This is a genomic window from Gemmobacter nanjingensis, from assembly GCF_014652195.1.
Lineage (GTDB): Bacteria > Pseudomonadota > Alphaproteobacteria > Rhodobacterales > Rhodobacteraceae > Gemmobacter > Gemmobacter caeni.
Genome location: NZ_BMYI01000006.1, coordinates 1 through 114,821, shown reverse-complemented (window position 1 = coordinate 114,821; position 114,821 = coordinate 1). Strand labels below are relative to the sequence as shown.

The following is a 114,821-nucleotide window of genomic DNA, read 5'->3' as shown; positions in this document are numbered from 1 at the left end:
CCGGCCTGGTATACCGCCTATACCCCCTATCAGCCCGAAATTGCGCAGGGCAGGCTTGAGGCGCTGCTGAACTATCAGACCATGGTGGCCGATCTGACCGGGCTGCCAGTGGCGAACGCAAGCCTCTTGGACGAGGCGACGGCGGCGGCGGAGGCCATGGCCATGGCCGAGCGCGTGGCGAAATCGAAGGCCCGCGCCTTCTTCGTCGACACGCATTGCCACCCGCAGACCATTGAAGTGATCCGCACCCGCGCGCTGCCGCTCGGGATCGAGGTCATCGTGGCGGACCCCGAGTTCCTTGAGCCGGAAAAGGTGTTCGGCGCGATCTTCCAGTATCCGGGCACCTGGGGCAATGTTCGCGATCTGGAACCCTGGATCGACCGTCTGCATGCCGCGAAGGCGGTGGCCGTGGTGGCGACTGACCTGCTGGCGCTGATGATGCTGAAAGCGCCGGGCGAGATGGGGGCCGACATCGCCGTCGGCTCCGCGCAACGCTTCGGCGTGCCGATGGGCTATGGCGGGCCGCATGCCGCCTTCATGTCCTGCAAGGACGATATGAAACGCGCCATGCCGGGGCGGATCGTCGGTGTCTCCATCGACGCGCGGGGCAACAAGGCCTATCGGTTGAGCCTCCAGACCCGCGAACAGCATATCCGGCGGGAAAAGGCGACGTCGAATGTCTGTACGGCGCAGGCGCTGCTGGCGGTGATGGCCAGCATGTATGCGGTGTTCCACGGGCCGAAGGGCCTGCGCGCGATTGCGGAACGGGTGCATTCCTACACGGTGCGGCTGGCAAGCGCCCTGCGCGAGGCGGGCGCGGTTCTGCCGCAGAAGCACTTCTTCGACACGATCACGGTGAATGTGGGCGTGGGGCAGGCCGGTATTCTGGCCGCCGCGCGGCTGGAGGGGCTGAACTTCCGCAAGGTGGGCAATGACCACGTTGGCATCAGCCTGGACGAGACCACCAACGAGGATGTTCTGGCCCGTGTGCTGCGCGCCTTTGGCATCCATACCGCGCCGCCGGTCAGCGCCGACCTCGGCTTCCCCGAGGCGATGCTGCGGACATCCGAGGTGCTGACCCATCCGGTCTTCCACATGAACCGCGCGGAATCCGAGATGATGCGCTACATGCGGCGTCTCAGCGACCGTGACCTCGCGCTGGACCGGGCGATGATCCCGCTGGGGTCGTGCACGATGAAGCTGAACGCGGCGGCCGAGATGATGCCGATCACCTGGCCCGAGTTTTCCAGCCTGCACCCCTTCGTGCCGGCGGATCAGGCGGCGGGCTATCACGAGGCGATTTCCGACCTGTCGGAGAAGCTGTGCGAGATCACCGGCTATGACGCCTTCTCGATGCAGCCCAACAGCGGTGCGCAGGGCGAGTATGCCGGGCTTCTGACCATTCAGGCCTATCATCGGGCAAGGGGCGAAGAGCATCGCGATGTCTGCCTGATTCCGGTATCGGCCCATGGCACCAACCCGGCCTCTGCGCAGATGGCGGGGATGAAAGTGGTGGTGGTGAAATCCTCGGCCAATGGCGACGTGGATGTCGAGGATTTCCGCGCCCGCGCGGCGGAGGCGGGCGACCGTCTGGCGGCCTGCATGATCACCTATCCCTCCACCCATGGCGTGTTCGAGGAAACCGTGCGCGAGATCTGCAAGATCACGCATGAGCACGGCGGGCAGGTCTATATCGACGGCGCCAACATGAATGCCATGGTGGGTCTGGTGAAGCCGGGCGAGGTGGGTGGCGACGTCAGCCACCTGAACCTGCACAAGACCTTTGCCATCCCGCATGGTGGCGGCGGGCCGGGCATGGGGCCGATCGGGGTGAAGGCGCATCTGGCGCCCTATCTGCCGGGGCACCCCGAGACGGGAGGCGCCGAGGGGCCGGTTTCGGCGGCGCCCTACGGCTCAGCAAGCATCCTGCTGATTTCATGGGCCTATTGCCTGATGATGGGCGGTGCAGGGCTGACGCAGGCGACGCGCGTGGCGATCCTGAACGCGAATTACATCGCGGCCCGGCTGAAGGGCGCCTATGAGGTGCTGTTCATGGGCAACCGGGGGCGAGTGGCGCATGAATGCATCCTTGACACCCGGCCTTTCGCGGAAGCGGGCGTGACGGTGGATGACATCGCCAAGCGTCTGATTGATAACGGTTTCCACGCACCGACGATGAGCTGGCCGGTGGCGGGCACGCTGATGGTGGAGCCGACGGAGAGCGAGACCAAGGCCGAGATCGACCGTTTCATTACCGCGCTGCTGGCGATCCGCGCCGAGATCAAGGCGGTGGAGGCGGGCGAGATTTCCGCCGAGGACAGCCCGCTACGCCATGCGCCGCATACGGTGGAAGATCTGGTCGCCGACTGGGAACGGAAATACCCGCGCGAGCAGGGCTGCTTCCCGCCCGGGGCCTTCCGGGTGGACAAATACTGGCCGCCGGTCGGGCGGGTGGATAACGTCTATGGTGACCGCAATCTGATCTGCATCTGCCCGCCGGTTGAAAGCTACATGGCGGCGGAATGAAGGCGCCCGGCCGCCCGGCTTTTGCGCGGGGCGACCGGTGTTTTCTGAGTATTTGGGCAAGAAGCAAATGCAGGGCTGGACGCGGAAGCGTCTGGCCTTTAGCTGCATCCGGGTCGGTCTTGGGGGTGTGATGCGGCAGGGGGAAAGCGGGTTCGCGGCGGGGCTGATGGCGGCGCTGCCGATTGTGCTGGGATATTTTCCCATTGCCTTTTCTTTTGGTGTGGCCGGAACGCGGGCGGGGCTTGGCTTTGCCGAGGTGATGGCCTTTTCAGTGATCATGTATTCCGGCGCGGCGCAGTTTCTGGCCGTGGCGCTGGTTTCGGGCGGGGCGCCGCTGCTGGTGTCAGTATTCACGCTGGTGGCGATGGGCTTGCGCCATCTGGCCTATGGTCCGGCCCTTATGGCGGCGGCGGGGCATGAACAGGCGACGCGGCGCGCCTGGGCCTGGGCCTTCGGGCTGACGGACGAGGTGTTTGGCACTGCGCTGGGCGCGCTGTCGCGCGGGCGGCGGTTTTCGGAGCCGTTCATGTTCGGGCTGGGGCTGGCGGCCTATGCCGCCTGGGTTTCGGGCACCGCTGCGGGGGCGGCGGCAGGGGGCGGGGCACTGGCGGCCTATCCGGCGGTCGAGGCGGCGCTGGGCTTCATGTTGCCCGCGCTGTTTCTGGCGCTTCTGCTGTCGATCCTGAGCCGGGCGCAATTGCCGGTGATCGCGGTGGCGGCGGCCGTGACCATCGGGGTGACGCTGCTGCATTCGGCGACCTCGGGGATTCTTTCCGGGATGCTGGCCGGGGCTCTGGCTGGGTTGCCGCGGGGGCGGGCATGAGGGCTGAGGTTCTGGCACTGGTGGTGTCCGTGGGCGCGGCGACATGGGCGTTTCGCTATCTGCCGTTCCGGCTGAACCTGTCGGCGCTGTCTGCGGGGGGCTGGCCGGGGCGGATGCTGGCCGCGATCGGCCCGGCGGCGATTGCGGCGCTGTTTGCCGTTTCGGTTCTGCCCCTGCTGACGGGCGGGGCGCAGGCGGCGTTCTGGGCGGGAACGGTGGCGGTGATCGGCCTGTGGTTCTGGCGCCGCTCGGTCGTGCTGGCGACCCTGGGTGGGGCGCTGGTCTATGGCGTGGTTTTCGCGATCTAGGCCCCTTGCGGGTGTTCGGGGGACCGCCAATATATTCCGCAACGGGAATATGAATGGAGGCTCCGATGGAAGCCGTGAAACTGGCCTGCGCTACCTGCGGGCAGATGAACCGGGTGCCCCGCGACCGTCTGTCGGCCGCGCCGAAATGCGGCAGTTGTGGCGAGCCGCTGGACGATGGCCGCGTGCACGAGCTGGACCGGCTGAGTCATGACAAGGCGGTGCGGGGTGATGACCTGCCGTTGCTGGTGGATTACTGGGCGCCGTGGTGTGGCCCCTGCCGGGCGATGGCGCCCGAATTCGCCAAGGCGGCGAAGGCGCTGGCCCCCGAGGTGCGTCTGGCCAAGCTGAATACCGAAGATCACCCGGATATTGCCGGACGTGCGCGGATTCAGGGTATTCCGGCGCTGGTGCTTTACCATCGCGGGCGCGAGGTCGCCCGACTGGCGGGGGCACGGCCTGCGGCTCAGATCTCGGATTTCGTGCGGCAGAACCTGCGGCCCTGAGTCGCCGTCGGCATGTGGGCCGATTTGATGCAGGCCAAGGCGGCCCCCTCGAATCAGAAATATAATCATATTCGGATTTGATGGGAGGTTGCTATGGCAGATGTCACGATTACCAACAGGGCGGCCGATCTTGTGACCGGCGGGGTGAACGACCGGCTGACCTATATCTATGATGCCGAGACAAATGATGTCTGGCTCAATACCCTGAGCCCGGCGGGCTCGGGGGCTGAACATCCCGCATCGGGCTACGAGGGCAAGTTCGACGGGATGGGGGGCAATGACGCCTTCTTCGCGGGCTTCGGCCATTTCACCTTCATCGACCGGGCCGGGGGAAATGATTCCATCGTCACGGGAGACGGTGATGACAATCTGATCGGCGGCGCGGGCAATGACAGCCTTTATGGCAATGGCGGGCGCGATACCGTCGATGGTGGCGCGGGCACCGACCGCTGGCAGGCCAATGTCAGCTGGTTCAGCGGCAATGTGACCGTGAACATCAACGTGGTCTCTTCCTTCGCCGACGGGGCTGAGGTGCGCAATGTCGAGGCGCTGGACCTGACGACCGGCGCGGGCAACGACGTCATCACCAACCATGCCAGCGGTGTGGGCTATGATGTCGTCTCCACCGGGGCGGGTAATGACCGTATCCGCATCTACATGGGCGCCACGGATCAGGTGTTCGGCGGCGCGGGCAGTGATGTGCTGGAGGTGATCTATGCCCAGCCCACGAATGACGTCTGGCTGAACAATCTGACAGCGGACGAGGGCGGCGGTTACAGTGGCACCTTCAACGGCATGGGGGGCAATGACCTGATCTTCACCGGCATCGAGCGTTTCCGCTTCGAGGATCGCTCGGGTGGCAATGACAGCATCCATACCGGCGACGGCAATGACACGCTGCTGGGCCGTGCGGGTGACGACACGCTGATGGGCGGCGGCGGGCAGGACCGGATTGATGGCGGGGCCGGCGGGCTTGATTTCTGGCAGGGCCGACTGGGCGACGCAACAGCGGCGCTGAAGGTCAACCTGAACGGCACCTCGAAAACCCTTGGCAGCGGTTGGGTCAAGGGGATCGAGGGGATGGATCTTGAAACCGGCGCGGGCAATGACGCGCTGACCGTGCACCGGACCGCGAACATGAGCGATGTCCTGAGTTCGGGCGCGGGCAATGATACGCTGACCTTCTGGGATGGCGGAACGGATCAGGCCAATGGCGGAACCGGCGCCGATCTCCTGCGCTATACGGTGGAGGAGTTCGGGGGTGGTGTCTGGCTGGAGGGGCTGACCGCCGGACGGGACGGCTACAGTGGCCGTCTGAACGGTCTCGGCGGCAATGACCTGTTCTTCACCGGGATCGAGCGTTTCCGCTACGAGGATCGCGTGGGGGGCGATGACATTCTGGTCTTCGGCAAGGGCAACGATACGGTGCTGGCCGGGGCAGGCAACGATCTGGTCGATGTCGGGCGTGGGCGGGATCAGGCGAATGGCGGTGACGGGACCGATTTCTGGACCGCCGATCTGCATACCGCCAGCAAGGCCATCCGCATCGACCTCAACAAGGTCTCCACATACCTGGTCTCGGGCAAGGTGCAGGGCTTCGAGGGGATGAACCTGCAAACAGGCCGTGGCAATGACCGCGTGACCGGCCATGACACCGGTGCAATGGGTGACGTCATCGACACGGGGCGGGGCAGTGATGTGATCGCCCTGCATGCCGGAGGCACCGATCAGGTCAATGGCGGGGCAGGGGTGGATACGCTGATCCTCACCTATGCAATTGCAACCAATGATGTCTGGCTGCGCAACCTGACCGCGACAGAGGGTGGCGGCTGGAGCGGGCAGTTCAACGGCATGGGCGGTAATGATGTCAACTTTACCGGCATCGAGAAATTCGCCTTCTACGATCTGTCGGGCGGCAACGACATCATCCAGACGGCGAGCGGCCGCGACACGATCTCGGGCGGGCTGGGCAATGATGACCTTTCGGGCGGCGGCGGGGCGGATCACTTTGTCTATGACCGGCTGGCCGATGAGGGCGACGATGTGATCCGCGATTTCACCGACCGGGTGGACCGAATCGTCCTGTCGGGGGGCAGCATGGCGGATGTGACCATCGAGGCGGTGAATGACGGCGCGGATACCCGCATCACGCTGGACAGCGGCACTACGATCCTGCTGGAGGATGTGGCTGCGGGCAAAATCGGCAGCGCCGATTTCCTGTTCGGCTGAGCCCTTCGCATGGGGCCGCGTCAAAGCGGCGCGGTCCCATATGGCCCCATGAAAAACGCAGCCTGTCCGCTTGACATTCCGCGCATCATCAGCCAGATAGCCCTCAGGTCGAGGGGCAGTAGCTCAGTTGGGAGAGCGCGTCGTTCGCAATGACGAGGTCAGGGGTTCGATCCCCCTCTGCTCCACCAGACCTTCCCCTGAAAGATAATCTGTACCGGCGCAGCCATCTGTGCATCTGCGCGCAGTCAGGTCATGCTGCAGTGCGGCTTGAAAGTGCTGTTAGCGCACATACATCCGCTGCTCAACGATATGGAGTCCGCGAGATGACCGCGACAGAGCCGCTTTTCCGTCCTTTCCGCCTGAAGGGGCTTGAGCTCAGGAACCGCATCGTCATGGCGCCGATGACGCGTGACATGGCCCCCGAAGGTGTGCCCGGCGGGGCCAATGCCGAATACTATCGCCGCCGGGCGGCGGGGGGCGTGGGGCTGATCCTCAGCGAGGGTACGGTGATCGACCGTCCGGCCTCGCGCAATCTGCCGAACATTCCGTTCTTCCACGGGGACAAGGCGCTGCAAGGCTGGCGCGGCGTCGCCGAAGCGGTGCATGGCGCGGGCGCGAAGATCGGGCCGCAGATCTGGCATACCGGCTCGACCAAGGGCGGGGCGTGGAAGCCCGAAGCCGAGGTCGAGAGCCCTTCGGGTCTGCTGGCGCCCGACAAGCCGCGCGGCCGCGCGATGACCGAGGAAGATATTGCCGATACCATCGCGGCCTTTGCCCGTGCGGCGGCGGATGCCAAGCGGATCGGCATGGATCTGGTCGAGGTGCATGGTGCGCATGGCTATCTGATCGACCAGTTCTTCTGGCAGGGCACCAACCTGCGCGACGACCGCTGGGGCGGCGCAACCCTGCCGGAACGCAGCCGCTTCGCTGTGGAGGTGCTGAAGGCTGTCCGTGCCGCCGTCGGTCCCGATTTCCCGGTGCTGCTGCGCGTCAGCCAGTGGAAACAGCAGGATTACGGCGTGAAACTCGCCGCCTCTCCGCAGGAAATGGAAGCCTGGCTTGGCCCGCTGGTCGAGGCCGGGGCGGACGTTCTGCATTGCTCGCAGCGCCGGTTCTGGGACGCAGAATTCCCGGAAATCGACGGGGACACCGGGCTGAATTTCGCAGGCTGGGCCAAGAAGCTGACGGGCGCGCCGACGATCAGCGTGGGGTCGGTGGGGCTTGGCGGGGCCGAATTCCTTGCCGCCTTCCGGGGCGAAGGCGCCGGGGCCGCGCCGCTGGGTCAGCTGATGGATCGCATGGCGCGCGACGAGTTCGACCTGATCGCCGTGGGCCGCGCGCTGATTTCCGACCCCGACTGGGTGCGTCATGTGGAGGCGGGTGACACCGCCGCGCTGCGCGGCTTCGACGCCCGCGATCTGGCTGAACTGGTCTGATCTGCCTGTCCGGAAAGCCACGGGGGCAGCTTCCCGTGGCTTTCCGCCCCACATTTGTGGAAAAAGGTTCACATCGCGGTATCAGGTGCCTATAGCGGAAGGGCGGGACACCCCCGTGAGCCAGACGAAAGACGCCCATGCGCACCATTACGACGACCGAGGAGCTTGCCGAATTCTGTGCGGCAGCCAAGGCACACCCTTATGTGACCATCGACACTGAGTTCCTGCGCGAACGCACCTACTGGTCGAAACTCTGCCTGATCCAGATGGCCCTGCCGGGCGCCGATGGCGAAGCGGTGCTGGTTGACCCGATTGAGGGTGAGGGCATGTCGCTGGAGCCGCTGTATGACCTGTTCCGCCATGAGGCGACGGTCAAGGTGTTCCACGCCGCACGGCAGGATCTGGAAATCTTCTTCGTCGAGGGCGGGGTCTTCCCCGTGCCGCTGTTCGACACCCAGGTCGCCGCCATGGTCTGCGGCTATGGCGAACAGGTGGGCTACGAGACGCTGGTGAAGAAGATCGCCAAGGCGAGTCTCGACAAGACATCGCGCTTCACCGACTGGTCGCGCCGCCCGCTGAGCGCGGCGCAGAAGGAATATGCGCTGGCCGATGTGACGCATCTGCGTGTGGTGTATGAAAGCCTCGCGCGGCAGATCGCCAAATCGGCGCGTGAACGCTGGGTTGCGGAAGAGCTGGGCATGCTCACCGACCCCGAAACCTACACGATCCGCCCGGCCGAAGCCTGGCAGCGGGTCAAGACTCGCACCACCTCGGGGCGGTTCCTGGCGCTGGTGAAGGCGCTGGCCGAGTTCCGCGAAAGTTATGCGCAAACGAACAATGTGCCGCGTTCACGGGTGATGAAGGACGATGCGCTGCTGGAACTGGCCTCGACCCGGCCGCAGACGCATGAGGAGCTGGGCCGCTCGCGCCTTCTGCTGCGCGAGGGGCGGCGGGGCGACATCGCCGACGGAATCATCGCGGCGGTGAAAGCCGGGCTGGAGATGAAGCCCGAGGATATGCCGAAGCCTGATCTTGCGCGCGAACAGTTGCAGGTCAATCCGGCGCTGGCAGATCTGCTGCGTGTGCTGCTGAAAGCGAAGTCGGAAAGCCTTGGCGTCGCGGCCAAGCTGATCGCCTCTGCCGCCGATCTGGATGCCATCGCCGCGGGCGAACGCGACCTGCCCGCGCTGAAGGGCTGGCGGATGGAAGCCTTCGGCGAGGATGCGCTGCGGCTTTGCAAGGGCGAAATTGCCCTGACCGCACGCGGCAACGAGGTCCGGGTGGTGCGGCTGGGGTGACGCCCGTGCGTATTCTCGTCATGGGCGTTTCCGGATGCGGCAAAAGCCGCTTCGGGGCGGCGCTGGCCACGGCGACGGGTCTGGTGTTCCGCGATGCGGATGACCTGCACCCTGAGGCGAATATTGCGAAAATGGCGCGGGGCGAGCCGCTGTCGGATGACGACCGCTGGCCATGGCTTGAGGCCTGTGGCGTGGCATTGGAACCGGGTGGTGTTCTGGCCTGTTCGGCCCTGCGCCGGGCCTATCGGAACCGGCTGCGGGATTTTGCTCCTGACCTGCGGGTGATCCATCTGGCGGCGTCGGAGGCCGAGATTTCCGGGCATCTGCAAGCGCGGCAGGGACATTTCATGCCGCCTGCGCTGCTGGCAAGCCAGTGCGCCACGCTGGAGCCGCCGGGTGCGGAGGAAGGGGCACTGGCGCTGCGGGCGTTCCGTCCCGTCGGGCAGATGGTGGCCGAGGCGCGGAACTGGCTGAAGCTCTGAACGGGGGCGCTTCGCCGGGGGCATCGAGCCCCCGTCAAAGCGGCTGCCGCGGTGCGGATGTCAGCGGCGGCTGGTCATGCCGTTGGTCGCGGCCTGCACGGTGATCGACGTGATCTCCTGCAATTGCCGGGTCGTCAGGAACACCGCGGCAGTGATCTGGCGCGAGCGTGGGGTCGAGACGCCGGCCTGCGTCTTGGGGGCAGACATGCGGAAGTCATAGATGCGGGCACCGTTCTGGTCGTCGCCGCGCTTCACCAGCTCTGCATCCCACCAGCCTTGCGTCGGGGGCAGGGCTGTGGCGCGGATGATCGCACCGCCGGGAGCGGGTTCGACCTTCAGGTCGATGATCTGCTGGGCCAGCGGGCGCGGGTCTTCCGGCTTCTGCGTCACCGGATCGACCGCCACCGTTTCGCTGCGCTTGAACCAGTTGAACGGGTTGAGGCGCGACTCGCGCACCGCCCCGCAGGCGGAAACGAACATCACCAGCGCCAGCGCGGCAAGCAGCGGTTTTCTCATCCCATCCCCTTTCGCGCCCGTCTGGCGCCTGATCCGGCCTGACCCTTGGCTAACCCAAGCGCGGGCTTTTGAAAAGCACTCCTCTGGACCTTTCGCGCGCTTCGGCCTAGCTGTGGCCCGATACGGTAAGGAGCACACCATGGCCACCCCCGCCTTTGAAGAGATCGTGGAAACCTTCGAATTCCTTGACGACTGGGAGGACCGCTATCGCCATGTGATCGAACTGGGCAAGGCTTTCCCTGATCTGGACGCGGCCTTTCAGGTGCCTGCCTTCAAGGTGGATGGTTGCGCCAGCCAGGTCTGGCTGCGCCCGATGGTCGAAGGGAAGGGCCCTTCGGCGCGGTTCGATTTTCAGGGCACGTCGGATGCGATGATCGTGCGCGGGCTGATCGCGGTGCTGCACGCGCTTTATGCCGGGCTGACTGCGGCGGAGGTCGGCCAGGTTGATGCGCCTGCCGAACTGGCGCGGCTGGGCCTGAACGAGCATCTGTCGTCGCAGCGGTCGAATGGTGTGCGGGCGATGGTCGAGCGTATCCGCAAGACCGCCGCCACCGCCTGAGGCTCAGCCGATATCCAGCGCCAGCGCGTGAATGCGGGTGGTCAGATCGCCAAGCGCGCGATGGACCGCACGATGACGCTCGACCCGGCCCAGGGCCGCCAGCGCAGGTGCGCGGATGGTCACGTTGAAATGGGTCTCGCCGCCTTCACGCCAGCCGCCATGACCGCGATGTTTCTCACTATCATCCTGAATTTCCAGAACTTCCGGCGCAAAGGCAGCGGTCAGCCTTTCCTCGATTTCGTTACGGACAGACATTTTCAGCGCGCTCCCCCTTCAATCCGGCGCGTAAACATCTAAACTCTCGCCTCCGAGTCGGAAAGGCAGTGTCGGAAAGGCCGTGTAATGCAGAAACCCCCGTTCGAATTCGACATCCGCGTTTCCTCGGACAAGAAGCGCCGCAAGACGGGCCGCCGGGGCATGTCGGGGGCGTTTGAGACGTCGCAGAAGAACTGCGAATATCCGGGCTGTCAGGAGGCAGGTCTTTATCGCGCGCCGAAATCGCCGGACCTGCTGGACGAGTTCTTCTGGTTCTGCAAGGATCACGTTCGGGAATACAATCTGAAGTGGAACTTCTTCAACGGCACCTCGGACGAGGAGTTTCAGAAGTTCCTCGACAAGGCGCGCGTATGGGAGCGGGAAACCAAACCCTTCAGCCAGAAGGATGATGGCCGGGCCTGGGCTCGGCTGGGGGTCAATGACCCCATGGCGATCCTGGGCGAGAAGGGCACGCAGAACCCCGGCAAGGTGCAATCTGCCGTGACGCGCAAGCTGCCTTCGACCGAACGCAAGGCACTGGAGATCCTTGATGCGCGCGACACCTGGACGCGCACGGAAATCCGCAAGCAATACAAGAGCCTCGTCAAGGATCTTCACCCGGACATGAATGGCGGCAACCGCGATGACGAATCGCGTCTGCAAGAAGTCGTCTGGGCGTGGGAGCAGATCCGCGAAAGCCGCTATTTCCGCGACTGAACGGGCGTTACGGCGGGCAGGCGCCGGATATAGCCGTATTTCAGCAGCCAGATCAGCAGACGATCCACCGTCAGCGGGTTGTACTTATGCGCGCTGGCCAGATCGTCGCGGCTGATGCCGGGGGCACCTGCTGCCGCGATGGCCTCGGCCATGGCGGCGAAGGCTTCGGGCCGTTCAGTGGAGCGGCCCATGCCGGTATAGTTGCGCAGCACCAGCATTTCGGCCACCGGCAGCGGCGGTTGTGGCGTCGCGCTGGCGAAACGCACGCCGGCAAACCCGCCTGCGGCACTTGGATAGCTGGCGAAATAGGCGAAGGGCGAGGGGGCTACGGCAAGTCGCCCGGCAGGCGGGAGGGCCGGAGCTGTGGCGGCGCCCCTGCGCGCGGCAAGCTCGCCCCACAAAGCCTGCATCTGCGGCACGATCACCCGCCAGTCGTACAGCGCTGCGGCGCGGGCCTGTCCGGCGGCTCCCAGCCTGCGGCGCAGATCGGGGTTACCTGCGAGCGACAGGATCGCCTCGACAAGTGCACGGATGTCGATTGCCGTCATCTGCGAGGTCAGTGCGCAATATTGCGGATAGGTGTCGGCGCCACCGAAATGGCGCAGCGCCTCGGATATCGCATGGCCTGGCCCCAGCGTCCGGGTCGGAACACGGATGCCCACATCGGGCGTCACCGTATCGCGCATGCCGTCCCAGTCCGACACTAGAACCGGCAGGCCTGCCGCCATCGCCTCGATCGGGGCAAGGCCGAAGGTTTCCTGGATATTGTCGATCGGGAAGGTGAAGACATCGGCACCGGACAGTGCCGCGCGCCGTTCAGCCGCATCGGCCCCGTCAAGCACCAGAAAGCCCACATCGGGCATCAACCGCGCGGCCCCTTCTTCGAACACCTTGCGGGAAAACGCATCGCGGAAGATCCCGCACAGCGCCAGATGCAGCTTCTGCCGGGGGCCCAGCCGACGCTGCGCCTCGGCCAGCGCAATATAGAGCGGCAGGGGGTCGAACTTCTCATAAGGGGTCAGGCGGGCGATGCAGGTGAACACCGTATCCGCCGCACCCGCGCCAAGCCGCGCACGCAACGCGGCGCCGGCGGCCGCATCCGGGGCAAAGGCGCCACAGTCGATCCCCAGCGGGATGACGGGAAGCTGCGGGCGGGGCGGCGGGTTGGCCATGAACCGTGCCTTCGCATGGGTGTCGATCATGTCCATCTGCGTGAGAACCGCCGACTGCACGGCGCGGGAGGTGCAGATGACCGCATCCCATTCCATCTGCGGCGCCATGCGCAGATCGAAAAAGCCCTGCATCACGCCCCGGGTAGATATGGTATGGGTGATGCCACAGATCGACCAGCTTGCATCCCCATGCGGCGCACGGCGCCAGCATTCGCCAGCGAAATTGGGGCTGGGAAAGAACAGTGTCCCTGGCTCGGCCAGGCGCTGCGGGCTGCGCAGGGGCAGGTGCTGAACCGTCATGCCGGGCCGTTCCTCACCCGCGAGCCGGGTGAACAGCGCCTGATCGGCGGGCTTCGGCGTAAACGACATCAGTGCGGGTGCATCCGCATGGCGGAAAAAGCCCCGAATGAAGCTTTCCCCCGCCACCCGACGGCCATTGATGCCCTTGGCGCCGGGGTCATAGCCGTCGGCGGCAAAATAGATTGCCGCATTGGGCGCAAGATCGGTCATCGGCGGGTCATCCACAGCCAGGGCGTCGGCGAAGACCGCCATTCCCACAGCAGAATCAGCCTGTCCATATCTGACAGCCGCTCCGCCCAGTCCGGCAGAGCGTCATCAGCCAGATGGCGCCCGATCTGCCGGATCTCATGGCTGACGCTGAACCGGCGGTGCAGCAGGTCAAGCGTGCCGGGCTTCATGCCTTCGTGCACCTCGACCAGCAGATCAGCGCCGCGCAGGGCAGGGGCCGACTCGGGGTCCAGCAACTCGGCTTCGGCGCCCTCTATATCGCAGATGATCACGCAATCGCCCGCAGGGAGGTGGCACAGATCGTCATGGGTCAGGACGCCGCCGATCTTCACGCGGTCTGACACGCCGTTCAGGGTCGCAAGCTCGGCGCAAAGGGCCCTTGCGCGCGGATCGCCGTCATGGGCGAGGATCCGGGCGTCGGGCAGGCACCGGGCCAGCCCGACGGCGTAATAACCCTCCGCCGCACCGATATCGACCACCAGACCATATCGCCGGGCCACGATCTCTTCGATCACCGGAGCCAGCCCGGCTTCGTAAACACCCAGCAACCGCGCGAGACGTGCCCCTTCGGAGGCGCGGACCGTGTAGGTCATACCCGCAAAAGGGCCTGCGGGAATCTGCTGCGGCAGGCGGCGTGCAAGCGCGCCCTCCAGCCAGCCCGCCCGCCATTTCGCGAGCAGCCGTAGCGCCTGGTTCAACTCGCGGTCTCCGGCGTCAGGGCCAGCAAGCCGCTGTACTTCGGTCGCCACGCGGCGCACCAGATCGTCGTTCCGGGAAGACATGCCCGAACCTCGCCACTCAGGCGGGCTTTTGCCGCCTTTCGGGCCAAGGTTAGCCGTCACCCGCCCGCCGGGCCAGCGTTTTCTGGGCCTTGCGCGGGCTGGAAGCGCAAAGCCGCGCCATTGATGCAGTGCCGTTTGCCGGTGGGCGGCGGGCCGTCGTCGAACACATGGCCCAGATGCCCGCCGCAATTGGCGCAATGTTCTTCGATCCGCCGCATAAAGAACCGGCTGTCTTCGCGGTTGCCCACCGCGCCCGGCAGCGCGGCAGTGAACGAGGGCCAGCCGGTGCCGCTGTCGAACTTCGTACTCGATGCATAAAGCCCCTGGTCGCAGCCCGCGCAATGAAAGGTGCCGCGGCGCTTCTCGTCATTCAGGGGCGAGGTGAAGGCACGCTCGGTCGCCTCGTGACGCAGCACGTCATAGGCCAGCGGCGACAGTCGCGCGCGCCATTCCGCATCGGAAAGCGTGAAGGGAAATTCGCCCGTGGCCAATGCCGGGCGTGTGGCGAGCAGCGCCAGCGCGCTGCCAAGAAGGGTTCTGCGGTGCATGATGTCCTCCATGGTCCTGTATGACCATACGCAGGCAGCAGGCCGGATGTTTCACACTTCACGCAAATGCGACCAGGGCGGCCAAAAGCGCCACCCTGTCGCGCCGCCGATGCAGCCGATTGTGTCGGGGACAAGCCTTGCCCTTGCAGCGGGGGGCGATATGTTCCACAAAACCACGGATACGAACCCGCACCCCGCGCCCGGGGTGCCTGATGCGATGGCGGACGGAATGCTGGATCAAGTTGCGAAACCCACCGAAGAAATCTCTGTGCGGGATGTCTTCGGGATCGACACCGACATGAAGGTCAAGGGCTTTGCCGAGCGCTCCGACCGCGTGCCCGAGATTGACCCGACCTATAAATTCGACCCTGACACGACGCTGGCGATCCTCGCGGGCTTTGCCTACAACCGCCGCGTGATGATTCAAGGTTATCACGGCACCGGGAAATCGACCCATATCGAACAGGTGGCGGCGCGGCTGAACTGGCCCTGCGTGCGCGTGAACCTCGACAGCCACATCAGCCGGATCGACCTGATCGGCAAGGATGCGATCAAGCTGCGCGACGGCAAACAGGTGACCGAATTCCACGAGGGCATCCTGCCCTGGGCCTTGCGCAATCCCGTCGCCATCGTTTTCGACGAATATGATGCGGGCCGGGCGGATGTGATGTTCGTCATTCAGCGCGTGCTGGAACATGACGGCAAGCTGACCCTGCTCGATCAGAACGAGATCATCACCCCGCACCCGTCCTTCCGCCTGTTCGCCACCGCGAATACCGTGGGTCTGGGCGATACGACCGGGCTTTACCATGGTGTGCAGCAGATCAACCAGGCGCAGATGGACCGCTGGAGCCTCGTGGCCACGCTGAACTACCTCAGTCATGATGCCGAGGCGGCGATCGTGCTGGCCAAGAATGCGCATTACAACACCGAGAAGGGCCGCAAGACTATCAGCCAGATGGTGACGGTGGCCGACCTGACCCGGACCGCCTTCATGAATGGCGATCTTTCCACCGTCATGTCGCCGCGCACCGTGCTGAACTGGGCCGAAAACGCCCGCATCTTCCACAATGTCGGCTATGCCTTCCGTCTGTCATTCCTGAACAAGTGTGACGAGCTGGAGCGCCAGACCGTTGCCGAGTTCTACCAGCGTTGCTTCGGCGAGGAACTGCCGGAAAGCGCCGCCTCGATGGCGATGAAGTGAACCGTCGCAGGGGGGCGCTCGCGCCCCCCTCGGCCTGCGGCCTCACCCCCCTGAGGATATTTCCGGACAGAAAATGAGGCGGTGGCTCACCGATTTTCTGTCCGGAAATATCCTCGGGGGGAGCTTCCCGAAGGGAAGCGCGGGGGGCAGACAGCCCCCCGTCTTTGGGGGCAACATCCGACCCGGAGCGCGCGCGCGACATGACCAAACCCGCTGACAACCCCGCCGATCCGTTCAAGAAGGCTCTGGCTGAGGCCACCAAGACCATGGCCGACGATCCGGAGATGACGGTCAGCTATTCCGTCGATCCTTCGGGCATGACCAAAGATGGCATGCGCCTGCCGCAGGTCAGCCGTCGCATGACGCGCGACGAGGTGATGATGGCGCGCGGCACTGCCGATGCGCTGGCGCTGCGCCGCCGTCACCATGATGAGGGGGTGGCCGCGAAATACGCCCCGCCCGGCGGCATCGCGCGCGAGATCTACGAGGCGATGGAAACTGCGCGGGCCGAAGCGCTGGGCGCGCGTGCCATGCCCGGCACGGCGGTAAACATTGCCCACAAGCTTGGCCACGAGGCCGAGCGCAAGGGTTATGGCCAGATCACACAGGCCGCCGACGCGCCGCTGTCTGTCGCAGCGGGCTATCTGGTGCGGCATCTGGCAACCGGCCAGCCGCTGCCCGCCGCCGCGGCGAATGTGATGAACCTCTGGCGCAGGTTCATCGAACAGCAGGCCAGAGGCGCGCTGGACAATCTGGACGAGGCGCTGGCCGATCAGTCGGCCTTCGCGCGCCTTGCGCGCCAGGTGATCTCGGACCTTGGCTATGGCGACCAGCTGGGCGACGACCCGGACGCCGACGACATGGATGACGAAGCGCAGGACGAGGCGCAGGAGGACGAGGACAACGCCGAAAGCACCGGCGAGGACAGTCAGGAGGAGGAGGCCGAGGCCGAACCCGAGCGCAGCCAGGAGGACAGCCAGGACCAGAGCCAGGCCCAAGTGTCGATGGATGACAATGCGGACATGGAGCAATCGGAAGAAGCCGAACTGCCCGAGGGCGAGGCGCCGCAGGAACCGCCGCCGCCGGCGCCCTATTCCGATGCCGACCCGAATTACACTGTCTACACCCAGGAATTCGACGAGGAAATCCGCGCCGAGGATCTGGCCGAGGCGGCTGAGCTGGAACGCCTGCGCGCCTATCTGGACCAGCAGCTTGAACCGCTGAAAGGCGCGGTCAGCCGACTGGCCAACAAGCTTCAACGCCGGCTTCAGGCGCAGCAGAACCGTTCGTGGCTGTTCGATCTGGAGGAAGGCACGCTGGACGCAGGCCGTCTGGCGCGGGTGGTGGCGAACCCCACCACGCCGCTGTCGTTCAAGCAGGAAAAGGATACCGAGTTCCGCGATACCTGCGTGACGCTGCTTCTGGACAATTCCGGCTCGATGCGCGGACGGCCGATCTCGATTGCCGCGATCTGCGCCGATGTTCTGGCCCGCACGCTGGAACGCTGCGGGGTGAAGGTGGAAATCCTCGGCTTCACCACGCGAGCCTGGAAGGGCGGGCAGAGCCGGGAGAAATGGCTGGCGGCGGGACGTCCGCAACAGCCGGGTCGTCTGAACGACCTGCGCCATATCATCTATAAATCTGCCGATGCCCCCTGGCGTCGGGCGCGGCCCAATCTGGGGCTGATGATGAAAGAGGGGCTTCTGAAGGAGAACATTGACGGCGAGGCGCTGGAATGGGCGCACCGTCGCATGGCCTCGCGGCCCGAAGCGCGCAAAATCCTCATGGTGATCTCGGACGGCGCGCCGGTGGATGATTCCACCCTGTCGGTGAACCCTGCCAGCTTCCTTGAAAAGCATCTGCGCGATGTGATCGCCATGGTGGAAAAGCGCAAACAGGTGGAGCTGATCGCCATCGGCATCGGCCATGACGTGACGCGCTATTACCAGCGCGCGGTCACGATCACCGATGTGGAACAGCTTGCCGGCGCGATGACCGAACAGCTGGCCGGGTTGTTTGACACCGACCCGCGCAAGCGGGCGCGGGTTCTGGGGATGCGCAAGGTCGGCTGACGGGGCGGTGCGGGGGCTCGCCTCCTTTGCGCCCGTGCCGGGCGCATTCACCCCGAGGATATTTGAGCCAAGGGAAAGAGGCGGGCATGTTTCAGGATTTCACGTCGCAGGCAGATCCGTCTCAGGGGGCGGCGCGGCTGGCGACGCTGCGGAGCAGGCTGGCCGCGGAGGGGCTTTCTGGCTTTCTGGTGCCGCGCGCCGACGCCCACCAAGGCGAGTATGTCGCGGCGCGGGATGAGCGGCTGTCCTGGCTCACCGGCTTTACCGGCTCGGCCGGCTTCTGCATTGTGCTGCCCGATCTGGCGGGTGTTTTCGTTGACGGTCGCTACCGCACGCAGGTCCGCGCGCAGGTCGATCTGGCGGTGTTCACGCCGGTGAACTGGCCTGAGGTGAAGCCGGGCGAATGGATCGTTGAAAACCTGACTGAAGGCGTGATCGGCTTCGACCCCTGGCTGCATGCGGCAGACGAGATTGCGAAGCTTGAAACCGCACTGGCAGGCAGCGGAGTTATCCTGCGGCCCTGCGCCAATATGGTCGATGCGATCTGGCCCGATCAGCCTGAGCCACCGCAGGGGCGTGCCTTCCTGCATCCTGAGGCTTTGGCTGGGGAAAGCAGCGCCTCGAAACGGGCGCGGCTGGCCGAGGGGTTGCGTGCGGCGGGCCAGCGCGCGGCCGTCATTACTCTGCCCGACAGCCTGTGCTGGCTTCTGAACCTGCGCGGGGCCGATGTGCCGCGCAATCCGGTGCTACATGGCTTTGCGGTGCTGCATGACGACGGGCGGGTGACGCTTTATGCCGATCCGGCGAAGTTCGACGCGGAAACCCGCGCGGGTCTGGGTGATCATGTGACCCTGCGCCCGGTCGCGGCCTTTGTGCCGGGCCTGCACAGCCTGCCCGGCCCGGTGCGGATCGACCCGGCCAGCGCGCCGGTCGCGGTGGCGCAGGAACTGGAGGATGCGGGCGTTGCGGTGGCGACCGGCGACGACCCCTGCGCGCTGCCGAAAGCCTGCAAGAACCCGGTTGAAATCGCGGCGACCCGTGCCGCCCATCTGCGCGATGGCGCTGCCATGGTGCGTTTTCTCGCCTGGCTGGATGCCACTGCGCCGCAGGGCGGGCTGACCGAGATTGCTGCGGTCGAGGCGCTGGAAGGTTTCCGGCGCGAAAGCAACCAGCTGCATGACCTGTCGTTCGACACGATCAGCGGGACGGGGCCGAATGGTGCCATCATTCATTACCGGGTGACCGAGGCCACCAATCGTGCAGTGGCACCCGGCGATCTGCTGCTGGTCGACAGCGGCGGGCAATATCTGGACGGCACGACCGACATCACCCGGACTATCGCCATCGGCGCGCCGTCAGAACCTGACGCGCGCGACTGCTATACCCGCGTGTTGCAAGGTATGATCGCCGTGGCGCGCACGCGGTTCCCGAAGGGGTTGGCCGGGCGTGATCTGGATGCGCTGGCCCGTGCGCCGCTCTGGCTTGCGGGCTACGACTATGACCACGGCACGGGGCATGGCGTCGGCGCCTTCCTCTCAGTCCACGAGGGGCCGCAGCGGATTTCGCGGCTCTCCACCGTGCCGCTGGTGCCCGGCATGATCCTGTCGGACGAGCCGGGCTATTATCGTGAGGGGGCCTTTGGCATCCGGCTCGAAAACCTGATCGTGGTGCGGGAGGCGCAGCCGCTGGGTGACCACCGCGCGCAATATGATTTCGAGACGCTGACCTTCGTGCCCTTCGACCGGCGGCTGATCCTTCCGGACATGCTGTCATCAAGCGAACGCGGCTGGCTAGACAGCTATCATGCCGAGGTTCTGGCGAAGGTCGGGCCGCTGGTTGAGGGGGCCACGCTGGAGTGGCTGAAAGCCGCCTGCGCACCGCTCTGACCGCCGCGCTTCTGTCAGAGCTTGCCTGAGTATTTGGGCAAGGAGCAAACAGCAGAGCTTTTGCGGGGCGGCAAAACGGCGCGCGACCGGCTGTCTTGCTTCTTGTACAAATACTCAAAAGGACGTCCCTGCCGGGAGCGCGGCAGGGACGGTGCGCCCTCAGCGGGCCTTGGCCTCCAGTCGGCGGCGATGCAGTACGGGTTCGGTATAGCCCGAAGGCTGGCCGCAGCCTTCGAATACCAGATCGCAAGCGGCCTTGAAGGCCGGGCCATCGAATCCGGGCGCCATCGGGCGATAGGCAGGGTCGGTGGCGTTCTGGCGGTCTACCACGGCGGCCATCTTGCGTATCGCCTCCATCACCTGCGCCTGCGAGATGACGCCGTGATGCAGCCAGTTGGCAAGCGCTTGGCTGGAGATACGACAGGTGGCGCGGTCTTCCATCAGGCCGACATCATGGATGTCGGGCACCTTGGAGCAGCCCACCCCCTGATCAACCCAGCGCACGACATAGCCCAGGATACCCTGCGCGTTGTTCTCGATCTCGGCCGTGATTTCGGCTTCGGACCAGTTGGCGCCTTGCGCGAGCGGGATGGTCAGCAGGTCGCGCAAGGTGCCGCGCGGGCCGCCTTTGGCAATCGCATCCTGCCGGGCCAGCACATTGACGCGATGGTAATGGGTTGCGTGCAGCGTGGCAGCGGTGGGCGAGGGCACCCAGGCGCAATTTGCCCCGGCCTGAGGATGGGCGATCTTCTGTTCCAGCATGGCGGCCATCAGATCGGGTGCCGCCCACATGCCCTTGCCGATCTGCGCGCGGCCACGCAGCCCGCAGGCAAGACCGATATCGACATTGCGGTCCTCATAGCTTTTGATCCAGGCGGTGTGTTTCATCTCGCCCTTGCGGACCATTGGCCCGGCCTCCATCGAGGTGTGGATCTCGTCGCCGGTGCGGTCCAGAAAGCCGGTATTGATGAAGGCCACGCGGGATTTCGCGGCGCGGATACATTCCTTCAGGTTCGCACTGGTGCGGCGCTCTTCGTCCATGATCCCGAGCTTCACGGTATTGCGTGGAAGGCCCAGCGTATCTTCCACAAGGTCAAAGATTTCCGAGGCGAAGGCCACTTCTCCGGGGCCATGCATCTTGGGTTTCACCACATAGACCGAGCCGGTGACGGAGTTGCGCACGCCCGTGGTCTTCTTCAGGTCGTGCATCGCGCAAAGCGTGGTGACGAAGGCATCCATGATGCCCTCGGGCACTTCGGCGCCTTCGGCATCAAGGATGGCGGGGTTGGTCATCAGATGGCCGACGTTGCGCACCAGCATCAGGGCGCGGCCCTTCACCGCCAGCGGCGTGCCATCCGCGCCGGTCCAGTTGGCATCGGGGCGCAGGCTGCGGGTGAAGGTCTGGCCGCCCTTGCTGACCTCTTCGGTCAGCGTGCCGGTCATCAGGCCCAGCCAGTTACCGTATGCCACGACCTTGTCGGCGGCATCCACCGCCGCCACGCTGTCCTCGCAATCCATGATCGCGGAGAGGGCGCTTTCCAGCCAGATGTCGGAAATATGTGCGGCATCCGAAGCGCCGATGGCAGAACGGTCATCCATGACCACTTCGATCAGCAACCCATTGTTGCGCAGCAGAAATTGTTGCGGTGCGCGGGCATCGCCCATATGAGCCGCGAATTGTGCCGGGTCTGCCAGCGCCTTGTCGCCCTGAGCGGTCCGGACCACCAGCGCGCCACTCTCAACGGCGAATCCGCGCGCATCCTTCCAGCTGGCGCCAGCCAGCGGCACAGCGCTGTCGAGGAAATCGCGGGCCCAGGCAATGACGCGGGCGCCGCGTGCGGGGTCATAGCCTTTACCGGAGGGCAGATCCCCCAACGCATCGGTGCCGTAAAGTGCGTCGTAAAGGCTGCCCCACCGGGCATTGGCGGCATTCAGCGCGTAGCGCGCGTTCATCACCGGCACCACCAGTTGCGGGCCGGGAATCCTGGCGATCTCGGGGTCGACATTGGCGGTTTCAATGCTGAAATCCGGGCCTTCGGGCACCAGATAGCCGATCTCGCGCAGGAAGGTTTCATAAGCGTCGGGATCAAAGGGCTGGCCGCGCCGGCTCTTGTGCCAGTCGTCGATACTGGCTTGCAGCGCGGCGCGTTTGTCCAGCAGGGCGCGGTTCTTCGGGCCAAGCGAGGCTATCGCTGCGGCAAGGCCGCTCCAGAAGGTATCGGCGCTGACGCCGGTGCCGGGCAGGGCGCGGGTTTCGATGAAATCCGCCAGTTCGCGATCCACCTGAAGTCCGTTCTTGGTCATCCGTCCGATCATTTCCGACTCCCCGCTCTGTTCGGTCGCGAGGATGCGGAAAAACCGCCGTCCGGGCAACAGAAGCCGACACTGGATTTGAAAGCTCAGGCGAAAAACACTTGTCGGGCTTTCTTGATAAACGGATTCCGGGGGCACTGCCTGCTCAAAGATCGAAGCAAAGCTGACCGCCTTGTGGTGAGCGGCTGCCTTCGATCAGGGCGGAGAGAGTGGGGCGGAGGCGGCGGGGCGGTGGGGTTCCGCAAGCGCGGCGGCTGGCCGTCAGCCGGTCGCGGGCGTCACGGGCGGCGCTGACGGGGTCGACCACCGGCTCGGGGTAGCGACGGCCCAGCAGACCGGGGGCACCGGACCATTTCCATGGCTCTTGCAGCAACGCATCGGGGACGGGGGCGAGTTCGGGCAGCCAGCGCCGGGTGAAACTGCCGTCGGGGTCCAGAGTCTGACCCAGCCGCACCGGGTTGCAGATGCGTGGCGGAACCTCCGCCAGCCCGGCGTGGCGCCGGACCTGCGCCCAATGGATTGAGGGGGTATAATCGGTCAACCGCCGGGCCAGCGCCTCGCCCGCTGATCTGGAATCCAGCGACAGGTGGTGCAGGGCGCAACCCAGAACCATCGACCGCGCGGCATGAGGCAGCCAGCCGGTCGCGTTCAGATAGCGCAGGCAGGCATCCAGATAGGGCAGGCCGGTTTCTCCGGCCCCCCATGCCGCCAGCCGCGCAGCATCGCTTTCGGCGCTGCGACGGGGAAAAGCCTCGGCGCTGCGCATCGCAGTCGCGCGCGCCAGCAGCCGGGACTGCGTGGCCCGCAGGCCGGATGCCATCTGCGGCAGCGGGCGATCTGTCAGCCGCGCGTCGATGGCGGTGATGACTTCGGACGCCGACAGGGTGCCGAAGGCCAGATGGGCCGAAAGACGCGGGCTCGCCCGCTCGGCCCCGGCGGGCGTTACCTGCGCGGGGAGGCCTGGCGCGGCCCGGCTGGTCAGAAAACTTTCCAGGACTGCCAGCGCCGCGCTGCGCCCGCCGGGTTGTCGGTGCGGGCAGGGGTCATCCGCCAGCCGCAACGCGCGGGCCAAGGGGAGTGCGCCGGTTGACACGCCGTCGATCCCGCGCGCGGTCAGCGGCGCTGCCGGGGTATCGGCGGGCAGAGCGGTCCAGCGCAGGCCCGAGGCGCGCGCCCATTCCGCCACTCGCGATTCGGCTGCACTGCCCGCCTGCTGTGTCACGATTTCGGTGATACGATGGGCGCGGACCAGACGCTCCATCACCGGGACCGGATCGCCGACCCGGATCGCCAGCGGAAGCTCCAGTGCCGCCAGCGCCGCGGCCAGATCCTTCAGGCTTTCGCTGCAGAAGGCCCAGTGGCGGGCAGAGCGATCCGGGCTGGCCCAATGATCGGGGTCCACCACATAAAGCGGCAGAACCGGACCGCGCGCGGCGGCGAAAGCCAGCGCCGGGTGATCTTCTGCCCGCAGATCCTGATTGAGCCAGACGAGAACATTCATGGAACATTTCTAGCCTGCCTGTTCTGCGCCGTCAAATGCGGCAGAACTCAGGCGGCCATCCGGCGCAGCACGCGGGTCAGGATCGCCGCGACGGCGACATGGGCGGGTGAGGGGCTGCGGTCGCGGGCACGCAGCAGCGCCACTTCGCGCGCGATATCGGGGGCGGTCAATGCGCGTGCCACGATGGGGCGGCCATGCACCGCCGCTTTGGCATAGGCGGGCAGCACCGCAATCAGCCCCGCCTGTTCCACCAGTGCCAGCGCGGTATGGATCTGATGCACCTCCAGCGCCGGACGGAACGGCTGGCCCGCGCTTTCATAGCCGACTTCGGTGAGCAGTCGCAGCCCGCTTTCGCGTGTCAGCGCCACCTGCGGCTGGCCAGCGATCTGCGTCCAGGTCAGATCCGGCTGGCTGGCAAGGGCATGATCGGTGGCCAGAAACACCATCAGTCGGTCGCGCAGCACCGGCGTCACCACCACGCCCTCCTCTCCGGGCTGGAAAGTGCCAAGCCCCAGATCGGCCCGCCCGTTGCGCACTTGCCCGACGATCGCATCGGTGCCCAGATCCTCGACTCGCAGCGACAGGTCGGGGTGGTGCGCGGCGGTTTCGCGGATCACGGCGGGCAGCACGGCGGCCGCCAGCAGCGGCGGCGCCGCAATCCGCAGCCGCCCGCGCCGCAACTGGCCCAGATCCTGCACATTGCTGACCGCGCGGTCGAGTTCCGTCAGCACCACGAAAGCCGAGGCGGCAAAGGCCTCGCCCGCCTCGGTCAGGTCGACGCGGCGGGTCGTGCGGTCGAAAAGCCGGGCACCCAGGCCGGTTTCCAGATCGCGGATCGCCTGGCTCAGCGCCGGTTGGGTGGTGTTCATCCGCTCGGCGGCACGGGAAAAGCTGCCAAGCTCCGCCACCGCCTGAAAGCATTCGATCTGTCGCAGGCTGGGCTTCATCGCATGTCCCCTGGCTTATGAAAGCCCTGTATACATGCGATGAAGCCAATGGCCAATCAGGCGCCGTAGGGCAGCCAGATGGTTTTCACCTGTACAGCGCGGTGCAGGAACTCGCGCCCCTGTCCCTGCGCCGGGTCCAGCCAGTCGCGGGTCAGGCCCTGATCTGTCCAGACCGGCTTCAGGTTCCCGGCGCTCGCGGTTTCCACCATCGCCACGCCACTGGCCGAGCCGCAATACCACAGCGCCGCCACATCGTCATGTTCGGCCAGCGTTTTCGCCAGTTCGTCGCGGGCGCCGGTCAACAGGTTCACCACGCCACCCGGAATGTCCGAGGTTTCCAGCACCTGATAAAGCCGCGTCGCAATCAGCGGGTGGCTTTGCGAGGCGACGGCCACCACGCGGTTGCCCATGGCGATAGCGGGCAGGATCAGCGACATCAGGCCCAGAAGTGGCGCCTCGTCGGGGGCGATCAGGCCCATGGTGCCGAAGGGTTCGTTCACTGTCAGGGTGACATGGTTTGATTTGGTGGCCGTCACTGCGCCGTCGAACTTGTCAGCCTGCGCCGCGTACCAGAAGGCGCGGCGCAGCGTCGCTGCAACCTCCTCGGCCGGTTTCGGGGTGCCACAAGCGGCCAGCGCGGCGGTGAATTCCTCCGCCCGCTGCGACAGGTTCTCTGCCAGAAAATACAGCACCTGTGCACGATTATGGGCAGTCACGCCGCCCCAGCCGCCCGCTTTGCCCGCAGCCTCCACCGCGTTGCGCACATCCTTGCGGTTGGCCAGCGCCGCCTGACCCAACGCCACGCCGCCCTTGCCGGTGACGGTGTAGCTTTGCCCGCCATCCGCCCGCGCCTGCTTGCCACCGATATAAAGCTTCGCGGTCACGTCGATGTCCGCGCGGTCAGCCTTGCCCGCGTGGGGGGCCACGCCGGACAGCGGCGCCGGATCGGGGCGCGGCTTGCCCGGCCGCGCGGGGGCGGCGAGGTATTCGCGCATCCCTGCGCGGCCGCCCTCGCGCCCGTAACCGCTTTCGCGGTAGCCGCCGAAGGGGGCGCCCGCGTCGAAGATATTGGTGGCATTGATCCAGACCACCCCCGCCTTGACCTTGGCTGCGACCTCGATCGCCCGGTCGATGTTCTGTGACCAGACCGAGGCGGCGAGGCCATAGCGCGTATCGTTCGCCAGCGTAATGGCCTCGTCCGGGGTGCGGAAGGTCAGGGTGGTGGCGACTGGGCCGAAGATTTCGGTCTGGCTGACGGTGTGGGCGGGTGCGGTGCCGGTCAGGAAGCCCGGCGCGCAGAAGGCGCCCTGCGCGGGCATCTGCACGGGCGCGCGATGCAAGGTCGCGCCCTCTGCCTCCGCCTGCGCCAGCAGACCATGGATGCGTGCCAACTGCTTGCGCGACACCACGGCGCCGACATCCATGGTCTTGTCCAGCGGATCGCCGATGCGCAGCGTCGCCATCCGCTTTCGCAGCCTGCCGAAGAAGCGTGGCGCCACGCCTTCCTGAACCAGAATGCGGGAACCGGCGCAGCAGACCTCGCCCTGATTGAACCAGATCGCATCGACCACGCCTTCGACAGCGGCGTCCAGATCGGCATCCTCGAACACGATGAAGGGCGATTTTCCACCCAGTTCCAGCGACAGTTTCTTGCCCGAACCGGCGATCTGGCGCCGGATTACCCGGCCCACCTCGGTCGAGCCGGTGAAGGCCACCTTGGCCACGCCCTCATGCCCCGCAATCAGGGCGCCGGTAGCCCCGTCGCCGTTCACGATGTTCAGAACGCCGGGCGGCAGGCCGATCTCGGCGCAGATCTCCGCGAAAGCAAAGGCCGTCAGCGGCGTCAGATCGGCGGGTTTCAGCACCACGGTATTGCCCGCCGCCAAAGCGGGGGCCACCTTCCACGCCAGCATCAGCAGCGGGAAGTTCCAGGGGATGATCTGGCCGCAGGCCCCCAGTGCCGTATGGCCCGGAAATTCATCCGCCATCAGCTCCGCCCAGCCCGCGTGGTGATAGAAATGCCGCGCGACCAGTGGCACGTCGATGTCGCGGCTTTCGCGGATGGTCTTGCCGTTGTCCAGCGTCTCCAGCACCGAGAGGAAGCGTTCGCGCTTCTGCACATGGCGGGCGAGGGCGTAAAGGTAGCGCGCCCGGTCATGCCCCGGCAGGGCCGCCCATTTGGGGAAGGCCGCGCGGGCGGCCTGCACCGCCGCATCCACCTCGGCGGCCGTGCCAAGCCCCACGCGGGTCAGCACCGCATCGGTCGCGGGGTTCACCACCTCGGCCATCTCGCCTTCGGGCGCAGTGAAACGGCCGTTGATGAAATGGCCAATGACAGGGCGGTCGGCGATCCAGGCCAGCGCCTCGGTCGCGGATTCGGGGGCGGGGCCGTAATCCATGGTCTGCATGAGATCCTTGATGGTCATGGTCTTCTCCTCAGGCCAGCGCATGCCTGTTGGCGGCCGAGTAGCGGCCCGTCACATGATGTTCCAACTGGCGTTCGATATCGCCCAGCATGGACGAGGCGCCGATGCGGAACAGATCGGGCATGCACCAGCGGCTGCCCATTTCCTCTTTCATCAGGATCAGCCAGTTCATCGCATCCTTGGCGGTTTTCAGCCCGCCTGCGGGTTTGAAGCCGACACGCTGGCCCGTGCGGTCGCCAAAGTCGCGCAGCGCCCGCACCATGGTCAGCGAGACGGGCAGGGTGGCGTTCACCTCTTCCTTGCCGGTCGAGGTCTTGATGAAATCGGCGCCCGCCTGCATCGCGACCATGCTGGCCTTGTAGACATTGGTCAGGGTTTTCAGATCGCCTGTGGCCAGGATCGCCTTCATATGCGCGTCGCCGCAAGCCTCGCGCATCTGGCGGATTTCATCGTAAAGCGCCGCCCAGTTGCCGGTCAGCGCCTGTTCGCGGGTGATCACGATGTCAATCTCCGCCGCGCCCTGATCGACGGCATAACGGATTTCCGCCAGTCGCAGCGGCAGCGGCGTCAGCCCGGCGGGAAAGCCGGTGGCGACCGAGGCGACGGGGATGCCCGAGCCATCGAGCGCTTTCACCGCATGGGGCACCATGGTGGGATAGACGCAGACCGCGCCGACGGTCAGCATCTCAAGACCCAGCGCCGCCAGCAGATCGGGGCGCAGCGGCTGCCGCGCCTTGGCGCAAAGCCGCTGCACGCGTCCGGCGGTGTCATCGCCTGCCAGTGTCGTCAGGTCGATGCAGGTGATGGCGCGGGCAAGCCATGCCGCCTGATGATCCTTCTTCACGGTCCGGCGGCCAGGCAGGCTGGCGGCGCGGCGTTCGGCGGCGGATCGGTTGACGCTGACATTTTCGAACCATTCCGGGGTGAATTCCGTGCCGGTCATCCGGGGGAACGTGCCGTTTTCACTCATTCGGGGTCTCCAGCAGGAAATGGGCGGTGACGTCGTCAGTCACGAGGACCGAGACATATCCGGCCTGCAAGGCGGCGCGGGCGATGGCGTGTTTTTCCGCCCCCGCCACAAGGGCAAGACGATGTTCGGCATGGGGCAGGCGGTGCAGTGGCAGGCCCAGCGTGCGGGCATCCAGCGCCGCATCGACCGGCTGCCCTGCCGCATCGACGAAACGGCCAAGGATGTCGCCCACCGCGCCGTGGGCGCGCAGCGTGTCGATTTCAGCGGGGCTGAGGTAGCCCTGCGCGCAAAGGGCAGACCGATGCGAGACGCCGCCCATCGAAAAGGCCACCAACGATGCGTCCCCGGCGCGTGCCATGGCGCGGGCGATCACCGGATCGGCCTCCAGCGCGCGGCAGGTCGAGGGCTGGCCAAGGATCGCGGGCACGGGCAGCAGCGTGGCGCTGCCCCCCGCCGCCTGCGCCACTGCCTCGGCTACGGCGGAACTGCGCGGGTCGGTCACCGTCAGCGCGGCTGCCCCGTTCAGCAGCACGACCTCCAGACCCGGCGCCCAGCCCTGCGGCAGGGCGCGCGCCAGCGCCGCCATGGTGCGGCCCCAGCTGACGCCCATCAGCGCCGGTTTCGGTGTCAGCGCCACCAGCCAGCGCGCGGCGGCCTGGGCGATGCCTTCGTTCAGCATGTCGGGGTCGGTCACGCCGCCCATGGGAACCACCAGCGCCTCGCGCAGGCCCCACCGGGCCTGCAACGCGGCCTCCAGCCCCGTCGCGCGGCGGGCGCGCGGCACGATTTCCACCCGAACCACACCCTCCGCCTTCGCCTCGGCCAGCAGACGGCCAACCTGCCAGCGGGTCAGGCCCAGCTCATCCGCCACCTGAGCCTGCGTGCGGTCGAGGTCATAATACAGCTTCGCCGCCTGAATCATCAGGTGGTCGCGGTTTTCATCCGCCGGCAGGCGCGCGGAATAGGGGCTGCGGTCGCTCATATGCGCAAAAATACATCATTTGCAGGATAAGGCAACATTTGTAACCTTTGGTGAGCCAACCTTTGCGTGATCGGTCTTTTGCCTTTCCGGCCATGAGCTTATTCTGGTTTCATGAATATCATCCTCATCATCGCCGCCGTGGCGCTTCTGTTCGTTGTGATCGCCCTGGCCGAGCCTGTGGCGGAAAGATTGCGCCTGCCCTATACGGTGGCCCTTGCGGCCATCGGTGCGCTTCTGGGGGCCGGGGCCGCGACCCTGACCGCGACGATGGGCACACGCCTGCCTGAGGAGGTTTCGGCGCTGCTGGCACTTCCCATCCGGTCCAGCGTCTTCCTGTATGCGCTGCTGCCCACACTGGTGTTTCAGGTGGCGCTGGGGCTCGATCTGCGGCGGATGCTGGATGACTGGGTGCCGATCCTCGTGATGGCGGTACTGGCGGTTCTGGCGGCAACGGCCTTTGTCGGCGGCGCGCTGGTGCCGTTCAGCCAGATGTCGGTGCTGGCCTGTTTTCTGGTGGGTGCCATCGTGTCCACCACCGATCCTTCGGCGGTGGTCAGCATCTTCCGGGGACTGGCCGCGCCGCAGCGGCTGGCGCGGATCGTCGAGGGCGAAAGCCTTCTGAACGACGCGGCGGCCATCGCGCTCTTTGGCTTCTTCCTGACCTTCGTGATGGCGGGGGTGCCGAACCCGACGCTGCATGACGCCTTCATCGGCCTGCCGGTGCAGGTGGCCAGCGGGATGCTCACCGGCTGGATCGTGGCGCAGGTGGCGCTGTTTGCCATGGTGATGCTGGCCGCATGGCCGCTGGCGCAACTGTCACTGTCGGTCGCGGTGCCCTATGCGACCTATCTGATTGCCGATCAGTTGCTGGGTGCCTCGGGCGTGGTGGCGGTTGTGTTTGCGGGCATGACGCTGAACTGGGCCGGGCCTGGACGGCTGTCGCCCGGTGCCTGGACCAACCTGCGCGAGGTCTGGGACTTGCTGGCGCACTGGGCGGGGGCGCTGATTTTCGTGCTGGCCTCGCTGCTCATTCCGCGGCTGATGGCGGATGCGCGGCCGTTCGACCTGTTTCTGGTGCTGGTCGTGGTGGTGGCGGCGACGGTGGCGCGGATGCTGATGCTGTGGGTGCTGCTGCCGTTGCTTGCACGCTTGCGCCTGTCGCCGAAGGTGGATCAGCCCTATCGCGTGGCAATCCTCTGGGGCGGGCTGCGCGGAGCGGTCACGCTGGCGCTGGCACTGGCAGTGACCGAGAACCTGCGCGTTCCGGTCGATATCCGCCGCGAGGTTGGCATTCTGGCCACCGGATTTACGCTGTTCACCCTGTTCATGCAGGGCACCACGCTGCGGCTGTTGATCCGCAAGCTGGGGCTGGCCAAGCTGGCCCCGCTGGATGTCGCGCTGTCCCGGCAGGTCATCGCTGTCGCCCTTCAGAACGTCCGCGAGGAAGTGTCTGAAAGCGTGAAAGAGCATGGCCTGAGCCGCGATATCGCGCGCGCCGAGGCGAAAAGCTTTGCCACCCGTCTCGATCAGGCGGTCGAGCTTGCGGATGCCAGTTCCGATATCGGCGAGAAGGACCGCATCACGCTGGGCCTGCTGGCTCTTGCCGGACGCGAGCGCGATCTGGTGCTGGAGGCGTTTCGCGAACAGGAGATCAGCCCCGGCCGCGCGCAACAGATGCTGACCGACGCCGACCGGCTGATGGAAGGCACGCGGGCGGGCGGGCGCACCGGCTATCGCCGCGCCGCACGGCGGGCGCTGGGGCGCGGGCGGCTGCACCGGCTGGGCGTCTGGATGAACAACCGGCTGCGCGTGCCGTGGCTTCTGGCGCTTCTGACCGCGCACCGCTTCGAAATCCTTGAAAACCAGCGTATCCTTCTGAAGGATCTGCACGGCTATATCGACAGCAAGATCCGTCGCATCCATGGCCGCCGTGTGGCCGACCTTCTGCATCGCCTGCTGACCCAGCGCGAGGAGGAGGTGGAACAGGCGCTGGATGCGCTGCGCCTGCAATACCCTGGCTATGCCGAGGAGATGGAGCGACGCTTCATCCGCCGTCTTGCCCTGCGGCTGGAGGAGCGGGAATATGACACGCTGCTCGAAGACGGGCTGATCGGGCGCGAACTGCACATGACCCTGCGCCAGTCGCTCAGCGGGGCGCGGCGGCGGCTGAACCGGCGGCCCCGGCTGGATCTGGCGGTGCAGAAAAGCGCGATGTTGCGGCAGATGCCGGCGCTGGCGGGGCTGGATGCGGCACAGTTGCGCATGGTGCAGAAGCGGGTCGCGACGGTCTATGCCCAGCCGGGCGATGTGCTGATCCGCAAGGGCGATCCGGCGCGGCATGTGTTCTTTATCGCCTCCGGCGCGGTCGAGGTCGAATTCGCCGGGCAGGTGGAACGTCTGGGCCGGGGCGAGATGTTCGGGCAACTGGGCATCCTGACCCACCGGCCGCGCCGGGCGCAGGTCACGGCGATTACGCATTGCACGCTGCTGACGCTGGATGAGGCGCGGTTCCTTGATCTTCTGTCGCGGGACGAGACGCTGCGCGAAGCGGTGGAGAAAAGCACCGCCCGCCGTGGCCTGATGGAGGCGGCGGCGCGGCTTGGCCCTGCCGAGGCGGCCCCGGTCAGATAAGCCCGCGCCGGCTGGCGGCCAGCGCAGCTTCAGCCCGGCTGGAGATGTTGAGCTTGCGGTAGATCGACTTCGTATGCGAGGCGCAGGTGTTGGGCGTGATCCCCAGCGTGGCGGCAATATCGGTGCCGGTGAAGCCCTTGCCCAGAAGGCGAAGCACCTCCTGCTCTCGCTGGGTGAGTGCCACATCGGGCTGGCCCGGCACCTCGGCAGGGCGCAGCGCCTTTGCCTGGGCCTGGAAATGGGCGATCATGCGCTGGGCGATGCGGGGCGAGATCGGCGGCTCTCCGGCTGCGATCCGGCGGAACTGGTCGGCAAGGCTCGCGGCCTTCACGCCCTTGAGGATATAGCCCATCGCCCCCGCCGCCAGCGCGTCGAACAGCGAGGCGTCATCCTCGAAGATGGTGATGACCACCGGCAGCGTTTCGGGCAGGTCACGGGTGATCGCGCGAATGATGTCGATGCCGTGGCCGTCCGGCAGGTCGAGGTCGATCAGCGCGAAGTCAAAGCGCGTGTCGCTGTGAAACAGCGCCGTCACAGCCTCGGCGCAGGTGGAGGCGGTGCTGATCATGGCACCCGGCAGCGTGGCCTGAAGGGTTTCGCAGATCCAGTTCCGGGTTTCGCGATTATCGTCCAGCACCAGCGCATGCAGAACACCCCCGTCCGTGCGGAGCGATCTGGAAAGGTCTGCGTCGCGGCTCTGGTTCATTGGTCCTGTCTATCGGCGTAAAATGACTTTGTGGGGCGAAAACTCAGGTATTCAAGAAATATCAGCGTTCAGCGGAAGGTAAAGTTCCATCCGGTAATGGCCATTTTCTGTCGGACCGGCCTCAAGACGGCCTTTCAGCGCCTCTGCCCGGTTGCGCATGTTGCCGGTGCCATTGCCACGATGGGGGCCTTCTGCCCGCCGATCCGCAGAGGAAAGCGCATTGACAAGGCACAGGTGCAGGCTCTGGCCGTCACAGGTGGCGGTGACATGGATATCCCCGGCGCCATGCGTCAGCGCATTGCTCAGGGCCTCGCGCTGGATGGCGGTCAGATTGCGCTGCATGTCATAGCGCAATGGGATCTCGGCTTCGTCGGCGCTGCCCGGCGGCCAGATCAGGCGGCGGTCCAGCGCCTCGGCCCGGCTGCGGCTTTCAGCGCGCAACTGGCCGATCAGCAGCGGCAGCGTCACCTCGCGCCCGGCCAGCCCGGTGGCGATCTGGCGCAGGTCTGACAGCGCTTCGATCAGGAAATCCTGCCGCTGGCCGTCGTCGCGGGCATGCAGGCTGGACAGAAGGCGCGACCCCACATCGTCATGCAGGTCGCGGGCAATGCGCTGGCGTTCGCGGGCGACGGCGGTTTCATAGGTCACGCGGTCGCGGCCCGCGGCTTCGGCCAGCGTGGCAAGCTCATCGGCCAGTGCGCGATCCTCGGCGTTGAACAGCCGTCGTCCGGCGGCGGCATAGCCCAGACGCAGGGCGGGCGTGCCCTCGGGGCCGGGGATGACCAGCGCCAGCCCCTCGTCCTCCAGCAGGGCGCCGGTCACCGGCGCGGGCAGCGCCTCGACCCGCAGCGGCGCGAACAGCCGTTCCATCACACCGCGCCAGGCATTTGCCTTGGCCTGCCCGCCATGCTGAAAGGCCACGGACAAAGTATCGCGGTACAGTGCCGCAAGATCAGGGCGGCGGCGGCCAAGCCAGCGGTCAAAGACCAGATCTCGCATGGGAAAATACACCAGACCCACCAGCGCCACGGCCGAGGCCAGCGAGGCCGGGCCGGACAGGCTCAGCGTCAGCAGGAAGACCGTATCGACCACGATCATCAGCGCGACGACTGCAAGGCTGAACAGCACCCGCAGCGCCCAGCGGTCCAGATCGAACAGGCGATAGCGGGCCAGCGCAAGCGCGGCGCCGACATAGATCGCGCAGAGCGGGATGAAGGCCAGCCCCTGTGACAGGATCGTTTCCGCCCCGATCAGCGCAGGCAACGAGACCATAAGGACGAAAACGCCCGAGCCCAGCAGCACCGACAGCCCTAGCCAGCGCAGGGCGGCGCGGTCGGCGGGATGGCCCCGCGTGGCGCGCAACTGTGCAAGGATCAGCCCGAGGATCGTCAGGAACATCACCCCGATGAGCACCTGGGGCTTGATCAGGTCATAGGGCGGAAGTTGCAGCCGATAGGCGATTTCGTTGACAGCGGCCAGCGCCGCCACTGCCCGGACCCACCGCGACGCCAGAACGGGCCGGGGGTAGCGCGCGAACAGCCCGATCATGCCGACCCCAAAGGCGAAAGTGCCGATGTGGTTCACGATGCTCAGGCGCCAGAGCAGATCCGGGTCGATGGACAACTCGCGCGTACCATAGACAGAAGCGGTGAAAGCCGCCGTCGCCACCCCGGCCCCGGCCAGCACGAAGCCGCCCAGCCCCTCGCTTTGCTGGCGGCCATTGTGGCCGCTGCGCAGGACCAGCAGGAAGGCCGCGATGGCCAGAACGATGATCCCGACCGCCCATTGGACCCAGAACATCGCGGGCAGGTGCCGGAGCGGGGTTTCAGCCGTGACGGGCAGGTCGATCTCGTCGCCGTTCTCCAGATGCAGGCGCAACGGCTGTCCGGCAGCGGTGGCCTGCGTGGTCAGGGCAGTCATCTCGCCCTGCGCTGCGAGCAGGGCACGGAAACCGGCATAGCTGCTCAGCATGTCGGGGTCTTCGACCAGAAGATCCGGTGTCAGCAGGACGGGCGCGCCTGCCTGCCCGGTGGGCGGCCCCAGCGCGCGGACCTCAATCGCCCCGTCCGGCGCAAGTACAGAAAGGCGGCTGCCATCGGTCTGGACGCTCAGACTGTAGTCCGGCAGGCTTTCGCGCAGGGCCAGCACGGCAAGCGCCAGAAGCAGGATGCCGACGCAGGCGGCCAGCAGCCGCAACGCAGGGGTGCGCAGCTCATGCATCCCGCAACCCTGCGGGAAGTCGCTCTGGCTCCATGCGCAAAATCCTCGTCTCCCCCGGCAAAATCCGCCCCTGCCTGTCCCCGTTTCAGACCATAGCGCAGGAAAGACACCCTGCAACCCGCTGAACCCGGACTTTGGCTTTTGCGCGGCCTTTCCGGGGCATATCCCCTGAACAGGGGATGTGTTTACCTTGCGAGATGCGGCATATCAGAGAAAATTTTCAATCGGGGTTTGACCATGGCCTACCTGCCCGGCGACGACAAGAAAAACACGATTTACGGAACGGACGAGTCCGATCAGATCCTTGCCTATGCGGGCAACGACAAGGTGTTCGGCGGCTTCGGCAACGACAACATCCTGGCGGGCGATGACAACGATACCGTCTATGGCGGCTTTGCCACCGATGTGGTGAACGGCGAGGCGGGCAATGATGTGATTTACGGCGACAGCGCCGGAGACATCCTGACCGGCGGCGCGGGCAAGGACCGCATCTTCGGGGGCAGCGGATCGGATACGATCGGCGGGTATGGTCAGCCGATTTCGGATTACGCCGGAGATGTCATCGACGGCGGCTCGGGCCTCGACTGGATGTATCTTGATTACTCGTCGCGCGGCAGCAAAGTCTCGCTGACCATCGGGGACTGGATCAAGACCCAGACGCTGACCGGCGGCGTATCCGTGACATGGGTCGATGTGTTCAACATCACCGGCACGTCGCAGAACGACAAGATCACCGGCGGGATGTTCTATGACTTCCTGTATGGCGGCGACGGGCATGACCGTCTGAATGGCGCCGGTGGCAATGACTCGCTTGAAGGCGGGCTTGGCAACGACACGTTGCTGGGTGGCATGGGCAATGACACGCTGCGCGGCGGCGAAGGCAACGACCGGCTTGATGGCCAGCAGGGGGCCAACCTCCTGGATGGCGGCGCTGGCAACGATACGCTGAATGGCGGGCTTGCGGGCTGGCTGTACGGTGGCGACGGCAATGACAAGATGACCGGCGGCATTTCGAACGACACGTTCGATGGCGGGCTGGGCAATGACTCGATGTATGGCGGCGCGGGTAACGACGTCTTCTACCGTGATGAGGGCAACGACCTGATCAACGCCGGGGCTGGCGATGACACTGTGAGCCTGCGCTATGGTGCCGACCGTGACACGCTGATCGGCGGGGCAGGGAGCGACACGCTGATCCTCGAACAGGTGACGGACAATTTCACCGCCAAGGCATCGGGCAAGACCGTGACCCTGCCGGGGGGCACGAAATACTCGGGGTTCGAGAACTACAACCTGCAGGCCTCCAATCAGGGGCAGGGCCTGAAGTTCACCACGCTGGGCGGCAATGACACGCTGTATGCGACCTCGGGCAGTGATGTTCTGAACTCGGGCAGTGGCAACGATTTCATCTATGCCTACGGTGGCAACGACAAGATCTATGGCGGCGCGGGCGATGACTTCCTTGCCGTCGATTCCGCCGAAAAGGATACCGTGGATGGCGGCGCCGGGCGCGATACGCTGTCGATGGGCAACTATACCGACACCCGTGATCTGGTGATGGCCTTCACCGGCAAGAACGGCACACTGACCGGCGGTTCGGTGTTCAAGGGAATCGAGACGGTCAGCGCCAGCTTCGGCTCGGGCAATGACAAGTTCGTCAAGGTCGGCGCGCTGGAAACGGTCAACCTGAGCGGCGGCGCCGGAAATGACACGCTTTCCGGCACCAAGAATTCGTTCGACTACCTGCGCGGCGATGCCGGAAACGACAGCCTGAACGGCGGGGCGGGCGACGACAATCTGGACGGCGGCGAGGGCAATGACACGCTCATCGGCGGCGACGGCAACGACTGGATCAACGACAATTACGGCACCAACAAGATCGACGCCGGTGGTGGCAACGATTATGTGGCGCTGTCCGAATACTATCCGACGATCGAGGAATATGCGATCGGCGGCAGCGTCAAGCTGGGCGCCGGGGATGACAACCTGCAACTGACGATGCGGGTCGATGGCCTTGGGCGAATGGTGGCGGACGGTGGCTCCGGTGTGGATACTATCGGCCTGTCTCTGGGGGACCAGACCGACGACATCATCTTCAACATCCGCAAGACGAAATCGCTGCTGGACGGCCGTATCAAGGTAACCGGGTTCGAGACGGTCAATATCACCTCGGGTTCGGGCAATGATGTCCTGACCGGCGGTGCAAATGGCGATACGATGAGCGGCGGCGAAGGCAATGACAAGCTGTACGGCGGCGCCGGCAGTGACCGGCTGGACGCCGGGGCGGGTGTCGACAAGCTCTACGGCGGCTCGGGGATGGATTATCTTACCGGCGGCAGCGTCACCGGCGCGCGGGAAACCGGCGATGTGCTGGACGGCGGCGCCGACAATGATGTCATCACGATGGGTCTGGGCGCCACCGCCATCGGCGGCAGCGGGTTCGACACGCTGGTCCTTTACCTGACCAGCGAGACCGGTAATTTCTCGCTCAACATCGGGAAAGCCACGCAAAAGCTTGATGCCGCGACGAAAATCTCGGGTTTCGAGGCGCTGCAATATTACGGCAGCGCCGGCAAGGACAACGTGACCGGCGGCGAGGGCGTGGACATCCTGAACGGCTACAACGGCAATGATACGCTGGTGGGCCGGGGCGGCACCGACACGCTGACCGATGGCGCCGGGAACGACAAGCTGTACGGCGGCGACGGCGATGACACGCTGTGGCGCAGCGACATGACCGGCAAGGACGTGTTCGACGGCGGCGCCGGAACCGATACGCTCCAGTTCTCGGGCTACTACGGCAGCGTCATCCTCGACCTGGCCAAGCAGTCGCAGAATGACGGGCTGGCCAAGGGCCTGACCGTCAAGAACATCGAGCGCGTTCACGGCAGCTTCAACGAGGACCGGCTGAGCGGGGACAGCAAAGCCAACTACTTCAACGGTGGTTACGGCGATGATACGCTGGATGGCCGCGCGGGCAATGACACGCTGGACGGTGGCACCGGCGACGACTGGCTGACCGGCGGTGCCGGAAATGACATGTTCATTCTCAACCGCGACGGCAATCAGGGCGATATCATCACCGATTTCACGCGCGGCTCTGACAAGCTGGGCATTCAGGGCTATGCCTTCGGGATCTATGCCTTTGAAAAACCCGCATTCGAGCTGGTGACCGGGACCAATCCTGTCGCCAAGACAACGGGCCCGACCATCCTGTTCGAAACCGATAACGGGCGGCTCTGGTTCGATCCCGACGGCAAGGGCGATGTGGCCGAAGCCGAGTTCATTGCCCAGTTGCGCGGTGTCAGCACACTGACGATGAACGACTTCGAGTTGTTCTGAGCGGCTGACACAGCTTTACGGGCGATGAAAGCCGCGCGGGGATCCCCTCTCTCGCGCGGCTTTTTTCTTTGCTACATCATCCATTCAATCGGCAGCAGGCCGATCAGCGTCAGTGCGATACGCCGGGGCAGGCTGCTGCCAGGCTCGTCGGTCAGGGCCTGCCCATGGCCATCGGACCAGACCAGCCCTTCGGGGCCTTCGGTCACGCGCCAGGCGGTATCGCCCAGATTGCTGTCGAAGCTCTGGCTCATCGCAGCGGCCAGCGCCGGGCTGCGGATCAGGAAGCCCATCTCGCAATTCAGAAAAACCGAGCGCGGATCGAAGTTGAACGAACCGACAAAGACCCGATCGCCGTCGAGCGTGAAAGTCTTGGCGTGCAGGCTGGCACCCGAACTGCCCAGCAGGCCAAGCTGTTCGGCGCTTTCGGCCGAGGCGGGGCTGCGTTTCAGCTCGAACACTTCGACTCCGCCTTCCAGCAGGGCCTTGCGATATTTGGCATAAGAGGCATGGACCGGCAGGACATCCGTTGCCTCCAGCGAATTGGTCAGCGCGCGGACCTTCACGCCCCGTGCTGCAAGGCCGGTCAGCACCTCAACCCCGCGCTGGCCGGGCACGAAATAGGCCGAGGCCAGATCCAGCCGCTGTTCCGCCGCCCCGAGGATCGCGGCCAGCCGGCCGATCATCAGCGCCTCGGGGGCCACCGGGCCCAGCCCCTTGGCCGGGTCGTCAGACACCATCTGCACCGGCACCCAGTCCAGGAACTGCCGTCCGGCCAGCAGATCTCCGACCAGACGGGTGTCCCGCAGCGCGGCGTTGTAGTCTGCCGCATCAGGCGCCGCGCGCGCGGTCGCCACAGCCGAGGCAAAGCGTGCCGCCGCATCCTTGGGTGGGGTGACCAGCGCCTCGTGCGGATAGGCCGAACCGCTGTTCCAGTAGGCATCGAAATCGGCATCGACCTCGGGCAGGATGGCACCTGACGCCAGCAGGTCGAAATCGGAATACTGGGTATCTGCCGCGCGCGAGAAATAAATATCGCCGATGTTGCGCCCGCCGATGATGGTGGCGACGCCATCGACGGTGAAGCTCTTGTTGTGCATGCGCCGGTTCAGGCGCGGAAAGTCAAAGGCATAGGACAGCAGCCGGGGACTGCGCAGCGTGAATGGATTGAAGATGCGTACCTCTGCCATCGGCAGGGCGTTCAGCGCCGAAAGTTCGGTATCCAGATCAGGTGTGCCGTTGTCATCCACCAGAAGCCGGACGCGCACCCCGCGTTCGGCCGCAGCGCGCAATTCGTCCAGCAGCGGCAGCCCGGTCAGATCGCGTTGCCAGATGTAATAGCGGGCGTCGATGCTGCGGGTGGCGGCGCGGGCCAGCAGCATCCGCGCGGCATAGGCCTCGGCGCCGTGATGAAGCGGGCGGATGCCGGTCAGGCCCGGATGCGCGCTGGCATCAGGCAGCAGCGCCGCAGCCAGCGGGCCGGCCGGATCGGCGGGCAGGGCGCGGCTTTCGCTGCGTCCGTCCAGCGCGGGCAGCGGAAAAGCGAGCCGCGCCAGCAGGACAAGCGCGGCGCAGGCCAGCGCCAGCTTGACCACGAACCGCAATATTCCCATCGTCCCCTCCGGCTTTGGCGAGGCCGCTCAGACCTCTTCCACCATGACCACGCCCTGCATCGCCTTGATCGCGCCCTTGATCTGCGGTGAAACCGGGTAAAGCTGCGGCAGCGTCAGGTCGATCTCGCGCCCCTCGGCATCGGCCACGGTCAGGGTGATCTGGCCTCTGGAGCGCCCGGCCTCGACCCGCGCGAACAGGGCCGCGACCGAGGCCACCGCCTCGGCCTGATCCAGATGGATGCGCAGATTGGTCCCACCGGCTTCCGCCGCCACGCTGTCGATCGGCTGGGCCGAACGCGCCAGCAGCTTCAGCGTGTCGCCTTCCAGATTGGCCTCGACCGTCAGGACGACATTCATGCCGGGTTCCAGATGATCGCGGCATTGTTCCAGCGTGTCGGAAAACACCGTGACCTCGTAAAGCCCCGTCGGATCAGACAGTTGCACAAAGGCGAAGCGGTTGCCCTTGGCCGATTTGCGTTCCTGTTTCGAGGAAACGGACCCCGCGATCTTGGCCGCCACCGGGCCATTTTCGCAAGCCAGCGTCAGTTCGGCCAGCGTCAGCACCTTCTTGCGCTTCAGCGGACCCATGTAATCATCCAGCGGGTGACCGGACAGGTAAAAGCCGATGGCCTGATGTTCCTGCGCGAGCCGTTCGACCGGGAGCCAGTCATTGCGGTTGGCCATGCGCGGTTCGGGGATGTCCGATCCTGCCTCGCCGAAAAGCGACACCTGGGCCGAGGTCTTGGCTTCGTGGATCGCTGCCGAATAGGCGACCAGCCCGTCCAGCCCGTCGAACACCCGCGCGCGGTTCGGGTCCAGCATGTCGAAACAGCCCGCCCGCGCCATCATCTCCAGCGGGCGCTTGCCCACGCGCTTCAGATCCACGCGGCGGGCGAAATCGAAGATCGTGGCAAAGGGTTTGTCCGCGCCGTTCGGTCCGCGCCGCGCCGCAACGATCAGGCCCATCGCATCGACGCCCACATTCTTCAGCGCGCCAAGCGCATAGACCACCTTGCCGCCTGTCACGCTGAAGGTGGCAAGGCTGCGGTTCACGCAGGGCGGCACCACCGGGATCGACAGCTTGTCCAGCTCGCGTTTGTAGACAGCCAGCTTGTCGGTCAGATGAATATCGCAGTTCATCACGCCAGCCATGAATTCGACAGGGTGATTGGCCTTCAGCCAACCCGTCTGATAGCTGACCACGGCATAAGCGGCGGCGTGGGATTTGTTGAAGCCGTAATTGGCGAATTTCTCCAGAAGGTCAAAGACCTCACCGGCTTTCTTCGCGTCGATGTTGTGGGTCGCTTTGGCGCCGTCGATGAATTTGGGGCGCTCCTTGGCCATCTCCTCGGCGATCTTCTTGCCCATGGCGCGGCGCAGAAGATCAGCGCCGCCGAGGCTGTAGCCCGCCATGACCTGTGCGATCTGCATCACCTGTTCCTGATAGACGATGATGCCCTGGGTTTCGGCGAGGATCGGGTCGATTGTCGGATGCAGGCTTTCCAGCGGGCGCAACCCGTGCTTCACCTCGCAATAGACCGGGATGTTTTCCATCGGGCCGGGACGATACAGCGCCACCAGCGCCACGATATCCTCGATGCAGGTGGGTTTCATGCGCCGCAGCGCATCCATCATGCCCGAGCTTTCGACCTGGAACACCGCAACCGTCTTGGCCTGCGAATAAAGATCGTAGGTCGCCTTGTCGTCTAGCGGGATATGGCCGATATCATTCTCGGCCCCCGGCTTCGGCTCGTATAGCCGCGTACCGTCCGGCGCCTCATGCAACTGTCGCCCGGTGCCAAGGATCAGGTCGATGGCATTCTGGATCACCGTCAGGGTTTTCAGACCCAGAAAGTCGAACTTCACCAGACCGGCGGCTTCCACCCATTTCATGTTGAACTGGGTGGCGGGCATGTCCGACCGCGGGTCCTGATACAGCGGCACCAGCGCATCCAGCGGCCGGTCGCCGATCACAACACCGGCGGCGTGAGTGGAGGCGTTGCGCAACAGCCCCTCGATCTGCATGCCGTAATCCAGCAGGCGCTTCACCACCTCCTCGGCCTTGGCCGCCTCGCGCAGGCGTGGCTCGTCCGCCAGCGCCTTCTGGATGCTGACCGGCTTCACCCCCTCGACCGGAATCATCTTCGACAGCCGGTCCACCTGCCCGTAAGGCATCTGCAAGACGCGGCCCACATCGCGCACGGCGGCCTTTGACAGAAGCGCGCCGAAGGTGATGATCTGCCCCACCTTGTCGCGGCCATAGCGTTCCTGCACATAGCGGATCACCTCTTCGCGGCGGTCCATGCAGAAGTCGATGTCGAAGTCCGGCATCGACACCCGTTCCGGGTTCAGGAAGCGTTCGAACAGCAGCGCATAACGCAGCGGGTCAAGGTCGGTGATGGTCAGCGCATAGGCTACCAGAGAGCCTGCACCCGACCCCCGCCCCGGACCGACCGGGATGGCATGCGCCTTGGCCCATTTGATGAAATCGGCCACGATGAGGAAATAGCCGGGGAACTTCATCCGCTCGATGATGTCGAGCTCGAATTGCAGCCGTGCCTCGTATTCCTCGACCGGCGCTGCATGGGGGATCACGTCAAGCCGCGCCTTCAGGCCCGCCCAGGCCTGACGGCGCAGTTCCTCCACCTCGTCATCGGCGAAGCGAGGCAGGATCGGTGCCCGTTTCGCGGCCTTGAAGGCGCAGCGCTTTGCAATCTCGACGGTATTCTCCAACGCCTCGGGCAGATCGGCGAACAGCGCGCACATTTCGGCTTCGGACTTGAAGTAATGCTGCGGCGTCAGCCGCCGGCGCGGCTCTGCCTGATCGACATAGGCGCCTTCCGCAATGCAGATCAGCGCGTCATGCGCCTCGTACATCTCGGATTTCGGGAAATAGACGTCATTGGTGGCGACCAGCGGCAGGCCCTTGTCATAGGCGATCTCGACAAAGCCACGCTCGGTCGCAGCTTCGGCTGCCATCAGCCGCCCGCCTTCGCCGGGGTGGCGCTGCAATTCGACATAAAGCCGCCCCGGATAGATCGCGGCCAGCCGGTCCGCCAAAGCCTCGGCCCGGCCCCGGTTGCCGGTTTGCAGGATCTTGCCCAAAGGCCCCTCGGCGCCGCCGGTCAGACAGATCAGCCCCGCCGCATGCGCCTCCAGATCCGCCAGCGTCACCTGCGGCAACTGCCCGCCCTGATCGAGGTAAAGGCAGGAGTTCAGCTTCATCAGATTGCCGTATCCCGTCTCGTCCTGCGCCAGCAGCACGACGGGAGCAGGCGCCTTCGGCTTTTCCCCGGGCGCGGGCGTCTCATAGGCAAGACTGACCTGACAGCCGACGATGGGTTGCACCCCGACGCCGCTCGCAATGGTGGAAAACTCCAGCGCGGCGAACATGGCATTGCTGTCGGTCACCGCCACCGCAGGCATGTTCTGCGCGGCACAAAGCCCCACAAGCTTTTTCACCGGCACCGCGCCTTCCAGCAGCGAATATTCGGTATGGACACGCAGATGGATGAATCGGACTGGATCGCTCATGCCCGATAGCCTAGCCTGTCGGCGTCCGGCCGGAAAGGGTGCCACATTCTTCGGCATTTCTTGCAACTGCTTTCGGAAAACACAAAAAAGTAATGCTTGCCAGACGACGGGCCCTTGGGGTCATCTATAAAGAACCAGAACAAGGCTGCCCCTCTTACGCCGCATCGGAGGGGAATAACCGGGCCAAGGGGGTAACGCGGCGGGACGACCGATGACCGGAGTAGCGTTTCTGCTGAACGGAACGCCGGTGCGCCTGGGTGAAACCAGCCCGACGCGCACCCTTTTGCAATATCTGCGCGAGGATCGGGGCCTGACCGGCACCAAGGAAGGCTGCAATGAAGGTGATTGCGGCGCCTGCACGGTGATCGTGACCGATGAACATGGGCCGCGCGCGCTGAATGCCTGCATCCTGTTCCTGCCGCAACTGCACGGCAAGGCGGTGCGCACGGTCGAGGCCATTGCCGCGCCCGACGGCACGCTGCACCCCGTGCAACAGGCCATGGTTGATCATCATGGCAGCCAGTGCGGCTTCTGCACACCGGGCTTCATCGCCTCGATGGCTGCTGCCCATGCGCAGGGCCGCAAGGATCACGATGTGGTTCTAGCGGGCAACCTCTGCCGCTGCACCGGCTACGCCCCGATCATCCGTGCGGCCGAGGCGGCCGAGGGCCAGCCACTTCCGGCATGGATGGAAGACGACCGCGCTTTCATCTTGGCACAAATATCCTCGGGGGTCCGGGGGCAGACAGCCCCCGGCGCTTTCCGCCCCGAAACCACCGATGAACTCGCTGACTGGTACGCCGCCCACCCCGACGCGACGCTGGTCGCAGGCGCGACCGATGTCGGCCTCTGGGTGACCAAACAGTTGCGTGGCCTGCCGCAGGTCGCCTTCCTGAACGGCATCGCTGAAATGCAGCGGATCGAGGCGCAGGGCGACTTCATCCGCATCGGCGCGGGGGTCACCCTGACCGACCTGCGCGCCGCCATGGCCGGGCCGCATCCGGCCTTTGCCGCCATGCTGACCCGCTACGCCAGCGAACAGGTGAGGAATGCCGCGACCATCGGCGGCAATATCGCCAATGGCTCGCCCATCGGGGACGGCCCGCCCGCGCTGATCGCACTGGGCGCGACCCTGCATCTGCGCGGGGGCACCGCGCGGCGCGAGATGGCGCTGGAAGATTTCTTCCTCGATTACCGCAAGCAGGATCGCCAGCCCGGCGAATTCGTTGAAGCCATTACCATCCCCGCCACTGCGCCGGGGCTGCGGGTCTGGAAACTGTCGAAACGCTTCGATCAGGATATTTCCGCCGTGCTGGGCGCCTTCAACCTCACCGTTGCGGGCGGCACTATCACGGGCGCCCGCATTGCCTTTGGCGGCATGGCGGGTATCCCCAAACGCGCGACCGCGATGGAGGCGGCGCTGATCGGACAGCCCTTCACCCGTGCGGCCTTCGAGGCTGCCCGCGCCGCCGCCGCGCAGGATTTCACGCCGCTCAGCGACATGCGCGCCAGTGCTGCCTACCGGCTGGAGACGGCGGGCAATATGGCGCTCCGCTACTGGCACGAGGCCAGCGGCGCAGGCGTTGATGTGCTGGAGGTGCGGGCATGAGCATCGGCAAACCGCTTCCGCATGATGCCGCCGCCCTGCATGTGACCGGGGCCGCGCGCTACACCGATGACATCCCGCTGCCTGCGGATGCGCTGCATCTGGCCTTCGGCCTTTCGACCTGCGCCCATGGTGCGATCACCGCGATGGACCTGTCGGCGGTCCGGGCCGCCCCCGGCGTGATCGCGGTGTTTTCCGCCGAAGACTGGCCAGAGATGCCGGATTGCTCGCCCTCGCTGGGCGACGAGCCGCTTCTGGCCACGGGTGAGGTGCATTATGTCGGCCAGCCGGTGTTTCTGGTGGTGGCCGAAAGCCATCTGGCGGCGCGCAAGGCTGCACACCTGGGCAGGATCAGCTATGACGAACGCCCGGCGCTGCTGACGGTCGAGGATGCGCTGGCGGCGAACAGCCGGTTTGAGCAGGGTCCGGTCATCTGGGCGCGGGGCGATGCGGCGGCGGCGATCGGCAAGGCGCCGCAGGTGGTGGAAGGGCAGTTCGAGGTCGGCGGGCAGGAGCATTTCTATCTGGAAGGTCAGGTCGCGGCGGCCCTGCCGCAAGAGGGCGGAGATATGGTGGTCCACAGTTCCACCCAGCACCCGACCGAGATCCAGCACAAGGTCGCGCATGCCCTGCATCTGCCGATGAGCGCGGTGCGGGTCGAAGTGCGCCGCATGGGCGGCGGCTTTGGCGGCAAGGAAAGCCAGGGCAATCACCTCGCCATCGCCTGCGCCATGGCAGCGCATGCGACGGGGCGCCCTTGCAAGATGCGCTATGACCGCGATGACGACATGGTCATCACCGGCAAGCGGCATGACCTGAAGATCGGCTATCGCGCCGGGTTTGACGCGACGGGGCGGATCCTGGGGGTGGAGTTCACCCATCTGTTCCGCTGCGGCTGGAGCCAGGATCTGAGCCTGCCGGTCGCTGATCGGGCGATGCTGCATGCGGATAACGCCTATTTCCTTGAAAATATCCGTATCGAAAGCCACCGGTTGCGCACCAATACCCAATCGAACACCGCATATCGTGGTTTCGGCGGGCCGCAGGGCGTGGTGGGGATCGAGCGGGTGGTGGATCACGTCGCCCATGCGCTGAAGCTGGACCCGGTCGCGGTGCGGCGGCGGAATTTCTATGCGGAGGCTGCGGAGGGGGGGCTGTCTGCCCCCCCCGGCCCCCCCGAGGATATTTCCCGACAGAAAATGACGGCGGGGGTGTTCAGGGCCGAAAATCCGGGGACGGGGCATCGCTATGGCGGGACCCATTCTCCGAAAGCGGTGGTGCAGGCTACACCTTACGGCATGCCGGTCGAGGATTTCTGTCTGCGAGCCATGTTGGACGAGCTGGAGCGGACATCGGATTACGCCGCGCGGCGGGCCGAGATCGCGCGGTGGAACGCGGGATCGCCGGTGTTGAAACGCGGCATCGCGCTGACGCCGGTGAAGTTCGGGATTTCCTTCACGCTCACCTGGCTCAATCAGGCCGGGGCTTTGGTGCATGTCTATCAGGATGGTTCGATCCGGTTGAACCATGGTGGTACCGAGATGGGGCAGGGGCTGTTCCTGAAGGTTGCGCAGGTGGCGGCGAGTGTATTCGGCGTGGATGTGGCGGCGGTAAAGATCACCGCGACGGATACGGCGAAGGTGCCCAATACCTCGGCCACGGCGGCCTCTTCCGGCAGCGACATGAACGGGATGGCGGCGCAGGCCGCCTGTCTGACGATCCGTGACCGGATGGCGGCGTTCATGGCCGGCAAGTTCGGGGTGGAGCCTGCGCAGGTGCGGTTCGAGGGCGGCATGGTGCGGGTGGCGGGGGAGGCTTTCCCCTTCGCGCAGGTGGCGGCATGGGCCTATCAGGCGCGCGTCTCGCTATCGGCGACCGGTTTCTATGCCACACCCAAACTGCAATGGGACCGGGTGAAGGGGCAGGGGAGGCCGTTCCTCTATTTCGCCTATGGCGCGGCGGTGACCGAGGTGGTGATCGACACGCTGACCGGCGAGAACCGCATTCTGCGCACCGATATCCTGCATGACACCGGGGCCAGCCTGAACCCGGCGATTGATATCGGCCAGGTGGAAGGCGCCTATGTGCAGGGCGCGGGCTGGCTGACGACCGAGGAACTGGTCTGGGATGGCAAGGGGCGGCTGATGACGCATGCGCCCTCCACCTACAAGATCCCGGCCTGTTCTGATCGCCCGCCGGTCTTCAATGTCGCGCTGTGGAACCGCCCCAACCGGGAGGAGACGGTGGGCCGGTCCAAGGCTGTGGGCGAGCCGCCCTTCATGCTGGGGATTTCGGCCTTGATGGCGCTGTCGGATGCGGTAGCAGCCTGTGGCGATGGGTCCGCCTATCCGGCGCTTGATGCGCCCGCCACGGCAGAGCGGGTGCTGGCGGCGGTGCGGCGGCAGGTGGGCGATGTTTGACCGCGCGGAGCTTCAGGCGGCGCTGGCCGCACAGGGAACCGTGGTGCGGGTGGTCATCGCCGAGGTGAAGGGCTCCAGCCCGCGTGAGGTTGGCGCCGCGATGCTGGTCTGGCGGGGCGGGCAGGCGGGCACCATCGGCGGCGGCGCGTTGGAACATCTGGCAACCGGCATCGCCGGGGAGATGCTGGCGGGTGCCGGGGCGCGGCGCTTTGGTCGCTGGCCGCTGGGGCCTGCAATCGGGCAGTGCTGCGGCGGCGCCGTGGCGCTGCTGTTTGAGCGGTTCACGCCGGGTGATGCCTTGCCGGACGGGGTTTTTGCCCGCCCCGCTGCAACCGATAGCGCGATGCCTCTGGCAGTGAAGCGGCTGCTGGCGGCGCAGCGCGGCAGCGGCGTGACCCCGGCGCCGCAACTGGTGCAGGGCTGGTTTGTCGAGCCGGTGGCGGTTCTGGCGCGGCCCTTGTGGATCTGGGGCGCCGGGCATGTCGGGCGGGCGCTGGTGTCGGTTCTGGCGCCGCTGCCCGACCTGGCGATCACCTGGGTCGATACCGCGCCCGAGCGTTTTCCGGCCACGATTCCCGAAGGGGTGACGGCGGTGCCGGTGGCAGATCCGGCGCTGCTGGTCGCCCATGCCCCGCGCGACGCGGCGCATCTGGTGCTGACCTATTCGCATGCGCTGGATCTGGAACTGTGTCACCGCATTCTGGCGCATGGTTTCGCCTCGTTGGGGGTGATCGGATCAGCGACGAAAGCGGCGCGATTCCGGGCACGACTGCACGATCTGGGGCATTCGCATACGGAAATTCAACGGATTGCCTGTCCGATAGGCGACAAGAGCCTTGGCAAGCATCCGCAAGCCATAGCAATAGGCATGGCAAGCGCGCTGCTGAAAGGCGCCGGCGAACAGGGGAAGCGCAGGGGGATGGCGGGATGACGGCAGCTGAAACCGGCGCGGGCGATCTGCTGCGCATCGAGGGCGTGACCAAGGCCTATCCCGGGGTGGTGGCGAACAGCGACGTGAGCTTCGCCATTGCCGAAGGCGAGGTTCATGCGCTTCTGGGCGAGAATGGCGCCGGGAAATCCACGCTGGTCAAGATGATCTACGGGCTGGTGAAGCCCGATGCAGGGCGGATGATCTGGCGCGGGGCACCGTTTGCGCCCTCGCAGCCCAGTGCGGCTCGGGCTTCGGGTATCGCGATGGTATTCCAGCATTTTTCGCTGTTCGAGGCGCTGAACGTGGCGGAAAATGTGGCGCTGGGCATGGAAACCCCGCCGCCGATGCGGGAGTTGGCCGCGCGCATCCGCGCTGTCAGCGAGGAATATGGCCTGCCGCTGGATCCGTCGCGCATGGTGGGCGACCTTTCGGCGGGTGAGCGGCAGCGCGTTGAGATCATTCGTTGCCTGCTGCAATCGCCGAAGCTGCTGATCATGGATGAACCGACCAGCGTGCTGACCCCGCAGGAGGTGGAGATTCTGTTCCAGACGCTCCGGCAATTGCGGTCCGAGGGCACCTCGATCCTTTATATCTCGCACAAGCTTGAGGAAATCCGCACGCTTTGCGACCGGGCGACGGTACTGCGGCGGGGTAAGGTGGTCGGTGCCTGCATTCCGCGCGACAGCACGGCGCGCGAAATGGCAGAGATGATGGTAGGTGCAACGCTGACTCCGCCGGAGCGGCGCGCGACGGAAAAGGGCGAAGTGGCACTGGGTGTCAGCGACCTGTCGGTCGCCTCGCCCATCCCCTTCGGCACCAGTCTGAAGGCGATCAGCTTCACCGTGGCGCGGGGCGAGGTGCTGGGCATCGCCGGGGTTGCGGGCAACGGGCAGGACGAATTGCTGCTGGCACTGAATGGCGAATTGCGGGTGGCACCGGATCGGGTGCGCATTCATGGCAAGCCCGTCGGGGATCTTGGACCCACGGACCGGCGTCGGGCGGGGCTGGTTTCCGCCCCCGAGGAACGGCTGGGCCATGCGGCGGCGCCCAATATGACGCTGACGGAAAATGCGCTGTTGTCAGGCGCGGTGCGGCAGGGGCTGACAGCGCGCGGTTTCATCGACTGGCGCGGCACCGAGGCTTTTGCCGAGAAGATCATCGAAAGTTTCGATGTGCGCACCCCCGGCACCCATGTTGCGGCGCGGGCGCTGTCGGGGGGCAACCTGCAAAAGTTCGTCGTCGGGCGGGAGCTTCTGCAAAGCCCCGAGGTCATCGTGATAAACCAGCCCACCTGGGGGGTGGATGCAGCGGCAGCGGCGGCGATCCGGCAGGCGATCCTTGATTGTGCCGCAGGCGGCGCGGCGGTGGTGGTGATCAGTCAGGATCTGGATGAACTGCTGGAAATCGCAGACAGTTTCGCGGCTCTGAACGAGGGGCGGCTGACGAAGCCGCGCCCGGTGCAGGGCCTGACCATCGACGAGATTGGCCTGATGATGGGCGGCGCGCACGGGATGGAGGTGGCGCATCATGCGGGCTGAGAGCGGGCAATTTTCTTGCAAGAAAATTGCAAATTCCTTTGAAGGAATTTGCGCGGCGACGGAGGGCAGCGCATGCTGAAGCTGGAAAAGCGGCCTTCGCCCTCGGTCTTCTGGGGCCGGGCCACGCCGGTTCTGGCGGTAGCGCTGACCATGGTGGCGGGCAGCCTGATGTTCGCCGCTTTGGGCAAGAACCCGTTCGAGGCGATCCGCACGATCTTCTGGGACCCGCTGTTCGGTGAATTCGCCTGGTATCTGCGCGGGCAGCTTCTGGTGAAGGCCGGGCCGCTGATCCTGATTGCGGTGGGGCTGAGCCTTGGCTTCCGCGCCGGGATCTGGAACATCGGCGCCGAGGGCCAGTATATCATGGGCGCGATCTGCGGCGCGGCCGTGGGCCTTGCGGCCTATCCGACCGAAAGCCGGCTGATCTTCCCGGTGATGGTGCTGGCGGGGGCCTTTGGAGGCTGGGTCTGGGCGATGATCCCGGCCATCCTGAAGACAAGGTTCAATACCAACGAGATCCTTGTCTCGCTGATGCTGGTCTATGTGGCGGAAACCGTGCTGGCCATGGCTTCCACCGGCTTTCTGCGCAACCCCGACGGCGCGGGCTTCCCAGGAAGCCGCAATTTCAGCGGCTATCCGGCGGCGGCCAACCCTGAACTGATCGCGGGCACCGGCCTGCATTGGGGCGGGGTCGCGGCACTGGGAGCTGTGGTTGCGGCCTATGTGCTGTTGCAGCGCCATATCCTTGGCTTCCAGATCAAGCTGGCCGGGCAGGCCCCGCGTGCCGCGCGTTTTGCGGGTGTCAGCCCGAAGCGTCTTGTCGTCATGTGTCTGGGCATAGCCGGGGCGCTGGCCGGTCTGGCGGGGATGTTCGAGGTCACCGGCCCGGCCGGGCAGATCAGCATCGACTTCAATTCGAACTACGGCTTCACCGCGATCATCGTGGCCTTCCTCGGACGGCTGAACCCCGTGGGTATCCTGTTCGCGGGGCTGTTGATGGCGCTGACCTATATCGGCGGCGAGATGGCCTCGACCAACCTTGGCCTGCCGTCGGCAGCCATTCAGGCGTTTCAGGGAATGCTTCTGTTCTTCCTGCTGGCCTGTGACCTCTTGACCAATTTCCGTATCGTTCCCGCCCGCAAGGAGGTGCGCTGATGTTCGGAGGTATTGATCCTGCCCTGCTGATCGCCTCGCTGATGGTGGCTTCGGTGCCGATCCTTCTGGCGGCTACCGGCGAGCTGGTGGTGGAGAAGGCGGGCGTTCTGAACCTCGGGGTCGAGGGGATGATGATCATGGGCGCGGTCTGCGGCTTCATCACCGCCGTCGTCACCGGCAGCCCGGCGCTGGGCTTTCTGGGCGGGGCGGCGGGAGGGGCCGGGCTGAGCCTGCTCTTCGCGCTGCTGACGCAGGTCATGCAGGCCAATCAGGTGGCCTCGGGTCTGGCGCTGACGCTGTTCGGGCTGGGGCTGTCGTCGCTGCTGGGGCAGGGCTATGTGGGGATCAAACCGCCGCATACCGGCGCCGTGCCCTTCGGGCCGCTGGCCGACATCCCGTTCTTCGGCCGGGTGATCTTTGGCCATGACCCGCTGGTCTATCTGTCGGTTCTGGCGGTGGCGGCAGTCTGGATATTCCTGCGCAATGCGCGGGGCGGGCTGATTCTGCGCGCCGTGGGCGAAAGCCACGAAGCGGCACATGCGCTGGGCTACAAGGTGCGGCGCATCCGGGTGCTGGCCATCCTGTTCGGCGGTGCCATGGCGGGTCTGGGCGGCGCTTATATCAGCCTCGTGCGCGTGCCGCAGTGGACCGACGGTATCACCGCGGGCGCGGGCTGGATCGCCCTGGCCATCGTGGTCTTCGCGAGCTGGCGTCCGTGGCGCGTGCTGCTGGGGGCCTGGCTTTTCGGCGGCATCACGGTGCTCCAGCTCAATCTTCAGGCGGCGGGTTCAGGCATTCCGGTCGAATACTTGTCGATGTCGCCTTATCTGATAACCATTCTCGTGCTGGTCATCATGTCCTCGGGCCGGGGCCGGGCGGCGCTGAACGCGCCGGCGAGCCTTGGTCAGAATTTCCACGCCGCGCGTTGAGCCGGCCACGATCAACCCGGGCGCAATGCCCGATGCTACAGGGAGCAACCGAATGAACCGCAGACATCTTCTTGCCACGGCGGCGCTGGGCCTTTCGCTGGCCTTCGGCGGCGCGGCCTCCGCTCAGGACAAGACCAAGGCCTGCTTCGTCTATGTCGGCCCGATCGGCGACGGCGGCTGGACCTATCAGCACCATCAGGGTGCGCTTGCCGTGCAGGAAGCCTATGGTGACAAGGTGGAAATCGCCTGGCAGGAAAACGTGCCCGAAGGCGCGGACGCCGAGCGTGTGCTGACCCAGATGGCGCTGGGTGGCTGCGACATCATCTTCACCACCTCGTTCGGCTATATGGACCCGACCAATGCGGTGGCGAAGAAATTCCCGAACGTGAAGTTCGAACATGCCACCGGCTTCAAGCGGGAATCGCCCAATGTCTCGACCTACAACGCGCGTTTCTATGAAGGCCGGGCGGTGCAGGGCGTCATCGCGGGCCGGATGACCAAAACCAACAAGATCGGCTATATCGGCTCGTTCCCGATCCCCGAAGTGATCATGGGTATCAACAGCTATTACCTGCATGCCAAGAAGGTGAATCCGGATGTCGAACTGACCGTTGTCTGGGCCTTCACCTGGTTCGACCCGGCGAAAGAGGCCGATGCCGCCAAGGCGATGATCGAGCAGGGCGTGGATGTCATTGCCAGCCACACCGATTCCACTGCGCCGCTGGCCGAAGCTGCCAAGGCAGGCGGCAAGGTCATCGGCTTCGGTCAGGCTTCGGACATGACCGAATACAAGCCCAGCCCGCGCGTGTCGTCGATCATCGACAACTGGGCGCCCTATTACGTCAAGCGCGTTGGCGCGCTGATGGATGGCACCTATGAACAGCAGGATGCCTGGGAAGGCATCGCCGGCGGCGAGGTGCAGATTGGCGAGATCACCGATGCGATTCCGGCTGATGTGAAGGCCGAGGCCGAAAAGCTGCGCGACGATATCGCGGCGGGCACCTACCATCCATTCACCGGCCCGATCAACAAGCAGGACGGCTCTGCCTGGCTGGCCGAAGGGCAGACCGCGCCGGATGGCGACTTGCTGGGCATGGGCTTCTATGTCGAGGGCATCAAGGGCGATATTCCGAAGTAATCGCGCCCCTGCGACGAAAAGACCCGGAAAGGCCCGCCGTTCTGGCGGGCCTTTTGTCTGGCGCGCCGAAGTTTTCATTTGTCAAATTCATATATGATTATATGTTGTATGCGCCAGCATGCAAATCGGGAGGAAGTCAGGCATGGCTCATATCGTCGTTCTGGGCGCGGGACTTGGCGGCGCCATCATGGCTTACGAATTGAAAGATCAGATCCGGCCGGAAGATACCGTGACCGTGATCACCAAAGAGCCGACCTATCACTTCGTGCCCTCGAACCCCTGGATCGCGGTGGGCTGGCGCGAACGGGATGACATCACGGTCGATCTCGCCCCGACCATGGCGAAGAAGGGGATTGCCTTCAAACCCGTCGCCGCCGAGAAGGTGCATCCGCAGGAAAACCGCGTCGACCTGATCGACGGCACCTCGGTCAGCTATGACTATCTGGTCATCGCCACCGGCCCCGAGCTTGCCTTTGACGAGATCGAGGGATTTGGCCCCGAGGGGCATACGCAGTCGGTCTGCCACGTCGATCACGCGCTGAAGGCGCGCGAACGGTTCGAGGAATTCTGCAAAAACCCCGCCCCGATCATCGTCGGCGCCGCGCAGGGGGCAAGTTGCTTCGGTCCGGCCTATGAGTTTCTGTTCATCCTTGAAACCGAACTGCGCCGCCGCAAGATCCGCGATCAGGTGCCGATGACCTTCATCACCCCGGAACCCTATGTCGGGCATCTGGGGCTGGACGGGGTGGGCGACACCAAGGGTTTGCTGGAATCCGAGATGCGCGGCAAGCACGTCAAATGGATGACCTCCTCGCGGGTGAAGAAGGTCGAGGACGGCAAGATGATCGTCGAGGAAATCGCCGACGATGGCAGCGTGAAGGCCGAGAAGGACATGCCCTTCGGCTTTGCCATGATGCTGCCCGCCTTCCGCGGCATCCCGGCGGTTTCGGGGATCGAGGGGCTGAGCAACCCGCGTGGCTTCACCATCGTCGACAAGTATCAGCGCAACCCGAAATTCCCCAATGTCTTTGCCGTCGGTGTTTGCGTCGCCATCCCGCCGATGGGGCCGACGCCGGTGCCCTGTGGCGTGCCCAAGACCGGATTCATGATCGAAAGTATGGTGACGGCGACGGCGCATAACATCGGCAATCTGGTGCGCGGGAAAGAGCCGGATCAGGTTGGCACCTGGAATGCCGTATGTCTGGCCGATTTCGGTGACAGTGGCATTGCCTTTGTTGCGCAGCCGCAGATCCCGCCGCGCAACGTCAATTGGTCCTCCAGTGGCAAATGGGTGCATCTGGCCAAGATCGGTTTCGAGAAATACTTCATCCGCAAGCTGCGCAAGGGCACGTCAGAGCCCTATTACGAAAAAGCCGCGATGAAGATGTTGGGTATCGACAAGCTGAAGGCGCCACAGAAAGGCTGACCGAAAGGGGGGCTTCAAGCCCCCTTTTCTTTACCGGACGGGCGGTTACTCTGCGCCCCCATGACATATGATTTCCTGATCATCGGGGCCGGGATCGCCGGTCTTTCCGTAGCCGCCGAGCTGGCGGCGCTTGGCTCGGTTCTGGTGCTGGAACGCGAGGCGCATCCTGCGCATCACGCCTCTGGCCGCTCCGCAGCACTTTATGAACCGCGCTATGGCCTGCCGCCGGTGGTGGAGCTGTCGCTGGCGTCGGAAGCGGCATTCCGTGCGCTGCCGGGCATCCTGTCGGAACGCGGGCTGATGATTCTGGCAAAGGCGGATCAGCGCGCCACTTTCGACCGTGATCTGGCGGGCTTTCAGCTTGAGGAAATCGGGGTCGAGGCGGCGTGCGGTATCGTGCCGATCCTCAACCCCGCGACCGTGGCCTTCGCGGCCACCGCGAGCCATGCCTGGGACATCGATACCGATCTGCTGATCCAGGGCCATATCCGCCGCCTGAAGGCGGGAGGCGGCGAGTTGCGCACCTCCAGCCCGGTCAGCGCCCTCCGTCGCGCGGGCGGGTTGTGGCATGTGACCACCGCGATGGGCGAGATTGCCGCGCGCGTCTTGATCAATGCCGCAGGCGCCTGGGTCGGGCAGGTGGCGGGAATGGCGGGTTTGCGTGATCCGGGCTTCACGCCTCTGCGCCGGTCGATGGCGCGGATCGCGGCACCCGGCGCGCGTGACATCTCGCGCTGGCCGATGCTGTTTGGCTGCGGTGAAAGCTGGTATGCCAAGCCTGATGCCGGGGCGCTGATCGTCTCACCGGCCGAGGAAGACCCGCTGGCACCGCAGGATGCCTGGGCTGATGACATGGTTCTGGCCGAAGGACTGGCCCGGTATGAGGAGATGGTGACCGAGCCCGTGACCCGGCCACTGGCCAACTGGGCGGGCCTGCGCACCTTCTCGCCCGACCGGGTGCCGGTCATTGGGCCGGACCCGGCGGAGCCCGCCTTTTTCTGGCTGGCGGGGCAGGGTGGCTACGGTTTCCAGACCTCGCCCGCCGCCGCGCGGCTGGTGGCGGCGCTGCTGGGTGGCACCGCGCCGGATGTCGGGGCCGATCTGGCCGCGCGCCTTTCGCCCACACGCTTCGCATGAGCCTGCGCCTGCCCGACAGCGGCGCGGATACCGATGCCGAGGGGCGCCGCCACGCGCCTTCCGCCGTGCGCAACGCGGGGCCGATCCTTGCGCTGCTGCAACAGATGCTGCCGCCCGAAGGCCGGATGCTGGAGCTTGCCTCCGGCACCGGCCAGCACGCCCGTGCCTTCAGCGACGGTCTTCCCGGCTGGCACTGGCAGCCCAGCGATCTGAACCCGGAGAACCTGACCTCGATCCGCGCCTGGTCGGCCGGGCAGGACCGCATCGCGCCGCCCCTTGTGTTGGATGCCGGACGGCCCGGCTGGCACCGGGACATGGGCCGCTTCGATGCGGCGCTGGTTGTGAACCTGTTGCACCTGATCTCCGATACACAGGCCGCAGCGGTGCTGGCGGGCCTTGCTGCGGTGGCGCCGCGTCTGGTGATCTACGGCCCCTTCCTGCGCGAAGGCCAGACCACCAGCCCCGGCGACGCAGCCTTCCATGCTTCGCTGCGCACGCAGGATCCGGCCATCGGATACAAGGATCTCGGCTGGGTGGCAGATCAGTTGCGCAGCCACGGCCATGATCTGCAATGGCATGAAATGCCCGCGAACAATCTGGCACTTGTCACATTCATGATTTGATATGTGTCAAGGCGCGGCCCCGGCCCGCATGGCATGGCCCTGACAGCAAGTCAGGAGCACGACATGAGTTACAAGGCAAAGATCGACAGCATGCGCGGCGAATTGCGCGTGATGAACAAGGCCATCCCCGAAACCATGCAGGGCTTCGCTCAACTTTCCAGGGCGGCCAAGGAAAACGGCCCGCTGGGGGTGAAGGAAAAGGAATATGTCGCCATCGGCATCGCCATCTCGCAGCGCTGTGAGCCCTGCATCAGTTTCCATGTCGAGGCGCTGATGAAGGCGGGTGGCACGCGCGAAGAACTGAGCGATGTAATGGCCATGTCGATCCAGATGGGCGGCGGCCCTGCGGTGATGTATGCCGCGCATGCGCTGGCCTGCTGGGACGAGTTGGCGAACCTCGGCTGACCCTCCGGCGCCGCAGAAAAGCCGCGTGGACAATACGGCCCTCATCGGCAACGATGCAGGCCAGTCGTTTCCACAGAGGTTATAATGCTGCGGCGCCCGCTTGTCCTGTTTGCCTGCCTTTCCCTGCTTGCCGCCTGCGGTGGCGCCCCTTCACCCCAGGGCCGGACCGTGGCCCCGGTCCCTGCCGGTGCGGTGACCGCGCCGAATTTTGGCGATTCGCAGCCCCACCCCGAACTGGCCTCGGCCATCCGTCGCCACAGCGTGCACGGAATCGACGCCGCGCGCTTCCAGACCAGCATCGACTGGCAGACGGCGCGCGCCAACGGGGTGAACTTTGCCTTCATCAAGGCCACCGAAGGCGGCGATCGGGTGGACGAGATGTTCGACAGTCACTGGCGCGGGGCGGCCCGCGCAGGGGTGCGGCGGGGTGCCTATCACTTTTTCTATCATTGCCGCGTCCCGGAAGAGCAGGCACGCTGGTTCTTCCGCCATGTGCCGCGCCGCTCGGGCGATTTGCCGCCGGTGATCGACATGGAATGGACGCCGACAAGTCCGACCTGCACGATCCGCCGTCCGGCCACCGAAATCCGCGCCGATGCAGATGTGCTGATCCGCATGTTCACGCAGCATTACGGCACGGCACCGATCCTCTACACCACCGTCGATTTCTACGAGGACAACCAGCTTTGGAAGCTCAGGGGCGTGGATTTCTGGCTGCGTTCGGTCGCGGCCCATCCTTCCGACCGCTATCCGGGGCAGCACTGGGCCTTCTGGCAATATACCTCGACGGGTCAGGTGCCAGGCATCGCCGGTGCTGTGGATATCAACGTCTTTGCCGGGGGCGAGGCCGCCTGGGCCGACTGGCTCGCCAAACGCGCGCAACCCTGACGAGGCGCCCGGTCTGTCTGTCGTGCCGTGAGTATTTGGGCAAGAAGCAAAGCCATCTTGCTCCTTGCAAAAATACTCATGCGCGGCCGGGGATCTCGCCCGCCGCCGGGCAGGGGCGCGATGAAAAAGGCCGCCCGTGTTGCAGGCGGCCTTCTGGTCTGGGGGAGGGCGGATCAGCCGTTGACGCGGATGCGCTCGTTCTTCGGGTCGAAGGGGCTGTCTTCGACGACCACCGCGTCCCATTCCTTCAGCAGCATCTTCACCTTCAGCTTCGTACCGACTTCGGCCAGTTCGGGGCTGACATAGCCCATGCCGATCTGCTTGCCGAAGGCTACCGAATAGCCGCCCGAGGTCAGACGGCCCACTTTCATGCCGTCTTTCAGGATCGCTTCCTTACCCCACGGGTCGGTATCATCCGGCCCATCGATCAGCAGGGTGACGCATTTCGAACGGATGCCGGTGTCGAGCATCGCCTGCTTGCCACGGAAGTCTTTCGACAGATCGACAAAACGGTCCAGTGCGGCTTCCAGCGGGGTTGCGTCGCGGCCCAGTTCGTTGCCGAAGGCGCGATAGGATTTCTCCTGACGCAGCCAGTTCTGCGCGCGGGCCCCGACACCTTTCAGGCCGTGCTTTTCACCCACCGACCACAGCAGATCCCAGAGGTAGCGGCCGAACTCGATCGGGTAGTGCAGTTCCCAACCCAGTTCGCCGGTATAGGCCACGCGGATCGCGCGGATCGGGCACATACCCAGCTCGATGTCGCGATAGGACAGCCAGGGGAAGCGCTTGTTCGACAGCGCGGTGTCCGGGTCGGCATCCTTGATGAGGTCTTTCATGAGGGCGCGGGCATTCGGACCGGCCAGCGCATAGACGCCCCATTGGGTCGTCACGTCGTGGATGTCGATATAGCCGCCGCCATTCCCCATGAAATCTTCGGCAGATTTCAGCAGGAAGTCGCTGTCATACGAAGTCCATGCCCCGGCGGAGATGATGTAGTATTCATTCTCCTTCAGCCGGACGATGGTGTATTCGGTGCGGGTAGTGCCCGCATCGGTCAGCGCATAGGTCAGGTTGATACGGCCCACGGCGGGCAACTTGTTGCAGGTGAAGTGGTCGAGGAAGGCCGTTGCGCCGGGTCCACGCACCAGATGTTTGGTGAAGGCGGTGGCGTCGATGATGCCGACGGTATTGCGCACGGCCTCGGCCTCGGCCTTGGCATAGGGCCACCAGGCGCCGCGGCGGAACGAGCGGCTGTCATGGTCGAACGAGGCGGGTGCATCTTTCGGGCCATAGTAGTTCGGACGATCCCAGCCGTTTACTTGGCCGAATTGCGCGCCCATCTCTTTCTGACGGTCATAAGCCGGGGCGGTGCGCAGCGGGCGGCAGGCCTCGCGCTCTTCATCCGGGTGGTGCAGGATGAAGACGTGCTCATAGCATTCCTCATTCTTGCGCGCGGCGTACTCGGTGGTCATCCACTGGCCATAGCGGCGCGGATCGAGCGAGGCCATGTCGATCTCTGCTTCACCCTGGGTCATCATCTGCGCGAGGTAATAGCCGGTGCCGCCTGCGGCGGTGATGCCGAAGCTGAAGCCTTCCGCGATCCACATATTGCGCAGGCCGGGAACCGGGCCGACCAGCGGGTTGCCATCGGGGGTGTAGCAGATCGGGCCGTTGAAATCGTCTTTCAGGCCGACGGTCTCCGACGAGGGCAGGCGGTGGATCATCGACATGTATTCCGTCTCGATCCGTTCCAGATCGAGCGGGAACAGATCGGCGCGGAAGGATTCCGGCACGTCATAGAGGAAGCGGGCGGGCGCACCGGCCTCATAGGGGCCGAGGATCCAGCCGCCGCGCTCTTCGCGGACATACCATTTGGCGTCGGCGTCGCGCAGCACCGGGTGTTCCGGGTTGTTCTTGCGGTATTCCTGCAGCATCGGATCGGGCTCGGTCACGATGAACTGGTGTTCCACCGGGATGGCCGGGATCTTCACGCCCAGAAGGCGCGCGGTGCGCTGTGCGTGGTTGCCGGTGGCGGTGACCACATGTTCGGCCACGATCTCGAACTTTTCTTCGCCCGGGATCAGCATACCGCCTTTTTCGATCATGCGGGTGCAGGAGACGACCCATTCCGAGCCGGTCCAGCGGTAGCCATCCACCTGCACCTTGCGCTCGATGGTGGCGCCATGCTGGCGCGCACCCTTGGCCATGGCCTGCGTCACATCGGCCGGGTTGATATAGCCGTCCTGCGGGTGATAGAGCGCGCCGATCAGGTCTTCGGTGTTCAGCAGCGGCCAGCGGTCTTTCATTTCCTTGGGCGACAGGAATTCATGGTAGACCCCGGCGGTTTCGGCCACCGAGGAATAGAGCATGTATTCATCCATGCGCTCCTGGCGCTGCGCCATGCGCAGGTTGCCGACGACCGCAAAGCCCGCATTCAGGCCGGTTTCAGCCTCCAGCGACTTGTAGAAATCCACCGAATATTTGTGGATGTGGGTAGTGGCGAAGCTCATGTTGAACAGGGGCAGCAGGCCCGCCGCGTGCCAGGTGGAGCCCGAGGTCAGCTCGTCCCGTTCCACCAGCATGGTATCCCAGCCCGCTTTGGCCAGATGATAGGCGATCCCGTTACCGACGGCGCCGCCGCCGACGACCAAGGCTTTGACATGGGTTTTCATGGGCGACTCCGTGCGCGCTGAAGAATTTTCCCATGAATGCCAGAGCGCGGGCGAAACGGACAAGTCGGCCCGACCTGTTGCGGCGAAAAACGACATCCAAAGCCCTGCTTGACGGAATCGTGCCGCCGGGGCAGGAGAGGGCATGACATTCGCCCCTGCGCCCCGATCAGTCTGGATGCGACTCGCCGGTCTCGTGCTGGCGATGCCCTTCCTGCTGCTGTCGCTGGTGGCGCAGGGCTATATGCCCGCACGGGGGGATGATGGCGTGCTGCGCATTGTCATCTGTTCCGGGCAGGGGCCGGTGTCGATGCTGTTTGACCCCGAAACGGGCGAACTGAAACCCGCGCCCGAAGTCGTTGATGGCCGTTGTTCCTGGGCGCAGGCCGCCGTCGCGGTGCCGGTGCCGGAGGCGCCGGTGGTGCGGTTGCCGCTTCGGCTTGCCGCGGCCTTCCATCCGGTCGCGCCGGATGATCTGTGGCGCCCCGCTTTCGATCCGCTGGGCATCTGGGCAAGGGGGCCACCCCGCACCGTCTGATCTGCATTCCTCAAACGCAATCGGACGGAGTATTCCATGTCGACCCAAACGCCCGGCCCTCAGGCCGGAAGCGGCAATGGCCGCATCAATCCCCTGTATTTTGCCGTATGGCGCTGGCATTTCTATGCCGGGCTGTATGTCATTCCTTTCCTGTGCATGTTGGCGGTGACCGGCCTTGTCATGCTGTGGATCAGCTATGGCGCAGGCATCGGCGCCGAACGGATGACGGTTCCGGTCGGCACGGTGCCGCTGGCGCCTTCGGTGCTGCAAGAGGCGGCCGAGGCGGCGGTGCCCGGCGGCAAGGCCGTGCAATATGTGGCGCCGCTGGCCGCCGACAAGGTCGCGGTTTTTGCCGTAGCGACCGGGTCGGGCAAGACCGGCGTTGCGCTGGACCCCTACACTGGCGCGGCGGTTCACAGCTTCCCGTGGCGGGCTGGCTGGTATGACTTTGCCAATGACATCCACGGCTCGCTTCTCCTGGGCACGCTGGGCGACCGGCTGATCGAGGCCGCAGCTTCGCTGGGTCTGCTGCTGGTGGCATCGGGGCTTTATCTGCACTGGCCGCGTGGTGGCACGGGCTGGCGGGCGGCGCTGGTGCCCTCGGTCAACCGCACGGGGCGGGCGTTGTGGAAATCGCTGCATGGCGTGGTCGGGATCTGGGTGTCGGTCCTGCTGGTGCTGTTCCTGATTTCCGGCCTGAGCTGGGCCGGGATCTGGGGCGAGAAATTCGTTCAGGCCTGGAGCACGTTCCCGGCCGAGAAATGGGACAATGTTCCGTTGTCGGACGCGACCCATGCCAGCATGAACCACGGCGCCGCGAAAGAAGTGCCCTGGGGGCTGGAGCAAACCCCGATGCCCGCCTCTGGTTCGCTGGCCGGGCAGGCGGCGATTGCCGGGCCGGTGACGCTGGACAGTGTGGCGGCCTTCGCGCAGGGGCTGGGCTTTGACCGCCGGTTCCAGATCAACCTGCCGGGTGGCGACAGCGGGGTCTGGACCATCAGCCATGACAGCATGTCGAACGACGGGCCTGACCCGGCGGCGGATCGCACGCTGCATATCGACCGCTACACCGGCAATGTGCTGGCCGACGTGCGCTATGCGGATTACTCGGCCTATGCCAAGGCGATGGCCTGGGGCATTGCCTTCCACGAGGGCGATCTGGGGCTGTGGAATCTGGTGCTGAACACCGCATTCTGCCTGTCGGTGGTGTTTCTTGCGGTCTCTGGTCTGGTGCTGTGGTGGAAGCGCCGCCCGGCGGGCGCCCCGCGTCTGGCCGCGCCGCCACGGCCCGAGGTCGTGCCGCTGGCGCGTGGCGTGGTGCTGATTGCGCTGTTGCTGTCGATGGCCTTCCCGATGCTGGGGCTGACCCTGTTGGCGGTGCTGGCCTTTGATCTGCTGGTGCTGACCGGCCTGCCGCCGCTGCGGCGCGCGCTGTCCTGACGCGGCCGCCCAAACGTGCAGCCGGGCTGCGGGTTCCCGTGGCCCGGCTGAACTTATCGTGACAGCCCCGCCCGGAACGGACGGGGAAGGGGCGGGTTGTCTGTTCATACCGCGTCGGGAAGGTGCAGGGCGATCCAGAAAGCCCGGTTTCCCCGCCGCTCAACCTGAACGGAGGCTGACATGAAAACCCTTCTCAACTCGACGATCCTCGCCCTCGGCCTGACCGCCGGTATGGCGGGCGGGGTTCTTGCAGACACTGCCACCACGACCCCCGATCCGGCTGCGCCGCAGACCGCTGCTCCGGCCAACACCATGGCGACCGACGCGACGGCGTCGCCCTATCTGACCACGATCGACCAGGGTGTGCGGGCCTCCGATTTCATCGGCAAGCGTGTCTGGCTGACCGAAGCCGATACGAGCGCGCTGAACCCCGATGGCTATGCCGAGGCTTCGGCTGACTGGCAGGATGCGGGCGAGATCAGTGATGTGATCCTCAGCCGCAGCGGTGATACCGAGGCCGTGCTGGTTGACTTCGGCGGCTTCCTCGGGATCGGCGAAAAGACCGTGGCCATCGACATGGCACGTCTGACCATGGTGCCGGATGCTGACAGCCCGCAGGACTATTTCATCGTGTTCAACGGCACGAAAACTGATCTGGAAGCGGCGCCCGCCTTTGACACCGCCATGATCTTCAGCACCGAAGCCCCGGCCGGGGATCGTGCGGACGTCACGGCTGATCCGGTGGCAACCCCGGTGGCCCCGATGGCGACCGATACCACCACGGCTCCGGCGGCCAATGATCCGGCTGCGACCACGGCGGCCCCTGCCGAAACCATGGCGGAAGCCCCGGCCACCGGCGCGGCTGATGGTGCGGTAATGGGCGAGCCCGTCGATTTCACCGGCGTGACGGAGGCTGACCTGGTCGGCAAGCGCGTCTACGGCCCGGGTGAGGAAGACGTGGGTGAGGTCAGCGCCGTGACGCTCGACGGCAATGGCGCGATCCAGTCGGTCGTGGTCGATGTCGGCGGCTTCCTCGGCATCGGTGAGAAATCGGTGAGCCTGACCGCCGACATGCTGCGCATCGCGCCCGATGCCGACGGGGATGGCACTGTGCTGCACGTCAGCGCCACCGAAGAGCAACTGAAAGCCATGCCCGAGGCTGCGGGCTAACCCTCCATACCAACAGCCTGCTCCCCCGATGCCCGGCCGAAAGGCCGGGCATCATTGCTTGCGCATCTGCCCCAGACTGGCTGCCAGAACGAAGATGCAGGCTGCTACCGTGACGATGGACGGACCTGCGGGGGTGTCGAGGCTCAGGGACAGCCGCAGACCGCCCACGACCGCCGCCGCCCCGATCAGAGCCGCCAGTGCGGCCATAGCCTCGGGGCTGCGGACGAGGCCGCGCGCGGCGGCCGCCGGAATGACCAGCATTGCCGCGATCAGCAGCGCCCCCACCACCTTCAGCGCCACGGCCACAGTGACCGCCAGCGCCAGCACCAGCACCAGCCGCTCGCGGTCGGGGTTGAGGCCCGAGGCGGCGGCCAGATCCTCGCTCAGTGTCGCGGTCAGCATCGCGTTCCAGCGCCAGTAAAGCAGCGCCAGCACCAGTGCGGCCCCGCCCCAGATGAAGCCCAGATCGGCACGCGACACGGCTAGGATGTCGCCGAACAGATAGGCAGACAGATCGGTCCGCGCCTCGGGGACGAAGCTGACGGCGACAAGGCCGAAGGCCAGCGCCGAATGCGCCAGCACGCCCAGCGTGGTATCCAGCGCCCAGCCGCGCGCGGCCAGTCCCGCCACCGTTACCGCCATGGCCAAGGCAACCGCCAGTGTGCCAAGACCGACCGGAAGATCACTGGCCAGCGCCAGCGCCACCCCAAGGATCGAGGCGTGGGCGGTGGCATCGCCGAAATAGGCCATCCGCCGCCAGACCACGAAAGATCCCAGCGGGCCGGTCGCCAGCGCCAGACCAAGGCCCGCCAGCGCGGCGCGGATCAGGAAATCGTCAAGCATGATCGTGCTCCGCATGGGAAGGCCCGTGCCCATGGTCATGTCCGTGGCTGTGCTCATGGTCATGACCATGCGTGTGGTCGTGGTCATGGACGTGCTGGTAAAGCGCCAGCGCGCCTTGTGTGCCCAGTCCGAACAGGGCGCGATATTCCGGGGCGTTCGACACCACGCGCGGCGTGCCCTCGCAGCAGACATGGCCGTTCAGGCAGATCACCCTGTCCGAGGCGCTCATCACCACATGCAGGTCATGGCTGACCATCAGAACGGCGGCGCCGGTGTCGCGCCGAACCTCGTCGATCAGCCGGTAGAAGGCGGCTTCACCGGGCTGGTCCAGACCCTGCGTGGGTTCGTCCAGCATCAGAAGTTCGGGCCGCGTCAGCAGGGCGCGGGCCAGCAGCACCCGCTGGAACTGCCCGCCGGACAGACCCGTCATCGGCCGGTCCGCCACCTCCGGTACGCCGACACGGGCCAGCATCGCCTCGGTCTCCGCCTTGCCATGGCGCTGTGGCAGCGACAGGAACCGCCGCGCGGTCAGGGGCAGTGTCCGGTCGATGTGCAGCTTCTGCGGCACATAGCCGACAGCCAGCCCCGGCTTGCGGGTAATGCCGCCATGCTCGGGCCGCAGGATGCCCAGCAGCGCCCGCAACAGCGTGGACTTGCCCGATCCGTTCGGGCCGAGAATCGTCACGATCTCGCCCGGGTCGACTTTCAGCGAGACATCGTGCAGCACCTCCTGCGCGCCCAGCCGGACGCAGAGGCCGCGCGCCTCGATCAGCGGCTGGGTCATGATGCCTCCCGGCAGGCAGGGCAGAGGCCAAGCGCCTCGACACTGGCGCGTTCTACGGTGAAACCCAGATCCGCCGCCGCGCTTTCCAGCGCCGCCCGCACCGGGGCGGCAGGGGCTTCAGCCACCGTGTTGCAGCCCCGGCAGATCAGAAAGGCCGGGGCATGTGCCTCGCCCGGATGCATGCAGGCGGTGAAGGCGTTCAGCCGCTGGATGCGATGAGCAAGGCCTTGTTCCACAAGGAAATCCAGCGCCCGATAGGCAACGGGCGGCTGGTTGCCGAATCCTTCTGCGGCCAGCCGTTGCAGCACGTCATAGGCCCCCATGGCCCGATGCTGTTCCAGCAGGATCTCCAGCACGCGGCGGCGCACCGGGGTGAGGCGGGCACCGCTGGCGGCCAGCATGGCCTCGGCCTGGGACATCACGGCATCGCTGCACAGGTGATGATCGTGATCGTGAAAGGGCTGCGGGTCCATGCGGCGCCTCTTGACGTGTTATGATATTACATACATAGATCGCCCGTCCGCCAAAGCGAAGAGGTTTCCGATGCGTTATATCATATCCGCCGCCCTTGCCAGCACTGCCCTGTGTGCCCCGGCCCTGGCCGAGGTGCCGCGTGTGGTAACCGACATGACGCCGACCTATGGTCTTGTTGCCACCGTGATGGGCGATCTGGGCCAGCCGGAGCGCCTGCTGGATCAGGGGGCGAATGCCCATGACTTCCAGTTGCGCCCGAGCCAGGCTGCGGCCCTGTCGGATGCCGGCCTGGTGGTCTGGATGGGGCCGCAGATGTCGCCCTGGCTCGACCGGGCGCTGGACGGCGTGGCAAACGGGCAGCAACTGCGCCTGCTGGAAGTCGCGGGCACCCATCTTCAACCCTTCGGGGAGGGTCACGAGGATCACGACCACGATCACGGCGCCGGGGCAGGGCACGAAAGCCATGATCCTGCGGCGGAAACCGGGCACGATGATGCTGACCACGATCATGCAGGGGAAGCCGGGCACGACGACCACGACGACCACGACGCGCATGGTCACGACCACAGCGGCACCGATCCACATGCCTGGCTTGATCCGGCGAATGGCGCGATCTGGCTGGAGGCGATCGCCGCGCAGCTTGCCGCACTGGACCCCGAAAATGCCGCGACCTATGCCGCTAATGCCGCGAAGGGCAAAGAGGCGATTGCCGCTGCCGACGCCCGGATCGCTGCGCAGCTTGCCCCGGTTCAGGACAAGCCCATCGTGGTTTTCCACGATGCCTATGGATATTTCGCGGGCCATTACGGGCTGACCATCGCAGGCAGCGTTTCGGCAGGTGATGCCGCAGCCCCCGGTGCGGCGCATCTGGCGGAGTTGCGGGCGCGGGTGGGCGCGGGTGTGGCCTGCCTGTTCCCCGAGGCCGGACACGCCCCGAAGACCATCGAACAGATTGCCGAGGCGGCGGGCGCCCGGCAGGGCGGGGCGCTGGACCCTGCCGGTGTGACACTGCCCGCAAGCGCGGATGGCTATACCGCCGTGCTGGAAGGGCTCGCCTCGACGCTGGCCGACTGCCTCACCGCGCCGTGAGCAGCCCTTGACCTTCCCTCCGGCTCGTGAATTTCTAGCGAAATTCTGGCCGGGGGAGGCAAGCATGATCCGCGAGTTCGGGCAGACGGCAGCGGGAGAGGCGGTGCAGGCGGTGACGCTGCGCGCGGGCAAGCTGGGCGCCACGATCCTCACCTACGGCGCCATCCTTCAGGATTTGCGGCTGTCCGGTCTGGGCTACAGCCTGACCCGCGGCTCTGAGGATCTGGCGGAATATGAAGGCGCGCTGAGTTACCACGGTGCGGTGATCGGCCCTGTGGCGAACCGCATTGCCGGGGCGCGGGCCGATATTGGCGGTCTGCCCTGTCAGTTTGAGGCGAATGAGGGCGCGAACTGCCTGCATTCCGGTGGCGCGGGGCTGCATCGCAAGGTCTGGCGGATCGAGACTTCGGGCGAGGATCATCTGACGCTTGTCTGCGATCTGGCGGCGGGGGAGGGCGGCTTTCCGGGCAACCGGCAGGTGCGCGCCGAATGGCGGGTCAGTGCGCCCGCGACGCTGCATCTGCGGCTGACCCTGACCACGGACGCCGATACCCCTGCGGCGCTGACCAATCACAGTTACTGGAACCTTGATGGCAGTGCCGACTGGTCCGGCCATCAACTGCGCATTGTCGCCGACCGCGTGACAGAGACGGACGCAGCGCTGCTGCCCACAGGGCGGCTGACGCCGGTGGCGGGCGGCGATCTGGATTTTCGGGCGGGGCGCCGCATCTGGCCGGGTGAGCCGGCGCTGGATACCAATTTCTGTCTGTCAAACGGCCCCCAGCCGCTGCGCGATGTGCTGTGGCTGACCGGCAAGACCGGGGTCGAGATGGTGGTGGCCACGACCGAGCCGGGGGTGCAGGTCTATGACAACCGTATCGTCTCGCGCCGGGGTGCGGCGCCTTACGAGGCGCTGGCGATCGAGCCGCAATTCTGGCCCGATGCGCTGCACCAGCCCGGTTTCCCCTCGGTCCTGCTGCGCGCGGGTGAGACGCGCGAACAGCGGATACGCTGGCGTTTCGGCACCTGAGGCTCAGGCCGCGCGGCCATAGAAGCCGCGCTGTTCCTCGGCGGTGAAGCGCACGCCGGGCGTTTCAAAATAGGAAAACACCGCAATCACACGGGGCGTCGTGCCCTCGACCGGCGTCACCCGATGCGCGGTATGCTTGCCGCGAAACACGTTCAGCGTGCCGGGCGACAGGGTGATGGCGCGCAGGTCCGGGTCTTCGCCGCGCAAAAGCCGCGCCACGCCCGCATAATTCGGGTCCGAGTCGCCGCGCAGATCACGGCGGTATTCGAACAGCCCCCCGGCGTCGGGCGCCTGCAACAGCAGCGTGGTGGTGAATTCGGACCGATCAAAATGCCAGTTCAGCCCGTCGCCCGTCGCATAGGACATGGCGTTCAGCGCGGCCAGCGGATCGGCCATCGGATGCAGCGCGGGCTTGTCCATCGTGGCGGCAAGGAAGCGGGCGAATTCGGGCCAGTGATACAGCCGGTTCAGCGCGCCGCCGATCTGATCGGCGCAAAGCGTGCGGTTGCGGGATTCGACCTCTGCCAGTGCCGGATGATCAGCGGGCAGGCCCTGAATGTCCTTGCGGAAATAGATGTTATGGCGGCGCGCATGCACATGCGCCTCGGTGGCGAACTTAGGGGCCAGGGCCGCAGTCACCTCGACGCTGGCTTCGGCGCACAGAAAGCCGGGCAGGTTGAACATGCCGGTGGCCGCCAGTTCGGCCTGCGCGGCATCGACAAGCGCCTGCCATTCGGGACTGTCCGGCCGATCCAGCGGGTAGCGGTCAAGGTCGATGATGTCGCGCATGGGAACCTCCTGCTGTGCGGGTTCTGTCCAGACTGCGCCGGATTGCGAAAGTTGCAATCGGGGGAAATCTGGGGAACCATAAGGAAAACCGGAGGGAAGATGGTGCCACCCCTGAATGCCCTGCGTGCCTTCGAGGTTGCTGCGCGCTGCGGCAGTTTCACCCGTGCGGGCGAGGAACTGGGCGTGTCCTCTGCCGCGATCAGTCTTCAGGTCCGCCAGCTGGAGGATCACCTTGGCAAGCGTCTTTTCCTGCGGCAGGGCAACCGGCTGAGCCTGACCGCCGCCGGTCTGGCCTTGCAGCCGCGTCTTGGCGCCGCTTTTGCCGAGATTGCCGCCGTGACCGGCGAGCTGCGTGACGGTCCGCCGCGGCGGCGCTTCGTGCTGTCGGTGTTGCCCTCGCTGGCCGAATGCTGGCTGCCCGGGGCGCTGGAGGGTGCTCCGCTGGCCGATCTGGCGATCTGGGTGGAGGATGACCCGGTGGATTTCACCCAAGGTGCGCATCTGCGACTGACTTATGGCGGGCAGGCCTATCCCGCCCATGCCATCCACACGCTGTTTCAGGATGAAATCGTCGCGGTATCCGCCGATGGCGCGGCGGATCGGCCCATTCATATCGACTGGGGCGCCGCCTATCCCAATGAACCGGACTGGGCGACATGGGCCGCGGCGGCGGGGGTACCCGCGCCCGACCGGGGGCAGGGGCTGGTGGTGCCCTCCACCGTCATGGCGCTGTCGCTGGCGCGGGCCGGGCTTGGGGCGGCACTGGCGCCGCGCCGGTTGGTGGCGGCGGATCTGGCGGCGGGGCGGCTACGGCTTTGCCCCGGCCCGGCGCTGCCGATGCGGCAGGCCTATGTTGCCATTCATCCGGTGGCGATGACCGGGCGCCGCCCGCTGGCGGCGCTGCTCGCGCATTTCGCTCAGCTGTCGGTGCCCGAGGCGGCGGCGCCTTCGAACCAGCGCACGATGGCCTGACGCTCCTGCGGCTCGATGTAGCTGAGGTTCGCGGGCGGCATCGCATGGGTCACCCCGGCCTGCACATAGATGCGCCGCGCCTCATGCGCGATCTGCTCCGGCGTTTCCAGTTTCACGCCCTTGGGTGCCCAGTGCAGCCCTTCCCACGCCGGTTCCTCGGCATGGCACATCGAACAGCGCCCCATGACGATGGAGGTCACATCCTCGAACCCCGGCGCGCTGGCATAGACCAGCGCCTGCCCCTTGAGCGCGGCCTGCTCCTCCACCGGCTCGTGCCGGATCGAGGACAGCCAGGCGATCAGCAGCATCAGGATCGCGGTCGCGGCCCAGGTCCAGTAGGGCGCCCCCTTGCGGGCGTGCTGGGTGTTGAACCAGTGCCGGATCGTCACACCCATCAGGAACACAAGGCTGGCAATCGCCCAGTTGTAGGGCGTGGCGAAGGCCAGCGGATAGTGGTTCGACAGCATCAGGAACAGCACGGGGAGCGTCAGGTAATTGTTATGCGTGCTGCGCTGCTTGGCGATCTTGCCGTATTTCGGGTCCGGCTTGCGTCCGGCTTGCAGATCCGCCACCACGATGCGCTGGTTTGGCATGATGATGAAGAACACATTGGCCGACATGATCGTCGCGGTGAAGGCGCCCAGGTGCAGCAGCGCCGCGCGGCCGGAAAAGACATGGGTGTAGAACAGGCTCATCCCCACCAGAACCCCGAACAGCGCCACCATCAACACCGTCTGGTTGGCATTGACGAAGACCTTGCACAGCGTGTTGTAGGCGATCCAGCCGAAGGCGAGCGAGGCCATGGAAATCGCGATGGCCTGCCAAGTTTGCAGTTCCATCACATTGGGGTCGACCAGATAGAACTCGGCCCCAAGGTAATAAACCAGCACGAGCATGGTGAAGCCGGAAAGCCAGGTCATGTAGCTTTCCCATTTGAACCAGATCAGGTCCGAGGGCATGGCGGCAGGCGCCACGAGGTATTTCTGGATATGGTAAAAGCCGCCACCGTGGACCTGCCATTCCTCGCCATCCGCGCCCGAGGCAAGGTTGCGGTCGCGGTGCAGGCCCAGGTCCAGCGCGATGAAATAGAAGCTCGACCCGATCCAGGCGATGGCCGTGATCACATGTGTCCAGCGGACGGCAAATTCCACCCATTCCCAGATGACGGCGAAGTCATACATCGGCAGCCCCCTTGCGATTTTCAAAAAGGTATACCGGGGCACACCTTTTCGGTTAATTCATCAAATGACAGATCACTTTCAAATGCGCGAAGAAAATGAGGTCCGGGCGCGATGTCCTATGTGAACAACATAAAGATGTTCGTGCGTGTCTATGAATTGGGCAGCATGAGCGCGGCGGCCCGCGACCAGCGCACCTCGCCCGCCGTGGCCTCGGCCCGGATTTCCGAACTGGAAAAGCATCTGGGGGTGCGGCTGTTCAACCGCACCACGCGCAGCCTGCAACCGACGGAGAATGGCCGCATCTTCTATGAAGGCGCCCGCAAGGTGCTGGAGGCGATCGACGAGGCCGAGGCGGCGGTGGTCGATGTGACACAGAACCCGCGCGGCTCGATCTTCGTGGCGGCGCCGCTGGGCATCGGGCGGCGCTTCATCGCGCCGCATGTGCCTGCCTTCAAGGACATGTATCCGCAGATCGACGTGCGGCTGCGCCTGTCGGACCGGAATGTCGATGTCACAGCCGAGGGGCTGGACGTGGCCTTTCACCTTGGGCTTTTGGAAGACAGCACGCTGAAGGTGCGGCTGGTGGCGGATTGCCCGCGCGTGCTGTGCGCCGCACCCGCCTATATCGCCCGGCGTGGCATGCCGGTCGACGGGGCGGCGCTGGTCGCGGGGCATCACGACTGCCTCAACCTGCGCTTTCCGGGCGCGCGCGAGTTCCAGTGGACCCTGCAAACCCCAGAAGGCCCGCGCCGGTTTGAAATCACCGGCCCGTTTGAAAGTGACGATGGCGATGTGCTGACCGGCTGGGCGCTGGACGGGCGCGGCATCGTGATGAAGCCGATCTTCGAGGTGGCCGAACATCTGCGCGAGGGGCGGCTTGTGCCGGTGGCCACGGCGACGCCGCCCACGGCGACGCAGCTTTCCTGTCTCAGCCAGCACCGCCGCTTCCGCGATCCGAAGATCCGGCTGTTCGTCGATTTCATTGTGGCGCGGATCAAGGCTGACATGGCGGCGCGGATGCAGGGGCTGGTGCTGGAACCGAATGGCTGATGGCGCATTGTCCCCGGACGGCGCAGATCGGGGCCAGACGTTGACCAAGGTGCAAAGATGACGATCCCTCCCGCGACGATCTGCGTCGTCGCAAATCCCAAGTCGGGGCGCAACAGTCGCGACAAGGCCGCCATCGAGGCGGCCATGTCTGTGTTCGGGGGCGCGGCAGAACTGCGGCGCTGGCACAAGGGCGACGATCTGGAGGCCTTTGTGAACCGCGCGGTGGCGGATGGCTTTACCACCATCGTGGCTGCCGGGGGCGATGGCACGGTGATGGGCGTCGCCCATGCGCTGGTTGGCAGCGGCGTCAGCCTTGGCGTGCTGCCGCTGGGCACCTTCAACTACTTCGCGCGCGGTCTGGGCCTGCCGCAGGAACCAGCCGAAGCCGCGCGTGCCATCCTGCGCGGGCACCGCCGCAAGATCGCGGTGGGCAGCGTGAACGGTCAGGTGTTTCTCAACAACGCCTCGGTCGGGCTTTACCCCAGCATCCTGCAGGAGCGGGAGGATATCTATGCCCGCTGGGGGCGCTCGCGTCTGATGGCGCACTGGTCGGTGCTGCGCACGCTGGTACGTTTCCAGCGACCGATGCGCATGCGGCTGACAGCGGATGGGATCACCCATGACCTCGTAACGCCGCTGGTTTTCGTGGCGCGCTCTGCCTATCAGTTGCGCCGGTTCGGGCTGGAGGGCGAGAAGGCAATCAGCGACGACCGTTTCGCCGTCTATATCCTGCATGACGGCACGCGCTGGCAATTGCTGCGGCAGGCGCTGCGGCTGGCGACGGGACGGTTGCGCGCCGGGCAGGACATCGACCTGATGACGGCCGCGACGCTGGAAGTGGTAACAGAGCGCCCGCGTCCCCGTGTGGCTTTCGATGGTGAAAAGACCCGGATGCGGGTGCCGCTGTCCTTCCGCATCCAGCCCGACGCGCTGACGATTATCGTGCCGGATGCGGCTGACCGGGTCGAGGCATGACGCGACTGCTGCATCTGTCCGACCTGCATTTTGGCACGGTGACGCCGGGCCTGATCGCGCGGCTGCGCGAATCGGTGGCGCGGCTGCGGCCTGATCTGGTGGCGATTTCCGGCGATCTGACCCAGCGCGCGACGCCTGCGCAATTCGCCGAGGCGGCGGCGCTGATCGCGGAGTTCGGCTGTCCGGTGCTGACGGTGCCCGGCAATCACGACACCCCCTTGTGGAACCTGTGGGAGCGGCTGGCTCATCCCTGGCGCCGCTATCGCCGAGCGATCACCACGGATCTGGCGCCGGTCTGGAGCGGTCCGGGTGCCGTGGTGGCGGGGATCAACACCGCCAATCCGCTGGCGTGGAAACAGGGCCGCATCACGGGCGCGCAGCTGGATCATCTGGCACGCAGCTTTGCCGATGCAGGCCCGCGCGCGCGCGTCGTGGTGATGCATCACCCGCTGGAGCATCTGCCGGGCGAAAAGGAATGGCTGATGCAGGGCGCCGATCAGGCCCTGCGCCGCCTGCCGGAACTGGGTGCGCAGATCGTTCTGTCGGGCCATGTGCATGTCAGCCATGCCGGGCCGTTCACCAAGGCGCCGGGTCTTCTGTTTGTGCAGGCAGGCACAGGCCTGTCGACGCGCACCCGGACGGAACGCAACGCCTTCAACCTGCTGGTGCTTTCATCTGCCGAGGCCGAGGTCACCACATTTGTCGCGCAGGAAACCGGCCGTTACAGCGAAACCGGCAGCCGCCGTTTCGCGCTGGCCCCGCCATGATGGAGCCTCTGTGGGAGCGCGGCGGTTTCCGCATCGCCCACAGACCGGGGCAGGGCGAGGCGCTGGTCATCGCCTTTGCCAGCATCGGCCATGATGTGACGCGCATGCCCTCGCCCGAGTTCATGCGCAGCACGGCAGGCTTCCCCGCCCTGTTCGTGATGGACGAAGGCCGAAGCTGGGCCAGCGGCGCAGATTTCGCCCCCGGCCTTGTAGCGGCGCTGGCGGCCGTGCGGGCGCGTCAGCCGGTCAATCGCATCGTCAGCCTGGGCGTTTCCATGGGCGGTTTCTGCGCGCTGGCGGCCTCTGACGTGCTGCGGATCGACGCCACCCTCGCGTTCTCGCCGCAGTTCAGTGTCGATCCTGCGGTTATGCCCGGTGAAACCCGCTGGCGCGACTGGACCAGCCGCATCCCGGCCTTCCGGCCCGTCTGCGCCCCGCTGCAAGGCTGGGCCTGTCTGTTCCATGGCATGCAGGACGATGCAACGCAGGCACTGGCCTTCCCGCAGCAACCGGGAATCGACCAGTTCCTGTTCGCGGATCAGGGGCACAGCAGCCTCGCCCCGTATCTGCGGGCGCGCGGCGTGATGCGCGGGCTGATCGAAGCGGCCGTTGCGGGCGACCGCCGCCGCCTTGTGCGCATCGCCACTTCGGCGGGCGGGCGGCTTCGTGCGAAGGCTCAGCTGCCCCGGTAAGTCGAATAGGCGAAGGGCGAGATCAGCAGCGGCACATGGTAGTGCTGCCCGGCATCGGGAATTCCAAAGCGGATCGGGATTTCATCCAGAAACAGCACGCCTTCCCCCGCCTGACCGCTGGCGCGCAGATAGTCGCCTGCGAAGAATACCAGTTCATAGCTGCCCTCCTTCAGGGCATCGCCCGCCAGCATCGGCTGATCAGTGCGCCCGTCGGCATTGGTGACCACCTCGGCAATCTTGCGGTGGCTCTGGCCCGAGATACGGTAAAGCGCAATCCGCACCCCCGCCGCGGGCTTGCCGCGCGCCGTGTCCAGAACATGCGTTGTCAGGCGTCCGCCGCTCATTCCCTGCCTCTTTTCGCTGGTCATTCCTGCGCCAATCCTGCCCTGCTTCGCCACGCAATGCGACACCGGACTTGCCGGAAAGGTCTTTCGCAGATTTTTTGAAAAAATCTTCGGCGATCCAAGCCTAATCTGGCACCAGAATACCAGAGGGAAGAAGTATGGCACCCCGATACCCGCGCGATTTCCGTGGCCACGGCCCGACGCCCCCCGATGCGCAATGGCCGGGCGGCGCGAAAATCGCCGTTTCCATCGTGCTGAACTATGAAGAGGGCGGCGAGAACTGCCTGTTGCATGGCGATGCGCAATCCGAGGCCTTCCTGTCCGACATCGCAGGGGCCCAGCCCTGGCCGGGGCAGCGGCACTGGAACATGGAATCGATCTACGATTACGGCGCCCGCGCCGGGTTCTGGCGGCTGCACCGGCTGTTCACCGGGCGGAATATCCCCGTCACCATCTATGGCGTCGCCACCGCGCTGGCGCGTGCGCCGGAGCAGGTGGCGGCGATGCAGGCGGCCGGGTGGGAGATTGCCAGCCATGGCCTGAAATGGGTCGAGCACCGCGACATGCCCGAGGACGAGGAGCGTCGGCAGATCGCCGAGGCGATCCGCCTGCATACCGAGGTGACGGGCAGCCGCCCGACCGGCTGGTATACCGGACGCTGTTCGCTGAACACGGTGCGGCTGACCGCCGAACAGGGGCTGGACTGGATATCCGACACCTACGACGATGATCTGCCCTACTGGCTGGAAGCGGGCGACCGCGACCAGCTGGTCATCCCCTATACGCTGGAGGCGAATGACATGCGTTTCGCCACCGCGCCGGGCTATATCACCGGCGAGCAGTTCTTCCAGTATCTGAAAGACAGTTTCGACGTGCTTTATGCCGAGGGGCAGGCGGGGGCGGCCAAGATGTTCTCGATCGGGCTGCATTGCCGGCTGATCGGGCGTCCGGGCAAGATTGCCGGTCTGATGCGCTTCCTTGATTACGCGCAATCGCATGAGGGCGTCTGGTTCCCGCGCCGTATCGACATTGCCGATCACTGGCGCAAGACCCATCCCCACAAGCGGTTCGAACGGCCTTCGCAGATGGACCGCGCGCGTTTCGTGGCGCGTTTCGGGTCGATCTTCGAACATTCGCCCTGGATCGCGGAGCGGGCGTATGATCTGGAGCTCGGCCCCGCCCATGACAGTGCGGCGGGCCTGCACAATGCGCTGGCGCGGATGTTCCGCAGCGCCACGGCCGCCGAACGCATGGGCGTGCTGCACGCCCACCCTGATCTGGCGGGCAAGCTGGCGCAGGCGAAACGGCTGACCGAGGAAAGCACCGCCGAACAGGCCAGCGCCGCGCTGGATGCACTGACCGATGCGGAACGCGCGAATTTCGAGGCGCTGAATGCGGAATATACCGCAAAGCACGGTTTCCCCTTCATCATCGCCGTGCGTGACAACACGAAAGCCAGCATCCTCGCCGCCTTCCGCGCCCGCATCGCCAATGACACCGAGACCGAATTCGCGACCGCCTGCAAACAGGTGGAACGCATCGCCGAACTGCGGCTGAAGGACATCCTGCCATGACCGGCTATTACGCACCGCCCGGCGGCCTGCCGCCGCAAACCGCGCTGATGACCCAGCGCGCGGTTTTCACCGAGGCCTATGCCTTCATCCCAAAGGGTTGTTTTTCCGACATCGTGACCAGCTATCTGCCGGGCTGGAGCAAGACCCGGCTCTGGCTGATCGCGCGGCCGATGACCGGCTTTTCGGAAACCTTCAGCCAATATGTGATGGAGGTCGCGCCCGGAGGCGGCTCTGACGCGCCCGACCCGGAAAGCGGCGCGGAACACTGGCTGTTCTTCACCGGCGGTCTGGCGACCCTGACCATCGGCGGCGAGGGGCATGAGATGGAGGCCGGTTCCTACGCCTATATCCCGCCCGGCGCCCGCTGGACCCTGCTGGCCGAAGGTGGTGCACCGGCACGCTTCCACTGGCTGCGCAAGCTTTACGAACCTGCGCCGGGCGTCGCCGTGCCCGAAGCCACCGTGATCAATGAACGCGACCTCGCCCCGGTCCCGATGCCCGATACCGAAGGACGATGGGCCACCACCCGTTTCGTCGATCCAGCCGATGTGCGCCACGATGCGCATGTCAACATCGTTACCTTCCAGCCCGGCGGGCTGATCCCGTTTGAAGAGACGCATGTGATGGAACACGGGCTTTATGTGCTGGAGGGCAAGGCGGTCTACAAGCTGAACCGCGACTGGGTGGAGGTCGAGGCGGGCGATTTCATGTGGCTGCGTGCCTACTGCCCGCAGGCCTGTTACGCCGCCGGGCCGGGGCCGTTCCGCTATCTGCTGTACAAGGATGTCAACCGGCACGCCAAGCTGCGCGGCCCCGGTGCCTTCGGCCGCTAACACCTCCACGAAAGACCGACCATGTTGCAGATCCTCACCGAACCGCTGACCCCCGAGGCCTTCGCCCCCTTCGGCGATGTGCTGTCTGCCAGCGGTGCGCCGGACCGGATCATCAATCAGGGCTTCTGTGGCCGGTATCACGACCGCGCGCGGCTGGATTTCGGCCCGGAGGCCCGGGCGGGCCTGTCGATCTTCAAGGCGGTGCCGCGCGCCTTTCCCTATACGCTTGATATGGTGGAGCGTCACCCGGAGGGCAGTCAGGCCTTCATCCCGATGAGCGCCGATCCCTTCCTCGTGATCGTGGCCCCGGACGAAGGCGGCCACCCCGGTCGCCCGCGTGCTTTCGTCACCGACGGGACACAGGCGATCAACCTGCATCGCGGCACCTGGCACGGGGTGCTGACGCCGCTGCACGAACCCGGCCTTTTCGCCGTGGTCGACCGTATCGGCACCACGCCCAACCTTCAGGAACACTGGTTCCCCGAGCCTTACATGATCCTTCCTGCGCCATAAGCGGGGCCTAACCGGACCGCGACCCCCGGGGGAGGCGCGGAGACGGCGCGAAAAACAACTCCTCCGCAGGAAAGGGACAGAATGGCCTCCTCAACTCCGCATCCGGTGGATGAAATCCTGCCGGCCCCGAAACTCCTCGGCCTTGGCTTCCAGCATGTGCTGGTGATGTATGCCGGGGCCGTTGCCGTGCCGCTGATCATCGGTCGTGCGCTGAAACTTGACCCTGCCGACGTGGCTTTCCTCATCTCGGCCGATCTGTTTGTCTGCGGCATCGCCACTCTGATCCAGAGCCTTGGCGTGACCCAGTGGTTCGGCATCAGGCTGCCGGTGATGATGGGGGTGACCTTTGCCGCTGTCGGCCCGATGGTCGCCATGGCCAATGCCAATCCCGGCCCGGAAGGCGCGCGGGCGATCTTCGGGGCCATCATGGCCGCCGGTGTGATTTCCATGCTGATCGCCCCACTGGTGTCGAAGATGCTGCGCTTCTTCCCGCCGGTGGTGACGGGGACGATCATCCTGGTGATCGGTGTCAGCCTCATGCGGATCGGCATCAACTGGATCTTCGGCAACCCGTTCGGGCCGACCGCGCCTTCCATCGTTGATCCGGCCCATGCCGAGTGGCTGGCCGCGATGAAGGACGGCGCCGCTGCTGCGGGTCTGCCGCCTATGCCCGAGAAACTGGCCGCCGCCGCCAGCGTTCCGAACCCGGCCTATGCCCCCTTGGGCAATGTTGCCGTGTCGGCGGTGGTGCTGGTCTCGATCCTGATGATCGCGCGGTTTGCCAGGGGCTTCATCGCCAATATCTCGGTCCTGCTGGGCATCGTGATCGGCTGCGTGCTTGCCATTGCCATTGGCGCGATGAATTTCGACAAGGTGGCGAAGGCTGATGTCTTTGCTTTCATCACGCCCTTTCATTTCGGCATGCCGAGCTTTGATCCGGTGATGATCCTGACCATGGTGCTGGTGATGATCGTGGTGATGATCGAATCCACCGGCATGTTCCTCGCGCTGGGCGACATGACCGGGCGGCGTGTCGATCAGAAGGCGCTGGCCGCGGGCCTTCGCACCGATGGTCTGGGCACATTGATCGGCGGCATCTTCAACACCTTCCCCTATACCTCGTTCAGCCAGAATGTCGGCCTCGTCGGTGTGACGGGGATCAAGAGCCGTTTTGTCTGCGTCGCGGGTGGGATCATCCTGATCGTGCTGGGCTTGCTGCCGAAAATGGGGGCGCTGGTCGAATCGATCCCCACCATGGTGCTGGGCGGCGCGGGTCTCGTGATGTTCGGCATGGTGGCCGCGACCGGCGTGCGTATCCTTGCGGGTGTCAACTTCACCACCAACCGCAACAACCTGTTCGTCGTGGCGGTCAGCCTCGGCTTCGGGATGATCCCGCTGGTGGCGCCGAACTTCAAGCAATGGATGCCGCATGGTCTGCATCCGCTGATCGAAAGCGGCATCCTTCTGGCCTCCATCGCTGCCGTGGCGCTGAATGCCTTCTTCAACGGCGCCTCGGGCAGTGCCGAGGAGGCGAAGGTCGCTGCCAGCATGGCCGATCACTGATCGCCGACATGCGCCTGTCGCCCCCGGCCTTGCCGCCGGGGGCGTTTTCATGTTCCGTAGCGCCATGACGCAGATGCCCGCCACTGACGACCCGCTTGGTCCGATCCTGAACGTGCCGCCGCCTGCCCTGACCGAGGCAGAGTGTCTTGCGGCCGTCGCCGCACATTGGGGAATCGACGGCAGGCTGGAGCCACTGACATCGGAGCGTGATCTGAATTTTCGCCTCCGCACGGGGCAGGGCGATTTCGTGCTGAAGGTGGTGAACGCGGCCGAGGATGCGGGTGTCACCGAATTTCAGACCCTCGCGCTGGATCACATCGCCGCGCGCGACCCCGCCCTGCCGGTGCCCCGTGCAATACGCGCCCGCGATGGTGCGGCGAGTGTGCTGCTGGCGGGGGGCAACCGGATGCGGCTGCTGTCCTGGGTTGAGGGCGTGCCGATGCACCGTGCGCCCACTTCGGCCGCGCTGCGGCGGGGGATGGGCACCATGGCCGCGCGCCTGACCCGCGCGCTGGAAGGTTTTGACCACCCCGCTGCCCGGCATGTGCTGCAATGGGACATCAAACATGCCAGCCGCCTGCGCCCGCTGCTGCCCGCCATCGCCGATGCCGATCTGCGTGCGATCTGCACCCGCTGGCTCGACCGTTTTGATACGCATGTCGCGCCGCGTCTGCCTGGTCTGCCGTGGCAGGTGGTGCATGCCGACCTGAACCCGCATAACGTGCTGATCGCACCCGACGATCCCGCCCGCATCTCCGGTGTGCTGGATTTCGGCGATATGGTTTTTACCCCGCGCATCTGCGATCTGGCGGTGGCGGCGGCCTATCAGCTCAACCCCGACGAGGCCGAAGCCTCGCTCGCGCAAGTGGCCGAAGGCTGGGCCAGCATCCTGCCGCTGTTGCCGGTCGAGGCGGCGCTGCTGCGCGACCTGACCGCGATCCGCATGGTCACGACGCTGGCCATCACCAGCCACCGCGCCGCGCGGCAGCCCGGCAATGCCCCCTATATCCTGCGCAATTTCCCCGGCGCGCGGGCGGGCCTTCTGGCCCTGCCGTGCCCTGACTGACGAGGCCAGAATGACCCGCGAGACCATGCCCAACGCCTTCCGCCCCGGTGCGGTCGACCTGCCGCCCGAGGAAGCCGCACTGGTCGCGCGCCGTCAGGCCGCACTGGGCCCGGCCTACCGGCTCTTCTACGAACACCCGCTGCATCTGGTGCGGGGCGAGGGTGTCTGGCTGTATGACGCACAGGGCCGCAAGTATCTGGATACCTACAACAATGTCGCCTCCTGCGGCCATTGCCACCCGCGTATCGTGGCTGCCATGGCCGATCAGGCGGCGCTTTTCGCCAGCCACACCCGATACCTGCACGACACCGTGCTGACCCTCGCCGAGCGCCTGCTGGCCACGATGCCCGCGACGCTGGGCCATATGATGTTCACCTGCACCGGGTCCGAGGCCAATGACCTCGCGCTGCGCATCGCGCGGGCGCATACCGGTGGCGCCGGGATCATCGTCACCGAAAACGCCTATCACGGCGTCACGCAGAACGTGGCCGAATTCTCGCCCTCGCTGGGCGCGGGCGTGCCGCTGGGCGCCCATGTCCGCGTGGTGCCGCCGCCCGATCCGCGCCGCCTTGGCCACGACGTGGGGGCAGGCTTCGCGCAGGCTGTGCAGACCGCCATCGCCGATCTCGCGCGCCACGGTATCCGCCCCGCTGCGCTGATCGTCGACACCATCTTCTCCTCCGACGGCATTTTCGCCGATCCGCCCGGCTGCCTTGCCCCCGCTGTTGAGGCAATCCGCGCCGCCGGTGGCCTGTTCATCGCCGACGAGGTGCAACCCGGCTTCGGCCGCACCGGCGCTGGCATGTGGGGCTTCGCCCGGCATGGCGTGGTGCCCGACATGGTGTCGATGGGCAAACCGATGGGCAATGGCTACCCGGTCGCAGGCCTCGCCGTCCGACCTGAGGTCGTGGCCGAATTTGCCGGTCACGCCCGCTATTTCAACACCTTTGGCGGCAATGCCGTGGCGGCGGCGGTGGCCAATGCGGTGCTGGACGTGATCTCGGACGAAGGGCTGATCGCCAATTCCCGCACCACCGGCGCGCTCTTTGCCGATGGCCTGCAAAGCCTCGCCAAAGACCACGCCACCCTGGGCGATCTGCGCGCGGCAGGCCTGTTCCTCGGCCTAGACATCGTGGCCGATGGCGCCCCCGACGCGGCCCGCGCCGCCCGCATCGTGAACGGCTTGCGCGATGAGGGCGTGCTGATCTCGGCCACCGGCCCGCAGGGCCATGTGCTGAAAATCCGCCCGCCGCTGACCTTCAGCCCCGACAATGTCGCCTTCTTCCTCGACAAGATGCAGCGCGTCCTGCGCCGCCCGGGCTAAATCCCGTTGCTTCTTGTCAAAATACTCCGGGGTCCGGGGCAGAGCCCCGGTCCGCACCCCCGCCCCGCGCCGTCAGCCCATCAGCCGGGCAACATCCAGCATCCGGTTGGAAAAGCCCCATTCATTATCATACCAGCCGAACACGCGCAGCATGCCGCCGCGCGTGACGCGGGTTTCCGGGCAGGCCATGACGATGCTTTCCGCCCGCGCCCGCAGATCCGTAGAGACCAGCGGCCGGTCGGTCGCGCCGATCACGCCGCCCGCCGCACGGAAAGTGGCATTCACCGCCTCCACCTCGGCCGGACGCTCGGTCATGACACACAGATCCACTGCCGAAACGCTGGCCGTCGGCACCCGCACGGCTGACCCCTCCAGCCGTCCCGCCAGATCGGGCAGAACCAGATCGACCAATCGTTGCGCGGATGTCGTGGTGGGCACCATGCTCAGCGCCGCGGCGCGCGACCGCGCGAAATCGGCTGCAGGCGCGTCCACCGTGGGCTGGCTGCCGGTATAGCAATGGATCGTTGTCATTGACCCGGTGACGATGCCCCAATGCGCATGGATCAGCCGCGCCAGCGGCGCCAGCGCATTGGTGGTGCAGGAGGCGTTCGACACGATCACCTGATCCGCCAGCGCCGCGTCATTGGCGCCCAGAACCAGTGTCAGGTCCGCGGCTTTCGAGGGGCCGGAGATCAGCACCCGCCGTGCGCCGGCCTTCAGCCCGCGCTCCGCCACCGCGCGGCTGTCGGCGCGGCCCGTGCATTCCATCACCAGATCGGCGCCGGACAGATCAAGGCTGGAAATGTCCGGCGTGCGGTGCAGCGGAATCGCGCGCCCGTCGATTACCAGCGCGCCGGGCTCCAGCGCCACATGGCCGGGATATGGGCCGAAGACACTGTCAAATTCAAAGAGGTAGGCGCACATCTCGGGCGCTGCGATGTCATTGATCCCGACAATCTCGATCCCTGCGCAAGCGCCCTTTGCCCAGGCGCGCAGCACCGACCGCCCGATCCGGCCGAAGCCGTTGATGAAGACTCGCATCCGCGCCTCCCGCCTGTTGCGGGCCGAGGATGAGCATGCGGCGGGTCGGGATGCAAGGGGGGGATTTGATCATATCCCCCGGTTCCTGTCAGGTCCGCTCCAGCGCGATGAGATGGTTGTCCCAGTTCAGGGTATGACTGGCCAGCGGGCGCAGGCCGGAACCCGTCAGGGCCAGCACAGCGCCATTACCATCCGTCACCACGAACCCGCCCGGCCCGGCAGCGATGCCGCAGGCATCGGCACGGCGGAAGCTGGCCCTGAAGCTGCCGTCGGCAGCAAAGACCTGCACCGCCCCGCCGCGCGGCGAGGTCAGGGCGATCTCGCCCGTCTCGGGGCTATGCGCGATGGACCCGGCGTAGTTCTGCATGGTCAGTGCCTCGGTCTCGGGCACCGGACAGGCCGCCAGCGCGCCCGCCTGCCACAGCGCCAGAAGGGGCGGCGTTTCGGCGCTGTCGCCTTCCCATTGCATCGCGCAGGCGGCGCGGCCATCGGGCAGCAGTGCCAGATGGCGGGTGGAGTTCTGGTGCAGACCTTCGGGCAGTTCCGCCTTTGCCACCAGTGTGCCGTCCGGCGCGATACGGGCAAGGTTTGGCTGCATCGTATCGGTGTTCAGCTTGGTGCGGTCGGTCGGGTCGGTCTGGATGCCGCCATTGGCGACCAGCAGATCGTCCGACATCGGCAGGCGGCGGATGTCATGCGGGCCGATGCCGTGGGTCGGCATCTCGCCGATGCGCTGCCAGGTATCGCTGTCCCACAGGCCGATCCGCCCTTCGGAGCCTTCGGCGATGACCTCCGAGGTGTAAAGCACCGCGCCATCGGCGGAAAACGTGCCATGGCCGTTGAACTGCCGACCCTCCGGCGGGGTCAGCCGCGCGGTCTCGATCCCGCGGGCGCAGTCGATCACCAGCGCGAAGGTGCCCGGGCGGCGGGCGAAAGCCACGGCCAGCGGGCGTTCGGGATGGGCGGTGGCGGCATGGCCGCGCGCGGGCATCGGCAGGCCGAACAGGCTTTCGCCCGCCACGGTCAACCCATGCAGCGCATAGCTGCCATCGGGCAGGCGCGCGGCAGCCAGATAGGCGGGGCTTCCGGCATCGGCCCAGCTGAGCCGGGGCGTGGCGGCTGCGGCGGCGAGGGTCGCAAGGAAAGCGCGGCGTTGCATCGGATCAATCCCCGTCGGCCGAGTTGAAACCGACCGACGACCCCAGCGCGGGGGCGAGTTCGATGACAGCGGTTTCTGCAATGGCCTTGATGTTCTGTTGCAGGATCTGGGCTTTCAGCCACATGCCGGAGTCGTCCAGCCGGGCCAGATCGACCTTTTCGGCCTGTTTCAGCGCGCGGTCGAAAGCGGCATCGGTCTGCGGCAGCGGATCATGCAGTTGATGGGCCAGCCCGCGCAGCGCCTCCAGCGAGAGGGTGATGTCACGCAGGCTGCGGCCGGAAAGTCGCGCTTCGGCGCGTTCGGGGCGCGGGCGGTCCAGCGTGCCCAGCGGGCGACCCACCCGGCTGTCTGCGTTGAACTCGATCCCGGTAACCAGCGCGGTGAACAGCGCCTGCCGGGTTTCGCTGCGGTTCAGGTAGCGGCCATCGGGGCGGGGGTTGATCAGCGTTTCGGCAAAGCCCTTTTTCCATTCGCCGTCGATTTCCGCCGCCATCCGCGCCAGATCCTTTGCTGTGGCATGGGTCAGGGCGCAAGCGTAATCGCCCTGCGGCGGCTCGCTGGGCCAGAGCAGCCGTTCGAGTGCGAAGAAACCCCGCGCCGCCACCGATTGTTCGGCCATCCGATCCGTTGTCAGCGCAGCAGTGTCAGCCGCTTCCAGCAAGGCGCGCTGCTGTTTCTGGCCCAGCCCCTTCGGATCGGGCCAGAAGGCGATGGCCAGCACGCGGCCATCTTCCTCGACCGGACCCAGCCGCAGATGGGCGATGCCCAGCCAGGCATCGAAAGCCTCGTTCCAGGCGGCCTGCAACGGCTCGGTCTTGCAAGTGTCCAGTGCGGCGAGGGCGGCGGTCTTTTCCGCGAAACGGGCATAGCCGGGCAGAGCGTGTTTCTTCACCGCCTCGGCCACATCGGCATGGGCGGGCAGGGCGGTGGTCAGCAACAAGGCAGACAGGCAGAGACGGATCATCACAGGCTCTCCAGATAGGCGATGAGGGCCTCGCGGTCCCCGGTGGGAAGGTTGACAACCATGGCACGGGCAGCTTCGGCTTCGCCACCGTGCCAGAGGATGGCCTCCAGTATCGTGCGCGCGCGGCCATCATGCAGGAACTGGCTGTGGCCGGAAACCTGTTCGGTCAGACCGATGCCCCACAGGGGGGCGGTGCGCCATTCGCGGCCAGTGGCGCGGCCTTCGGGGCGGTTGTCGGCCAGACCCTCGCCCATGTCATGCAGCAACAGGTCCGTGAAGGGCCAGATCAGCTGGAAGCTTTGTTCCGGCTGGTCCTTCAGCCGGTTGGTGACGAATTTCGGCACATGGCAGGCGGCGCATTGTGCCTGATGGAAGATTTCTTTCCCGCGCAGGACTTGCGGATCATCCAGCCCGCGCCGTTCCGGCACGGCGAGGTTGCGGGAATAGAAGGTGACCAGATCAAGGCTTTGCGCATCAACCTCCAGCCCGTCACGGATGTCGGGTTCCTGCCCGTGCGGCGCCGTGCGGCAGGCGGTCTGCGCGGCGGTGCAATCCCCCCAGGGATCGGGATGCAGCGGGGTGGAAAGCCCCATGTCCCCCGCGAAGGCGCCTGCGCTTTGTTCCTTGATCGTCGGCGCACCGGCCTTGTGGCCAAAACGGCCCAGCATCGGTACGCCATATTCCGCACTCATCACGATATTCGGGCGGCCCGAGATGCCATCGCCATCAGCATCCTCTGGGTCGGCATGGGCAAGGATGTCAGCCGCCGGAATCGCCTCCAGCAGACCGAGGCCAATCATCTGCGGCGCCACGCGCGGTGAAAGCTGGATGTCCGGGGCCAGCGGGCCGTTGGCGGGGGCCTCGAACCGATAGGTCGGGTGGCGCAGGGAAACCACGGTGCCATCGGCCAGCGTCACCGGCTCTTCGCGCCAGTCGATGCCCATGCGTCCTTCGGGTGTCAGGCCGGGGGCTGCGAAGTCCTGCAACTGGCCGCCATAGGTCGGTTCGGGGCTTGTGGCGATGTAATCGGCTATCTCGGGCACCGGATTGCCGCCGGGCACCGAGAGCCGCAGGAAGATCGACACCCGCGGCTCGTCCGCGCCCTCGGGCGTATGGCCACGCCCGTCCTTGATATGGCAATCCTGACAGGCGCGGGCATTGTAGAAGGGCCCCAGCCCGTCGCTGGCCTTGGTCGAGGAAGGCGCCGCGACCCAGGTCTTGCGGAACAGCCCGTTGCCCAGCTTGAAATCCATCTCGCGGGCGAAGGGCATGTTTTCCGAGCTTTGCGAAAAGGCGTCGGCGGTGGCGATGGCGCGGGTGGTCGCGGCGCCGCCGGGTTTCGCCTCGAACTTCTCGGGGGCACTGAAATCGGTAGGGGGCGCAAGCACGCGGGCGATGCGGGCGGTTTCGGCCTTGGTGCGGGGGAGGACGGGCAGGTGCCGGTCGTCAAGCGTCTGGGCCATGGCGGGGGCTGCAAGCAGAAGCGCAGCCGTAAAGGCGAGGCGGTAAGTCATGTGAGTGCCGATGCGTCAGGGCGTATCCCGAGTTTTTTTATCGGGAGTTTTTGCCGCGCGCAATGCGTCGTTTTCACACGGTGCCGCGTCAAGCCTCTGACGCTGACACTTTCCTGTGAAGGGGCGGGGCCGGTGGCTGGCCCCGCCTGCGCTCATTCCGCCTGGCTGGCGGGTTTGGCGTTCAGCAGGCCGTATTTTTCTTCGCCCAGTTTCTCGTAAAGACCAAGCTGGGTTTCAAGGAAATCGATATGGCCTTCCTCGTCGGCGATCAGCGCATCGAACAGGGCGCGGCTGACGAAATCACCCACCGCATCGCAATGCTTGCGCGCCTCGATATACAGGGTGCGGGCGTCATGTTCACCCGCCAGATCGCATTCCAGCGTTTCCTTCACGGTCTGGCCGATGCGCAGCGGGTCAAGCTTTTGCAGGTTCGGATGACCCTCAAGGAAGATGATCCGCGCGATCAGCCGGTCGGCGTGCTGCATTTCCTCGATGCTTTCGGCGCGCGACTTGTCGGCCAGATGACCAAAGCCCCAATCTTCCTGAAGCCGGTAATGCAGCCAGTACTGGCTGACCGCCGTCAGTTCGGAGCGCAGCGCGGCATTCAGATATTCGATGACCTTTGCATCGCCTTTCATGGGGTTCCTCATTCGTTGCTCGGGCTGCGCAGGCATCCCGACGGGCTTCGTGTGAATGAAACGCTATGCCACTGTCCGCAGCCTGTCCATGGGTGGGCGGCATAATTTAGAATAATTCTAAAAATTGCGAACTTCAGCCGATCCGGCGCTGACGCATTGCGGTCAGCACGGGCGGGCGGGCGGGTTGGTCGGCAACACCGAAACTGTCGCAGGACCGCATCGTATCCAGCAGCAGGGGCATGCAGCCGCCGCAATCGGCCCGCTTACCAAGCGCGTGATAGATCTTGCCGGGGGTTACGATGGTTTCAGGATCGGCGGCGCGCATCCAGTCGACGGCGGCGCGGATCTCGTGATCGGTGATATTCATGCAGTGGCAGACGATCATGGCAACCTCGTCCCGGAGGGGGGAAGGGGGCGCGTGTGTCGCCCCCTTGCGGGATCACTGGAAAACGGCGTCGGGGTTGTCGAGACTGTCAGAGCCTTCGAACGCTGTCCCAGAAATGCCCAGCAGGCGCACGACACGCTCGATCGAGGCGGTCTGCGTCACCAGTGCATCGACGGCACCCATGATCAGCGCCTCGCCCTTCTTGTCGCCCGGAGCAAGCATCTGGTCATAGGCAAAGCCGCCCTCGGCCGCTGCCTTGACCGCGCCCAGAGCCTCTACCGAAGCGTCGAGCCGCGCGCGCAGTTCGGTATCCAGCGCGCCATCCTTCTCTGCCACCAGTTCCGACAGCGAAGGGCCGGAAACCGTGCTGCCATCGGGCCGGGTATAGCTGGCCAGATAGACGTTCCGAATGCCGACACCATCGTAGTAATGGCTGTTATGGGTATTGTCCGAGAAGCAATCATGCTCCTCCTCGGGGTCGTTCAGCATCAGGCCCAGTTTCATCCGCTCGCCCGCCAGCTCGCCGTAGGACAGCGAGCCCATACCCATCAGGATAGCCTGCACGCCCTTGGCCGGATCGTCAGTCACCACGGCGCGGGCTGCACCACCTTCGGCCCAGTCGCCCGCCATTTCCTCCAGATCCGCCACCAGAAGGTCGCTCGCGGCTTTCAGATAAGCACCCCTCCGGTCGCAATTGCCGCCGGTGCAGCCGTCGCCGGTGAGGTAATCGGTGTACGGGCGGTTGCCCGCCCCCGGCGCGGTGCCATTCAGATCCTGCCCCCAGAGCATGAATTCGATGGCGTGATAGCCCGAAGCCACATTGGCCTCGATCCCGTCAGCCTCGTGCAGGGTTTCCCTGATCAGCGCGGGCGTGATCGTGGTGGCATCCACTTCGGTGCTGCCGATGCTGAACTTCGGCGTCGCGATCACGTTCAGCGTGGACAACGGGTTTTCCTCGGACTGGCCATAGCCGGGGTCGACATAGTCGATCAGCCCCTCGTCCAGCGGCCAGGAATTCACCCGGCCCTCCCAGTCATCGACCACCGGATTGCCGAAGCGGAAGGCCTCGGTCTGCTGATAGGGCACGCGGGCTGCAAGCCAGGCGCTGCGCGCGGCCTGGAGCGTGGCCTCCGACGGGGTGGCAATCAGCGCATCCACTGCCGTTTGCAGCGCCTTCGCCGTGGCAAGGCTGTCACCATACCCGGCCTGAGCGATATCGGCATAGGTCTTGACGACCTCGGCCTCGGTCACGGCGAAGGCAGGCAGGGCGGCGGTCGACAGAAGGGCGGGCAGAAGGATGCGTTTCATTCCGGGGTCCGTTACTTGGTGAGGATCAGTTTGCCCGCCCGCGTGATGCGCAGCGAATAGACCTGACCGTGCAGCACGATCCGCGCCAGATTGCCGCCCGCAGTCAGGGCAAGGGCGTCATGGCTGGGGGTGGTGTCGGCAGGCAGGGACATCAGGGCACGGGGATCGACTTGCATGTTCATCGGGGCATCTCCATCCGGTCGAAAAGGGCCATGAGGTCCGGCGACGCGGGGATCAGCCCGTTCAGCGACTGGCGGATCATCTCGATCACCAGCGGTTCGGGTCTGGGTTCGGCCAAAGGGCCGGTATCATTCGCTTTCATCTGGACCTCGGGTGTTGCGGCGGTCTGCGCGGGGCATCCGGGCTGACCCGAGGGGGTTGGCTTGGATGGGGATAAGGTGACAAAATCACTCGGCTTTGTAAAGTCTGATTCTTTCACTTGGTTTTTGTATCGGTTCTGCCGCGCCGGATGCTCGGTTTCCGGCTGTTGCAAGCTTGCACTATCGCGTGGGCGATGATCTTGGTACGAATGGTGCAGGCTGGGGGGCCGGGTTACGGACGATACATGAAACAGGCACTCCTTGCCGCAGCACTCGCGGCCTTTTCACTTTCCGGACATTCTGCCGCCGCGCAGGAGCGTGTGACCCTTGGTTTCGCGCGAATCTTCAACAATGACGCAATTGGTGACACGAAGGACCGCTGGCGCACGGGGTCTTACAGCGTCAGCCGTTTCCGGGCGGAACGCTGGGATGGTCACCTGCCCGCCACCTTTGGCGAATTGCTGGAGGTGCGTCTGCGGGCCGAGATCATTGCCCCGGAATCGCTGACCAATCCGACACCGGATCGCCGCTATGTCGGCATCATCGCGCCGGGGATCGCGACTCATTTCGACATGGGCGGGTTTGAAACCCGCGTCGGTCTGGATCTGGTGATCACCGGGCCGCAGACCGGCGTGGGCCGCTTCCAGCGCGATATTCACAAGATGTTCGGCTTCGACCGGCCCACCGTGCTCGACAGCCAGATCCCCGACGGTTTTCACCCGACACTGGAGGCCGAGATCGGCCGCAACATTGAGGTGACGGAGCGTCTGACGCTGCGCCCCTTTGTCGAGGCGCAGGCCGGTGTGGAAAGCTTCGTTCGGGTTGGCGGTGACGTTGTGCTGGGCGATTTCGGGCGCGGCGGGCTGTTCGCGCGCGATGTGGTGACGGGGCAGCGGGCGCTGGGGATCGAACGCGACGTGGCGCAAGGCTTCAGCCTGACGCTGGGCGGCGATGTGGCGCGCGTCTTCGACAGCGAATACCTGCCTTCGGGCGGTACGGCCGATCTGGCTGACAGCCGCAGTCGCCTGCGCGCCGGTGTGCACTGGCAGGGCGAACGCGCTGCGGCCTTCTATGGCGTCACCTGGCTGGGCAAGGAATATGAAAGTCAGCCGGAAGGGCAGGTCGTTGGTTCGCTGCGCGTGAACCTCCGCTTCTGACTGTTCCCACGCATTCGGAAATGTGTGTTTAGCAGGCGGATTGTTGCCGATTTGACATAGCCAAGCCTGAGTCGGCCTGTTAACCTGTTCGCATAAAAATAAAACGAGCAGGCAGAACAGGCATGAAAACGGGCTCTCGGGGCACGTTCGTCATTTCTTGGTCGCAGACAGAAACAGATGGCATTCGGGCTGCCACGCCCGATGTGCTGGCGGTGGGCGCCTCCTGGCGCTGGACCGGCGCGCCGGTGCGGGTGGATGGCCCGCAATCGGTGCTGGTTCTGGAGGCGGCCGAGAATATGGCCGACATCCGCAAACGTGCGGCGCGTATGGTGCGCCGACTGATCGGCGCATCGCTGAGCGCCAGTCTTGAGGAACGCGCAGCCGCACTGGCCGCGCCGGAACAGGATGAGGCGGAACCTGAACAGGGTGTCGTGGTGACCGACGGGCTGCAAAGCTGGTGCGTCACGCTGATCGCGGTGCCCGATACCGGCAGCACGCTGGCCATGTTTGTCGACGATCTGCCCCCGGCCGACCGCGATCTGTGGGTGGTGCGGACCTCCGTTGACCGGACACAATCCGGGGCGGGGGCGCGGCAGGCGGGCGGGGTGATCTGTTTCACCCCCGATACCCGCATCGCCACTCCCGATGGTCCGAGACTGATCCAGCATCTGCGCCCCGGTGATCGGGTGCTGACCCGCGACAATGGCCCGCAAGAGATTCTGTGGACCGGCAGCCGCCGCATGTCGGGCGCCCGGCTTTATGCCATGCCGCATCTGCGCCCGGTGCGCTTTCGCGCGGGCGCTTTCGGCAGTGGCCGGCCTGAAGATGACCTCCTGGTCTCGCCGCAGCACCGGATGCTGGTGACGGGCGCCGCCGCGCGGGCGCTGTTCAATACCGATGAAGTGCTGGTCGCGGCCGAGGATCTGCTGAACGATCACAGCATTCTGGTCGATCATGCACTGCGTGAAGTCACCTATGTGCATCTGCTGCTGGAAGGGCATAACATCGTCTTTGCCAACGGGATGGAGACGGAAAGCTTCCACCCGGCGAATACCGCTCTGGATACGCTGAGCCCGGAAAGCCGCGCCAGCCTGCTGGCGCTGATGCCGGGGGTGGAGGCCAATCCCGAGCGTTATGGCGACTATGCGCGGCGCAATCTCTCGGCCTCGGAAGCCGCGATCCTGCGGCATGACATGGCGGCGTGATCCGCGCCTGTTGACAGCCCCGTTTTGCGCTGTATAAGCGCCCGGTCCCGCAAGCGATTGCGGGGCTTTCCATTGGTGTTGGTGGCCCCCGCAAGGGGTAGCCTGTCGCCCCTGAAACCCGCAAGGGTAAAGGGGAAAGGACAACGCCCTTCTCGCCCGACGCCTGAACGGGCCGACAACGACAGATCGGGAACCGCGCGGCATTCGCTGCCCGTGACCCGAAAATCGGAAACCGGCTTTCGGACAGGTCGAGGGAGCCAACAAAGAAGGAGATCAGCGATGACCAAACGCACCGCTGCCAAGTACAAGATCGACCGCCGCATGGGCGAGAACATCTGGGGCCGTTCCAAATCCCCGATCAACAAGCGCGAATACGGTCCGGGCCAGCACGGCCAGCGCCGCAAGGGCAAGCTGTCGGACTTCGGTACGCAGCTGCGCGCCAAGCAGAAGCTGAAAGGCTACTACGGCGACCTGACCGAAAAGCAGTTCCGCCGCATCTATGCCGAAGCCGAGCGTGTGAAGGGCGACACGGGTGAAAACCTCGTCGGCCTGCTGGAGCGTCGCCTGGACGCGATCGTGTATCGCGCCAAGTTCGTGCCGACCGTCTTTGCCGCCCGCCAGTTCGTGAACCACGGCCATGTGACCGTGAACGGCCAGCGCGTGAACATCGCTTCGTATCGCTGCAAGGAAGGCGATGTGATCGAAGTTCGTCAGAAGTCCAAGCAACTGGCCATCGTGCTGGAAGCTGTCGCGCTGACCGAGCGTGACGTGCCGGATTACCTGGAAGTCGACCACTCCAAAATGACCGCGAAATTCGTGCGCACCCCGGCCCTGTCGGACGTGCCCTATCCGGTCGTCATGGAACCGAACCTCGTCGTCGAATACTACGCGAAGAACTGATCCTTCGCGGGACTTGTGCTTGGGAAGGGCCTGCCGCGCGCAGGCCCTTTTCTTTTGTCCCTGCCATCCCTATCTCGCGCGCGGGGCAGGACAAAACGGGACAGGATACCGCGCATGACCACTGACAAGAATTCGCTTGAGGCCAGGTTCGAACAGGGGCTGTTCGCCTCGCGCTGGCTGATGGCGCCGATGTATCTGGGGCTGGTCATCAGCCTTGCCATGCTGACCATCGTCTTCACCAAGGAGCTGGTCTATTACGCTGCCAAGACCTTCACGCTCACCGCGGATCAGGCGATTCTGGCCATTCTGACGCTGATCGACCTGTCGCTGGCGGCCAATCTTCTGCTGATCGTGCTATTCTCGGGGTACGAGAACTTCGTCTCGAAACTGGACCTCGGCGATTCACGCGACCGGCCAAGCTGGATGGGCAAGGTCGATTTCTCGGGGCTGAAGATGAAGCTGATCGCCTCGATCGTGGCGATCTCGGGCATCCATCTTCTGAAGGTCTTCATGGAACTGGGCAAGACCAGCGGCGAGGGGCTGAACGGGGACAAGCTGTTCTGGCTGGTGACGATCCATCTGACCTTTGTCGTCTCGGGCGTGCTGCTGGCGCTGATGGACTGGCTGGCCGCGCGCACGAGCAAACACTGAACGGCGCGGAAAGCGGGGCTTTGGGGTCGCGTTTGCGGTCCTTTCGTCCCGCTGCGCGCATATCGCGCTGGCATTGGATCGGGTCGCCCGCTAAACCCGGGCGGCAGATTATGGAGCTAGCGATGAACGACGCCATCCGCCCCCAACCCGGCATCATGGACATTGCCCTGTATCAAGGTGGCAAGGCCCATGTGTCTGGCGTGGCCAATGTGGTGAAACTCAGCTCGAACGAAAACCCGTTCGGGCCTTCGGACAAGGCGAAAGAGGCTTTCGCCAAGTCGGTGCATCAGCTCCATCGCTATCCCTCGACCGATCACGCCGCGCTGCGCCAGGCCATTGCGGAAACACACCGTCTGGATGCCGGGCGCATCATTTGCGGCGTCGGTTCGGACGAAATCATCCACTTCCTGTGTCAGGCTTATGCCGGGCCGGGGGATGAGGTGCTTTATACCGAGCACGGCTTCCTGATGTACAAAATCTCGGCCATGGCGGCAGGGGCCACCCCGGTCGAGGTGGCAGAGCGCGAGCGGACCACCGATGTGGATGCGCTGCTGGCGGCCTGTAGCGAGCGCACGAAGCTTGTGTTCATCGCCAACCCGAACAACCCCACCGGCACGATGATTTCGGCAGGCGAGGTGGCGCGGCTGGCGCGTGGCCTGCCGCCGCAGGCCATTCTTGTGCTGGACGGCGCCTATGCCGAATATGTCGAGGGCTTCGACGCCGGGCTGAGCCTTGTCGAAGCCATGCCGAACGTCGTGATGACGCGGACCTTTTCCAAGATCTATGGTCTGGGCGGGTTGCGCATCGGCTGGGGCTATGGCCCGCAGGCGATCATTGACGTGCTGAACCGCATCCGGGGTCCGTTCAACCTGTCGAACACCCAGCTTGAAACCGCCGAAGCGGCAGTGCGCGATCAGGATTACGTTGCCAAATGCCGGGCCGAAAATGCGCGGCTGCGGCACTGGCTGGCCGAGGCGCTGGCCGAGGTCGGCGTGCCCTCGGACACCTCGATGGCGAATTTCGTGCTGGCCCGGTTTGCCAGCACTGAAGAGGCCGAGGCCTGTGATGATTACCTGCAAGGGCAGGGGCTGATCGTGCGGCGCGTGGCCTCGTACAACCTGCCGCATTGCCTGCGCATCACCGTGGGGGACGAGGCATCGTGCCGCCGCATTGCCTATGCGGTGGGGCAGTTCAAGGGGCTGAAATGACGGCGCCGGTCTACAACCGCGTGGCGCTGATCGGGCTGGGGCTGATTGCCTCGTCCATGGCCCATGCGATGAAGGCGGGCGGGCTGGCGGCCGAGATCGTGGGTTACGCGAAATCCGCCGAAAGCCGCGCCACCGCGCTTGAGATCGGCTTCATCGACCGCGCTGCCGCCACGGCGGCCGAGGCGGTGGAAGGCGCCGATCTGGTGGTGCTGGCGGTGCCGGTGGGCGCAATGGGCGCCATCGCGGCCGAGATCGGCCCATATCTGGCCCCCGGCGCGACGGTGACCGATGTAGGTTCGGTCAAGCAGGCGGTGATTGACGCCGTGCGCCCGCATATCCCCGAGGGTGTGCATTTCATCCCCGGTCACCCGATGGCCGGGACGGAATACTCCGGCCCGCGCTCGGGCTTTGCCACGCTGTTCCGCAATCGCTGGTGGCTGCTGACCCCGCTGGAGGGGCATGACCCCGTGGCGCTGGCGCGCTTCCGCGCGCTGGTCGAGGGATTCGGCGCCAAGGTCGATACGATGGATGCGCCGCATCACGACGTGGTGCTGGCCGTCGTCAGCCATACCCCGCACCTCATCGCCTATACGATGGTGGGTGTGGCCGATGACCTTGCCCGCGTCACCGACAGCGAGGTGATCCAGTACTCAGCGGCGGGTTTCCGCGACTTTACGCGGATTGCCGCCAGTGACCCGACCATGTGGCGCGATGTGTTCTTGACGAACAAGGATGCCACGTTGGAAATACTCGGACGGTTCACCGAAGAGCTTTTTGCGCTGCAACGGGCGATCCGTCTGGGGGATGGCGATCATCTGCACGCCTATTTCACCCGGACGCGCGCGATCCGTCGGGGGATCATCGAGGCGGGGCAGGATACGTCCGCGCCGGATTTCGGGCGGGGGCAACCGCCCTCGGGGGGACGGGACGGATGAAACGCACACTGGCGCTGGCTTTGGCTTTTGCGGCTATTGCCCATGGGGCAGGGGCCGAGGGGCTGAAATCCTCGCCGCTGCCGAAGCCTCGTCCGGTGGCCGCAGCGCCCGTGCCTTCGGATCTGGTGACCACTGTTTCCACCGCCAATGCGGTCAGCCCGCTGGCGCTGTTTCGCCCCAAACCGCGCCCGGCGGCGGTTGTCCTGCCGGTGCCGACACCCGAACCCCAGCCACAGCAGATTGCGCAGGTGGCCCCGGCTGTCGCTGCGGTGCTGCGCCCGCGAGCCCGCCCCGCCGGATTGGGGCAGGGCGAGGCCGTGATCGAAAAGGCCGCGCTGGTGCGTGTGCCGCAGGACAAGAAAAGCCTGCGCGGCAAGAAGGGCTCGGTCTGCGGTGACCCGGATATCCGGGGTGAGGTGCTTGCCCCCGTGGTCAGCCGCGTCAAGGGTTGCGGCATCGCCGACCCCGTGAAAGTCACCAGCATCTCCGGCGTGAAATTCAGCCAGCCCGCCACCATCACCTGCGATACCGCCAAAGCCGCGAAGAAATGGATCGAGCGGGGATTGCAGCCGCAGTTCGGCAAGACCCCGGTGGTGCAGTTGCAGATCGCGGGCAGCTATACCTGCCGCCCGCGCAACAGCATCCGTGGCAACAAGATCAGCGAACATGGCAAGGGCCGGGCGCTGGACATCGGCGGGCTGGTTTTGGCCAATGGCACCAAAATCAATGTCGCCGGGGGCTACTACAAGTCGAAGGGGATGAAGGCGGCGCACAAGGCGGCCTGCGGCATCTTCGGCACGACGCTTGGCCCCGGATCGGACGGGCATCACGAGGATCACCTGCATTTCGACGTCGCGCGCTATCGCAACGGCGCCTATTGCCGCTGATCCTCAGCGTTCGGTCAGCTTCACTTCGATCCGCCGGTTCTGTGCCCGCGCCTCGGCGCTGTCGCCCGGTGCCACCGGCTGCCATTCACCAAAGCCGGTTGCGGCCAGCCGGTTGGGCGGGAAGCCCAGCTGATCCTGCATGAAGCGCACGACCGACAGCGCGCGCGCCTGGCTCAGTTCCCAGTTGTCCTTGAACGCGCCCTGACCGGACAGCGGCACATTGTCAGTGTGGCCGTCGACACGGATGATCCAGTCGATGCCCTGCGGAATGTCGCCCGCGATTTCGTTCAGGGTTTGCACCACGCCGGCAATCTGGCGTCGCCCTTCCGGGGCCAGATCGGCAGAACCGGGGTTGAACAGCACTTCGGAGGAAAAGACGAAACGATCGCCCACGATACGCACACCCTCGCGCCCGGCCAGAACCTGCCGCAACTGGCCGAAGAATTCTGACCGGAATTTCTCCAGATCCAGCTTTTCAGCCTCCAGCCGCTTGCGCTCTGCCTCTTCCAGTTCCGCCCGCCGCTTCTGTTCCGCCGCAACCTGCGCCAAAGCGGAATTGAGCTGCCCGCCAAGGTTTTCCAACTGCACCTTGGCTTCGGCATCGCGGGATTCCGCCGCGTCCAGCAGGGCCTGAAGGCTGCCCAGTTGCGTGCGCAGCGCCGCGATCTGTTCGTTCAGCAGGGCAACGCGGCGCTCCGCCTCGGCGGATTTGCCTTCCTGTTCGGCCAGTAAGGCACGCGCGGTGGCCAGCGCATCGGTCTTGTCGGCCTCTACCCCCTGCGCGGCGGCCAGCAGGGTCAGCGTTTCCTCGGCCTTCCTGCGCTGTTCTTCCAGCGCAAGGGTCATGGCGGTCAACTCGGTGTCGGAGGATTTCAGCTTGTCGCGCAATTCCGCCAGCGCGGCCTGATCGACCAGCCGTGCGGCCTCGGCATCCGACAGTTTCGTCGCGCTTTCGGCATTCTCGGCGCGCAGCTTGGCGGCCAGTGCCTCCACAGCATCGGCACGGGCGGCGGCAAGGCGGGCGGCTTCGGTCTGGGCATCCACCTCCTCGCGCGCTTTCGCCAGCGCGAGGTTCAGCGCCTCCTGTTCCGTCATCAGTTTCGCCTGCGCCGCCTTCAGATCCTCGACCGAAGCGGTCAGCGCTGCTGCCTCGCCCCGTGCGGTATCCCTTTCGGTCAGAAGGCTTGCCACCTGCGCCTCGAACGAGGCGATGCGCCCCTGCGCCTGCGCGAGCTGGCTTTCCTTGTCGGAAATCTGGCTGGTCAGCGAGGCGATGAGGCTTTCCTGTTCGGCCCCCTTGGCCAGTGCCGCATTCAGGTTCGACCGCAGCCCGCCGATTTCGGCCTGCAAGCCATCGGCGCGTGCACGTTCCAGACCCAGCGCATCGGCCAGTTGCGCCACCTGCGCCGAAAGCGCGTTCAGCTCATTGTCCTGGGTCGAGATTTCCTGCCGCAGCACCGATTGCATGACGGTGAAGATGGTCAGCACGAACATCAGTACCATCAACAGCGTCGTCACAGCGTCGACGAAGCCGGGCCAGATCATCCCGTCGCCCGACCGCACAGATCCGCGTCGCGACAGTGCCATGACCTACCCCCGTGCCCGCAGAAGCTGCCGCACCGCCTGTGTCAGCGCCCCCAGATCCCCGCGCAGGTCAGCAATGGTTTCCTGACGCCCGGCGGAAATCTCTTCCAAAATACGCAGCAATTGCACGTCGATGGAACGGAGCCGCATCCGGCTTTCGGCATCGACATGCGCACCCCCGGTTTCCGAGGTCAGCGCGGCGACGATCCGGTCCTGCCCCTCGGCGATGCGGGTCAGCACGGCAGTCTGGGCGCTGTCCTCCTCCAGACGCGTGGCAAGGCGCGCGACGGCGGCCGAAAGATCGCCCAGCCGTTCATCCGCCAGCGTCCGGCTGACGTCGGACTGGGTGAACAGCATCTGAAGGCTTTCGATCTGTTCGCCCAGATGATCCAGAACCTGCGCCAGCGCGCCCATGCCGCCGGTTTCGCCCTCGGCTCCATCCAGCCCGATGCGGGTGATGGAGGACAGCCATTCCTCCAGTTCACGGTAGAAACGGTTCTGGCCATGCCCTGCGAACAGTTCCAGCAACCCGATGACCAGCGATCCGGCGAGGCCGAGCAGCGACGAGGAAAATGCCGTACCCATGCCGCCAAGCTGCGATTCCAGCCCGCCCATCAGCTTGCCGAAAATCTCCATGCTGCCTTCGCCCTCCTGCGGGGCGAGCGAGCGGATGGTTTCGACAATGGCGGGCACGGTGGTGGCAAGGCCGTAGAAGGTTCCGAGAAGTCCAAGGAAAATCAATAGGTTGGCCAGATAACGGGTGATGTCGCGCGCCTCGTCGATCCGCGTTGCTACGGAATCGAGGATGGAGCGTGAGGAACTGGCCGAAATCTGCATCCGCGCCGTGCGCGGCCCCAGCAATGCGGCCAGTGGCGCAAGGATACGCGGCGCGGCACCAGGTTCGGCGCCGGGGCGATCCTGCACATAGGTATCCAGCCAGTTGACCGATTGCACCAGTTGCCAGACCTGCCAGAAACAGGTCAGCACGCCGAGCAGGAAGACCGTGGCGATGAAGCCGTTCAACAGCGGGTTTGAGGCGAAGATGCCGCGCAGGGTGGGCAGCATCACCCAGGCCCCGGCAGCGACAAGGCCGGTCACGATCAGCATCAGCACGACCTGCCGGATCGGCTGGGCGAAGACAGGCGCGGCGCTCGGGGCTACTCGGGTCATGCCTCGGTTCCTTTCCCGGTTGGCCCGGGCTGTGCGGTTTTCCGGAGCAGGATAAGGGCAGGGCGCGGCGCTGCCAAGCACCTAACGGGCAGTTGAAGACACGCGAACGGCAGCGGGGCGCAGGTGGGCACCCCGCTGCATGTTATGTGTTGCTGCGGCGGGCGAAGAGGCCCGCGTCTTCAGCCGCGCGGCGCAGGGCGCGGGATTTGTTGACCGTTTCCTGATATTCGGCCTCGGGGTCGCTGTCATAGACCACCCCACCGCCCGCCTGGATATACAGCGCCTCGTCCTTCAGGACGGCCGTGCGCAGGGCGATGCAGAAATCCATCTCGCCATTGGCGGCGAAATAGCCGACGCCACCGCCGTAGACGCCGCGCTTTTCCGGCTCCAGCTCGTCGATGATTTCCATGGCGCGAACCTTGGGCGCACCGGAAACCGTGCCTGCGGGAAGCCCCGCCAGCAGTGCCGACAGCGCATCCTCGCCCCCGGCGATCTCGCCCACAACGTTCGAGACGATGTGCATGACATGGCTGTAGCGTTCGATAATGAACTTCTCGGTCGGGCGCACGGTGCCCACCTTCGCCACCCGGCCCACATCGTTGCGGCCAAGATCCAGCAGCATCAGATGTTCGGCCAGTTCCTTCTGGTCGGCCAGCAGATCAGCCTCCAGCGCCTTGTCCTCTTCCGGCGTGGCCCCTCGCGGGCGGGTTCCTGCGATGGGGCGGATCGTCACCTCACCCTCGCGCAGACGCACGAGGATTTCGGGGCTGGCGCCCACCACCTGAAAACCGCCGAAGTTGAAGAAGAACATGAAGGGCGACGGGTTGGTCCGGCGCAGCGAACGGTAAAGCGCGAAGGGCGGCAGTTCGAACCGCTGTTTCCAGCGCTGTGAGGGCACGACCTGAAAGATGTCACCGGCGCGGATATATTCCTTCGCCTTCTCGACGGCGGCCTTGTAACCGTCATGCGTGAAGTTGGATTGCGCCTCGCCCACCGGCGTGGCCTCACCCAGATCGCGTTGGGCGGCAGGCGCGCGGTCCAGATCGCGCAGCGCATCCATCACCCGTTCCGCCGCCTGCGCATAGGCCGCACGGGCTGAGAGGCCCGATCCGGTCCAGGCAGGGGAAACGATGGTCACTTCGCCCTTCACACCGTCCAGCACGGCAATGACCGAGGGGCGCATCAGCACCGCATCGGGCAGGCCCAGCGGGTCGGGGTTCACGTCGGGCAGGTGTTCCACCAGACGGATCATGTCATAGCCCAGATAGCCGAACAGGCCCGAGGCGATGGCGGGCAGATCTTCGGGCATATCCACCCGGCATTCGGCCAGCAGATCGCGCAGGGTTTGCAGCGGATGCCCGTCCAGCGGGCGGAACGCCGCCGGATCGAACCGCGCTTCGCGGTTGATCTCGGATGCCTCGCCCCGGCAGCGCCAGATCAGGTCGGGCTTCATGCCGACCACCGAATAGCGACCGCGCACTTCGCCGCCTGTCACGCTTTCCAGCATGAACGTATCGCTGCGCGCCTCGGCCAGCTTCAGCATCAGGCTGACGGGCGTATCCAGATCGGCGGCGAGACGGGCATAGACCAGCTGGTTCTTGCCCGCGTTCCAGCCGCGTTCAAAGGCTTCGAAAGAAGGGATCAGGGTCATTGCGGCCTCAGCGCATCTGGGCGTGGACGGCGTCGATGGCCGCCTGATTGAGCGTGATGCCACCGATATCTGCCTCGGCCCGGGCAAACAGGGCGAAGGCATCCTGTGCCAGCGCCTGTTCCGCCTGCGCGGCGATCGCCCCTTTCAGCGCGGCAGGGCCTTCGCCTTCCTGCTCGGCGGGGGCGACGCGGTCCAGTTGCACCAGCGCCACGAAGCCCTTGTCCTCGATCACCTTCGCCTCGCCTTCAGACATGGCAAAGACCGCAGGCAGCAGGCTCGGCGGTGCGCCTTCGACAAAACCGTTGCGTGCGATTTCCGGGGTGACGCTGACCACGCCCAGTGTGCCGATCGAGGTGCCTGCGGCAACCTTTTCGCGCATGGCCTCCGCCTCGGCCAACAGCGCCTTGTGCAGCGCCTCGGCACGCCAGGCCTGGGTCACGCCCTCGCGGGCCTCGTCGAAGGGAATGGGCGTGGCGGGCACGATCTCGTCCAGCCGCAGGGCCACCAGACCACCATCCTCAAGGGCAACGGTTTCCGGGAAATCGCCCGCATTGGCGGCATCCGCAGCCTCGCGGAAGGCCGGATAGGCAGCAATGCCCTCGTCCGACCCGGCGGCATAGTCGATGGTCCCAAGATCCATCGCCTGTTCCCTGGCCAGATCTTCCAGCGTTGCCCCACCGGCCAGCGCATCGTTGATCGCCTCGCTGCGGTCGGTGATGGCGCGGCGCGCGGCATCGGTCTGGTAATCCAGCGTCAGCATCTCGCGCGCATCGTCAAAGCTGGTTTCCTGTGCCGCCAGAACCGCATTCATCCGGTACAGCGCCGGTCCCAGATCCGACGGCAGCGGGCCGATCACGCCAGGCTCGGGCATGGCAAAGATATCGGCCCCGGCCGCGCCCAGTTCAGCCTGGGTCACATCGCCAAGGTCAATGTCGATCAGCTTCAGCCCGCGTTCCTCGACCAGCTTCTCGAAGCTTTCGCCTGCATCCAGCCGGGCCTTGGCCGCCTTGGCCTCATCCTCGGTGCCGAAGACCAGACGCTCCACCAGACGGCGCTCAGGTTTGACATATTCGTCATGGTGCTGGTCATAGAGCTTCTTCAGCTCGGCATCGTCCACCGGCATCGTCGCCGCCAGCTTTTCCGGCAGCAGCGAGACATAGGTGATGCGCTTCGCTTCCGGTTTAGTGAAAGCCGCGACATTCGCGTCGTAGAAGGCTTTCAGATCTGCATCCGTTGGGGCGGCGAGCGGCGTTGCCAGATCGGCCTCGGACAGAACCAGAAGCGAGAAGCCGCGCCGCTCGCCGATGAAATTGTAAAGCGTGTCGGTCACTGCGGCGGGGGCGACGAAACCGCCGGTCACCGCACCCTGCACCAGCGCGCGGGCCAGATCGTCCCGGATCTTCGCCTCGAATTCGGCTTCCGTCAGATTGTTGCGGTCCAGCGTCATCTTGTAGGTCTGACGGTCAAACCCGCCTGCCGCGCCATGAAAGCTGGGCATGGCGGTGATATCCTGCGCGACGCGGGCATCGCCGACCGAAACGCCGATGCGGTCCGCAGCATCATCCACGGCAGTCTGGGTGACCAGTTGCTGCCGCACGCGGGCGTCAATTCCCATGTCGCGGGCCTGCTGCATGGTCAATTGCGTGCCTGCCTGCGCACCAAGGGCATTCATTTCCGCCTGAAGCGCCCGGCCGTAATCCTTGACGTCAATGTCGCGCCCGCCGACCGAGCCGATGGCCGCAACCCGCCCGCCGTAATTGGTGACGCCATAGCCCCCAAGGCCGGTCACCAGCATCGCCATCAGCAGCCAGACCATGACAGAGGCGCCCTTGCGCTTGCGTTTCGGGCTTTCGGTCTCGTCGTTTCTGGCCATGGCTCGCCTGTCGTTCAAGGGTTTCGCAAGGTTCTATGCGCTCGACCCTTGCCCGGCAAGGCCCGGAGGTGCGGCTCAGCCCCGGAAACGGGCAAGCCGATGGAACAATTCCGCGATTCCGGCGCTTTCGACATTGGCAAAGGCAATGCGGAACTGCCGAGCGCCCTCGGGGTGGGTGTCGGGCTGGAACATGGTGCCGGGCAGCATCAGCACCGCCTCTTCGCGTACCAGACGGCGGGCGATATCGGGTGAGGCGGCGGCGAAAGGATGTTCGACATAGGCGAAATAGGCGCCGCAGCCCAGAAGCCGCCAGCCCTCCAGCGCGCCGAAGCCCCCCTCCATGGCCGCGCGGCGGGCGAGGATCTCGCGCCGCTCACCCTCGACCCAGTCGCGGAGGTTGCGCATGCCCCACAGCGCGCCGATCTGGCCAAGCTGGCTGGGGCAGATGGCGACGGTATCAAGGAATTTCTCCACCTCTGCCAGCCGGGCGCTGGCCGCCACGATGGCGCCCACGCGATGCCCGGTCAGCCGGTAAGCCTTTGAGAAGGAATAGAGATGGATCAGCACATCGTCCCAGTCGGGATCGGTGAACAGATCATGCGGACGCCCGCCGGTGGCGGGGCTGTGGCGGCTGTCGAAATCGCGGTAGGTCTCGTCAAGGATCAGCGCAATACCGTGCGCGCGACACAGATCGCGGAACGCCGCGATCAGGGCTGCCGGATATTCCGCGCCGCCGGGGTTGTTGGGGCTGACCAGCGCAATGGCCCGCGTGCGCGGCCCGATCAGCGCGGCAGCCTGCGCGGGGTCGGGCAGAAGGCCTTCGCCGGTCGGCAGCGGGACTGTGGTGACGCCTTGCATGTCGAGCCACATCTTGTGGTTGAAATACCATGGCGTCGGCAGAATCACCTCATCCCCGGCGCCGGCGAGCGTGGACATCACGGCGGTAAATGCCTGATTGCAGCCTTGGGTTATCGCGACCTGTGCGGGGCGGATCGTGCCGCCATAGGCCGCCGACCATTGCACCGCGATCTCCTCGCGCAAGGCGGGCAGCCCCAGCACCGGGCCATAAAGATGCGCCTGAGGATCGTTCAGAGCCGCCTCCGCCAGCGCCTGCCGCAGCCCAAGTGGCGGGCTGTCCACCGGCGCCGCCTGACTCACGTTGATCAGCGGGCGGTCGGGGCCGAACTCGATCCCCTCCAGCCAGCGCCGCGCCTCCATCACCGGGGGCGGGAAGGTGGCGGCCATCGCGGGGTTGAGCGGCAGGGACATCGGGGCCTCGTCAGCTACGGGTGTCGATGGGGAAGGGGGCTCTGCCCCCAGGCCTGCGGCCTTCCCCCGGGATATTTGGACCAAGATGAAAGTCATGCGCGTTCATCTTGGCGGAAATATCCCCGGGGGTGAATTGCCGCAGGCAAGAGGGGGCAGGCAGCCCCCTGATGCGTCAGTCGGTGCCGCGGAACGGCTGCACATATTGCAGCGCCATGTCCCAGGGGAAGAAGATCCAGGTGTCCTGGCTGACCTCGGTGATATAGGTATCGACCTGCGGGCGGCCCGAGGGCTTGGCATAGACGGTGGCGAAATGCGCCTTCGGATAAAGCTTGCGCACCATTTCCAGCGTCTTGCCGCTGTCGACCAGATCGTCCACCACCAGAATGCCGGTGCCGTCGCCCATCAGGTCAACCTGAGGGCTCTTGGTCACGACGGCTTCCATCTGGGCCTGATGGTTGTAGCTTTTCACCGAGATCGTATCGACGACACGGATGTCCAGTTCGCGTGAGACGATCATCGCGGGGACGAGGCCGCCGCGGGTGATGCCGACCACGGCTTTCCAGGCGCCGCCCTCGCCGGGGCCTTTGCCATCCAGCCGCCAGGCAAGCGCGCGGGAGTCACGGTGGATCTGGTCCCAGCTGACGTGGAAGCCTTTTTCATGCGGCAGGCGGTCAATCATGCGTGGCCTCTTTCGCTGCGTTGATGCTGAGGGATCAGTCCTTGCGGCCGGTCACCACGTCGATGTCAGGGGCGTCCACCGCCTTCATCCCGACGACGTGATAGCCCGCGTCCACATGCAGATTCTCGCCCGTGGTGCCGCTGCCCAGATCTGACAGGAGGTAAAGGGCGGCCTTGCCGACCTCTTCCTGCGTCACATTGCGGCGCAGCGGCGAGTTCAGCTCGTTCCACTTCATGATATAGCGGAAATCGCCGATACCCGAGGCGGCCAGCGTCTTGATCGGCCCGGCGGAGATCGCGTTGACGCGGATGCCATCCTTGCCCAGATCCTCGGCCAGATACTTGACCGATGCCTCCAGCGCCGCCTTGGCCACGCCCATGACATTGTAGTGCGGCATGACCTTTTCGGCGCCGTAATAGGTCAGCGTCAGCAGGCTGCCACCCGGTCCCATCATCGCGGTCGCGCGCTGGCAGACGGCGGTGAAGCTGTAGACCGAGATATCCATGGTCATGGTGAAATTGCCGCGCGTGGTGTCGACGTAGCGGCCACGCAGTTCATTCTTGTCGGAAAAGCCGATGGCATGAACCACGAAATCGAGGCTGTCCCAGCGCGTTTTCAGCGTGGTGAACAGGCTGTCGAGCGAGGCTTCATCCCCCACATCGCATTCGGCCAGGAAATCCGACCCCACCGAGGCGGCCAGCGGCTCCACCCGTTTCTTCAGGGCATCACCCTGATAGGAGAAGGCAAGTTCCGCACCCTGTTCGGCCGCCGCTTTGGCGATACCCCAGGCGATCGACTTGTCATTCGCGAGGCCCATGATGAGTCCGCGCTTCCCGGCCAGCAGTCCGTTCGCCATTGTTCCCTCGTCTCAGTATTCAGGCTGATCCCGAGGTTTAGGCCATCCGCACGGTCGCATCAAGGCGGCCCGTGCAGGGCGGAACGCGCTTGATGCCCGCTGCGGCGAGTGGCAACCATGGCGCGGCGCTTCGGGCGCGGACCGGCAGGAGAGACGGATATGGACAGAACGGGCATTTTCGCGGGCGACAATCCTTTCGAACTGGCGCGGGCCTGGCTGGCCGAGGCCGAGCCGGAAGAGCCGAACGACCCCAATGCCATTGCGCTGGCTACGGTCGATGCCGCAGGGCTGCCGAATGTGCGGATGGTGCTGCTGAAAGAGATCGAGACGGCAGGTGCCGGTGGTTTCGTCTTCTATACCAACTACGAAAGCGCCAAGGGGCAGGAGATCGCGGCCACCGGCAAGGCGGCTTTCGTGCTGCACTGGAAGAGCCTGCGCCGCCAGATCCGGGTGCGGGGCACGACCGAACGCGAGGAAGGTCCGCAGGCTGATGCCTATTACGCCAGCCGCAGTCTGAAGTCGCGGCTGGGCGCCTGGGCGAGCCGCCAGTCGCGGCCGCTGGCCTCGCGCACGGCGCTGATGGCCGAGGTCGCAAAAATTACAGCCCTTAAGGGAACCAATCCGTCGCGCCCCGCGTTCTGGGGGGGCATTCGTATTATTCCGACTGAGATTGAGTTTTGGGCAGATGGTGCCTTCCGCCTCCATGACCGTTTTCGCTGGACCCGTTCAACACCTTCTTCCGAATGGGTTGTCGACCGACTGAACCCCTGACATTTTACGCTTCGTGAAATGCAGGGCGTAAACCATAGTGGTTTTTTGCTTGAACACGTCGCGCGATTGCCCGATTGACAGAGGCGAGGGACAACTGGGGACACGGCTCTCATATGACTGAAGAAAATGATGTCGCTGCACAGCTCGTGCACGGCAAGGTAAAGTGGTTCGATCCGGCGAAGGGCTTCGGCTTCATCGTCGGTGACGAAGGCGGGGCAGATATTCTGCTGCACGCCAATGTGCTGCGCAACTATGGGCAAAGCTCGGTCGCGGATGGCACCGGAATTTCGGTTCTTGTGCAGAATACGCAGCGTGGAGTGCAGGCGGTAGAAGTGGTGAAGATCGAGCCTCCGGGGGGTGTGACCTTCCCGGTGGCAGAGGGGCAGACCTCGGCGACGGCGGAAGAGATTGCCGCGCGTCCGCTGGAACCCGCGCGGGTGAAATGGTTCGACAAGGGCAAGGGATTTGGCTTCGCCAACGTCTTTGGCCGGTCAGAGGATGTGTTCATCCATGTCGAGGTTCTGCGCCAGTCGGGCTTTGCCGATCTGGCGGCGGGAGAGGCGGTCTGTCTGCGCATCATCGAAGGCAAGCGCGGCCGGATGGCGGTGCAGGTGGTGTCATGGGAAGCAGCAGTGCGCGGCGACAAATCCTGACGGCAGCGGTGCTGTCCGGCCTGATGGCTGGCAGCGCGCTGGCCGGCGCCTGCGATCCGCAGGCGGTGGATCTTCGGGGGCCGTTCGGCACGGCCCGGTTCTCGGTCGAGGTGGCCGACGATACGGCAGAGCGGGCCCAGGGGCTGATGTTCCGCGATCATCTTGGCCGGTCTGCCGGAATGCTGTTCGTCTATGAGGCACCGCAACGCGCGGTGTTCTGGATGAAGAATACCCTTCTTCCGCTGGACATGATCTTCGCCGATGCAGCGGGACGTGTGACGCGGGTGCATGCCAATGCGGTGCCGCAGGACGAAACCCCGATCGACGGCGGTGAAGATGTGCAGTTCGTGCTGGAGGTAAACGGCGGTCTGGCCGCAGCCATCGGCATCGCGCCCGGAGCCGAGCTGCGCCATCCCGCCATCGGGCAGGATGAAGCTGTTTGGCCCTGCGCGGCGGAATAGCCCTTTCCAAGCCGACGATACCCGGTTAGGAAGCCGCCAGTCGGGGCGTAGCGCAGCCTGGTAGCGCGACGGTTTTGGGTACCGTAGGTCGGAAGTTCGAATCTTCTCGCCCCGACCATGATCTTGCCATGTGCAACCCACTGAATTACCATAAATCCCTGTAAAACAAGGCCATGCAGAGGCAGGGGGCACCCCCGGACTTTGCACAGACTTTGCACAAAGTTTGCACAGTGGGGGCGAGAAGTGGGGTCAGTCGAGATCGAAGGCGCGCGTCTGATCGGTGAGACGTGGCACTACTACAAGCGAATCCCGGTGCGCCTGCGCGAGGCCTACAGCCTGCCCGAATTCAAACGGGGCAGCATGAAGACCAAAGACCCGGACCAAGCCCGGAAGCTGGCGCGGGCGATGCTCACCGAATTAGACGAGCTTTCTGCAAAGCTCGACTCCGTGCCCGGGCGGATGCGGATTTTCGGGGACCTCTCACCGACCGAACAGGCAGCGGTCAAAGCTGAGGCTGACTCCAATATCGCCGCGCTGCCCCACGATCAGAGGCAAGTCATCCGCAAGGCGGGCGGGGTGTTCGAGGCAGGGCGAGACATGCGCCGCCACGAGATCACCGCCGCATTCCTGACCGCCGGGCAGGGGGCACAGTTCGACGTTATGGACGAGCACGGCGACGAGTACGACCCGGACGAGAGGGAGGAGGCGGAAGTGATGCAGGCCGCGTCAGCGGCGATGCACAAGCGCAAGGGTGCCGCCCTGCGCGATGCGCTGACCGCCGCCAAGGTGGTGGAGCCGACCGCGCAGGCCATGACCCTGCGCGATGTGCTGGAACGCTTCTGCGGTCAAAAAGGATACGTCCATACCGCGACCCGCAAGAACAAGACGCGCGGGCAGTATGAATATGCGTTGCGTCGGTTCATGGAGCACGCCGGGCCGGTCGCGCTGGCCGATCTGACGCGCGGGCATCTGTCGGCTTTCGCTGCTGACTTCCTGCGGCTACCCCGTACCGCATCGCGGGATGTGGCAGCCCGGCCCTTCTGGGACGTGGTCAAGGCGGCTGATAAAGAAGGGTCAGAACGTGTCATCGCGCGGACTCGCGACCAGAACCTGACCTTGCTTAAATCCTTGATGGGTTACGCGGTGAAGGAAGAGCTTCGCCCCGGCCCCGACCCATGGGCGGGCTACACCGCGACGACAGCTAAAGAGCGGGTATCGGCAAAGCGCCGCAATAAGACCCACGTCTTCACGCGTGATGAGATGCGCGCGATTATCGGCCACGTGAGCGCGACCCGCCACCACGACACAATTGATTATTGGGGGCCGCTGCTTGGTGCGCATCACGGTATGCGAATAGAAGAGTATTGCCAGACGCGGGTGCGCGACTTCACGAATGAGGAAGGCTTCCTCTGTATAAACGTGACAGACGAGGGCGACGACCAGAGCGTTAAAAACGAGAACAGCTTCCGCACTATTCCAATCCATCCGAAGTTGATTGAGCTTGGCTTCGCTGATTACGTCCAGCGGCGGAAAGAGGCCGGGGCCGACTTCCTGTTCCTCTCGCAAGAGCGCTGGGGCGGGGAGTTAGTGGAGTTGACGCCGAACAGCTACGGTAGGCTTGCCGAAGCCTATGGCAAGCGTTTCAGGAAGAACGACCTAAAGAAGGTCGGGATTTCGGGGTATCGGGCGGGGTCGCATAGCTTCCGTCATGGTTGGACCGATCTAGCTCGGGCGGCTGAGATGAACCCCGAACACCGCCTTGCGTTGGCGGGCCGGGATGCGGACAGCGACGTCGCCATGCGGGATGGGACAGAAAAGCGTTATGGACACGGTTTCTCTATCGCCGCGCTCGCTCGCTCGTTGGCGAAGGTGAACGTGCTGGACTAGGCCCGCTGACGCGGGCCACCAGCAAGCCACCGACACAGAAAAGGGGCCTCTCGGCCCCTATTCCTCGTCTTCCTCGTTCCACTGAAAGCCCGGCGGCAACGGCCCGGCGATCCGGTAGCGGTCATCACCCACGGCGATGACCGGCACCCCTGCCTTGAACAGGCGGCGCAGCCTCTGAACGTCTGCCCGGAAACTGTCTTCGTGCTGCCCCAGCGGGTGGCGGCGGTTCGGTTCGATCATGTTCACTTCCTTCAACGGTTCTGCCGGACGGCGCGCTGTCCTGCCACTGCCAGATCGGCGGCGACCTGCTTCTTAGACCGCCGGAAGCTATCCGCATCGGGCGTATTGATGGTGATCGTCTGGGGGGCGTTGATGACGGTGCCACCTGTCGAGGTGCCGCCGTTCAGCTCGACCCCGACCTTGCGGCCCCGCGACAGCGGGATAACGGCTTCATTGTCGTGAAGAACGGCGGGGATGCCCGAGGTGTTCGCCGTGCCTTCCGCGAAGTGGGGGGCGTGGCGGAAGTTGGTGGGCATGGTTGCGAACCCCACCGGGCGGGTGAAGATTCCGCCTTCGGAGAAGGCCCCGACGGTTCCGAACATGGCCCCGAAGATGTCCCCGAGGCCGAAGCCTGCGGCCCCGGTGCCGGTCACGTTGCCGCCAAGCATGGCCACCAATTCTTTGACCGCCATGTCAGACACAACGCGGGCGGCAGTCGAGGCGATTGCATCGCCCAGAGCGTTGATGTCGAATTTGCCGGTCGTGGCGAAGTCTGCGAGCGCGTTCGACAGGCTGTCCAGCGCCTGTTCTTCGATCTGGCGTCCGGCTTCTACCCAAGTCGGCACGGAATCGAGCCACTCCTTAACCGGGTCTTTGACGAGGCGCTGCAACTCATCATTGAGCTTCCCCGCCGCGTCAATCTGCCGGATCATCGCCGCCGTCTGGTCGTCAATCGCCCCGCCCGCCGTGGTGGCGGCTTCGGCATAGAGGCGCGCGGCCTCTTCGGTGGCATAGGTGCCAGCGGCGACGGCCTGTAGGGTCAGCGTCTCGGCCTGCAAGCTGGTGAGGCGGTCTTTGAGGCTGTCTGTGAGCTGTTCCGCCGCCGACTTTTCGGCTTGAAGCGCGCCCGTCCGGGTCACCGATGCGGTGATGACGGCCTGTAGTTCGCGCGAGGTCATCGCGGCGGCGGGCTTGGTCGCTGCCGGGGTGCTGGTGGAGGTGACAGCCGCCTTGACGGGCTGGTAACTCACGTCTGTTAGGTTCGTGATGCGGTCGAAAATGTCGCCCGATGCCTTCGGCGCGGCGATGGGCGTGGCCTTCGGCAGCGCAGGGGTCGAGATGACCGGGGCAGAGATATTGACCTTAATGCCCGCGAGCGCTTGCAGCGTGTTCAAGACGCGCAAGGCCTGCGCCGCTACGCCCGACATGCTGGTGGCAAGGCCATTAGCGGCGGTCGTGGCATCGGTGACGGGCTTGGCCATGTCCAGCCGCGCGAATTCGCGGGCCTTGCCTTCCATCTCATTGATCTTGCCGACAACTTCCTTCTGCGCCGTGGTTAGCTTTTCCATGCCGCCCGCCGCGTCAACGATGGTCTGGCGCATCTGGCCGTAATAACTTGCCGCCATCTCCGCATTTGTCGAGGATTGCGCCTTCAAAAGCTGTTCGTTCAAGCGGGTGGCGGCTTCGGTGGTGAGGTCAAAATCCTGTGCCAGCTTTCGGACTCGGCCTTCCTCGGTCCCGGCGAACCCGCGAAGGGTGTCCCACCAGCGATTGAACCCCACATCGGAATAGAAGGAAGACTTCGCGTCTTTGTATGCCGTTTCGGCTTCAAGCCGCGCGAGGTCGCGCTTGGCATTGGCGAGGGCCTGCACCTCTGCCGCCGCGCCCGCGTACTTCTGGGTCAGGGCGTCCAGATCGGCGGCTTCACCAGCCGTTGACTTGGCGGTGGACATGGCGGCGTCTAGGTCTTTCAGAGCTTCGGCCAAGCTCTTTGTCGGCGGAATGGCCTTTGACAGCCCATAGTATAGAGCCGCGCCAAGGCCGATTGCGCCATAGGTCAGGAGCGATATGGGGCTGACCATACCAAGCAGGCCGGATTTCAGCGCGCTGAATACCTGCGCGCGGCTGCCCAAGGTCTGGAATGTGCCTGCGAGCTGCCCGCCTTGCGTGACCATGATCGAAAGCGGAGACATGCCGCCTTGCAGCATGACCGCAATATCGGTGAGCTGGAAGCCCACCTGCTGCGCCGCGAAGGCGGCATTGCGGCCTGACCCGGCGAAGGTGTCGGCTGCCTGCCCGGCGGTCAAAAGCGCCTGTGCGGCGCGCTGACGCGCGGCCTCGGCCTGCCCGGCGGTCAGGATCGACTCCCGCTCGGCCTGTGCGATACGATCTAGCTGCGCTTCGTAATTTTTACTGACTTGGTAGAGGGGCTGAAACTCTGCCCGCAGGCTGGCAATCGAGGCGGCGTGCTTATCGGCGGCGGCAGCGCTTTCACGCGCCTGCCTGTCCAAGGCTGCCTGCGCCCCCTTGGCCATTTCCGCCGCGCTGGCAAGTTGGGTCAGCTCGACTCGCGTGTCTTCATAGGCCGAACGTGCCGCCTTGATGGCTGTCACATCCGGGGCGCGGGCAAGCTGGGCGTGGAGCCGATCCACCGCCGAGTCGAGCTGGTCGAGTGCTGCCGTTTGTCCGAGGTCTTGGAGCCGCCAGCCTAGCTTTTGCGCGGAAGTCGTGGCTTGGCGTAGGGCCATAGATGCAGCGAGGGCGGCGCGCTGGGACTGGGTGCCGGTCTTGGCGGAGGCGGTGCCCGCCTTTTCCATGGCGGTGGAAAGCTCACGGGTGGTGGTGGTGGCCTTGGCGATGGGCGTCACATCCACCTGCGGCTTGATGTTCCGCAACTTGGTAAAAAGGCCCGTCGAGTCGCGGTCGAGGTCTTCCACCGCTTTCTTGACGGCGGCGACGGCTGCCGTGAATTCGCGACTGCCGGTCTTAGCGGCGGTGGCGTCGATTTTGAGCTGAAGACTGTGTACTTGTGCGGTCATGTGGTGAGAGAGCTTTCGCGCTTTGGGCCTGTCGGTCCAGCACAGGCGCGGTGTGGAGTGAGTTCGTCGGGGTCAGGGGGGAAAGACGCGGGCGGACGAAAGGACCCAAGACCGCCCGCCCGCGAAGCTCTCCACTTCGACAAGAAAAGTATACCACGGGTGGGGCGAAACCCCAAAGAACATAGCGGGAACGGTTTTTGGTGGCACGGCTTTCAATGCAACTATTTCCGACAAAATTTGTAAATTTTAGAGGGGTGAATCGCGGGCCGACAGGGGGGAGGGGGTCTTTCGGGCGGGTCCCCGGTCGGCGCAACTGTCGCCCCCGGATGTGAACCAAAATCGGGGCGCTAGAGGTGGAATGTTGCATTTGTAAAGATCTTGGTGCGGGGTAAAATGCACGCTGGAACGCGGATGTGAACCGATTTCACATGGTCGGACAAAATACGACATGCCGCAACGAAAAGTTGCTAATGTAACTACGCGCGGTACCTGCGCCCTCCAGCGGCCCCGCCCGGATACCGCCCCTTGGGACCCTAGATGTCGTTATTTCGTTGTGATTTTGTCTATATTATGTGCCAGTATGCCTTGCCCGCTGACGCGGGCTTCCACCCACACACCCGCTCGCAATGTCGGTTTCATGCCAGATTGCCCACTTGCGACATTTTCACCCCGAAAACGGGTGATATGGTGGGTTCAGGTGGCATTCTGAGGCGGCGATACGCAGTCGGAACGGGTCAGTTTTGCCGGTCGTCGGACACAACATCTTGTGGTTTGGGGGTGTTTCTGGGTGGGTGTAGGCCCGCGTTAGCGGGCGTTAGTGTCTTAAGTGACTGTTTTTATTGAAGAAAACAGATTCACATATAGGAATCTGAATATAACATAATGGCCATTATCTGCTTTTGGAACGGATTCCGGGCAGTTCGGTATGCAATGGTATACCGAAGACGAGGGATGCAACCGGGTGGGGAGGACGCAACGTGTCGGGGCGCGCGGCGGCTGTGGGTATTACATCTTACGGCCAAGACGTGTTCGTTGCTCGGGTGTGTGAAATGAGATAGAACAAGTGATGAACGACTCACCTCATGTTGTGATCCTACCAAAATGGAAGGCTAACTATGGGACTGATTACTCCGACAGCGTTTGAGAACCTTATCATCTCCAAGCCTGACTTGCAGGTCGGTCTAACGGAGGTAATACCCACGGGGGAAATACCTACACACTACATCAACAGGTATATGGCCGAAGACGAGGTGCGGTGCGCTTTCTGTGATAAGCACACCCCCCACAAACGTGGCTTCACGGCCCAGATGGCGGACGGACGCATTGCTCTGTGTGGCCGGGACTGCGCGGCGAAGTACTTCGGGCAGGAAGTGGCAGATCGCTTTGAACAGGACCTTGAAAAGCAGATCGAGCGCGCAGCGCGCAGGCGCATCGTGCATAGGACGATTGAGGGTGTGCCCGCGACCTTGGCGTTGCTGAGCCGCGATGTTGTGGAAATGGAGGAGCGGGCGTTGCGCGCTGTCGGCGCGCTTCATGATGAATTCCGGGCAACTCCGCTGCCGACCCGCTTGGCGGAAAACGGTGATCTGGAGATTACCGAAACGAAAAGGCGCTGGATCGAGCGGGAAGACGAAAACGGCCAAATCAGACGGGTGCCGATTGACGACACTCGCGTGGTACTGCGGGTCGCTGCCGCTAGCGTCCTACGGAATGGCCCCACCACAAAGCGCCGTTTCAAGGCGGCTAGAAGCGAGCTAGAAATGTTGGCAGGGGTCAAGACGCTGGACGGGTGGAGCGATCAGGTCATTGACCGGATGGCACAAAAGCGGGCTGCGATAGTGACCGACATTCAAAACGGAGTCCGCTTCATCAACCTGTGTCGACGGTTCTTCACCCCCGACAATATTGGTGCGCTGTCGGATTACTTCCAGAGCGGTAAGAACCATGTGGAGCGCGTCAGGCTCCAAAGCTCCAAGGGAGGCAGCGAGCTTGTCGTGACTGGTAAGCCATACTCTTTCATTGACTATGACATGTCCGCCGGGGAACGGTCGCGCCGGTATCGGCTGCCTAACTTCAATGATCTGCCGTCCGAAGAAATGCTTCTCGCCGCGTTGCGTGATGGATGAGCGGGCTGTGCGTAGCTATGTCCGCCAAACCCTTGCCATGATCTGCCGCTAGCTAGGAGGGAGTTGAGAAAGAAGGATACCCTATGAGGAATGCCCGGCTAGCGGTCCCGCTTCTTTTTTTGGTGGCGTCGGTTTCTTTACCTGTCGTGGCGTTCGGATCGGTGAAGGACTATCAGGTCTGCCTTCAAGCCTATGTCAACGTGACAGGTTATCTACAGTTTGCGCAGCCCAGCGGCATGGGTGCTGAAAGGACGGCATTCGATATCGATTTCCAGAGCTTCATTCAGATGGGCATTGATCGGTACGGCGAAACCCGCCTTCGGCAGATGATCCCGGAACCTGATGAGAGCTTCATAAAGGCGATGGTCCCGCTGCACTCGACTGATGGGGCCGAAAGGACCGCTGCGCGCCTACTGCGAATGGTCGCCCCGTGTGGCGGACCGGCAGGGGAATTGCGCTCCTACTATCCGTCTTGACCGACCCAACCGACCCAGCGCCGACCCAGCCTATTCCGGGGGTGCTGGGTCGGTCAAAAACCCTTATTTTATTGACCGAAACGGGCCGACGACCCAACCGACCCAGCTTTTTTCATTTTAATGAGAGAAGAAAAAGAATGGCAGAGGCTGGCAGGTGGGGGCCAGCACACCCCCGCGCCAGAACAGGGAATTTCGGGAAAGCTGGGTCGGTTGGGTCGGCTCGTCGAAAATCGATTAAAAGTAAATGAAATCAAATAGATGAAACAGACCCAGCGGCTGGGTCGGTGCTGGGTCGGTCGAGCCTGTTCTGGGTCGCTACCCCCGCCCGTAGCGGGCGAGGGTCGGGGTGAGGGTCGAAAGTGCCGGGATCGTCACGAAACGCGTGCGTTCGGTCTTGAGCAGCGGGCGCTCGTCCGTCGCGGGCGAGATTGCCCCCTGATAGTTGATCACCACCTTGTTGTCGCCGCCGTCCGCGTCAGTTCCAAGGAAGCTGTCAATCGCAGCCTTGATTTCGCCGGTCATGTTCCCCCGGTCGGTGTCCGGGTTCAGAGCCGCAACCAGATGATGACGCGCAACGCGCGTCGGCTGGTCATCGGACAGAGCATAGTGGAACACCGACCCGTCACCCTCGCGCCCAGACAGCACGCCACTTTCAAGGACATTGACCAGACGCGCCGCCGGGCCATGCAGCCCCATACCTGCCTGCTGACGCAGGCCCTCGGTCACAGGCGGGTTGCGCAAGCTGGCCCACGACAAGCTCACTGCCTCGGGGTTCCAGTGCGTCAGCTCATGCACCATGGCCTCAAGTCCGCCGTTCTCCATCTGGTCATCAATCGCACCGAAGAACGCGGCATCCTGCTTTCGCGTGTCGAGGCAATGCAGGACAAGGAACCGCCGCGCGTCTTCGCCATCGGTCGGCACCACCCAGCTATTGTTGCTGATGAATACAACCGCGACATAGTTCGGGCGTTCCACCAAGTTCGCAAACTTGCCTTCGATCTGGTAGGATTCCGACGTGATCAGGTCTTTCAGAACGCCCGCAGACTGCTTTGTTGATTTCCACTGAGAAGTGACCCGTGTAGGCGCATAATTTCCACTGAGATTTGACCCATGTGACCCTCCCCCAAGCGAAGAGCGAGGGGGTCAAAGGAGT

The 114,821-nt window shown here is 65.2% G+C and carries 96 protein-coding genes, 2 tRNA genes and 1 pseudogene (1 of these 99 running past the window's edge); 58 read left to right on the top strand and 41 right to left on the bottom strand.

All coding sequences use genetic code 11. The features are described 5' to 3' along the window. The 9 genes from gcvP to IE126_RS11890 form a co-directional block, all read left to right on the top strand. On the top strand, positions 1-2,526 hold the 3' portion of the coding sequence (gcvP, locus tag IE126_RS11930) for an aminomethyl-transferring glycine dehydrogenase (RefSeq protein ID WP_189381102.1). Its footprint begins 312 nt before the window's first position; only the last 2,526 of its 2,838 coding nucleotides appear in the window; the start codon falls outside the window, past its left edge; it ends in the stop codon at positions 2,524-2,526. Between the two features lie 67 nt (positions 2,527-2,593). Continuing rightward, the gene (locus tag IE126_RS11925) at positions 2,594-3,349 is read left to right on the top strand and encodes an AzlC family ABC transporter permease (RefSeq protein WP_229825433.1); all 756 of its coding nucleotides are present in this window, start codon (positions 2,594-2,596) and stop codon (positions 3,347-3,349) included. Further along, positions 3,346-3,657, top strand: a complete 312-nt coding sequence (locus IE126_RS11920) for an AzlD domain-containing protein (protein ID WP_189381101.1) — start codon at positions 3,346-3,348, stop codon at positions 3,655-3,657. Before IE126_RS11925 ends, IE126_RS11920 begins: the two co-directional genes overlap by 4 nt. Before the next feature lie 65 nt (positions 3,658-3,722). Beyond that, positions 3,723-4,160 (top strand): thioredoxin TrxC, encoded by a 438-nt coding sequence (gene trxC / locus IE126_RS11915; RefSeq protein WP_189381100.1) that lies wholly within the window; start codon positions 3,723-3,725, stop codon positions 4,158-4,160. A gap of 93 nt (positions 4,161-4,253) precedes the next feature. Then, a complete protein-coding gene (locus IE126_RS11910) occupies positions 4,254-6,389 on the top strand; it encodes a calcium-binding protein (protein WP_189381099.1) in 2,136 nt (711 codons plus the stop codon). A 112-nt stretch (positions 6,390-6,501) separates the two neighbouring features. Further along, positions 6,502-6,577 (top strand) — tRNA-Ala (locus tag IE126_RS11905). Positions 6,578-6,712: 135 nt separating this feature from the next. Further along, on the top strand, positions 6,713-7,825 hold the full coding sequence (locus tag IE126_RS11900) for an NADH:flavin oxidoreductase (RefSeq protein ID WP_108130245.1): 1,113 nt from the start codon (positions 6,713-6,715) through the stop codon (positions 7,823-7,825). Between the two features lie 137 nt (positions 7,826-7,962). Beyond that, a complete protein-coding gene (rnd, locus tag IE126_RS11895) occupies positions 7,963-9,123 on the top strand; it encodes a ribonuclease D (RefSeq protein WP_108130244.1) in 1,161 nt (386 codons plus the stop codon). 5 nt (positions 9,124-9,128) lie between these two features. Next, on the top strand, positions 9,129-9,605 hold the full coding sequence (locus IE126_RS11890) for a gluconokinase (protein WP_229825432.1): 477 nt from the start codon (positions 9,129-9,131) through the stop codon (positions 9,603-9,605). 60 nt (positions 9,606-9,665) lie between these two features. Here the strand turns inward: IE126_RS11890 and IE126_RS11885 are convergent, their stop codons facing one another. Further along, positions 9,666-10,121, bottom strand: coding sequence for a hypothetical protein (locus IE126_RS11885; protein WP_054303180.1), 456 nt, complete (start codon positions 10,119-10,121; stop codon positions 9,666-9,668). A 139-nt stretch (positions 10,122-10,260) separates the two neighbouring features. Between IE126_RS11885 and IE126_RS11880 the strand changes: the two genes are divergently transcribed. Then, on the top strand, positions 10,261-10,680 hold the full coding sequence (locus tag IE126_RS11880) for a SufE family protein (protein WP_054303181.1): 420 nt from the start codon (positions 10,261-10,263) through the stop codon (positions 10,678-10,680). A 3-nt stretch (positions 10,681-10,683) separates the two neighbouring features. Here IE126_RS11880 and IE126_RS11875 read toward each other — a convergent pair whose 3' ends face one another. Next, the gene (locus IE126_RS11875; protein WP_054303182.1) at positions 10,684-10,935 is read right to left on the bottom strand and encodes a BolA family protein; all 252 of its coding nucleotides are present in this window, start codon (positions 10,933-10,935) and stop codon (positions 10,684-10,686) included. Between the two features lie 87 nt (positions 10,936-11,022). Here IE126_RS11875 and IE126_RS11870 point away from each other — a divergent pair, with 87 nt between their 5' ends. Continuing rightward, positions 11,023-11,652, top strand: coding sequence for a J domain-containing protein (locus IE126_RS11870; RefSeq protein WP_054303183.1), 630 nt, complete (start codon positions 11,023-11,025; stop codon positions 11,650-11,652). Here IE126_RS11870 and IE126_RS11865 read toward each other — a convergent pair. The 3 genes from IE126_RS11865 to msrB are packed head-to-tail and all read right to left on the bottom strand — an operon-like array spanning position 11,637 to position 14,682. After that, positions 11,637-13,334, bottom strand: coding sequence for a glycosyltransferase family 4 protein (locus IE126_RS11865; protein ID WP_189381098.1), 1,698 nt, complete (start codon positions 13,332-13,334; stop codon positions 11,637-11,639). The genes IE126_RS11870 and IE126_RS11865 overlap by 16 nt on opposite strands. Then, a complete protein-coding gene (locus tag IE126_RS11860) occupies positions 13,331-14,134 on the bottom strand; it encodes a class I SAM-dependent methyltransferase (RefSeq protein ID WP_189381097.1) in 804 nt (267 codons plus the stop codon). The genes IE126_RS11865 and IE126_RS11860 overlap by 4 nt, the downstream gene beginning before the upstream one ends. Positions 14,135-14,190: 56 nt before the next feature. Continuing rightward, the gene (msrB, locus tag IE126_RS11855; protein WP_189381096.1) at positions 14,191-14,682 is read right to left on the bottom strand and encodes a peptide-methionine (R)-S-oxide reductase MsrB; all 492 of its coding nucleotides are present in this window, start codon (positions 14,680-14,682) and stop codon (positions 14,191-14,193) included. A gap of 217 nt (positions 14,683-14,899) precedes the next feature. Between msrB and cobS the strand changes: the two genes are divergently transcribed. From cobS to IE126_RS11840, 3 genes are all read left to right on the top strand, one after another. Beyond that, positions 14,900-15,886: a cobaltochelatase subunit CobS gene (gene cobS / locus IE126_RS11850; protein ID WP_054303193.1), complete on the top strand. Its 987-nt coding sequence runs from the start codon at positions 14,900-14,902 to the stop codon at positions 15,884-15,886. Between the two features lie 200 nt (positions 15,887-16,086). Next, positions 16,087-17,958 carry a cobaltochelatase subunit CobT gene (gene cobT, locus IE126_RS11845; protein ID WP_189381095.1) on the top strand — a complete coding sequence of 624 codons (1,872 nt, stop codon included), beginning with the start codon at positions 16,087-16,089 and terminating at the stop codon, positions 17,956-17,958. Positions 17,959-18,044: 86 nt separating this feature from the next. Then, positions 18,045-19,844, top strand: coding sequence for an aminopeptidase P family protein (locus tag IE126_RS11840; RefSeq protein ID WP_108130239.1), 1,800 nt, complete (start codon positions 18,045-18,047; stop codon positions 19,842-19,844). A gap of 159 nt (positions 19,845-20,003) precedes the next feature. Here the strand turns inward: IE126_RS11840 and IE126_RS11835 are convergent, their stop codons facing one another. The 6 genes from IE126_RS11835 to IE126_RS11810 all read right to left on the bottom strand — a co-directional run bounded on the left by IE126_RS11835 (position 20,004) and on the right by IE126_RS11810 (position 28,983). Beyond that, on the bottom strand, positions 20,004-22,160 hold the full coding sequence (locus IE126_RS11835) for a malate synthase G (protein ID WP_189381094.1): 2,157 nt from the start codon (positions 22,158-22,160) through the stop codon (positions 20,004-20,006). 142 nt (positions 22,161-22,302) lie between these two features. Next, positions 22,303-23,658, bottom strand: coding sequence for an FAD-binding domain-containing protein (locus IE126_RS11830; RefSeq protein ID WP_189381093.1), 1,356 nt, complete (start codon positions 23,656-23,658; stop codon positions 22,303-22,305). Between the two features lie 47 nt (positions 23,659-23,705). Then, positions 23,706-24,605: a LysR family transcriptional regulator gene (locus IE126_RS11825; protein ID WP_108130236.1), complete on the bottom strand. Its 900-nt coding sequence runs from the start codon at positions 24,603-24,605 to the stop codon at positions 23,706-23,708. Positions 24,606-24,661: 56 nt separating this feature from the next. After that, positions 24,662-27,031 carry an aldehyde dehydrogenase family protein gene (locus tag IE126_RS11820; protein WP_229825430.1) on the bottom strand — a complete coding sequence of 790 codons (2,370 nt, stop codon included), beginning with the start codon at positions 27,029-27,031 and terminating at the stop codon, positions 24,662-24,664. A gap of 10 nt (positions 27,032-27,041) precedes the next feature. Further along, positions 27,042-28,001 carry a deoxyribose-phosphate aldolase gene (deoC, locus tag IE126_RS11815; RefSeq protein ID WP_108130235.1) on the bottom strand — a complete coding sequence of 320 codons (960 nt, stop codon included), beginning with the start codon at positions 27,999-28,001 and terminating at the stop codon, positions 27,042-27,044. After that, a complete protein-coding gene (locus IE126_RS11810) occupies positions 27,994-28,983 on the bottom strand; it encodes a sugar-binding transcriptional regulator (RefSeq protein WP_189381092.1) in 990 nt (329 codons plus the stop codon). The genes deoC and IE126_RS11810 overlap by 8 nt, the downstream gene beginning before the upstream one ends. 111 nt (positions 28,984-29,094) lie before the next feature. On the opposite strand from IE126_RS11810, the gene IE126_RS11805 reads away from it, so the two are divergent. Further along, positions 29,095-31,614: a cation:proton antiporter gene (locus tag IE126_RS11805; RefSeq protein WP_054303976.1), complete on the top strand. Its 2,520-nt coding sequence runs from the start codon at positions 29,095-29,097 to the stop codon at positions 31,612-31,614. Here the strand turns inward: IE126_RS11805 and IE126_RS11800 are convergent. Together IE126_RS11800 and IE126_RS11795 are read right to left on the bottom strand one after the other, a co-directional pair. Further along, positions 31,607-32,320 carry a LuxR C-terminal-related transcriptional regulator gene (locus IE126_RS11800; RefSeq protein WP_189381091.1) on the bottom strand — a complete coding sequence of 238 codons (714 nt, stop codon included), beginning with the start codon at positions 32,318-32,320 and terminating at the stop codon, positions 31,607-31,609. The genes IE126_RS11805 and IE126_RS11800 overlap by 8 nt on opposite strands. Before the next feature lie 51 nt (positions 32,321-32,371). Next, positions 32,372-34,540 (bottom strand): sensor histidine kinase, encoded by a 2,169-nt coding sequence (locus IE126_RS11795; protein ID WP_189381090.1) that lies wholly within the window; start codon positions 34,538-34,540, stop codon positions 32,372-32,374. 237 nt (positions 34,541-34,777) lie between these two features. Here IE126_RS11795 and IE126_RS11790 point away from each other — a divergent pair, with 237 nt between their 5' ends. Then, positions 34,778-37,882 carry a calcium-binding protein gene (locus IE126_RS11790; protein WP_189381089.1) on the top strand — a complete coding sequence of 1,035 codons (3,105 nt, stop codon included), beginning with the start codon at positions 34,778-34,780 and terminating at the stop codon, positions 37,880-37,882. Positions 37,883-37,953: 71 nt separating this feature from the next. Here the strand turns inward: IE126_RS11790 and IE126_RS11785 are convergent, their stop codons facing one another. Together IE126_RS11785 and dnaE are read right to left on the bottom strand one after the other, a co-directional pair. Beyond that, positions 37,954-39,492 (bottom strand): phospholipase D family protein, encoded by a 1,539-nt coding sequence (locus IE126_RS11785; protein WP_189381088.1) that lies wholly within the window; start codon positions 39,490-39,492, stop codon positions 37,954-37,956. Between the two features lie 27 nt (positions 39,493-39,519). Then, positions 39,520-43,026, bottom strand: coding sequence for a DNA polymerase III subunit alpha (gene dnaE / locus IE126_RS11780; protein ID WP_189381087.1), 3,507 nt, complete (start codon positions 43,024-43,026; stop codon positions 39,520-39,522). 211 nt (positions 43,027-43,237) lie between these two features. Here dnaE and xdhA point away from each other — a divergent pair, with 211 nt between their 5' ends. The 12 genes from xdhA (at position 43,238) to IE126_RS11720 (ending at position 57,222) form a co-directional block, all read left to right on the top strand. After that, positions 43,238-44,635 (top strand): xanthine dehydrogenase small subunit, encoded by a 1,398-nt coding sequence (xdhA, locus tag IE126_RS11775; RefSeq protein WP_189381086.1) that lies wholly within the window; start codon positions 43,238-43,240, stop codon positions 44,633-44,635. Further along, complete coding sequence (gene xdhB / locus IE126_RS11770; protein WP_189381085.1) at positions 44,632-47,052, top strand: xanthine dehydrogenase molybdopterin binding subunit; 2,421 nt, start codon at positions 44,632-44,634, stop codon at positions 47,050-47,052. Before xdhA ends, xdhB begins: the two co-directional genes overlap by 4 nt. Next, entirely contained in the window at positions 47,045-47,983 is a 939-nt protein-coding gene (xdhC, locus tag IE126_RS11765; RefSeq protein WP_189381084.1) for a xanthine dehydrogenase accessory protein XdhC, read from the top strand. The genes xdhB and xdhC overlap by 8 nt, the downstream gene beginning before the upstream one ends. After that, on the top strand, positions 47,980-49,521 hold the full coding sequence (locus IE126_RS11760; RefSeq protein ID WP_108130225.1) for an ABC transporter ATP-binding protein: 1,542 nt from the start codon (positions 47,980-47,982) through the stop codon (positions 49,519-49,521). Before xdhC ends, IE126_RS11760 begins: the two co-directional genes overlap by 4 nt. 72 nt (positions 49,522-49,593) lie before the next feature. Next, positions 49,594-50,676, top strand: coding sequence for an ABC transporter permease (locus IE126_RS11755; protein ID WP_189381083.1), 1,083 nt, complete (start codon positions 49,594-49,596; stop codon positions 50,674-50,676). After that, a complete protein-coding gene (locus IE126_RS11750; protein WP_054303987.1) occupies positions 50,676-51,605 on the top strand; it encodes an ABC transporter permease in 930 nt (309 codons plus the stop codon). The genes IE126_RS11755 and IE126_RS11750 overlap by 1 nt, the downstream gene beginning before the upstream one ends. Before the next feature lie 52 nt (positions 51,606-51,657). Next, positions 51,658-52,743 carry a BMP family ABC transporter substrate-binding protein gene (locus IE126_RS11745; RefSeq protein ID WP_054303988.1) on the top strand — a complete coding sequence of 362 codons (1,086 nt, stop codon included), beginning with the start codon at positions 51,658-51,660 and terminating at the stop codon, positions 52,741-52,743. A gap of 142 nt (positions 52,744-52,885) precedes the next feature. After that, positions 52,886-54,169, top strand: a complete 1,284-nt coding sequence (locus IE126_RS11740) for an NAD(P)/FAD-dependent oxidoreductase (RefSeq protein ID WP_054303989.1) — start codon at positions 52,886-52,888, stop codon at positions 54,167-54,169. A gap of 60 nt (positions 54,170-54,229) precedes the next feature. Beyond that, positions 54,230-55,306, top strand: coding sequence for an NAD(P)/FAD-dependent oxidoreductase (locus tag IE126_RS11735; RefSeq protein ID WP_189381082.1), 1,077 nt, complete (start codon positions 54,230-54,232; stop codon positions 55,304-55,306). Then, entirely contained in the window at positions 55,303-55,929 is a 627-nt protein-coding gene (locus tag IE126_RS11730) for a DUF938 domain-containing protein (protein ID WP_189381081.1), read from the top strand. The genes IE126_RS11735 and IE126_RS11730 overlap by 4 nt, the downstream gene beginning before the upstream one ends. Positions 55,930-55,992: 63 nt before the next feature. Then, a complete protein-coding gene (locus IE126_RS11725) occupies positions 55,993-56,334 on the top strand; it encodes a carboxymuconolactone decarboxylase family protein (RefSeq protein ID WP_054303992.1) in 342 nt (113 codons plus the stop codon). A gap of 87 nt (positions 56,335-56,421) precedes the next feature. Next, on the top strand, positions 56,422-57,222 hold the full coding sequence (locus tag IE126_RS11720; RefSeq protein WP_369814614.1) for a GH25 family lysozyme: 801 nt from the start codon (positions 56,422-56,424) through the stop codon (positions 57,220-57,222). Positions 57,223-57,395: 173 nt separating this feature from the next. On the opposite strand, the gene IE126_RS11715 is transcribed toward IE126_RS11720, so the two are convergent. Then, complete coding sequence (locus IE126_RS11715; protein ID WP_189381080.1) at positions 57,396-59,894, bottom strand: GcvT family protein; 2,499 nt, start codon at positions 59,892-59,894, stop codon at positions 57,396-57,398. Between the two features lie 142 nt (positions 59,895-60,036). Here IE126_RS11715 and IE126_RS11710 point away from each other — a divergent pair, with 142 nt between their 5' ends. The 3 genes from IE126_RS11710 to IE126_RS11700 all read left to right on the top strand — a co-directional run bounded on the left by IE126_RS11710 (position 60,037) and on the right by IE126_RS11700 (position 63,039). Continuing rightward, the gene (locus tag IE126_RS11710; RefSeq protein ID WP_054303995.1) at positions 60,037-60,429 is read left to right on the top strand and encodes a hypothetical protein; all 393 of its coding nucleotides are present in this window, start codon (positions 60,037-60,039) and stop codon (positions 60,427-60,429) included. 36 nt (positions 60,430-60,465) lie between these two features. Then, positions 60,466-61,869, top strand: a complete 1,404-nt coding sequence (locus IE126_RS11705) for a PepSY-associated TM helix domain-containing protein (RefSeq protein WP_189381079.1) — start codon at positions 60,466-60,468, stop codon at positions 61,867-61,869. A 180-nt stretch (positions 61,870-62,049) separates the two neighbouring features. Next, complete coding sequence (locus tag IE126_RS11700) at positions 62,050-63,039, top strand: PRC-barrel domain-containing protein (protein WP_108130217.1); 990 nt, start codon at positions 62,050-62,052, stop codon at positions 63,037-63,039. A gap of 51 nt (positions 63,040-63,090) precedes the next feature. Here IE126_RS11700 and IE126_RS11695 read toward each other — a convergent pair whose 3' ends face one another. From IE126_RS11695 to IE126_RS11685, 3 genes are read right to left on the bottom strand one after another with little or no spacing between them, the layout of a single operon-like run. Beyond that, entirely contained in the window at positions 63,091-63,882 is a 792-nt protein-coding gene (locus IE126_RS11695; RefSeq protein WP_054303998.1) for a metal ABC transporter permease, read from the bottom strand. Continuing rightward, entirely contained in the window at positions 63,875-64,666 is a 792-nt protein-coding gene (locus IE126_RS11690; protein ID WP_189381078.1) for a metal ABC transporter ATP-binding protein, read from the bottom strand. The genes IE126_RS11695 and IE126_RS11690 overlap by 8 nt, the downstream gene beginning before the upstream one ends. Next, the gene (locus IE126_RS11685; protein ID WP_189381077.1) at positions 64,663-65,139 is read right to left on the bottom strand and encodes a Fur family transcriptional regulator; all 477 of its coding nucleotides are present in this window, start codon (positions 65,137-65,139) and stop codon (positions 64,663-64,665) included. Before IE126_RS11685 ends, IE126_RS11690 begins: the two co-directional genes overlap by 4 nt. Positions 65,140-65,209: 70 nt before the next feature. Between IE126_RS11685 and IE126_RS11680 the strand changes: the two genes are divergently transcribed. Next, complete coding sequence (locus IE126_RS11680) at positions 65,210-66,229, top strand: zinc ABC transporter substrate-binding protein (RefSeq protein WP_108130214.1); 1,020 nt, start codon at positions 65,210-65,212, stop codon at positions 66,227-66,229. A gap of 64 nt (positions 66,230-66,293) precedes the next feature. Then, on the top strand, positions 66,294-67,259 hold the full coding sequence (locus IE126_RS11675; RefSeq protein ID WP_229825427.1) for an aldose epimerase family protein: 966 nt from the start codon (positions 66,294-66,296) through the stop codon (positions 67,257-67,259). A 3-nt stretch (positions 67,260-67,262) separates the two neighbouring features. On the opposite strand, the gene IE126_RS11670 is transcribed toward IE126_RS11675, so the two are convergent. Beyond that, positions 67,263-68,048, bottom strand: coding sequence for a HalD/BesD family halogenase (locus IE126_RS11670; protein ID WP_189381076.1), 786 nt, complete (start codon positions 68,046-68,048; stop codon positions 67,263-67,265). Positions 68,049-68,147: 99 nt separating this feature from the next. Between IE126_RS11670 and IE126_RS11665 the strand changes: the two genes are divergently transcribed. Further along, positions 68,148-69,020, top strand: coding sequence for a LysR family transcriptional regulator (locus tag IE126_RS11665; protein ID WP_189381075.1), 873 nt, complete (start codon positions 68,148-68,150; stop codon positions 69,018-69,020). On the opposite strand, the gene IE126_RS11660 is transcribed toward IE126_RS11665, so the two are convergent. Then, a complete protein-coding gene (locus tag IE126_RS11660) occupies positions 68,966-70,201 on the bottom strand; it encodes a urate hydroxylase PuuD (protein WP_108130211.1) in 1,236 nt (411 codons plus the stop codon). The two genes, IE126_RS11665 and IE126_RS11660, sit on opposite strands and share 55 nt — an antisense overlap. Positions 70,202-70,312: 111 nt before the next feature. Here IE126_RS11660 and IE126_RS11655 point away from each other — a divergent pair, with 111 nt between their 5' ends. From IE126_RS11655 to IE126_RS11640, 4 genes are read left to right on the top strand one after another with little or no spacing between them, the layout of a single operon-like run. After that, positions 70,313-71,251: a LysR family transcriptional regulator gene (locus tag IE126_RS11655; RefSeq protein ID WP_189381074.1), complete on the top strand. Its 939-nt coding sequence runs from the start codon at positions 70,313-70,315 to the stop codon at positions 71,249-71,251. Between the two features lie 57 nt (positions 71,252-71,308). Continuing rightward, positions 71,309-72,226: a diacylglycerol/lipid kinase family protein gene (locus IE126_RS11650; protein WP_189381073.1), complete on the top strand. Its 918-nt coding sequence runs from the start codon at positions 71,309-71,311 to the stop codon at positions 72,224-72,226. Further along, a complete protein-coding gene (locus tag IE126_RS11645) occupies positions 72,223-72,993 on the top strand; it encodes a metallophosphoesterase family protein (protein ID WP_189381072.1) in 771 nt (256 codons plus the stop codon). The genes IE126_RS11650 and IE126_RS11645 overlap by 4 nt, the downstream gene beginning before the upstream one ends. Continuing rightward, the gene (locus IE126_RS11640; RefSeq protein WP_189381071.1) at positions 72,990-73,685 is read left to right on the top strand and encodes a hypothetical protein; all 696 of its coding nucleotides are present in this window, start codon (positions 72,990-72,992) and stop codon (positions 73,683-73,685) included. The genes IE126_RS11645 and IE126_RS11640 overlap by 4 nt, the downstream gene beginning before the upstream one ends. On the opposite strand, the gene uraH is transcribed toward IE126_RS11640, so the two are convergent. Further along, positions 73,670-74,029 carry a hydroxyisourate hydrolase gene (gene uraH, locus IE126_RS11635; RefSeq protein WP_054304623.1) on the bottom strand — a complete coding sequence of 120 codons (360 nt, stop codon included), beginning with the start codon at positions 74,027-74,029 and terminating at the stop codon, positions 73,670-73,672. The two genes, IE126_RS11640 and uraH, sit on opposite strands and share 16 nt — an antisense overlap. A 158-nt stretch (positions 74,030-74,187) precedes the next feature. Between uraH and puuE the strand changes: the two genes are divergently transcribed. The 6 genes from puuE (at position 74,188) to IE126_RS11605 (ending at position 80,902) form a co-directional block, all read left to right on the top strand. After that, the gene (gene puuE / locus IE126_RS11630) at positions 74,188-75,603 is read left to right on the top strand and encodes an allantoinase PuuE (protein ID WP_189381070.1); all 1,416 of its coding nucleotides are present in this window, start codon (positions 74,188-74,190) and stop codon (positions 75,601-75,603) included. After that, on the top strand, positions 75,600-76,436 hold the full coding sequence (locus IE126_RS11625; RefSeq protein WP_108130205.1) for a bifunctional allantoicase/(S)-ureidoglycine aminohydrolase: 837 nt from the start codon (positions 75,600-75,602) through the stop codon (positions 76,434-76,436). The genes puuE and IE126_RS11625 overlap by 4 nt, the downstream gene beginning before the upstream one ends. A 21-nt stretch (positions 76,437-76,457) precedes the next feature. Further along, entirely contained in the window at positions 76,458-76,949 is a 492-nt protein-coding gene (locus IE126_RS11620; protein WP_189381069.1) for an ureidoglycolate lyase, read from the top strand. A gap of 81 nt (positions 76,950-77,030) precedes the next feature. Next, positions 77,031-78,512 carry a nucleobase:cation symporter-2 family protein gene (locus IE126_RS11615; protein ID WP_189381068.1) on the top strand — a complete coding sequence of 494 codons (1,482 nt, stop codon included), beginning with the start codon at positions 77,031-77,033 and terminating at the stop codon, positions 78,510-78,512. Positions 78,513-78,561: 49 nt separating this feature from the next. After that, complete coding sequence (locus IE126_RS11610) at positions 78,562-79,578, top strand: phosphotransferase (protein WP_229825426.1); 1,017 nt, start codon at positions 78,562-78,564, stop codon at positions 79,576-79,578. Positions 79,579-79,588: 10 nt separating this feature from the next. Further along, positions 79,589-80,902 (top strand): aspartate aminotransferase family protein, encoded by a 1,314-nt coding sequence (locus IE126_RS11605; protein WP_189381067.1) that lies wholly within the window; start codon positions 79,589-79,591, stop codon positions 80,900-80,902. 72 nt (positions 80,903-80,974) lie between these two features. Here IE126_RS11605 and IE126_RS11600 read toward each other — a convergent pair whose 3' ends face one another. The 9 genes from IE126_RS11600 to IE126_RS11560 form a co-directional block, all read right to left on the bottom strand. Further along, positions 80,975-81,943, bottom strand: coding sequence for a type I glyceraldehyde-3-phosphate dehydrogenase (locus IE126_RS11600; protein WP_189381066.1), 969 nt, complete (start codon positions 81,941-81,943; stop codon positions 80,975-80,977). An 88-nt stretch (positions 81,944-82,031) separates the two neighbouring features. Continuing rightward, entirely contained in the window at positions 82,032-83,102 is a 1,071-nt protein-coding gene (locus tag IE126_RS11595; protein ID WP_189381065.1) for a DUF1513 domain-containing protein, read from the bottom strand. Positions 83,103-83,106: 4 nt separating this feature from the next. Further along, the gene (locus tag IE126_RS11590; RefSeq protein ID WP_189381064.1) at positions 83,107-84,066 is read right to left on the bottom strand and encodes an imelysin family protein; all 960 of its coding nucleotides are present in this window, start codon (positions 84,064-84,066) and stop codon (positions 83,107-83,109) included. Then, on the bottom strand, positions 84,066-85,580 hold the full coding sequence (locus IE126_RS11585; RefSeq protein ID WP_189381063.1) for a di-heme oxidoreductase family protein: 1,515 nt from the start codon (positions 85,578-85,580) through the stop codon (positions 84,066-84,068). Before IE126_RS11585 ends, IE126_RS11590 begins: the two co-directional genes overlap by 1 nt. A gap of 152 nt (positions 85,581-85,732) precedes the next feature. After that, entirely contained in the window at positions 85,733-86,218 is a 486-nt protein-coding gene (bfr, locus tag IE126_RS11580; protein WP_054304614.1) for a bacterioferritin, read from the bottom strand. Positions 86,219-86,351: 133 nt separating this feature from the next. Beyond that, the gene (locus IE126_RS11575; protein ID WP_108130197.1) at positions 86,352-86,603 is read right to left on the bottom strand and encodes a (2Fe-2S)-binding protein; all 252 of its coding nucleotides are present in this window, start codon (positions 86,601-86,603) and stop codon (positions 86,352-86,354) included. Positions 86,604-86,657: 54 nt separating this feature from the next. After that, positions 86,658-87,911, bottom strand: a complete 1,254-nt coding sequence (locus IE126_RS11570) for an imelysin family protein (RefSeq protein WP_189381062.1) — start codon at positions 87,909-87,911, stop codon at positions 86,658-86,660. Positions 87,912-87,922: 11 nt separating this feature from the next. Continuing rightward, a complete protein-coding gene (hemP, locus tag IE126_RS11565; protein ID WP_082401175.1) occupies positions 87,923-88,093 on the bottom strand; it encodes a hemin uptake protein HemP in 171 nt (56 codons plus the stop codon). Continuing rightward, the gene (locus tag IE126_RS11560) at positions 88,090-88,233 is read right to left on the bottom strand and encodes a hypothetical protein (protein WP_158640745.1); all 144 of its coding nucleotides are present in this window, start codon (positions 88,231-88,233) and stop codon (positions 88,090-88,092) included. The genes hemP and IE126_RS11560 overlap by 4 nt, the downstream gene beginning before the upstream one ends. A gap of 243 nt (positions 88,234-88,476) precedes the next feature. On the opposite strand from IE126_RS11560, the gene IE126_RS11555 reads away from it, so the two are divergent. The 7 genes from IE126_RS11555 to IE126_RS11525 all read left to right on the top strand — a co-directional run bounded on the left by IE126_RS11555 (position 88,477) and on the right by IE126_RS11525 (position 95,174). Next, complete coding sequence (locus IE126_RS11555; RefSeq protein ID WP_189381061.1) at positions 88,477-89,388, top strand: lipid A-modifier LpxR family protein; 912 nt, start codon at positions 88,477-88,479, stop codon at positions 89,386-89,388. Positions 89,389-89,510: 122 nt separating this feature from the next. Then, positions 89,511-90,593, top strand: coding sequence for a Hint domain-containing protein (locus tag IE126_RS11550; protein WP_054304610.1), 1,083 nt, complete (start codon positions 89,511-89,513; stop codon positions 90,591-90,593). Between the two features lie 279 nt (positions 90,594-90,872). Next, positions 90,873-91,493, top strand: a complete 621-nt coding sequence (gene rpsD, locus IE126_RS11545; RefSeq protein WP_054304609.1) for a 30S ribosomal protein S4 — start codon at positions 90,873-90,875, stop codon at positions 91,491-91,493. 114 nt (positions 91,494-91,607) lie between these two features. Beyond that, positions 91,608-92,144 carry a TIGR00645 family protein gene (locus IE126_RS11540; RefSeq protein WP_054304608.1) on the top strand — a complete coding sequence of 179 codons (537 nt, stop codon included), beginning with the start codon at positions 91,608-91,610 and terminating at the stop codon, positions 92,142-92,144. A 122-nt stretch (positions 92,145-92,266) separates the two neighbouring features. Next, the gene (gene hisC, locus IE126_RS11535; protein ID WP_054304607.1) at positions 92,267-93,352 is read left to right on the top strand and encodes a histidinol-phosphate transaminase; all 1,086 of its coding nucleotides are present in this window, start codon (positions 92,267-92,269) and stop codon (positions 93,350-93,352) included. Next, positions 93,349-94,287 (top strand): prephenate/arogenate dehydrogenase family protein, encoded by a 939-nt coding sequence (locus IE126_RS11530; protein ID WP_189381060.1) that lies wholly within the window; start codon positions 93,349-93,351, stop codon positions 94,285-94,287. The genes hisC and IE126_RS11530 overlap by 4 nt, the downstream gene beginning before the upstream one ends. Continuing rightward, the gene (locus IE126_RS11525) at positions 94,284-95,174 is read left to right on the top strand and encodes an extensin-like domain-containing protein (RefSeq protein WP_189381059.1); all 891 of its coding nucleotides are present in this window, start codon (positions 94,284-94,286) and stop codon (positions 95,172-95,174) included. Before IE126_RS11530 ends, IE126_RS11525 begins: the two co-directional genes overlap by 4 nt. 3 nt (positions 95,175-95,177) lie before the next feature. On the opposite strand, the gene IE126_RS11520 is transcribed toward IE126_RS11525, so the two are convergent. The 7 genes from IE126_RS11520 to fabI all read right to left on the bottom strand — a co-directional run bounded on the left by IE126_RS11520 (position 95,178) and on the right by fabI (position 104,256). After that, a complete protein-coding gene (locus IE126_RS11520) occupies positions 95,178-96,761 on the bottom strand; it encodes a peptidoglycan -binding protein (RefSeq protein WP_189381058.1) in 1,584 nt (527 codons plus the stop codon). Positions 96,762-96,764: 3 nt separating this feature from the next. Further along, positions 96,765-97,928, bottom strand: coding sequence for a hypothetical protein (locus IE126_RS11515; RefSeq protein ID WP_054304603.1), 1,164 nt, complete (start codon positions 97,926-97,928; stop codon positions 96,765-96,767). A gap of 142 nt (positions 97,929-98,070) precedes the next feature. After that, positions 98,071-99,579, bottom strand: coding sequence for an anthranilate synthase component I (gene trpE, locus IE126_RS11510; RefSeq protein ID WP_108130191.1), 1,509 nt, complete (start codon positions 99,577-99,579; stop codon positions 98,071-98,073). A gap of 7 nt (positions 99,580-99,586) precedes the next feature. After that, positions 99,587-101,452: a peptidyl-prolyl cis-trans isomerase gene (locus IE126_RS11505; RefSeq protein WP_189381057.1), complete on the bottom strand. Its 1,866-nt coding sequence runs from the start codon at positions 101,450-101,452 to the stop codon at positions 99,587-99,589. Between the two features lie 75 nt (positions 101,453-101,527). Next, positions 101,528-102,721: an aminotransferase gene (locus tag IE126_RS11500; RefSeq protein ID WP_189381056.1), complete on the bottom strand. Its 1,194-nt coding sequence runs from the start codon at positions 102,719-102,721 to the stop codon at positions 101,528-101,530. Positions 102,722-102,893: 172 nt separating this feature from the next. Further along, positions 102,894-103,400 carry a xanthine phosphoribosyltransferase gene (gene gpt, locus IE126_RS11495; protein WP_054304599.1) on the bottom strand — a complete coding sequence of 169 codons (507 nt, stop codon included), beginning with the start codon at positions 103,398-103,400 and terminating at the stop codon, positions 102,894-102,896. A gap of 34 nt (positions 103,401-103,434) precedes the next feature. Continuing rightward, positions 103,435-104,256, bottom strand: coding sequence for an enoyl-ACP reductase FabI (fabI, locus tag IE126_RS11490; protein ID WP_054304598.1), 822 nt, complete (start codon positions 104,254-104,256; stop codon positions 103,435-103,437). A gap of 159 nt (positions 104,257-104,415) precedes the next feature. On the opposite strand from fabI, the gene pdxH reads away from it, so the two are divergent. The 5 genes from pdxH (at position 104,416) to IE126_RS11465 (ending at position 108,028) form a co-directional block, all read left to right on the top strand. Further along, complete coding sequence (gene pdxH, locus IE126_RS11485; RefSeq protein WP_054304597.1) at positions 104,416-105,027, top strand: pyridoxamine 5'-phosphate oxidase; 612 nt, start codon at positions 104,416-104,418, stop codon at positions 105,025-105,027. 113 nt (positions 105,028-105,140) lie between these two features. Continuing rightward, a complete protein-coding gene (locus IE126_RS11480; protein WP_054304596.1) occupies positions 105,141-105,680 on the top strand; it encodes a cold-shock protein in 540 nt (179 codons plus the stop codon). Continuing rightward, entirely contained in the window at positions 105,647-106,141 is a 495-nt protein-coding gene (locus tag IE126_RS11475) for a DUF192 domain-containing protein (protein WP_189381055.1), read from the top strand. Before IE126_RS11480 ends, IE126_RS11475 begins: the two co-directional genes overlap by 34 nt. A gap of 41 nt (positions 106,142-106,182) precedes the next feature. Further along, positions 106,183-106,259: transfer RNA gene (locus tag IE126_RS11470), tRNA-Pro, on the top strand. Positions 106,260-106,384: 125 nt separating this feature from the next. Beyond that, on the top strand, positions 106,385-108,028 hold the full coding sequence (locus tag IE126_RS11465; RefSeq protein WP_189381054.1) for a site-specific integrase: 1,644 nt from the start codon (positions 106,385-106,387) through the stop codon (positions 108,026-108,028). A gap of 57 nt (positions 108,029-108,085) precedes the next feature. On the opposite strand, the gene IE126_RS11460 is transcribed toward IE126_RS11465, so the two are convergent. Both IE126_RS11460 and IE126_RS11455 read right to left on the bottom strand, forming a co-directional pair. Beyond that, entirely contained in the window at positions 108,086-108,268 is a 183-nt protein-coding gene (locus IE126_RS11460) for a hypothetical protein (RefSeq protein WP_189381053.1), read from the bottom strand. Between the two features lie 11 nt (positions 108,269-108,279). Next, positions 108,280-111,066: a phage tail length tape measure family protein gene (locus tag IE126_RS11455; protein ID WP_189381052.1), complete on the bottom strand. Its 2,787-nt coding sequence runs from the start codon at positions 111,064-111,066 to the stop codon at positions 108,280-108,282. Positions 111,067-112,301: 1,235 nt separating this feature from the next. On the opposite strand from IE126_RS11455, the gene IE126_RS11450 reads away from it, so the two are divergent. Together IE126_RS11450 and IE126_RS11445 are read left to right on the top strand one after the other, a co-directional pair. Beyond that, positions 112,302-113,192: a hypothetical protein gene (locus IE126_RS11450; RefSeq protein WP_189381051.1), complete on the top strand. Its 891-nt coding sequence runs from the start codon at positions 112,302-112,304 to the stop codon at positions 113,190-113,192. 83 nt (positions 113,193-113,275) lie between these two features. After that, positions 113,276-113,668: a hypothetical protein gene (locus tag IE126_RS11445; RefSeq protein WP_189381050.1), complete on the top strand. Its 393-nt coding sequence runs from the start codon at positions 113,276-113,278 to the stop codon at positions 113,666-113,668. A 315-nt stretch (positions 113,669-113,983) separates the two neighbouring features. Here IE126_RS11445 and IE126_RS11440 read toward each other — a convergent pair. Next, a pseudogene (locus IE126_RS11440) lies at positions 113,984-114,718 on the bottom strand (primase-helicase family protein); the annotation flags it as partial. Between the last annotated feature and the right edge of the window lie 103 nt (positions 114,719-114,821).

Excerpts from the sequence above, each read along its gene's own strand:
- IE126_RS11925 (WP_229825433.1), top strand. The coding sequence starts at position 2,594 with ATGCAGGGCTGGACGCGGAAGCGTCTGGCCTTTAGCTGCATCCGGGTC.
- IE126_RS11920 (WP_189381101.1), top strand. The coding sequence starts at position 3,346 with ATGAGGGCTGAGGTTCTGGCACTGGTGGTGTCCGTGGGCGCGGCGACA.
- trxC (WP_189381100.1), top strand. The coding sequence starts at position 3,723 with ATGGAAGCCGTGAAACTGGCCTGCGCTACCTGCGGGCAGATGAACCGG.
- IE126_RS11910 (WP_189381099.1), top strand. The coding sequence starts at position 4,254 with ATGGCAGATGTCACGATTACCAACAGGGCGGCCGATCTTGTGACCGGC.
- IE126_RS11900 (WP_108130245.1), top strand. The coding sequence starts at position 6,713 with ATGACCGCGACAGAGCCGCTTTTCCGTCCTTTCCGCCTGAAGGGGCTT.
- rnd (WP_108130244.1), top strand. The coding sequence starts at position 7,963 with ATGCGCACCATTACGACGACCGAGGAGCTTGCCGAATTCTGTGCGGCA.
- IE126_RS11885 (WP_054303180.1), bottom strand. The coding sequence starts at position 10,121 with ATGAGAAAACCGCTGCTTGCCGCGCTGGCGCTGGTGATGTTCGTTTCC.
- IE126_RS11880 (WP_054303181.1), top strand. The coding sequence starts at position 10,261 with ATGGCCACCCCCGCCTTTGAAGAGATCGTGGAAACCTTCGAATTCCTT.
- IE126_RS11875 (WP_054303182.1), bottom strand. The coding sequence starts at position 10,935 with ATGTCTGTCCGTAACGAAATCGAGGAAAGGCTGACCGCTGCCTTTGCG.
- IE126_RS11870 (WP_054303183.1), top strand. The coding sequence starts at position 11,023 with ATGCAGAAACCCCCGTTCGAATTCGACATCCGCGTTTCCTCGGACAAG.
- IE126_RS11865 (WP_189381098.1), bottom strand. The coding sequence starts at position 13,334 with ATGACCGATCTTGCGCCCAATGCGGCAATCTATTTTGCCGCCGACGGC.
- IE126_RS11860 (WP_189381097.1), bottom strand. The coding sequence starts at position 14,134 with ATGTCTTCCCGGAACGACGATCTGGTGCGCCGCGTGGCGACCGAAGTA.
- msrB (WP_189381096.1), bottom strand. The coding sequence starts at position 14,682 with ATGCACCGCAGAACCCTTCTTGGCAGCGCGCTGGCGCTGCTCGCCACA.
- cobS (WP_054303193.1), top strand. The coding sequence starts at position 14,900 with ATGGCGGACGGAATGCTGGATCAAGTTGCGAAACCCACCGAAGAAATC.
- cobT (WP_189381095.1), top strand. The coding sequence starts at position 16,087 with ATGACCAAACCCGCTGACAACCCCGCCGATCCGTTCAAGAAGGCTCTG.
- IE126_RS11840 (WP_108130239.1), top strand. The coding sequence starts at position 18,045 with ATGTTTCAGGATTTCACGTCGCAGGCAGATCCGTCTCAGGGGGCGGCG.
- IE126_RS11835 (WP_189381094.1), bottom strand. The coding sequence starts at position 22,160 with ATGATCGGACGGATGACCAAGAACGGACTTCAGGTGGATCGCGAACTG.
- IE126_RS11830 (WP_189381093.1), bottom strand. The coding sequence starts at position 23,658 with ATGAATGTTCTCGTCTGGCTCAATCAGGATCTGCGGGCAGAAGATCAC.
- IE126_RS11825 (WP_108130236.1), bottom strand. The coding sequence starts at position 24,605 with ATGAAGCCCAGCCTGCGACAGATCGAATGCTTTCAGGCGGTGGCGGAG.
- IE126_RS11820 (WP_229825430.1), bottom strand. The coding sequence starts at position 27,031 with ATGACCATCAAGGATCTCATGCAGACCATGGATTACGGCCCCGCCCCC.
- deoC (WP_108130235.1), bottom strand. The coding sequence starts at position 28,001 with ATGAGTGAAAACGGCACGTTCCCCCGGATGACCGGCACGGAATTCACC.
- IE126_RS11810 (WP_189381092.1), bottom strand. The coding sequence starts at position 28,983 with ATGAGCGACCGCAGCCCCTATTCCGCGCGCCTGCCGGCGGATGAAAAC.
- IE126_RS11805 (WP_054303976.1), top strand. The coding sequence starts at position 29,095 with ATGAATATCATCCTCATCATCGCCGCCGTGGCGCTTCTGTTCGTTGTG.
- IE126_RS11800 (WP_189381091.1), bottom strand. The coding sequence starts at position 32,320 with ATGAACCAGAGCCGCGACGCAGACCTTTCCAGATCGCTCCGCACGGAC.
- IE126_RS11795 (WP_189381090.1), bottom strand. The coding sequence starts at position 34,540 with ATGCATGAGCTGCGCACCCCTGCGTTGCGGCTGCTGGCCGCCTGCGTC.
- IE126_RS11790 (WP_189381089.1), top strand. The coding sequence starts at position 34,778 with ATGGCCTACCTGCCCGGCGACGACAAGAAAAACACGATTTACGGAACG.
- IE126_RS11785 (WP_189381088.1), bottom strand. The coding sequence starts at position 39,492 with ATGGGAATATTGCGGTTCGTGGTCAAGCTGGCGCTGGCCTGCGCCGCG.
- dnaE (WP_189381087.1), bottom strand. The coding sequence starts at position 43,026 with ATGAGCGATCCAGTCCGATTCATCCATCTGCGTGTCCATACCGAATAT.
- xdhA (WP_189381086.1), top strand. The coding sequence starts at position 43,238 with ATGACCGGAGTAGCGTTTCTGCTGAACGGAACGCCGGTGCGCCTGGGT.
- xdhB (WP_189381085.1), top strand. The coding sequence starts at position 44,632 with ATGAGCATCGGCAAACCGCTTCCGCATGATGCCGCCGCCCTGCATGTG.
- xdhC (WP_189381084.1), top strand. The coding sequence starts at position 47,045 with ATGTTTGACCGCGCGGAGCTTCAGGCGGCGCTGGCCGCACAGGGAACC.
- IE126_RS11760 (WP_108130225.1), top strand. The coding sequence starts at position 47,980 with ATGACGGCAGCTGAAACCGGCGCGGGCGATCTGCTGCGCATCGAGGGC.
- IE126_RS11755 (WP_189381083.1), top strand. The coding sequence starts at position 49,594 with ATGCTGAAGCTGGAAAAGCGGCCTTCGCCCTCGGTCTTCTGGGGCCGG.
- IE126_RS11750 (WP_054303987.1), top strand. The coding sequence starts at position 50,676 with ATGTTCGGAGGTATTGATCCTGCCCTGCTGATCGCCTCGCTGATGGTG.
- IE126_RS11745 (WP_054303988.1), top strand. The coding sequence starts at position 51,658 with ATGAACCGCAGACATCTTCTTGCCACGGCGGCGCTGGGCCTTTCGCTG.
- IE126_RS11740 (WP_054303989.1), top strand. The coding sequence starts at position 52,886 with ATGGCTCATATCGTCGTTCTGGGCGCGGGACTTGGCGGCGCCATCATG.
- IE126_RS11735 (WP_189381082.1), top strand. The coding sequence starts at position 54,230 with ATGACATATGATTTCCTGATCATCGGGGCCGGGATCGCCGGTCTTTCC.
- IE126_RS11730 (WP_189381081.1), top strand. The coding sequence starts at position 55,303 with ATGAGCCTGCGCCTGCCCGACAGCGGCGCGGATACCGATGCCGAGGGG.
- IE126_RS11725 (WP_054303992.1), top strand. The coding sequence starts at position 55,993 with ATGAGTTACAAGGCAAAGATCGACAGCATGCGCGGCGAATTGCGCGTG.
- IE126_RS11715 (WP_189381080.1), bottom strand. The coding sequence starts at position 59,894 with ATGAAAACCCATGTCAAAGCCTTGGTCGTCGGCGGCGGCGCCGTCGGT.
- IE126_RS11710 (WP_054303995.1), top strand. The coding sequence starts at position 60,037 with ATGACATTCGCCCCTGCGCCCCGATCAGTCTGGATGCGACTCGCCGGT.
- IE126_RS11705 (WP_189381079.1), top strand. The coding sequence starts at position 60,466 with ATGTCGACCCAAACGCCCGGCCCTCAGGCCGGAAGCGGCAATGGCCGC.
- IE126_RS11700 (WP_108130217.1), top strand. The coding sequence starts at position 62,050 with ATGAAAACCCTTCTCAACTCGACGATCCTCGCCCTCGGCCTGACCGCC.
- IE126_RS11695 (WP_054303998.1), bottom strand. The coding sequence starts at position 63,882 with ATGCTTGACGATTTCCTGATCCGCGCCGCGCTGGCGGGCCTTGGTCTG.
- IE126_RS11690 (WP_189381078.1), bottom strand. The coding sequence starts at position 64,666 with ATGACCCAGCCGCTGATCGAGGCGCGCGGCCTCTGCGTCCGGCTGGGC.
- IE126_RS11685 (WP_189381077.1), bottom strand. The coding sequence starts at position 65,139 with ATGGACCCGCAGCCCTTTCACGATCACGATCATCACCTGTGCAGCGAT.
- IE126_RS11680 (WP_108130214.1), top strand. The coding sequence starts at position 65,210 with ATGCGTTATATCATATCCGCCGCCCTTGCCAGCACTGCCCTGTGTGCC.
- IE126_RS11675 (WP_229825427.1), top strand. The coding sequence starts at position 66,294 with ATGATCCGCGAGTTCGGGCAGACGGCAGCGGGAGAGGCGGTGCAGGCG.
- IE126_RS11670 (WP_189381076.1), bottom strand. The coding sequence starts at position 68,048 with ATGCGCGACATCATCGACCTTGACCGCTACCCGCTGGATCGGCCGGAC.
- IE126_RS11665 (WP_189381075.1), top strand. The coding sequence starts at position 68,148 with ATGGTGCCACCCCTGAATGCCCTGCGTGCCTTCGAGGTTGCTGCGCGC.
- IE126_RS11660 (WP_108130211.1), bottom strand. The coding sequence starts at position 70,201 with ATGTATGACTTCGCCGTCATCTGGGAATGGGTGGAATTTGCCGTCCGC.
- IE126_RS11655 (WP_189381074.1), top strand. The coding sequence starts at position 70,313 with ATGTCCTATGTGAACAACATAAAGATGTTCGTGCGTGTCTATGAATTG.
- IE126_RS11650 (WP_189381073.1), top strand. The coding sequence starts at position 71,309 with ATGACGATCCCTCCCGCGACGATCTGCGTCGTCGCAAATCCCAAGTCG.
- IE126_RS11645 (WP_189381072.1), top strand. The coding sequence starts at position 72,223 with ATGACGCGACTGCTGCATCTGTCCGACCTGCATTTTGGCACGGTGACG.
- IE126_RS11640 (WP_189381071.1), top strand. The coding sequence starts at position 72,990 with ATGATGGAGCCTCTGTGGGAGCGCGGCGGTTTCCGCATCGCCCACAGA.
- uraH (WP_054304623.1), bottom strand. The coding sequence starts at position 74,029 with ATGAGCGGCGGACGCCTGACAACGCATGTTCTGGACACGGCGCGCGGC.
- puuE (WP_189381070.1), top strand. The coding sequence starts at position 74,188 with ATGGCACCCCGATACCCGCGCGATTTCCGTGGCCACGGCCCGACGCCC.
- IE126_RS11625 (WP_108130205.1), top strand. The coding sequence starts at position 75,600 with ATGACCGGCTATTACGCACCGCCCGGCGGCCTGCCGCCGCAAACCGCG.
- IE126_RS11620 (WP_189381069.1), top strand. The coding sequence starts at position 76,458 with ATGTTGCAGATCCTCACCGAACCGCTGACCCCCGAGGCCTTCGCCCCC.
- IE126_RS11615 (WP_189381068.1), top strand. The coding sequence starts at position 77,031 with ATGGCCTCCTCAACTCCGCATCCGGTGGATGAAATCCTGCCGGCCCCG.
- IE126_RS11610 (WP_229825426.1), top strand. The coding sequence starts at position 78,562 with ATGTTCCGTAGCGCCATGACGCAGATGCCCGCCACTGACGACCCGCTT.
- IE126_RS11605 (WP_189381067.1), top strand. The coding sequence starts at position 79,589 with ATGACCCGCGAGACCATGCCCAACGCCTTCCGCCCCGGTGCGGTCGAC.
- IE126_RS11600 (WP_189381066.1), bottom strand. The coding sequence starts at position 81,943 with ATGCGAGTCTTCATCAACGGCTTCGGCCGGATCGGGCGGTCGGTGCTG.
- IE126_RS11595 (WP_189381065.1), bottom strand. The coding sequence starts at position 83,102 with ATGCAACGCCGCGCTTTCCTTGCGACCCTCGCCGCCGCAGCCGCCACG.
- IE126_RS11590 (WP_189381064.1), bottom strand. The coding sequence starts at position 84,066 with ATGATCCGTCTCTGCCTGTCTGCCTTGTTGCTGACCACCGCCCTGCCC.
- IE126_RS11585 (WP_189381063.1), bottom strand. The coding sequence starts at position 85,580 with ATGACTTACCGCCTCGCCTTTACGGCTGCGCTTCTGCTTGCAGCCCCC.
- bfr (WP_054304614.1), bottom strand. The coding sequence starts at position 86,218 with ATGAAAGGCGATGCAAAGGTCATCGAATATCTGAATGCCGCGCTGCGC.
- IE126_RS11575 (WP_108130197.1), bottom strand. The coding sequence starts at position 86,603 with ATGATCGTCTGCCACTGCATGAATATCACCGATCACGAGATCCGCGCC.
- IE126_RS11570 (WP_189381062.1), bottom strand. The coding sequence starts at position 87,911 with ATGAAACGCATCCTTCTGCCCGCCCTTCTGTCGACCGCCGCCCTGCCT.
- hemP (WP_082401175.1), bottom strand. The coding sequence starts at position 88,093 with ATGAACATGCAAGTCGATCCCCGTGCCCTGATGTCCCTGCCTGCCGAC.
- IE126_RS11560 (WP_158640745.1), bottom strand. The coding sequence starts at position 88,233 with ATGAAAGCGAATGATACCGGCCCTTTGGCCGAACCCAGACCCGAACCG.
- IE126_RS11555 (WP_189381061.1), top strand. The coding sequence starts at position 88,477 with ATGAAACAGGCACTCCTTGCCGCAGCACTCGCGGCCTTTTCACTTTCC.
- IE126_RS11550 (WP_054304610.1), top strand. The coding sequence starts at position 89,511 with ATGAAAACGGGCTCTCGGGGCACGTTCGTCATTTCTTGGTCGCAGACA.
- rpsD (WP_054304609.1), top strand. The coding sequence starts at position 90,873 with ATGACCAAACGCACCGCTGCCAAGTACAAGATCGACCGCCGCATGGGC.
- IE126_RS11540 (WP_054304608.1), top strand. The coding sequence starts at position 91,608 with ATGACCACTGACAAGAATTCGCTTGAGGCCAGGTTCGAACAGGGGCTG.
- hisC (WP_054304607.1), top strand. The coding sequence starts at position 92,267 with ATGAACGACGCCATCCGCCCCCAACCCGGCATCATGGACATTGCCCTG.
- IE126_RS11530 (WP_189381060.1), top strand. The coding sequence starts at position 93,349 with ATGACGGCGCCGGTCTACAACCGCGTGGCGCTGATCGGGCTGGGGCTG.
- IE126_RS11525 (WP_189381059.1), top strand. The coding sequence starts at position 94,284 with ATGAAACGCACACTGGCGCTGGCTTTGGCTTTTGCGGCTATTGCCCAT.
- IE126_RS11520 (WP_189381058.1), bottom strand. The coding sequence starts at position 96,761 with ATGGCACTGTCGCGACGCGGATCTGTGCGGTCGGGCGACGGGATGATC.
- IE126_RS11515 (WP_054304603.1), bottom strand. The coding sequence starts at position 97,928 with ATGACCCGAGTAGCCCCGAGCGCCGCGCCTGTCTTCGCCCAGCCGATC.
- trpE (WP_108130191.1), bottom strand. The coding sequence starts at position 99,579 with ATGACCCTGATCCCTTCTTTCGAAGCCTTTGAACGCGGCTGGAACGCG.
- IE126_RS11505 (WP_189381057.1), bottom strand. The coding sequence starts at position 101,452 with ATGGCCAGAAACGACGAGACCGAAAGCCCGAAACGCAAGCGCAAGGGC.
- IE126_RS11500 (WP_189381056.1), bottom strand. The coding sequence starts at position 102,721 with ATGTCCCTGCCGCTCAACCCCGCGATGGCCGCCACCTTCCCGCCCCCG.
- gpt (WP_054304599.1), bottom strand. The coding sequence starts at position 103,400 with ATGATTGACCGCCTGCCGCATGAAAAAGGCTTCCACGTCAGCTGGGAC.
- fabI (WP_054304598.1), bottom strand. The coding sequence starts at position 104,256 with ATGGCGAACGGACTGCTGGCCGGGAAGCGCGGACTCATCATGGGCCTC.
- pdxH (WP_054304597.1), top strand. The coding sequence starts at position 104,416 with ATGGACAGAACGGGCATTTTCGCGGGCGACAATCCTTTCGAACTGGCG.
- IE126_RS11480 (WP_054304596.1), top strand. The coding sequence starts at position 105,141 with ATGACTGAAGAAAATGATGTCGCTGCACAGCTCGTGCACGGCAAGGTA.
- IE126_RS11475 (WP_189381055.1), top strand. The coding sequence starts at position 105,647 with ATGGGAAGCAGCAGTGCGCGGCGACAAATCCTGACGGCAGCGGTGCTG.
- IE126_RS11460 (WP_189381053.1), bottom strand. The coding sequence starts at position 108,268 with ATGATCGAACCGAACCGCCGCCACCCGCTGGGGCAGCACGAAGACAGT.
- IE126_RS11455 (WP_189381052.1), bottom strand. The coding sequence starts at position 111,066 with ATGACCGCACAAGTACACAGTCTTCAGCTCAAAATCGACGCCACCGCC.
- IE126_RS11450 (WP_189381051.1), top strand. The coding sequence starts at position 112,302 with ATGGCCGAAGACGAGGTGCGGTGCGCTTTCTGTGATAAGCACACCCCC.
- IE126_RS11445 (WP_189381050.1), top strand. The coding sequence starts at position 113,276 with ATGAGGAATGCCCGGCTAGCGGTCCCGCTTCTTTTTTTGGTGGCGTCG.